This is a genomic window from Streptomyces beihaiensis (assembly GCF_026274175.1).
Taxonomy (GTDB): domain Bacteria; phylum Actinomycetota; class Actinomycetes; order Streptomycetales; family Streptomycetaceae; genus Streptomyces; species Streptomyces beihaiensis.
Map to the genome: position 1 here is coordinate 1 of NZ_JAPHNL010000001.1, position 115,343 is coordinate 115,343.

Sequence of the window (115,343 nt, forward strand, 5' to 3'; positions counted from 1 at the left end):
GCCGGCCACCTGAGCGGTGGCTCCGGCCGCCCCGCCTGCCGCCCCGCCTGCCGAACCTCCTGCCGTGCCGCCCGGTACGGGCCGCCCGGGCGGTACGGCGGCGGCACGGGGCAGTCGGAGCCGCACGGTGTCCGGCGAACCGGGCGGCGGCTCGGTGCCCGCCACCACCGCCTGGAGCAGTCGCCGGGCCCGTTCGGCGTCGGGCCGCAGCGCGGGATCCTTCTCCAGCAGCTCGGCGAGCGCGGCAGTGAGGGCCCCGGCGCGCACCGGCGCGGACGGAGGCTCGGTGACGATCGCGTTGATCGTCGACCACGTGGACGTACGAGAGAACGGCGCCACGCCCTCGACGGCGGCGTACAGGGTCGCGCCCAGCGCCCAGACGTCGGCGGCCGGGCCGGGCTCGGCGCCACGGGCGCGCTCGGGGGCGAGGTAGTCCAGGGAGCCGACCAGCTCTCCGCTGCGGGTCAGCCGGGTCGCGGCTCCGTCGCCCGGCTCGTCCAGCGCGGCGATACCGAAGTCCGTGAGCACCACCCGGCCGCCGCGTTCGAGCAGTACGTTGCTGGGCTTGACGTCGCGGTGCAGTACGCCGACGCGATGCGCCGCGGCGAGCGCTTCGGCGACCTGCGCGCCGATCCGGGCGGCTTCGGTGGGTTCGAGGGGACCGTGCTTGGTCAGCACCTGCTGCAACGAGGGGCCGCCGACGAGTTCCATGACGATGACCGGCCGGCCCGCGTCCTCGGTGACGTCGTGCACGGCGACCACACCGGGGTGACGCACTCGCGCGGCGGCCCTGGCCTCGCGCCGCATGCGGGTGCGCTGCTCGGCCAGCTCCGCCTTGTCCGCGTCGCTGAAGGACCGCAGCTCCTTGACCGCGACCTCACGCCCGAGTCGCTGGTCCACGGCCCGCCAGACGGTGCCCATGCCGCCCCGCCCCAGCCGTTCGGCGACACGGTAACGTCCGGCGACGATCCGCCCCTGCGGCTGCGCCGCGTTGTCGTGCTCCCCCATACGTGGCCAGTCCCTCGCTCGTGCGTCAGCCCCGCACGATACCGGTCGCGCCCACGCCCGCCGAAGCCCCTCGGCCGTGCGCGGCCCGCGGTCCTCAGGCCCCGGTACCGGTGATCAGCCGTTCGCGGTCGGCGTGGGGACCATGAGGCAGAGCCGCGTCACCGCCGCCGCGGCGCCGAGTGCGTGCGGCGGCGCGCCGGCGGAAGGCCGCACACGGTGACGACCGGCGCGATCACGAACGCGATCAGCATGATCGCCATGCCAGTGGGCGAGGGTCTCGGCGACGCTCGGACGCGGGTACAGGCCCGGCGACTCGGGCAGGACGCGGTCCGGCTGCGGATCGCCACGCCGTACCCGGGCGCGCGGGGCCCCGCGACGGACGCGCTGCCCGAGGCCGGGACGGTGCGTGTGCCGGGGGTGCGCACGGTGGTGGTCGCCGTACTCCACGCGGAACCAAACGTCGACGAAGGCGGTGAGGTCGACGGAACGCTCGGTCAGGTCCTGGACCAGTTCGGTGTGGGGCTCGTGCCGATCGGCGCGCGGACGCGGACCGGGCGGGAGACCGTGACGTCGCCCGGCCCTCTCCGGCATCGGGGGCGAGCCCGCGGCGGCGGCCTCCATCGCCAGGCTGCCCCACGGCCCTCTCCGGCCTTGGGGGGCGAGCCGCTGCCGGGCACGTCTTTCGTCCGCGCCGACGAATACCGCCCGCCCGGCTTGTCCCGGTCGACGAAGTGGCGCTCGTCGCCCCTGCCCTACCTTCCAGGCAACACCGGTTCGGACGCTTCGGAGGTGGGGATCCACATGTCCACATGGGGTGAGCTCGACCGTCGGCCCGCGGCAACGCCGGCCCTCTCCAGGAGAAGGCGGGCCTCGACATGAAGGGCACGGCGAGGCGCACCGCCCTGGCGACCGCGACGGCGGCGGTGGCCGCCCTCCTCGGCGGCTGCGCCGGCGGCTCGGGCGCGAGCGGGCCGGGCAACGGCGAGTTGGCCGACGGCAAGACGTTCACCATGGCGTACGCCTCCGACCCCGGCAACCTCGACCCGGCGCAGACGGTGATGTCGATCGCCGTCGGCATCAACCGCTATCTGTACGACCCGCTGATCCGTCTCGACGACAAGGGCGAGCCGCAGGCGGGCCTGGCGCAGAAGTGGCAGGCGTCGACCAAGAGCGCCACGTTCACGCTGCGCCCCGGCATCACCTGCTCCGACGGTGAGCCGCTGACCGCGAGCGAGGTGGCCGCGAACATCAACTACATCGGCGACCCGAAGAACAAGTCGCCGCTGGCCGGCGTGCAGATCCAGCCGGGCACCACGGCGAAGGCCGACGACAACCGGCGCACCGTCACCGTCACCAGCGGCGTCCCCGACGCCTTCCTGCTGCGCGACGCCGGCTCGGTGCCCATCGCCTGCGGCAAGGGGCTCAAGGACCGTCACGTGCTGGCCCACGGCGGCAAGCGCAGCGGCACCGGAATGTTCACCCTCACCGAGGCGGTCCCCGGCGACCACTACACCCTGACCCGGCGCGAGAACTACACATGGGGGCCGGGCGATCCCGGAGCCAGGGGGCTGCCGGACAAGGTCAGGATCGAGGTGATCCCGAACGAGACGACAGCCGCCGATCTGCTGCTGTCCGGGAAGCTCAACGCCGCCGCCATCAGCGGCCCGGAACAGAAGCGGCTCTCCGCGAAGAAGCTCTTCCACGCCGACATCCGTGCGCCGCTGGGCATGCTCTGGTTCAACCAGGCCGGATCAAGGCCCGGCTCGGACAAGGCGGTGCGCCGTGCGCTGGTCCAGGCCCTCGGCCTGTCCGATGTCGGCAAGGTGATCACCGGAGGTACCGGCAGCCCCTCCCGCGGCCTGATCACCATCGCCCCGGCACCCTGCCCCGGCGACCCGGTCACCGGCAACCTCCCCGCCCACGACCTCCGAGCGGCCAAAGCCACGCTGGACAGGGCCGGTTGGACGACGGACTCCGGGGGGACACGGACCAAGGACGGCAAGAAGCTCGCACTCCGTCTCGTGTACGGCACCCAGAACGGGCCGACGATGGCCGCGGGCGCCGAACTGATCCAGAAGCAGTGGCGCAGCCTCGGTGCCGAGGTCACGCTCAAACCGCTGGACAGCCCCGGCGTGAACCAGACGCTCTTCGGCTCCGGCAACTGGGACGTGTCCATGGGCCCGGTCTCCGTGGCGGTGCCCTCCCAGCTCACCCCGTTCGTCAGCGGACCCACGCCGCCCAAGGGCGTCAACTTCTCCGACGTCCGCAACCAGCGGTACCAGGACCTCGTACGCAGGGCCTCGGCCAAGGCCGGCACGGCCGGCTGCCCGCAGTGGCAGCAGGCCGAGGAGGCGCTCGTCAAGGACCTCGACGTGGTGCCGTACTACAACTCCCTGACCCCGGTATTCGGCGAGTCGGCCCGGTTCACGCTCAGCCAGGACGCGATCGTCCCGTCCTCGATCCGCATGTACACCTCCTAGGACGGTGAACCGATGACGACTGCGACGGCCGCCGCCGCACCCCCGAGGACCTGGAGAGGAAACCGCTGGGCGCTGTTCGGCATCCGACGTGCGGCACGCCTGGCGGCATCGCTGTGGACGCTCGTCACCGCGGCCTTCCTGATGATCCATCTCGTCCCCGGTGACCCCGTGCGCGCCGCGCTGGGCCTGACGGCCTCACCGGAACTGGTCGCGGCGCGGCGCGCGCAGCTCGGACTCGACGACCCGCTGTGGCGGCAGTATCTGCACTTCCTCGGCGGGCTGTTCACCGGCGACCTCGGCACCTCGACGATCACCGGGCAACCCGTGGCGGACACCATCGGCGACCGGCTGCCCGCCACCTTGCAACTCGCTGCCCTCGCCTTCCTGCTGGCCATGGCGCTCGCCGTCCCGGTGGGCACCGCGATGGCCGCCCTGACCCGGGGAGGCGGACGCCGCGCCGCCGAACTGGGTTTCACCACGGTGAGCGCGCTGCTCGCCGCCGTACCGGAGTTCCTGCTCGCCGTGGTCCTCGCCTACGTCTTCGGAGTGCGGCTCGGATGGCTCCCCGTCGCCGGTGATCAAGGACCGGGCTCGTACGTGCTGCCGGTGCTCGCCCTGGCGACGGGACCGGCCTGCGTTCTCGCCCGGATCGTCCGGGTGGAGATGCTCTCGGTGCTCGGCCACGACTATGTCCGCACCGCCCGCGCCAAGCGGCTGCCCCCGCACCTCGTGTACACACGCCACGCGCTGCCCAACGCGCTGACCGCGACGCTCACCCTCGGCGGGCTGCTGCTGTCCGCGCTCGTCGCCGGCACGGTCCTCGTCGAGAACGTCTTCGCCTGGCCGGGACTCGGCTCCACCATCGTGCAGTCCATCCTGCAGAAGGACTATCCGCTGGTGCAGGGCATCGTCCTCGTCTACGGAGCCTCGGTCCTCGTGGTGAACCTCCTGGTCGACGTGGTGCTCGCCCTGCTCGATCCGCGCTCCGTGATCAGGGAGGTCTGATGTCCCCGCGCAGGTCCCCGCGCAGCTCTCCGCGCAAGCCCCACGCCGCCACGCCCCGCCCCCGATGGTCCGCGGTCGCCCGCACCCCTCTGGGCGCCTGCGCCGGCCTGCTGCTGCTCGCTGTCATCGCCCTCGCCGTCCTCGCCCCGGTCCTCTGGAGCGGCCGGGCGTCCGTGGTCGACACCGGCGCCCTGCAGCAAGGGCCCTCCGGCGCGCACCTGCTGGGCACCGACAACCTGGGCCGCGACATCCTCTACCGCGTCCTGGTGGCCACCCGCCTTTCGGTGTCCCTCGCGGTGGCGGCGACCCTGCTCGGGGTGAGCCTGGGGCTGGTCCTCGGCGCGGCGCCCGCGGTGCTGCCCCGGCGGGCGGGACGCCTGGTGACCTCCGCGGTGAACGTCACTGTCGCCTTCCCCGGGCTGCTGCTCGCCCTGTTCTTCGCGGTGATCTTCGGGGTCGGCGCGAAGGGCGCGGTCCTCGCGATCGGCCTGGCGACCGCCCCGGCCTTCGCCCGGCTCACCCACACGCTCAGCGCGTCGGTCGCGGGCCGGGACCACGTGGCGGCGGCCCGCACTCTGGGCGTCGGGCGGCTCCGGCTCCTGACCCGGCACATCCTGCCCAACATCGCCGAGCCGCTCGCGGTCAACGCCACCATCGGCGCCGGTGCTTCGCTGCTCGCCTTCGCCGGGCTCTCCTTCCTCGGACTCGGTGTCCAGGCACCGGACTACGACTGGGGCCGGCTGCTCGGCGAGGGGCTGGACCGCATCGACCTCACGCCCGCGGCCGCGCTCGCGCCCTGCGCGGCGGTCGTGGTCACCGGCCTGGCGTTCAACCTGTTCGGCGAGGCCGCGGCCGCCGCCCTCGGGATACGTACGCTCCGGCACCGGACCACCTCCCCGCGCCCCGCACCCCAGGCCCCCTCCAAGGGATCCGACCGCAAGCGAGAGAGCCGGCCGGTGCTGCTGGTGGAGGACCTCCAGGTGGCCCTGCCAGGACCGAGCGGCTGGAGCACCCCGGTGCGCCGCGTCAGTTTCACCCTGTGGCCGGGCGAGGCCGTGGGAGTGGTGGGCGAGTCGGGCGCGGGCAAGAGCCTGACCGCGATGGCCGTGTCCCGTCTCGTCGAACTGCCGGCCCACGTCACCGCCCACCGGCTGGAGTTCGACGGCACCTCACTGCTCGGCCCGGGACCACGGGAGCTGCGCGCCCTGCTCGGAACGTCGATGGCCATGGTCTTCCAGGACCCGATGTCCTCGTTCAACCCGGTCATGAGCGTGGGACGGCAGCTCGCCGAAGTCGCCGAGCACCACCGACGACTGTCCCGGCGCTCCGCGTTCGAACAGGCCGTCGACCAACTGCGCGCGGTCCGTGTGCCCGCACCGGAGCGTCGCGCGCGCCAGTATCCGCACGAGTTCTCCGGCGGCATGCGGCAGCGCGCGATGATCGGCATGGGGCTGATGGGCGACCCGAAAGTGATCATCGCCGACGAGCCGACCACCGCGCTCGACGTCACCGTCCAACGGCAGGTGCTGCGCCTCCTCGACACGGTACGCACCGAGCGCGCCACGGCGGTACTGCTCATCAGCCACGACATCACGGCCGTCGCCCGAACCTGCGACCGGGTACTCGTCATGTACGCCGGGCGGATCGTCGAGGATCTGCCGGCCGCCGGCCTGCTCACCGAGGCCCGGCACCCCTACACCCGCGCCCTGCTGTCGGCGGTACCGGATCTCGACACCGACCGGAACCGTCCCCTGGCCGTGATCCCCGGGCGCCCGCCCCAGCCGCACCGGTTGCCACCGGGGTGCGCGTTCGCGCCCCGATGCCCGCGCTCCGACGACCTCTGCCGCCGAAAGGACCCGCGGCCGGTCACGTACGCCACCGGGCAGCGGGTCGCCTGCTGGCACCCGGTCGAGGGGGAGCCCGCCCCGAAGGCCCCGCCCGGGCAGGGCGCGGCCGAGCACGGTGGCCCTGGCCCCCGGCTGGAACGCGCGGCGAACGGAGACGTCGAGGAGAGCACGGGAGGACCTACGGTATGAGTGAGCTCGTCTTCGACGGCGTCAGCGTCCGCTACGGAACCCGGCGTCACGCCCTGACCGCGGTGGACGGCGCGCGGCTGACCGTGCCGGGCGGCCAGGTGGTCGGTCTGGTGGGGGAGTCCGGCTCGGGGAAGTCCACACTGGCGCGCGCCGCGGTCGGACTCGCCCCGCTCAGTGCGGGCCGCGTCCTGGTGAACGGCACCGACACCCGCCGATCCCGCGGCAGGCGCCGACCCGTGCAGATGATCTTCCAGGATCCGTACTCCTCCCTCAACCCGCGAATGACCGTCGCGGCCTCCGTCGCCGAGGCATTCCCGCGCGAACGAGGCGGGAGCCGGGCCGCGCGTCACGCCGAGGTCGCCCGCCTGCTCGGGCAGGTCGGCCTCGACGCGGACCTGGCCGCGCTGCTGCCCGGACAGCTCTCCGGGGGCCAACGGCAGCGGGTGGCCGTCGCCCGGGCACTGGCCGCCCGACCACAGGTGGTGATCGCCGACGAGATCACCTCCGCCCTCGACGTCTCGGTCCAGGGCGCCGTACTCAACCTCGTGCGCGACGTCCAGCGGGAGCTGCGGCTGACCATGCTGTTCATCTCGCACGACCTGGCCGTGGTCCGCTACGTCAGCGATCACATCGCCGTGATGTACCTGGGCAGGATCGTCGAGGTCGGCCCCACCGAGGAGGTGCTCGCCGATCCTCGGCACCCCTACACGCGAGAACTGCTCGCCGCCGTTCACGGCCACACCGCGGGGCCGCGGAAGGACGCCGAGACGGTCACGGACACGGAACCGGCCGACCCGCACCACCCGCCGTCGGGCTGCCGTTTTCACCCGCGCTGCCCCGAGGGACCCGCCGTGCGCGCCGAGCGTGAGGTGTGCCGCACCGACGACCCCGTGTCGGACGCCGCGTCCCGACCCCGGCGGACCGCCTGCCACTTTGCCACCGCCACCGCCACCGCCACCGCCCTCCCCGAGCGCGGCCTCCGCGATCGGGTGCGCGAGAACGGCAACCCATGACCCCCGCCCCCACCCCTGACCCGGTCCCCGCCCCTTCCCCGCCCCACCCTCGCTCCCACACCCACCTCCATCCCCATCGGCACCAAGGAGAACCGCCCACCGTGACACGACGCCCGGGCATCGACGACCTCTACACCATCGCGCTGCCGGAACAGCCCGCGCTGTCCCCCGACGGCACGCGCATCGCGTACGTGCTGCGCACAGCCGACCGCGAACTCGACCGCGATGTGAGGACGTTGTGGTCGGTCGCGACGGCAGGAGGACCGGCACGGCGGCTCACTCGCGGCCCGGCCGACACCGCACCCGCGTGGTCCCCGGACGGCAGGTGGCTCGCGTTTCTGCGCGGCGACGGCCCCCCACAGCTGTGGCTGCTGCCGGCCGACGGGGGCGAGCCCGAACAGGTCACGAACCTGCCGCGAGGGGCCGGCGCGCCGGTGTGGAGCCCGGACGGCACCGCGCTCGCCTTCACCGCCCCGGCCGGCCCCGCCCCGAACCCGGCCGCGCCCGTGACGGCGGACCGGCTCGACCACAAGGCGGACGGCCGGGGCCTGTCCGGCGCGGTCCGCACCCACCTGCACCTCGTCGACCGTGACACCCGTGACGTACGGCAGCTCACGCACGGAAGCTGGAACGCGGGGCACCCGGCCTTCTCGCCCGACGGCCACAGCCTCGCCTTCTGCGCGGCCCGCGACACCGACGCCGATCTGACGCTGCGCAGCGCCGCGTACGTCATCGACCGGCACGCGGCGGGCGCAGAGCCGCGCCTCGTCGGCACCCCGGAGGGCGTCGCACACACGGTGAACTGGACGACGGACGGCGACGCGCTGCTCGTCGCGGGCCGTGCGGACGTCGCGCTGGGCCACGCGGCGCTGTTGCGGGTCCCGCTGGACGGCGGTGCGCCGGCCGACCTCGCCCCCGGACTCGACCGCAACGTGATGCCCGGCGGGCCCGGATACCCCGGCGCGCCGCCCCGGGGGACCACCGACGGCCGGCACGTGCTGTTCTGCCTGCGGGACCGGGGCTGCACCCACCTGTACGCGCGCGCTGTCGACGAGGACGCCTGCCGCCTCCTGCTGGGCGGCGCCGACCGCGTCGTCTCCGGCCTGTCCACGGCCGGGGACGTGGCCGTCGTCGTCCTGGCGACACCCACCTCGTACGGCGAGATCGTGGCCCTCGACCTGCGCACAGGCAGCGAACGCGTGCTCACCGGGCACGGCGGCGCACCGGCGAAGACCGAACTGTTCAGGCCGCAGGAGCGGGAGTTCACGGTCTCCGACGGCACCACCGTGCACGGGTGGCTGCTGCGCGACCCGGCGGTGACCGGGCCCGCGCCCCTCCTGGTCGACATCCACGGCGGCCCGCACAACGCGTGGAACGGCGCGGCCGACCCGGCGCACCTCTACCACCAGGTCCTCGCGGCCCGCGGCTGGTCCGTGCTGCTCCTCAACCCCCGCGGCAGCGACGGCTACGGCGAGAAGTTCTTCACCGCCGCACGCGGCGCCTGGGGCGTCGCCGACGCACCGGACCTCCTGGAACCCCTGGACACGCTCGTCGCCGAGGGCATCGCCGACGCGGCCCGGTTGGCCGTCGCCGGGTACAGCTACGGCGGCTATATGACCTGCTACCTGACCAGCCACGACGAGCGTTTCGCCGCGGCCGTCGCCGGTGGTGTGGTGAGCGACCTGACCAGTATGTGCGGCACCAGCGACGAGGCGCACGCCCTGGCGGCGCTCGAACTGGGCGGACCGCCGTGGGCCGACCGGGACCGGTACACCGCTCTCTCCCCGTACTCCCGAGTCGAGCATGTCCACACCCCGACCCTGGTCCTGCACGGGGCTGCGGACGAGCGCTGTCCGGTCGGGCAGGCCGAGCAGTGGTTCACGGCACTGCGGGTGCGCGGCGTGCCCACCCGCCTGGTGCTCTACCCGGGCGGCTCGCACCTGTTTCTGCTCGACGGACCGCCCTCCCAGCGTGCCGACTTCGCCCGCCGGATCGTCGACTGGGTGGAACGGCACGCAAGGAACCGCGTCCCGCTGGACGCGGCGCACTGGGAACGGCGCCTGGGCGAACTCGCCGAGCGGCACCGGGTGCCGGGCGCGGTCCTGGGCATCTCCCGGGGCGGCGAGGTCGCCCTCGCCGCCCGCGGTGTCCTCAACAAGGACACCGGCGTCGCGGCCACCGAGGACTCGGTCTTCCAGATCGGATCCATCACCAAGGTGTGGACCGCAACCCTGATCATGCAACTCGTCGACGAGGGAAGGCTCGACCTCGATGCGCCCGTCGCCGACGTCGCACCCGAACTGCGCCTGTCCGACCCGCACACGGCGCGCGAGGTCACCGTGCGGCACCTGCTCACCCACACCAGCGGCATCGACGGTGACATCTTCACCGACACCGGCCGCGGCGACGACTGCCTGGAACGGTACGTCGAACAACTGGATTCGGCGGCCCAGAACCACCCCCTGGGCGCGACCTTCTCGTACTGCAACTCCGGCTACATCCTCCTCGGCCGCGTCATCGAGAAGCTCACCGGCACCAACTGGGACACCGCCCTCAAGGAGCGGCTGTGCACCCCCCTCGGCCTGGCACACACCGTCACACTGCCCGAGGAGGCGCTGCGGCTGAGGGCGGCGACGGGCCACGACACCCACTCCGACGGGGAGTTGCGCGCGTCCCCGGTGTGGGGCCTGCCCCGATCCGCCGGACCCGCCGGGCTGATCACCGCCACCGCCGCCGACGTGCTCGCCTTCGCCAGAGCGCACCTGGCAGGAGGCAGAGCCGCCGACGGCACCCCGATCCTGTCCGAGCGGGCCACGCGAGCGATGGGCGAGCACCAGGTCGACGTTCCGGATGTACACACCCTCGGCGACTCCTGGGGCCTAGGCTGGATCCGCTTCGACTGGAACGGCCACCGGCTCCTCGGCCACGACGGCAACACCATCGGCCAGTCCGCCTTCCTGCGGCTCCTGCCCGACCGGGACCTCGCCGTCACCCTCCTCACGAACGGCGGGAACGCCCGCGACCTCCATCTGGAACTGTTCGCTGAGATCTTCGCCGAACTGGCCGGGGTCGACATGCCGGCACCGCTACGGCCACCGACCGTACCGACGCCCGTCGAGACCGGCCGCCACCTCGGCCGTTACGAGCGGAGCGGCGCGCGCGTCGACATCCTCGACGGCGCCGACGGGCCACTGCTGCGGCACACGGTGACGGGGCCGCTCGCCGCACTCGTCCCCGAACCCGTACAGGAAGCCCCGCTCGTGCCCGTGGACCGGGACTTGTACGCCGTCCGGCTCCCGGGAAGCGCGACGTGGACCCCCGTGACCTTCTACACGCTGCCGACCGGTGAGAGGTATCTGCACTTCGGCGCCCGTGCGACCTGCAAGGTGTCCTGACATGAACCAGCGGTACGAACTCCCGCTCTCTTCGGGACCCGACGACGTCAGGCAGTTCGAGAACCGGCTGCCCGCCATGATCGACGACATCGGACGTATGGTGCGCACCGAGTCACCCTCCAGCGACCTCGCCGCCGTGGCCCGCAGCGCCAAGACCGTGGCCGCGCTGGGCGCCGCGTACCTCGGGCACCCACCGGACATTCTCACCATCGGCGACCGCACCCACCTGCGCTGGCGCCTGGGCAGCGGACCCCGGCGCGTGCTGCTGCTCGGCCACCACGACACGGTGTGGCCACTCGGCTCACTGGCCACCCGTCCCTTCACCGTGCGCGACGGCATACTGCGCGGGCCCGGCTGCTACGACATGAAGGCCGGACTCGCCCTGGGTTTCCACGCGCTCGCCGCACTCGCCGACCTCGACGGTGTGACCTACCTGGTCACGGGCGACGAGGAGATCGGCTCACCGACGTCGCGCGAGTTGATCGAGGCCGAGGCGGCCGGCTGCGCCGCGGCACTGGTCCTGGAGGCGTCCGCCGGCGAAGGCGCCCTGAAGACCGAACGCAAGGCGGTCTCCCTGTACGAGATACGTGTCGTCGGCCGGGCCGCGCACGCCGGCCTTGAGCCCCGGCGCGGCGTGAACGCCGGTGTGGAGGCCGCCCACCAGATTCTCGCGGTCGCCGCGCTGGCCGACCCCGACGCCGGAACCACGGTCACCCCGACCGCGCTCAGCGCGGGAACCACCACGAACACCGTGCCCGCGCAGGGCGGGTTCGCGCTCGATGTACGAGCGCGCGACGCCGCCGAGCAGGCCCGCGTCGACAGCGCGCTGCGCGCACTACGTCCTGTCCTCGACGGGGCCCACGTGCACGTGACAGGTGGCCCCAACCGCCCGCCGCTGCCCAAGAGTTCGTCCGCCGCGCTCTACCGGCGGGCACAGCGACTGGCCCGGCGACTGGGAACGGGCCCGCTCACGGCAGCCGCCGTGGGCGGAGCCTCGGACGGCAACTTCACCGCGGGCGTCGGTATCCCGACCCTCGACGGGCTCGGCGCGGTGGGCGGCGGCGCGCACGCCGACGACGAGCATGTACGCGTCGCGCGGCTCCCGGAACGCGCGGCGCTGCTCGCGGCACTCGTCGGCGACCTGCTCGCCGCGAGACCGGAACGCCACGAAGGCGCCCGGGCGACCGGCAGGAGCCCCCGATGACGGACCTGCCCGCCACCACGCCGGTCACGCCCGGACACCGTGCCGGAAACGACACCGCGGCCGGAGACCGGATCGCTCGTCAGACCCTCGCCGACGCTCTGCGCGCCGCCGAAGCCGCCGCCCACGCGGCCCGGTGCCGGGTGCGCACGATCGGCGACCTGCCGGATCTGGTGGACGCCTGCCGGCTCTTCGAGAGCATCTGGAACCCCGACGGTGACAACGCCCTGGCCACCCCCGAGTTGCTGCGGGCTATGGACAAGGCCGGAAGCTACGTCGCGGCCGCCTTCGACGCCACCGGCACAGCAGCCGACACCGACCTCGCAGGCGCCTGCATCGGCTTCTTCGGGCCACCGCCGCACGGCGCCCTGCACAGTCACATCGCCGGAGTGTCGGCCCGCATGCGCGGCCGCAGCATCGGCTTCGCACTCAAGACACATCAGCGCGCCTGGGTCCTGGAGCGCGGCGGGACCCGGGTCTCGTGGACCTTCGACCCGCTCGTACGGCGCAACGCCCACTTCAACATCCGCAAACTGGCCGCCCGTCCCGCGCAGTACCTGACCAACTTCTACGGCCGGATGAACGACGGCATCAACGGCGCCGACGACACCGACCGCCTCCTGGTGGAGTGGCGCCTGACCGCCCCGGAGGTCGCCGCGGCCTGCCACGCCCGGCAGGCGGACCCGGCCCCGGCCGCGGACACGCCGTCCCAGCCCACGGCCACCGCCCTGGGGACCGGCGACGACGGCCGACCGGTCGCCCGCCCCGTCAGGGCCCGCCGCGCCCTGGTCGCCGTGCCCGAGGACATCGAGCGGCTGCGCCACAGCGACCCGAGGGCCGCGAAGCTGTGGCGCGGCGCCGTACGCGAGGTGCTCGGGGGACTCCTCGCCGACGGATGGCAGGTGGCGGGCTTCGACCGCGCCGGCCGCTACCTGCTGGTCGCCCCGGCCGCCCCGTCCGCACGACCCGCCCACCTCACACCCAAGGACCCACAGTGAAGCTCTCCGGCGTCGAACTCCGCCAGATCAGGCTGCCGTTGGTGGCCCCCTTCCGAACCTCCTTCGGCACGCTGACCGAACGAACCGCACTGCTGCTGCGGGTCGTCAGCCCGGCGGCCGAGGGCTGGGGCGAGTGCGTGGCGATGGCCGACCCGCTGTACTCCTCGCAGTACACGGCCGCCTGCGCGGACGTGCTGCGCCGCTTCCTCGTCCCCGCCCTGGGCCGGTGCGAACGCCTCGACGCGAACGCCGTCGCCCCCGCCCTCGCCCCCTTCAAGGGCCACCGGATGGCGAAGGCGGCCCTGGAGATGGCCGTCCTCGACGCCGAACTGCGCGCCCGCGCCGTGCCGCTGGCCCGCGAACTGGGCGCCGTGCGCGAGCGCGTGCCGTGCGGGGTGTCCGTCGGCATCATGGACTCGGTGCCGCGACTCCTGGAGACGGTCGCCGGATACCTCGACGAGGGCTACCGCCGGATCAAGCTCAAGATCGAGCCAGGCTGGGACATCGAACCGGTGCGCGCGGTGCGCGAGAACTTCGGCGACGAACTGCCGCTCCAGGTCGACGCCAACACCGCCTACACCCCCGCGGACGCCCGGCACCTGGCCCGCCTCGATCCGTACGGGCTGCTCCTGATCGAGCAGCCGCTGGACGAGGAGGACCTCCTCGGCCACGCCCGGCTGGCCGAAACGCTCGCCACACCCGTGTGCCTGGACGAGTCGATCACCTCCGCCCGCGCCGCGGCAGCGGCCATCACCCTCGGCGCCTGCCACATCGTGAACATCAAGCCCGGCAGGGTCGGCGGCTATCTGGAGGCCCGCCGCATCCACGACGTCTGCGCCGCCCACGGCGTGCCGGTGTGGTGCGGCGGCATGCTGGAGACCGGCCTCGGCCGCGCCGCGAACACGGCCCTGGCCGCCCTGCCCGGTTTCACGCTGCCCGGCGACATCTCTGCCTCCGGCCGGTACTACCGCACCGACATCACCGAACCGTTCGTGCCGGTCGACGGACATCTCACCGTCCCCTCCGGCGCCGGCCTCGGTGTCGCGCCGCTTCCGGACGCCCTCCAGGAAGCCACCGTGTCCACGGAATGGATCGCGCTGTGACGCGGCTCTTGTGCGCGTCGACGGCCGCACCGCACAATCCCGTCGCCGCCCACCAAGCGTGATCGTCCGGACAGCGGGAGGGACCAGCACCGTGAACACACAGCCGCGCGCCGGCCTCGGACGAGTCCTGGAAGACCTCGGCACCACCCTGCTGGACCTCGTGTGCGGCGACCCGGCCACGGTGGACAGGATCGGCGGGGTGGCCATCCACGATCCGCTGGACGAGCCGGTGCTGCCCCGGCAGGCACTGGTGCTCGGTGTCGGCGTGCACGGACCGGCCGAGACCGCCCGGCTGCTCACCACCCTCGGCGACGCCGGTGCCGCCGCACTGGTGGTGCGCGCGCCGGCACCCGCCGCCGCTGCGGTCGTCGCCGCGGCCCGCAGATCCAACGTCGCGCTGCTCGCGCTGACCCGAGGCGCCTCATGGGCCCAACTCGCCGTGCTGCTGCGCTCGCTGCTCGCGGACGGAGACGTGGGGGAAGCAGACCCGCAGACGCTCGGCGGCACCCCCTCCGGCGACCTGTTCGCCCTGGCCAACGCGGTGGCCGCACTGCTGGACGCACCCGTCACCATCGAGGACCGCAGCTCCCGCGTCCTCGCGTTCTCCGGGCGCCAGGACGAGGCCGACCCCTCTCGTGTGGAGACCATCCTGGGCAGGCAAGTACCCGAACGGTTCACCCGCCTCCTGGAGGACCGCGGCGTCTTCCGGTCCCTCTACCGCAGCGACCGCCCCCTCCACGTCACCCTGCCCGACACCGACGGCTGCCACCTCCCGCGCGCCGCCATGGCCGTGCGCGCCGACGACGAGGTGCTCGGCACCATCTGGGCCGCCGTACGCACCCCGCTCACGGCGCAGCGCAGCGAGGCCCTGCACGACGCGGCGGAACTGGTGGCCCTGCACATGCTGCGCCTGCGAGCGGGCGCCGACGTGGAGCGCCGGCTCCGCGCCGACCTGGTCTCCACCGCGCTGGAGGGCGGCCCCGGAGCCATCGAGGCGCTCGGGCGGCTCGGCCTGACCGACTACGCCGGAGTCGTCCTCGCCCTGGCCGTGCCGGAGCCCCCCGAAGTCACCGGTTCACCCGACCTGCACGCCCGGCACGTGGCGGAGCGACAGCGCCTGGCCGACGCCTTCGCCGTACACCTGTCCGCCACCCACGCCCGCTCCGCCGCGGCACTCATCGGCGACGTCGCCTACGGGATCCTGCCCGTCCCGCACCAGCACACGGACGTGGAGGACAGAGCGGTGCGGATAGGAGCCGACTTCCTCACGCGCGTGGGCGACCGGCTCACACCGATGATCGGCATCGGCCCCGTCGTCCAGGAGGGCAGCGCACTGCCGCGCTCGCGGGACGGAGCCGACCGGACGCTGCGCGTGCTGCGCACCAACGCGGGCCCGCGCCGTCTCGCCAGCATCGCGGACGTGCACGTCGAGGGACTGCTCCTGGACCTGGCCGACCTCACCGCCGAGCGGGGCGACGCCCCTGCCGGGCCCCTGGCACGGCTCGTCGACTACGACCGGGAGCACGACTCCCAGCTGGTCGACACGCTCAGCGCCTGGCTGAACGCCTTCGGCGACGTTCCCGCCGCCGCCAAAGGCATGTACGTCCACCAGAACACGTTCCGCTACCGCCTGCGCCGCGTCGCCGAGGTCGCCGGGAGCGACCTTTCCGATCCCGACGTCCGCTTCGCCCTGATGCTGCAGCTGCGCCTGCTGTGCCGTCCGGAAAGACCGGCCCTGTGAGCGGAGGGCGGCGCCGCACCGCGGCCCTGATTCACTTCGGGCAGTACTCGGCCTCGACGACCGCCCACCGGTTCCCCGCCCAGTCGCCGTTGAAGTCGAAGGCGAACGAGTGGCGCCCGTCCGCCGTGGTCACGGCGTCGGACGACGACCCCTGGATGTCGCCCGCGTGACCCCACACCGTGGTGCCGCAGGACAGGTCGAACTTCATCAGCCCCAGCCCGTACCCCGAGAACGGGGCGCCACTGATTGGGACGGTGGTCTTCATCTCCTTCAGCTGCGCGGCGGGCAGCAGCCGGCCGGCCAGCAGGGCCGAGAAGAAGCGGTCCAGGTCGGCGGAGTCGGAGATCATCGCGCCCGCCGAACCGGCCTCGGAGGGATTGAGCTCGGTGACGTCGTGGACCGGGTCCGTGGGCTGCGGCTGCAACGAGAGCTTCGAGTAGGCCCGCGAGCTGAGCACCGGCATCGACGAGTCGGTGCGAGGGACGGACGTCGCGTACAGACCCAGCGGGCCGATGATGCGGCGCTCGATCTCGTCCTCGTACGAGTGGCCCGAGACCTTCTCGATGATCATGCCGGCCACGACGTAGTCGGTGTTCGAGTAGTTCCAGCCTGCTCCCGGCGCGAAGAGCGGCGCGTGGCGCATGGCGATGCCGACCAGCTGCCCCGGCGTGTAGGTGTCGTAGCGATGCTTGAGGAACTCGCCGGTGAAGTGCTCCTTGAGGAAGGCCGGGTCGGTGACGTAGTCGAAGAGGCCGCTGGTGTGGTCGAGCAACTGCCGCACGGTGATGCGGCTCCCGTCGTTGCCGTTGCCCTGCACCACCCCAGGCAGCCACCGGTCGACCGTGTCGTCGAGGTCGAGCTTGCCCTCCGCCTCCATCTGGAGCAGCACGGTGGCGACGAAGGTCTTGGTCTCGCTGCCGATGCGGTAGCGGTCGGCCACGGAGCGCGGCTGACCTGTCGTGAGGTTTCCGACACCCGCGGTCCCGGCCCAGACCGAGTAGCCGTCATCGGCCTGCCCGGTGACCCCGGGCACTCCGTCCCTCACCGCGGCGTCCATGGCCTGCTGCGTCCGCGTGTGCGCCGGGCCGCCGTCGGCCACCGCCGGTGGTGTGATGCACACGCCGGTCAAGGCCGCCGCTGCCGCCAGGCCCACCCAGCCGATCCGTGCTGTGCGTACTGCCATCTGCTGCCCCTCTCGGATGGTGCGATCGCGTGCGACGGCCGCACCGCGCGGCGGCTGCCGGCTTTTCGAATCGCTGATGCCGGGAAGGTAGGACACACGCCGCGGCATCAGCTTCGTCGCGGGCCACAACGTGGGGCGGCACGCTCATCGGCACCGACGAACGGCGCCCCGTGTGAACGACTGGCCGAACGGGACCGCTGCCGTGCGTTCGCCGGTGGGACAATTGCTGTCATGGCCGTCGACGCACCGGGCAACGAGGTCGCACTGGAGACGAGGCGCCTGCTGCTCAGACCCTGGCGGGTGGCAGAGGCCGTCGTCCAGCGTGAGCTGTGGACCGAGCGTGATCCACGAGTACCGCCGCACCGCCGGATCGACGCGGCAGGACACCCGACGGTCGCGGAGCTCGAGGAGTCGATCCGCGCCGACAAGGCGTGGTCGTCGGGCTTGCCGGCGGTCGAACGGAAGGTCTCTTGCGACGTCATCGGCTACTGCGGGCTGGTCGACAACGGGCGAGGGCCCGCGGGAGAACCGGAACTGGCATTCGAGCTTCTACGCCGGAGTTGGCGCCAGGGATACGCGACCGAGGCATCGTGGGCGGTTCTGGAGTGGGCCGGATCGGCTGGCTACGGACGTCTGTGGGCCACGGTCTGGGACTGGAACACCGCTTCTCGCCGGGTGCTGGCCAAGGTCGGGTTCACCGAGACCGATCGGAAAGAAGTGGACGCGGCGCGCGGGACCACCCTGTTCATGACGAGACGGCTCTGACGCACCCGATGTCCGGCCTTGCGGACTCCGTGCCCGGCCCGCAAGGAGGACACCGCTCGTCCTTGGAGCCAATCGGTGTTTCGTCATGCGTCGCAGACAGTCCTGAGGGCCGGTCCCGGTCTACGGTCAGGACATGCGCGAGCTCACCTCACGGCTTCCGACCTCTCCGGGATTCTGGCGCAGCCCGCTGCGCGGCCCGTGGCTCACGTCGGTGCTCGGTCTGGTCCTGCTCTTCGGCGTCGGCGTGTTGTTCGTGACGGGCCTGCTCTCGTACGCCGCGTACAACCCCGGCCTGTCCCCGGTCAACGACAAGACCCCGGACAAGGGGCTGCTCGGTTTCTACCTCTTCGCGTGGCCGACCGATCCGTACTGGTTGTACCGGCTCACGCAGGGCGTCCATGTCACTCTCGGCCTCACTCTGGTCCCCGTGCTGCTGGGCAAGCTCTGGTCGGTCGTGCCCCGGCTGTTCACGCTGCCGCCGGTCCGCTCGGTCGCCCACGGGCTGGAACGGATCTCGCTGCTGCTCCTGGTCGGGGGCGCGCTGTTCGAATTCGCGACCGGAGTCCTGAACATCCAGCTGGACTACGTCTTCCCCGGCTCGTTCTACCCGCTTCACTTCTACGGCGCCTGGGTCTTCTTCGCCGCGTTCGTCGCGCACGCCGTGCTCAAGGTGCCGAAGGCGCTGCGCACCGTGCGGACGATGCGCGCGTCACGCGACGACGACCTGGTCTCCCCGCGCCCCGACCCGCCCACCGTCTCGCGCCGCGGGGCGCTGTGGCTGGTCGGGGGAGGGGCGTTGCTGATGTGCGCGACGAACGCCGGCCGCAGCTTCGACGGGCCGCTGCGGCAGACGGCGGTGCTCTCCCCGCACGGCGGACCGGAGCCGGGGACCGGGCCGAACGGTTTCCAGATCAACAAGACCGCCGCCTACCTCGGCATCGACCCGGCCGAGACGACCCAGGACGCCTGGCGGCTCACCGTCACGGGACCCGGTGGCACCGTCCGGTTGGACCGCGCCGAACTGCTGCGCATGAAGCAGTACAGCGTCGCACTGCCCATCGCCTGCGTCGAGGGCTGGTCGACCTCCGACCAGTGGTGGCGCGGGGTGCGGCTTGGGGACCTGGCCGCTCTGGCGGGCTTCGACGGTCATCCGCCGGATGTGCTCGTCGAATCCCTGCAGCGGCGCGGCGCCTTCCGCCGCGGGGCCCTGCGTGCCAACCAGGTGGCCGACCCGCGCTCCCTGCTCGCCCTGCACGTCAACGGGGAGCCGCTGAGCGCGGACCACGGGTATCCGGCACGGATCATCGTGCCGGGCGCCCCCGGAGTGCTGAACACCAAGTGGGTGACGCGCATGACGTTCGGGGATCTGTCATGAGGCGTGTGCGCGCGCCGCGCCGCCCGCCCAGGCCCGTCCTGGGCAGTCCCTTCCAGATCTCCCTGCTGGCCTGCTCGTTCGCGCTCGCGGGCTACGCCGGCGTGCGGCTGCTCGCGGGTGACTGGCTGGGCGTGACGCTGTGGTTCGTCGGGGCGGCACTGCTGCACGACCTGGTGCTGGTGCCGCTGTACGCGACCGCCGACCGGGCCGTCGTGCGCGCACTGGGCGCGGCGGGGCAGCGGGCTGCGGTCCTGTACGTGCGAGTTCCGGCCGCGTTCTGCGGCCTGCTGCTGCTCGTGTGGTTCCCGCTGATCGGCGGCCGGGTGGACCGGCGCTACGAGTCGGTCACCGGACTGCCGGCGACCGGTTTCGCGGCCCGTTGGCTGCTGATCACCGCGGCGCTGTTCGGCGGCTCGGCACTGCTTCTGGTGCTGCGCGGCGTGCGGGAGAGGCGTCGGCGCGACGTTCGCTGAGCGGCGGCAGACCGACCGGACGGCTCGGCGGGTCGGCATCCTCCGCGCCCCGGTGTCACCGGTAGAATCGCACGCCGCCGCCCTTGCCCTGAGCGTCGAGTTCGAGCACCCCTCCGTCCGGCGTCACGTACACCGTGCCTGCCGTGAATCCGCCGTGGCCGGCGCCGACGGGCAGTCGCGCGATCGGGGTCGCATGGCCGGTACGGGGATCGAGCCGGAGAAGTTGCGGCGTGCCCGAGGTGGTGACGGCATACACCTTGCCGTCCCCGCCCCCGCCCGCGTCCCCCTCCGTGGCGAGCGCAGCGCGGGGGCGGCTCCACAGTCTGGCGCCGGTGGCGATGTCGTAGCCGTCGATCTCGCTGCCCGTGGCGCTCTGGGCAGGTGTGACGAGGACGTTGCCGACACGTCGAGCGGACCGGTCCGCGGCGGAGTCGTTGCCCGGCGACACCTCGGTGTTGCCCACGGCGAGCTTGCGGCTGCGGCCGTCGGAAGCGTAGACACGCACGCTGTCCTGTACCGGGGTGTGCACGGCGGCGATCAGTGGCGAGCCCGACAGGACGTGCGTCACCTCCGTGTGGCTGCCCTGGGCCTTTCTCCAGAGCACCTTTCCGGTCGCGCCGTCGTACGCGGTGAAGGTGAACGTCTTCTCGCGGTCGACGCAGTAGTCGTCCACCAGCACGACCTTCTCGGCACCCCAGTCATAGGCGTTGCAGTAGGAGCCGCGGGCCTTGAAGCCCCACACGCGGCGACCGTTTCGCACGTCGAGCCCGCCCAGGAAGTTCTCGCCGATGACGGTGGCGGTGTTCCCCTGGATGTACGTCTGGGCGGCCACCGCGGTGGGATGCCCCGCGCCGATCAGCGGAACGCTCCACTTGATCTTGCCGGTGGCCACGTCGACACCGGCGAGCGAGGTGCAGGAGTTGCCGTCCCGGCCGAAGCCCACCGTGCCGATGCCGTGTGCGGACGGCGCGGGCGACATCGCGCACGGCACGTCGCCCTTGGCCGGCGCGGTGGTCTGCCACATCCGATGCCCGTCCGACAGACGGTATGCGCTGACCCCGCCACGGGTGGAGGCCCGGACGAGCAGGGTGCCGGTGCGCCAGCTTCCGACCAACTCGTCGTCCGCCGCGGGCGCGCTCACCTTCCACGCCTGCGTCAGCCGCCGCGACGCGACCGCACCGGAGTCCTCCCGCGCGAGCACCAGGGCCACGCCGCCCGCGGCCGCCAGGACGACGAGAACCAGGGCGATCCTTGTCCCGCGTCCGTTCCACCGGCGCCTCACGGGCCGTGGTCGCGCCGCACCGGGGCCGGGCGGAGGCGGCGCGGACGCGAGGCCGTCCGCCGTGGCGGACACCTGTGCCTCGGCGGCGGCGGGCGCCACTTCGGAACCGAGCGGCCCGTGGCCCGGCTGCGCGCCGACCGGCGTGCGGGGACGGAAGGCCCAGCCGACGTCCGGCTCGGCGGCCTCCTGCGGCGACGGTCGTTTCGTCATCCCGTGCTTCCCAACTTCCCACTGCGCCCGGTGTTCGCCGTGCTGTCCGTGCTGTCCGTGCTGTCCGTGCCGACGTGCGGCGCTGTCGTCGGTTGCCGACGCTCCGCGTCGCCGACCTCCTCCGCCTTGCCTCTCGACGCACCAGGCCCCGCTCAGCGGCACCGATCGGCACAGCCGACCGAATCCGACCTGATCCGCCGGACAGGCCCTAGTGGCCGGTGAACGGGTGGCCGAAGCCGGCCCGCGCCGACTCCACCCGGAAAGCGGCCCTGGCTCCCACCGATGTGTCGATGCGCCAGTCCATCAGCTGCTTGCCACCGGGCCACGTCTTGCGCTGGTCGTACCAGACCAGTCCGATGACGCCCGCCTCGGCGGCGCTCTTGAACAGGTCCTGGATCTGCGCCTGTTTGGTGCTGCTCTGCGCCACCGCGGTCTCGGTGATCAGCACCGGCTTGCCGCAGAAGGCCGCGATCGACCGCAGGGTCGGCGTGAACAGGCTGGAGAAGGCGTCACCGTCGATCGGCCCGTAGTAGCCGATGACACCGACCCAGTCGACGTAGTCGTTGCCCGGGAAGTAGGGGCGCAGTGCGACCCGGCTGCCCGAGTCGATGACGTGAGGGCTCCACACCCAGATCACGTTGGTGACGCCGAGGCTGCGGAAGGTGTCGTGGAGATGCCGCCATGCCGCGACGAAGTCGGCGGCCTTGGCGTGGCCGGGCCCCCAGGAGTTCCACGGGCCGTTCATCTCCCCGGCGAAGGAGAGCGCCAGCGGGCCGTGGTAGGCGGTGATCTGGGCGGCGAGCCGACGGATGTAGGCATCCTGGGAGCCCCCGGCGATATCGGCCAGTGAGGTCCTTGACGGCACCAGTTCGACCATCGGCAGCTGGCCGTGCTTCCAGAGGAAGGAGTTGCCTTCCGCGTCGAAGTCGTCCCCCCAAGTCGTGTAGTACTCACGTAGGTCGGGCGCGCGCCCCGCCTGCCGCGTGAAGGTCTGCACGATGCCGTACTGCCACGGCGTCTTGTTGTCGACGACGCCCAGCATCCGGCCGGACGGACGCAGCATCGAGGAGACGTCGAAACTCCCGGCGGCGGCCGAGGCCGCGGCCTCGGGAGTGCTGCCGGTGGTGCCGGGGGCTCCGGTCTGCTCGTCCGCCCCCTTCCCGCCGCACGCGAAAGCCGCGAACAGAGTGACGACCACGACGAGCGCGGCGCTCACCAGATAGCCGGGGCGAAGAGATCTGGCCATGCGCGCAGCATCCGATCGGCAGGTGGATGGAGTTGGGGAACGGGATTGTAAGGCGTCTTCACGCAACTTTCCCACTCTCATCTCGATATCGTCACGGACGGTGGACCGAGCCCGGCAAATCGCACATTCGGCCCGCCGGACACAAGACGTTCGAGTAGTTTCATGGCGCCCTGGAGTCTGCGGCGACGCGAAACCACTGAAAGCCGAGGTCCTCGGTGAACGTTCCTGCCATCGAACCCGAACCGTCCCCTGTCTTCGTGGACCGGACGGGTCGCCGCGGCCGCCGCCTGAGGGGAGCCGGGTGGGTGTTCGGTGTCGTATGCGTGGGGTGTCTTCTGGCCATGGTCTCCAACCTGCTGGGAACTCAGTCGCGGGCACCGGCGATCGCCGTTCCCGTCACCGCCGACACCACGCCGCCCAGCCAGTACGTGAACGCCCCGCCGCCCTCGCCTCCCGGCGCGGCCGAACACACCGGCCGCAAGCACTCCGCCGCGCGCCCGTCCCCCGACACGCCCCCGACCGGGACCGGTCGGGGATCACAGACCGGCAGCGGCAGCGGCAGCGGTAGCGGTGGCGGTTCGAGCCCGACCGCCGTGACGGGCTCCTCGGCCGTCGGCGGGTCGGGCACGGCGACGGGCCCCGGGCCGGGTGCCGGTGCCGGTAGCGGGGCCGTGACCGGCGGCGGGTCTGCCTCCGGTTCCGGAGCCACCGCCGTCGGCAACGGCTCGGCCGGCAGCGCCGGTTCGAGCTCCAAGCCCGGTACCGGCAGGGGCATCGCTTTGAGTACCGGCAGCGTCCCCGGTTCCGGCGCCACCGCAACCGGAGCGGGCGCCACCGCTTCGACCATGCTCCCCTGATCAGCGCAGACAACGTCCAGGAAGGTCATGTCCCGACACCAACGCCCCCGGCGCGCCGCCCCACTGTCGCGTCGGCTCGCCGCACCTCCCTTGCGCTTCTTCCTGCCGCTGACCGTCCTGGTGACCCTGCTGGCGCTGCTGGTGCTGCGCGGGATGGCGAACAACGAGGTGTTCCACGACGAACGCGTCGCGGTCTCGGTCGACAAGGGCACCGTGCCGCCCGGCGTGCTCCGGGGCGGGCCGATCGTGGACGCCCGCGGAGCCCGCAACGACATGCCGGTCAGCTACACGATCCCCGACAAGACCGTGGTGCTGAGCTTCGACGACGGCCCGTCGTCGAAATGGACGCCCAAGATCCTCAAGGTCCTGGCCGACAAGCACGTACACGCCGACTTCTTCGTCACCGGCTCCATGGTCACCCGCAATCCGTCGACGATCCGGAAGATCGTGGCGGGCGGGCACGAGATCGGACTGCACACCTTCACCCACCCCGACCTCGCCTTGCAGACCGGCACCAGGCTCAGCTGGGAGCTCGGGGAGACCCAGCTCGCGCTCGCGGGCGTCGCCGGCATCCACACCAGCCTGTTCCGTCCGCCGTACTCGTCGACCGCCGACGCACTCGACGACTGGTCCTGGCCGGTCACCAAGGAGGTCGGCTCGGACGGCTACCTGGTGGCCTTCATCAACAAGGACACCGACGACTGGAAGCGCCCCGGCGTCAACGCCATCGTCAAGGCGGCCATGCCCGAACTGCCCGGCCAGGGCGAGATGGTGCTCATGCACGACGCGGGAGGCAACCGGTCGCAGACGCTGGCCGCCCTCCCGCTCATCATCGACAAGCTCAAGGCCGAGGGCTACAGCTTCAAGACCATCGGCGAGGCACTGGGCACCGGCAGCGCCGACACCCGGGTCACCGGATACGACCTGTGGGCCGGCAAGGCGTTCTTGTGGTGCACCACGTTCTCCGTGCGCCTGATGCCCTGGCTGGTCGCCCTGCTCGCCTTGGTGGGCATCGCGGTCTTCCTGCGTTTCGCGCTCATGCTGCTGCTCTCGGTCGTCCATGTGCGCCGCACCCGCAAGCGGGGCTTCTCCTGGGGAAGCCCGGTGACCGAACCCGTCAGCGTGATCGTGCCCGCTTACAACGAGCAGGAATGCATCACCAACACCCTGCTCTCACTGGCCAGAAGCGACCATCCCATCGAAGTGATCGTCGTCGACGACGGGTCGACCGACGACACCGCCGCCATCGTGGAAGGGCTCGACCTGCCGATGGTCCGCCTCATCCGCCAGCCCAACAGCGGCAAGCCCGCCGCACTCAACACCGGTGTGGCCGCCGCCTCGTACGACCTGATCGTGATGATGGACGGCGACACCGTCTTCGAGCCCTCGACCGTCCGAGAGCTGGTGCAGCCTTTCGCCGATCCGAGGATCGGCGCGGTCGCCGGCAACGCCAAGGTCGGCAACCGCGACACGCTGATCGGCGCCTGGCAGCACATCGAGTACGTGATGGGCTTCAACCTCGACCGCCGCATGTACGACGTGCTGCGCTGCATGCCCACCATCCCCGGTGCCGTCGGCGGCTTCCGCCGCACGGCGCTGGAGCAGGTGGGCGGCATGAGTGACGACACGCTCGCCGAGGACACCGACGTCACGATGGCCCTGCACCGTGGCGGCTGGAGGATCGTCTACGCCGAGAAGGCCCGAGCCTGGACCGAGGCGCCCGGCAATCTGCGCCAGCTGTGGTCCCAGCGCTACCGATGGAGCTACGGCACCATGCAGGCGATGTGGAAGCACCGGCACGCGGTGCTGGAGCGCGGCGCCGCCGGTCACTTCGGACGCGTCGGGCTGCCCTTCGTCGCGGTGTTCATGGTGCTCACCCCACTGCTCGCCCCCGCCATCGACGTCGCCATGGTCTACGGAGTGGTCTTCGTCGACCCCTACAGGACCCTGGGCGCGTGGTTCGGCGTGATGGCCGCGCAGGCGGTCCTGGCCTGGTGGTCCTTCCACCTGGACGGGGAGAAGGCATGGCATCTGATCACCCTGCCCCTGCAACAAGTGGTGTACCGGGTGCTGATGTACATGGTCCTGCTGCAGTCCTGGATAACCGCCCTGACCGGAGGCCGTCTGCGCTGGCAGAAGCTACGCCGCACCGGCGAGGTCGGGCTCGACGTCACCATGGGGGAGATGCCGTCATGACCACCGCGGAATCGGGCAGAGCCGGGCTGGAGGCCGACGGCGACACCACCATGGCCCTGCGGGCGGTGAACAGCTTCGCGGCGCAGTCGGGTGGAGCCTCCCGCCACGACGAGCGCGTACCCGGACACCTGTACGGGCGCGTATCCGTACCCGTACAACCTTCCGGACCCGTCGACGAACCGGGCCCGGTCGACCTGCCCGGCCCGACCTCCACGTCGGCGTCCGAGCCGGTGCCCGCTCCGGCCTTCCAGGCTCCGCCGCGCAAGCCTGGACGCGACCGCTACCTGGACCTGCTGCGAGCGCTGGCCCTGGTCCGCGTGGTGATCTACCACAACTTCTCGTGGACCTGGCTGCCATTGATCTTCCCCTCGATGGGGGTGATGTTCGCCCTGGCCGGATCGCTGATGGCCCGATCCCTCAGCCGTCCCGCCCTGAGTGTGCTCCGGTCGCGGCTGCGCCGTCTGCTGCCCCCCATGTGGATGTTCGGCGTGGTCGTTCTGCCCTTGATGATGCTCGACGGGTGGGGCCCGAACTCCAGCGGCCACCCTGTCTGGTGGTGGATCCACCTCGCGTTCTGGGTGCTGCCGGTCAGCACCCCGCCGTTCGCCTCCCACCTCGCCGGCTTCGGCGGCCACGTGCCGGACACCTGGGCACAGCAGATCGTCGTGCCGCTGTGGTACCTGCGTGCCTACCTCTGGTTCATGCTGCTGTCCCCGCTCATGCTCAAGGCTGTACGCAGACTGCCCTGGGTCACCCTGCTGCTGCCGCTGGCGCTCTCGGCGTTCCTCAACTCCGGCCTGGTCGACCAGTCAGGCCGTGTCATGGAGACGATCACCGACTTCACCACCTTCGCCGCCTGCTGGCTCCTCGGCATGGCCCACCACGAGGGGCTGTTCCGCCGCATACCCCAGTACGTCGTTCCTTCCGTCGCGCCGCTGGTACTCGCCTTCGGCTACTGGTGGCTGCAACAGGCACCGGTGGACCAGCCCCGTATCGGCCCCGACCTGGAGGCGGTGCCGCTGGCTCAGGCGATCTGGTCCTTCGGCAGCGTGCTGCTCCTGCTCCATCTGAGCCCCTCGTGGGAGAAATGGCCGCCGAGGCTGGAACGGTTCAACGGAGTCGTGACCCTGCTCAACTCCCGGGCCGTCAGCCTCTATCTGTGGCACTGTCTCGCGCTGGTGCTCACCGAGCCGCTGATCGCACCGCTGTGGAACAACGACTTCTTCTACACCCACCTGCACTGGCTGCTCACCAGCCAGTGGTTCCCGCTGCTGGTGGCGATTCCGCTCATCGTGCTGGCACTGGTGCTCTTCGGCTGGGTGGAGGACGTGGCGGCCAAGCGCCGCCCGCGGCTCTTTCCCTATCCGCGCCGCCCCAGGGGGCAGCGCCGGAAGTAGCCGGGGCACCAGGGGCAGTGGATCGGCGGAGAACGTGGACGGGCTCTCGCCTGACAAGACCCTCCACCCCACGGGCCGCGACCTGTACGTGCACACCAGTGAGACGGGCCACCTCGCCGAAACCGCCGACGTACGGCTGACGGGTGTGACGCTCCCGGCTCGACCGTGCAAGGGGGCACCTCGTCCCGGCGGATGTCGGCCCTCGAAGCAGCGCCGGCGCACAGCCGGTGGCCCTCTCGGCGTCGTGCCAGGCGACACGGGCAGCGGAGCGGAGGAGCGGTACTACCGTGTCCGCCTACCGTCGGTGTCCGCACGCGGCGGCTGGGACCTTCCCACTCGCCACGTGCGGCCTTCCGCACGGTGTCTGCCACCTCCAGGTGCCGCTGGAGGGACAGAAGGTCGCGCCCTGGGCAGCGGATTCCGGCACGAGCCGCACGGGTCGGGCTGGGCGAGACGGTGGCCGCAACCGGGGCAGTAGGCGGCCCCTGGTTTCTGTGGAGCACCGCGGGCTCACCAGCTGGCAGCCCGTGTTCACATAGAAAGTCTGGCAGCTCCGCTGCCCGACGGCGTACGAACGCTCGGACACCGCGGCGTTGCGGCCCCTGCTGCCGGGAGGCGAGGGCCTCGGCCGCCGTGTCGGGCGGGCACTTCAGGAACACATGCCCTGTCCGGTGTTCCGGCAGCGGTCGCAGACGCAGTCGGCGCACCGCGGGCAAAGGTTGAACTGCGGAGCGGGGGGAAGCCGAACTGGAAGCCGGCGCCCGACCCCTACTCCTCGCACCGGTCCCGGTAGTTGTCGCTGAAGCAGATCTCTCCGTCGTTCACGCTGTCCCCGATGACCTCGTCGTGCACACCGCGCCGCATTTGACGTATCCAGGGGCACCGCTGCGACTTCCGCTTCGTGGAAGAAGTGCGCATGTTGTATCTGCTCACTGACCGCCCGGCCACTGAGCACAGCACGAGCGGCGACGTATCGGCAGACCCGCGGTCTCCGCCACGGAAGCGTGGCCGAGACCGCGGGTGTGGGAGGTCCGAGCTGAGGACGACCTCTACGGGCTCACTTCGCCCAGCCGATGAGCTCGGGCGGGCCGAGGGTGCCGTAGTTGCCGTAGAACTGAGCCGCGCCGAAGTTCGCCAGACCCTTCTTCACGACCCAGATGGTGGGGCCGTTGTGGGTGGGCATGATGCCGTAGGTCTTCATGGCCTGGAGCTCGACCTTGTTGCCGGCCTTGATCTGCTTGTCCAGGGTCGGCAGGTCGGTCACGGCCTTCGTCTCCTTGTCCATGCTCTTCGGCACGGAACGCGACACGTTGAGGCTGGAGTCGGAGCAGTACATCTGGCAGATGTACAGGATGCCGTTCGGGTCGCTGGAGATGAAGCCCATACCGAAGATGTCGAAGGCGCGCTTGGTGAACACCTTGTTGAAGTCGGCGGAGGGGTGGGCGTCGATCGTCAGCTTGACGCCGATGTTCTTCATCATCTGTGCCAGTGCGGTGGCCCTGGCCTTGGTGGTGGCACGGTCACCGATGGTCGGGAAGGTCAGCTCAAGCTTCTGGCCGCCCTTGGCCCGGATCCCGTCCGAACCCACCTTCCAGCCTGCCGCGTCCAGGTCCTTCTTCGCCTGGTCGGCGTTGAATTTCACCAGCTTGCCGAAGTTGTCCTGGTACCCCTTCTGGAAGGGGAACAGAAGGAAAGAGCCGGGCAGCGGCTCCGTGTAGTTCAGCCCCTGGAAGGTGATCTTGGCGAGCTGCGAACGGTCGATGCCCTCCATGAGCGCCTTGCGTACTGCCACGTCCTTCAGCTGCGGCGAGGTGCTGTTGAAGACCAGCAGGTTGTTGGAGGTCGTCGTGCCGCGGCGCACGTCGATGCCCTTGACCGACTTGACCTGGTTGAGCTGGTCGGCGTCCTGCGGGTGGACGGCGTCGATCTGACCGTTCTTGAAGGCGTTGATGGAGGCGCTCTCCTCCATCTGCACGAACGTGAACTCGTCCAGGTGCGGCTTGGCACCCCACCACTTCGGGTTGGGCTTGTAACTGACCGTGCCGCCCTTGGCGTCGAACTTGGAGATGGTGTACGGGCCGGCGCCCCACTCCGGGTGCGGCTTGCTGACGTACGCCTTGTTGAACGCGTCGGCCGTGGCGATGTGGGGGTTGATGACGTTGGAGAACAGTGACTTCCAGTAGACGAACGGTCCGTCGAAGGTGACGATCGCCTCCTTGGCGTTCTTGCCCTTCTTCACGGAGGCGATGCTGGAGTAGCCGTCACTGGATCCGACGACGTAGTCCTTGTCCTTGCCGTTCAGCGCGTGCCAGGTGTCCCGGAAGGTCGTCCAGTCCATCTCCTGGCCGTCGTTCCACTTGGCCTTCGGGTTGATGTCGTAGGTGACCTGGGTCTTGCCGGCCACCGTCGTCATCTTGACGTCGGTGAGGTAGTCCTTGTTGAAGGTGATGTTGCCCTTCGGATCGTTGAAGGACAGCTGCGGCTGGTAGAACCAGTCGATCTTTGAGGTGTACAGGGACGCGTTGCCCTGAAGTCCGTTGAGCTGGTCGGGGATCTCGACGATCGGCAACGTCATCTTGCCGCCCTGCTTCAGGTTGCTCGCAGGCTGCGGGTTGTACGCGGTGAGTACCTGGGCCTCCGAGGTGGCGCCCTTGGTCTTCTTCTTCCCGGAGTTGTCGGTGTTGCCACCGCTGCACCCCGATAGAACGAGGGAAGCGGCGGCGGCGAGTGCCATCCCGCCCAGTGCGAGTCTTCTCATGGCGGCCTTTCAGGTCAGCTGTCTGCCGTGGTGAACGTGTCCGCGAAGTGGCATGCGTCGCGGTGGTCCTGTCTCCCCCTTTCGGTCAGCCGCGGAGTCACTCCGCGACACTGTTCCTTCTGGGGATCCGACAGCGTCAGGTGGAGCGGACACCGGGTGATGAATCCGCATCCGGGCCGGTCGTCGGTCGGACTGGGGAGGTCACCCTTGAGCAGGATCCGTTCCCGGGTGCGCTCCGCGACCGGGTCCGGCAGCGGGATCGCCGAGAGCAGGGCCCTCGTGTACGGGTGCCTTGGCTTGTTGAAGACGGCGTCGGTCGAGCCGGTCTCCACGATCCGTCCCAGGTACATCACCGCCACGCGGTCGGAGATGTGGCGCACCACCGACAGATCGTGAGCGACGAAGAGGTAGGAGAGGCCGAGTTCGGCCTTGAGGTCGTTGAGCAGGTTGATGACACCGGCCTGTACCGACACGTCGAGCGCGGAGACCGGTTCGTCGAGGATGAGCAGCTTCGGCCTGGTCGCCAGAGCTCGGGCGATGCCGATGCGCTGACGCTGTCCCCCGGAGAACGCGGCGGGAAACCGTTCGTGGTGCTCCGGGTCGAGACCCACCAGGTCCATCAGTTCCGCCACTTGCGCGGCGATTTTCTTCTTGTCGCGTTCTCCCACCGCGCGCAGCGGCTCCGCGAGAATGTCGAAGACCGTCATGCGTGGGTCGAGGGAGCCCATGGGGTCCTGGAAGACCATCTGGATGTCCCGGCGCACTTCGCTGATGTCCTGCTTGCGCCGCAGCTCCGCCACGTCCCGGCCACGGATGGCGATGCGGCCCTGCTCCGGCGGTCTGAGGCCCATGATCTCCAGGAGGGTGGTTGTCTTGCCGCACCCCGATTCCCCGACCAGCCCGAGGGTTTCGCCCTCATGAATGGTCAGATCGATGCCGTTGACGGCGAAGACGGTGCCCACCCTGCGCTTGAGGAGACCGCCCTTGGTCAGGGGGAAGGTCTTCGTGACGCCGGAGAGTTCCAGCACCGTGCGCCGTTCCTCGCCGGAGGACAACGCGTTCTCAGTGACGCGGCGTTCGGGCACCGGGTAGACGGTGGCGCCGTCGATGGCGCCGTCGCTGATCTCGGCTGAGCGGCGGCACGCGGTCAGGTGCGCGGCTGCCGTGGTCTCCGCCTCGGCGCCGCCCACCGGTGACAGCGGGGGTTCCGCCTCCCGACAGGCGTCCTCCACCACGGGACAGCGGTCGGCGAACGGGCAGGCGTCGGCCAGGTCGACCAGCAGTGGCGGGGTGCCGGGCACTGGGACCAGGGCGTCCCGGCCGCTGGAGTCCAGCCGAGGGATGGCACCCATCAGGCCGATGGTGTACGGCATCCGCGGCGCGGCGAACAACTGGTCCACCGGAGCGCGTTCGACGGACCGTCCGGCGTACATGACCACGACGTCGTCGGCGGAGCCCGCCACCACGCCGAGGTCGTGGGTGATCATGATGACGGCCGCGCCGGTCTCGCGCTGGGCGGTCTTGAGCACGTCGAGGATCTGTGCCTGGACGGTGACGTCGAGGGCGGTGGTCGGCTCGTCGGCGATGATCAGGTCGGGATCGTTGGCTATCGCCATGGCGATGACCGCGCGCTGGCGCATGCCGCCGGAGAACTCGTGCGGGAACCCCTTGGCCCGCCGGTCCGGATTGGGGATACCGACCAGGTCCAGCAGCTCCACCGCACGTTTCCACGCCGCGGCGGACGACAGGTTCTGGTGGATCTGCAGGGCCTCGACGATCTGCGAACCGATGCTGAAGATCGGGGTGAGCGAGGAGAGAGGATCCTGGAAGATCATGCCCATCTGCCGACCGCGGACCTTCGAGAGCTGTTTGTCGTCGAGTTCCAGGAGGTTGTCCTCGCCCAGCGTGGCGTGGCCGGAGACCGAGGCGTAGTCGGGCAGCAACCCCATGAGGGCCATGGAGGTCACCGACTTGCCCGAGCCTGATTCGCCCACGATGCCCAGGGTCCGGCCGCGGTGCAGGTCGAAGGAGACGCCACGGACGGCGTCGACCCGGCCGGCCTCGGAGGGGAAGGTTACTTTCAGGTCGCGTACCGACAGCAGTGGCTGCGCAGTCCCGGACTCGGACGCGACGGTGCGCTGGTCGATCATGCGCGGCCTCCAGACTGTGAGGTGGGGTCGAGGGCGTCACGCAGACCGTCTCCGATGAGAGCCATCGCCACGGTGAGCAGCACGACCATGACGGCGGGCAGGTAGAACAGCCAGGGAGCGGTGGACAGGGTGTGCTGGCCGTCCGCGAGCATGGTGCCCAGCGAGACATCGGGTTGTTTGACGCCGAAGCCGATGAAGGACAGCGCGGTCTCGGCCTGCACCGTCGAGGCGACGCCGAGCGTGAACGTCACGATGAGCAGCGAACCGATGTTGGGCACCAGGTGTCGCAGGATCGTGCGCAGCGGGCTGACGCCCATGAAACGGGCGGCCATGACGTACTCGCGCTCTCGCAGCGAGGTCGCCAGCGACCAGATCACTCGGGAGGTGAGCATCCACCCGAAGACCGTCAGTACCACGACCAGCACCTGCCACTGGCCCCGGTAGTGTGTGCCGACCAGCGCGATGATCAGGAACGAGGGCAGGATCAACAGGAAGTGCACGAACCCGAGCATCGCCCGTTCGACCTTGCCGCCGAAGTAGGCGGCCGTCGTACCGAACAGCGCAGCGATGGTGGTGGTGAGCAGCGAGACCGACACCGCGATGATGATCGACCTGCTCAGGCCGTGCACCAGTTGGGCGTAGGTGTCGTTGCCCGCGCCGTTGGTGCCGAAGAGATGCCCGTCCACGCCCGGCGCGACGCTGAGGGAGGTGAAGTCCGCCTCCTGGTAGTTCCAGTGCGTCAGGAAGGGGCCGACGATCGAGAACAGTACGAGCAGGAAGAAGAGGACCAGCCCGGCGAGCGCCGGCCTGTTGCGCGTGAAGCGACGCAGGTAGAGCTTGGCCGGGGAGAGCCGCTTCCTCCTGCCCGTCTCGCCCGTGTGGGCGCCTTCGGTGTCGGGGGGCAGTGGACTGTCGGTTTCCGGGCCGTGGCTAGGTGTGTTGATGGCCATGTCAGCTCACCCGGATCCTGGGGTCGAGGGCCACGATGACGACGTCGGCGAGAATGGCGCCGATGGCCGTCATCAAGGCGCCGAAGGCAGCGACTGCGACGGCACCGTGCACATCGTTGGTGCTGATCGTCTTGACGAAATACTCACCCATGCCGTGCCAGGCGAAGACGGTCTCGGTGATCACCGCACCGGTGAACAGCGCCGGCATCGCGAAGGCCACCTGGGTGGCGACCGGGATGATCGAGGTCCGCAGCCCGTGTCGGTAGATCGCCTGTTGCCTCGTCAGCCCCTTGGCCCGCGCGGTGCGGACGTAGTCCGAGTTGATGTGGTCCAGCAGCAACGAGCGTTGCAGCAGGTGGTACCCGGCGTAGGAGATGAAGGTGAGTGAGATGGTCGGCAGGATCGCGTGCGTGAACCTGGAGGCGAACACCCCCCAGAACCCCGAGACGTCGGGGTTCTGCGCTCCCGCGACCGGCAGCAGCGTGGTGCCGAGCGCCTGGTTCAAGGCGATGGCCCCGAGCACGACGGCGAGCGCCGCCACCGCTGAGGGGGTGTTGAAGGACAGCACCGAGAGTCCCTGCCACGCGCGGTCGCTGAACTTGTACTGTCGCGACGCGGTGTAGACGCCCAGGGCGACCCCGAAGACGATGGCGAGGATCGTCGACCCCAGAACCAGCTGTCCGCTCACCAGGATGCGGTAGGCGACCTGGTCGTTCACGCTGCCGCCGGTGGGGGACCGTCCCCAGTCGAAGTGCAGCACGATCCCGCTCATCCAGTGCCACCAGCGGTCCAGCACTGGCGTGTTCGGGTTGAGGTTGTAGAGGGCCAGCGAATGGTTGATCTGGGCTGGAGTTCGCGGTGGCCGCAAAGCCGTGTAATTGGAAGCGGGCTTAAGGAATGCGTTGGCGAGAAAATAGGTCAGATTTGTCGCCAGAACGATCATCAAGAACCAGCCGACCGCTTTGCGGGCGATATATCGCAGCACTTTTCGCCGCCCTTTCGGGGATGACGGGGCGCGTTGGGCCGTACGTCCAGTAAGGGTGGCTGGACGTCTGGCGAGGTGTGTTCGGGCACGGGTCACGCGCCGCCGGACGAGGGGCTATTACTCGGACATGTTTACAGAACCGCTGGCGTCACCCAGTACTGCGCTGACGCGACCATATTGACGGATGGCACGGAGCGGAGTGGAGCGCTGGCCATAGGGCGACAACCTCACGGTGAAGTGCGCGAAATTCAACGAAGCAGCGCCATTCGGCAGCGCTGAAGCTGACAATCGCAAGTGCGTGTATGGCACGTCAAGGCTGGTCAGGTCGCGATCCGATTAAGTCTACGACCCATAGCGGTCATGCCGGTACAAAAACCGGCGATGTCCTGGTGGTGAGGCGGTGAACGGCCAGGGAGGTCGCCTTACCGGGCCCGTTGACGGACGCGGGGGAGTGAAGTGCGGTTCGCGCGGCACGAGTTGAAGCGTCGCGCAGGACCAACTGATGCGGCGACCTGCCGAGCTCGGGCGGCGGTCGGCGGTGCGCAGCCCCGCGGGACGGCGTGACTACTGACTGCCTGCACCCTTCTGCGGGTGCCGGTCGGGATACCCGGCCACCAGTCTGAAGGGCTCGCGGTGTCCGTCGAGAGGCGTGAGGGTGACGATCGTCCCCAGTCGCTCGTCGATGTGGCCTCGTGAGATCGGCCCCGCGGCCGTTTGCGTCGGGCGCAGCCCGACGCGGTGGATGAGTACGAGGTCACGTTCCGGACTCTGGTCCCCGTGCTGCTGGGCATGCTCTGGTCGGTCGTGCCCCGGCTGTTCACGCTGCCGCCGGTCCGCTCGGTCGCCCACGGGCTGGAACGGATCTCGCTGCTGCCCCTGGTCGGGGGCGGGCTGTTCGAATTCGCGACCGGAGTCCTGAACATCCAGCTGGACTACGTCTTCCCCGGTCCCCGCGCCCCGACCCGCCCACCGTCTCGCGCCGCGGGGCTCTGTGACTGACCGGGGGAGGGGTGTCGCTGATGGGCGCGACGAACGCCGGCCGCAGCTTCGACGGGCCGCTGCGGCAGACCGCGGTGCTCCGAGACCACCCGGATCTCCTCGGGGCTGCGTCCCTCGATCAAGTCGACGCGAACGAGTCGCAGCTGAGGCGGCTGCGGGTGCCGGTACGTACTCCGTGCGGAAGCGCGTGATCGGTCGGCCAGAGCCCGACCACCTCGCCGAGCGGCCATGACCCCTGGCGTCGAGAGGTCGGTGTGGGGCCGCTCTGTGCACCACCTGCACCGGTTCATGTCGTTACGCGATTATTTGTGCGTGACTCACATCACATTACCCAGCAGTATCTGAAACATCGTGTCGCAGATAAATTGCGAGTGTCACGGCGGCGTGGAACTCGTGCCCGAGTGGCCGTCGGTGCCCGAGGCGGCGGCGCCGACCTCCGTCCTTCCGCCCCTGTCAGGGGCCCGCGAGCGAGAGAGGACCTTCCGCGATGGAGCAGCAGCACGTCGACGTCCTGGTCATCGGCGCCGGAATCTCCGGCATCAGCGCGGCGCGCCACGTGGCGCGGGCCCTCCCCGGGGCCTCGCTCGCCATCCTCGAACGACGCGCCCGCGTCGGCGGCACCTGGGACCTGTTCCGGTACCCCGGCATCCGCTCGGACTCCGACATGTCGACCTTCGGCTTCGGCTTCCGCCCATGGCGCGACGCGCGCATCCTGGCAGGCGGCGCCGAGATCCGGCAGTACGTCGAGGACGCCGCGGCCGACGAGGGCGTCCTGCGGCACGTCCGCTTCGGCCGCCGCGCGGTCAGCGCCGACTTCTCGCACGACACCGGCCGCTGGACCGTCGAGGTGGAGGACGAGGAGAGCGGCGAGCGCGAGACATACAGCGCGGGATACCTGGTCGGTGCGACCGGCTACTACGACTACGACAAGCCCTACCGTCCCCGCTTCCCCGGCGAGGCCGACTACCGGGGCACCCTGGTCCACCCCCAGCACTGGCCCGAGGGCCTAGACCACGCGGGCAAGCGTGTCGTCGTCATCGGCTCCGGCGCCACCGCGATCACGCTGCTGCCCGCGATGGCCGAACAGGCCGCGCACATCACCATGCTGCAGCGCTCACCCACGTACATCCTCGCCCTGCCCGAGGTCGACCCGGTCACCGCCGTTCTGCGGAAGCTGCGCGCACCGGCGAAGCTGACACACAAGATCGCCCGGACCCGTAACATCGCACTGCAGCGCGGGAGTTACGCCTTCTGCCGCGCGTACCCACGCCTGGCCCGCAAGGTGCTCCTCGGGCTGGTGCGGGCGAAAGCCGGCAAGAGCGTCGACATGCGCCACTTCAGTCCGCGCTACAAGCCGTGGGACCAGCGCCTGTGCGTCGTTCCCGGCGGCGACCTGTTCAAGGTGCTCAAGAGCGGCAAGGCGTCGATCGCCACCGACCACATCGACACGTTCACCGCCGACGGCATCCGCCTCAAGTCCGGCGAGGAACTCAAGGCGGACATCGTCATCACCGCCACCGGGTTGAGCGTCCGCCTGCTGGGCGGCATGGCCCTCACCGTCGACGGCCACCCGGTGGACGTCACCAACCGGGTCCTCTACAAGGCCGTCCTGCTCGAGGGCGTACCCAACATGTCCCTCGTCATCGGCTACACCAACGCCTCCTGGACTCTCAAGGCCGACCTCGCCGCCTCCTACACCGCCCGCCTGCTGACACACATGCGGCGCCACGGGCACGACATCGCCACACCGGTCGCCTCCGACGGCGACCGGTCCGAGTTCTCCGTGATGGGCGAGGCGCTGACCTCCGGATACATCGCCCGCGCCAACGACGTCATGCCGCGCCAGGGCACCCGCGACCCCTGGCGGCTGTGGAACAACTACTACCGCGACCGCGCCCTGCTCCAGGACGCCCCGATCGACGACAGCGCGCTGCGCTTCGCCAAGGCGCACACCCCGCACACGACCGAGCCACCGGCCACGGACGCCGCGCCCGCCACGGACACCGCGGCCGACGCCGGGACGACGACCCGCGCCGCCTGACGCACCCGCCGGCGCCACCGACACCGCCCCGCACCGCCGCTCCACCCGCCCGCACCGCGCGCCCGCCCCCCGGGATCCGCCGAGCCGACATCGAGGACGAAGATGACCGCGAACCTGACCAGGAAGGTCTACGACGAGCGCCTGCGAACCCTGTCCGAGGGCTCCGTCAACGTCAACTTCAACGCCTTCACCGACATCGCATGGGACGACCCCGAGTTCGCCGTCGACTTCACGGACCCGCGCTGGGTGCTCACCAGCGCGGACGCCCTGGGAGCCCACCCCTGGTACCAGGAGCAGCCGCTCGAGACGCAGATCCGCATCGGGATCTGGCGCTGGGCGGTGATCGCCAAGGTGGGCATGCAGTTCGAGAACCTCCTCATGCGAGGAGCACTGGACTACATCTACCAACTGGACAACCGCAACGAGGAGTTCAGGTATCTCACCCACGAGATCACCGAAGAGACCCACCACACCCAGATGTTCCAGGAACTCGTCAACCGCACCGGCGTGGACACCGCGGGCGGCAAACGCTGGTTCCGCCGGCTCAGCCGTGTCCTGCCGCTGGCCGGATCGCTCTACCCCGAAGCGTTCTTCACCGGCATCCTGGCCGGCGAGGAGCCCATCGACCACCTGCAGAAAGCGGCCCTGCGCAGCGGCGAGCCCGTGCACCCCCTCCCGCGGCGCATCATGCAGATCCACATCGCCGAAGAGGCCCGGCACATCTCCTTCGCCCACGAGTTCCTGCGCCTGCGCGTCCCGCGTTTCGGCAAGGCGCGCCGCGGCGCCCTGTCCGTCCTCTTCCCGCTGATCATGCGGGTCCTGTGCGACGTCATCATGATCCCTGACCGGAAGTCCGCCGCGCACGTCGGCATCCCCGCCTGGGTGATCAAAGACGTCTTCTGGAAGTCCGAGGCCGGCCGGAAGACGCTCCACAGCCTCTTCTCCGACGTACGGATGCTCGCCGAGGACATCGGCCTGATGAACAAGGTGTCCCGCCCGCTGTGGAAGGCCCTGCGCATCGACGGCCGCCCGGCGCGCTTCCGCGGCGAGCCCGTCCCGCACACGGACTGACCACACCCGCACGCCCCCACGCCCTTCCGCGAACGGAGACCAGCCCGCCGTGCCGTACGTCGTCACCCGATCCTGCTGCGCCGACGCCTCCTGCGTGCTGGCCTGCCCGGTCAACTGCATCCACCCGGCGCCGGGCGAGCCCGGATTCGCCACCGCCGAGATGCTGTACGTCGACCCGCGCACATGCGTGGACTGCGGCGCCTGCACAACGGCCTGCCCGGTCGACGCCCTCAAACCCCACACGGCGCTCGGCGAAGCGGAACTGCCCTTCGTGGAACTGAACGCCTCCTACTACCGGGACAATCCGCACGACGACCGCGCACCCATGTACGTCGTGCCCAGGCAACGCCCGCTGCCACCAGGCGAGTTGACCGTCGCCGTCGTCGGTGCCGGCCCCGCGGGACTCTTCGCCGCCGACGAACTGCTGCGCCACCCAGGCGTGCGCGTCACGGTCTACGACCGCCTGCCCACCCCGTACGGGCTCGTCCGCGCCGGAGTCGCGCCGGACCACCAGGACACCAAACGGGTCACCGAACTCTTCCGGGCCATCGAGTCCCAGCCCGGTCTCACCTACCGCCTCGGCGTCGAAGTCGGCACCGACGTGCACCACGCGGACCTGCTGCGCGCGCACCACGCGGTGATCCACGCAGTCGGCGCCGCCACCGACAAGCGCCTCGGCATCGAGGGCGAGGACCTGCCCGGCAGCGTCTCGGCGACCGACTTCGTCGCCTGGTACAACGGCCACCCCGACCGCGCGCACGACGACCATCCTCTCGACACCGAGCGCGCCGTCGTCGTCGGCAACGGCAACGTCGCCCTGGACGTCGCCCGTATCCTCACCGCCGACCCCGAGGCCCTGGCCCGCACCGACATCTCCGACCGGGCGCTCGCCGCCCTGCGCGGCAGCAAGATCCGCGAGGTCGTCCTCCTGGGCCGCCGAGGCCCGGCCCAGGCGGCGTTCACCGTGCCCGAACTGCTCGCGCTGCTCGCCCTCAAGGACGTGGACGTCACGGTCGAGGGCCGTCCCGACGACCTTGCATCCGATGCCACCGACAAGACCCGCCTCCTGTCCCGGCTGGCCGAACGCACCCCCGTCGAGGGCCGCCGCCGTATCGTGCTGCGCTTCTTGACGGCTCCCGTCCGGCTCATCGGCCAGGACGCCGTGCGGGCCGTGGAGATCAGCCCCACGACCCTGCGTACCGACGAGGACGGCACGGTACGCGCCGTGCCCACCGGCGAGACGCAGACCCTGGAGACCGGCCTTGTCCTGCGCTGCGTGGGCTACCGCGCCCGCCCGGTCCCCGGCCTGCCCTTCGACGACGACAGCGCGACCGTCCCGCACGAGAACGGCAGGGTCGAGCCCGGCGTCTACGTCGCGGGCTGGATCAAACGCGGCCCGACCGGCTTCATCGGCACGAACAAGACCTGCGCCCAGGAGACGGTCGCCTCCCTCCTGGACGACTTCGCCGCAGGCCGCCTCACACCGCCGGTCTCCGACGCCGCCGTGCCCGCCGGCGCGCTGGGCCTGGCCGCCTGGCGTGCGATCGACCGGGCGGAACGGGCGGCGGGCCGGGCCCAGGGCCGCCCCCGCGTCAAGCTCACCGACCCGCGCTCCCTGCGGCACGCCGCGGCACAGACCGTACCAGCGGCTCGCGGCTGACCTCCGCGCCGCGCGGCGGAGCACGCCCCGGTCATGGCGCTGTCATCGCCCTTCCAGGTCCGCCACGCGCTGCCGCGGCGACAACTCCACGCCCAGGTCCCGCAGCGCCGCGTCAAGGACCGCCCACACCGAGCGGCACAGCATCTCGCGCAGTTCCTCCTCGGACAGTTCACGCTCCGGGTCGCGCACCCACTGGTTGACGCAGGTGTCCACGAACCCGACGATCCCCACCGCCACCGACCTGATCGGCGCCTGCCGCACCCCGAACGCCGCCAGCACGTCCTTGAACCGCTCGCCGAGCATCAGCGCGATGGCCGTCTTGGCGTCCGCCACCAGCGAGCCGTCGCCCATCGCGTGCTCCCCGACGCCCATGTACGCGTACAGGCGCGGGTGCTGAGCCACCCAGTCCAGGTGCGCACCGACGACACGGCGCACGGCCTCCTCGACCGTCCCCTCGAAGGTGAGAGTCGGCTCCATGCGCCGCATGAACGACTCCACCACCCGCCGACGGATCATCTCCTCCAGCGAGGCACGGTCCTTGAAATGCCGGTACAGCACGGAACGCGGCAGACCCACCCGCTCCGCCAGGCGCTGCACCCGGAAGCGCGCGCCTTCTTCCTCGATGAGGGCGACCGCCGCGTCCACCAACTCGAGCTGACGCTGCGCCTTGTGCTCGTCCCAGCGGGTGGAGCGCCCGTCGATCTGCGGCTCACCGCCGGTTCTGTCCGCCATGCCCCCAGGATATCGGCCGACGTGAGGGGCCGACCGTCCGGACGCCGTCACGGCGACTTGCGGAACACCAGCAGCAGCCCCACCGCGTACCAGCCCGAGAACACCGCCCCGCATCCGTACAAGGACCACCGCACCAGGGGCTGCGCCGGTGCCACGCCACGGGCCACGGGAATCAGCAGCAGGGGCAGGACCGGCAGTATGAAGCGGGGGCTCGAATACGGGGATCCGGGAGTGCCCAGCATGAGGACGTAGACCCCGGCGGCGGCGAGCACCAGCGGCCAGGGGACCGAGCGGTCCAGGACGAGAGCGGTCAGGGCGACCGCCGTCAGCAGGATGACGGCCAGCACGACGGCCTGCCGGATGTCGAACTCGTGGAACCGCGCCACCTGTTCGAGGAAGACCAGCTTGCCCGCGCCGAAGTCGAAGGACTGTCCCCAGGCTCTTTCCGCCTCGAACCAGCCGTCGACGCGCCCGACCCGGCTGCCGATGTAGAGCCAGCTGACGCACAGCCCGACAGGCGCGAGAGCCAGGGCCGCGAGCGGACGCAGTGCGTCGGGCGCCCAGCTCGCGCGCCGCTCCCACAGCGCCCGCAACGCGGCGAACGCGATGACGCCGACGAGGACCATCGTCGTCGGCCGCACGAGCCCGGCCACCATGCACAGCACCCCGGCCGTGACCCAGCGCCGCGCCACGAGCGCCACCAGACACCAGAAGAGCGCGGCCGAGAAGACGGCTTCCGAGTACGGCACCCACAGCGCGAACGCGTACGGCGAACACGTCCACAGGGCGACGCACGCGAATCCCACCGCCCGGCCCGCGAGCGAGCGCACCAGTGTGTGGATGCCCGCCGCGGCGAGGGCGCCGCACACCCAGACGACGACCACACCCGCCCAGGGGAAGGCCAGGCCCGTGAACAGGTGGGTGGCCCGGACGAGGGCGGGCAGGAGCGGGAAGAAGGCGAGCCGGGACCAGCGCGGCGTGCCGTCGGGGAGGTAGCGGATCTCGCTGGGATATCCGTGCTCGGCGATGCCGAGATAGTTTCCGCTGTCCCAGCGCCGCAGCACGGACTCGGGTGGGTGGCCGAGCCGGTGGGCGAGCACGAGCAGGACCGCGAAACCGACGAGTGAGACGGCGACGTACACACCGGTCGCCAGGTGTGCCTCACGGCGGTCGAACCGGATCGTGACCGGCCGGCGCCTCAGCCGTGCCGACAGGCCCGCGTGGGGAGGCGCCTTCGCGGTCCCGGGCGGCGGGGCATGCCGCGAGGGCGGCGCATACGGCTCGGTCATGCGGGCAGGCCGTGGACCGACGGCGTGCGAAACGATTCGGCGTGCGGGGGAGAGGGCTGCGTGTGCTCCGGTCGCCGGAGGTGCCGGGCACCGCGGACGGGCCGGACCGGACTGAGCACCGCACATCCGGCAGCCCGGCGGAGCGCCACGGTCTCTGTCACCCTCACCATCTGCTCCCGCGTCGAAATGTCACCAATAGTGAGTTTTTTACCATGGTTGAGGTCGCGCCCATGGCTGTGGCGCCACGTATGTCGCGGTTCGGTGTGCAGAGCGGGGGTGATACCGCGGCGCCGGCCCGGAGCTCGTCGGGGAAGCGGCCTGTGGGGCGCTGTTTCGAAACGGTGTGGCGGCCGGGCGGCCATGATGCCAAAATCAGCCGGCGCTTGATCCACATCCGCGTTCCGGAGGTCTCCATGGACGTCGCCTCGCTGCTGCCGTTGACCACACCCCGGTTGACGCTGCGTCTGTTCACTCCCGGCGACGCCGACGACCTGTACGCCTATCAGAGCCTGCCGAGCGTGGCCCGCTACTTGTACCGTCCGGCCCACACACGTGAGCGCAGCGAGGAGGTCGCCGCCGAGCGCGCGGCTCACACGGTCTGGCGCGCCGATGGGGACAAGCTGGCGCTCGCTGTCTGCCGACGCGACGAGCCCGGCGTCCTCGGCGAGGTGAGCCTCACCTTGGCCGATGCCCGCGCCGCCCAGGCCGAGATCGGCTGGACGCTCGACCCGGGCCACCAGGGGCACGGTTACGCGACCGAGGCGGCCGCGGAGCTGGCCGCGTTCGCCTTCGACACCCTAGGTGTGCACCGGATCTACGCACGGCTGGACGTGGAGAACACCGGGTCCGTGCGAGTCTGTGAGCGCCTCGGAATGCGCCGGGAGGCGCACCTGGTCGAGAACGACCTCGACGGGGACCGCTGGGGCAGCGAGTACATCTACGCGGCCCTGTCCGCGGATCTCGGCGCTCGATCAGGCCATTGAGTTCGACCGAGTTCGACGCCGCCTCCTGGCCCTGGCCTTCCATCGGGTTGCAGCCGGGCCGACTTCGCGGGACGGCTTCACGGACCGGCTGAGGGGTGTCGGGCGACGTACCGACCCGTGGCCCGCAGTCCGCGACCTGGGCGCCGTCGCTGTTGAGCGGGCGCAGACCGGCGGGTACGTCATCGGTTGGGTTCCCGACTCACCGGTGACGGGCACCGCGTGCGACGGGCGGCCGGGCCGATCCGCAGGTCGAAGGAGCGTTCCTGAGGGAAAGGGGCGGCCACGGTCCACGGCAGCAGGGCGGGGGAGCCGGGGCGGCGGGGGCCACCTACACATTGGGGTGGGTCCAGTGCCGGTCCCCAGGGGGGCGCAGACGGTCCGGGCCCGGTCCTGGGGGTGGCAGACGGCGGCGGCCAGGCAGATGTGCGGTGGCGCGTCGGCGGGGATCACATCACCGCGGTCGTTCTCGGGTCGAAGAGACCGGTTCCTCAGCTTCGGATCTCGCCGGCCTGCAGCGCGGTGATCTCGTCGGCGAGGTGCGCGCCGAGCCTGCCCCAGCCGTCCTTGTAGCCGTAGACCCCGGCCAGGGTGCGCGCGTCGTAGTCACCGTTCATGATCTCGATGTCCGTCGCTGCGATGAGCGCCGGGTGGGCGACGCCGACGGCCGACGAGACCTTCATCAGCTCCTTGCGCAGGGTGCGCAGGTAGACAGCGGCCCGGGTGGCCTTCGATGTCGGGTCGAGGCCGTTGGCCAGCCGCTGGTTCTGGGTGGCGACCCCGGTGGGGCACTTGTCGGTATGACACTTCTGCGACTGGATGCAACCGATCGACAGCATCGCCTCACGGGCCACGTTGATCATGTCGACGCCCAGAGCGAAAGCGACCGCGGCGTTCTCCGGCAGGCCGAGCTTGCCCGAGCCGATGAAGGTGAGGTCGTCGGTCAGCCCCAGCTCCGCGAAGGTGCCGTAGACCCGGGAGAAGCCCATGCGGAACGGCAGCGACACCGAGTCGGTGAAGATGAGCGGCGCGGCCCCGGTGCCGCCCTCGCCGCCGTCGATGGTCACGAAGTCGACACCGCGGTCCCCACGCGCCATCAGCGCGGCCAGCTCCTGCCAGAAATCCATCTCGCCCACCGCGCTCTTGACCCCGACCGGCAGACCCGTCTCGGTCGCGAGCAGTTCGACGAAGTCGAGCATCGAGTCGACATCGGTGAACGCGGTGTGCCGCGAGGGGGAGGCGCAGTCCTTGCCGAGCGGGATGCCGCGGATCTCGGCGATCTCCGGGGTCACCTTCGCAGCCGGCAACATCCCGCCCAGCCCTGGCTTGGCGCCCTGGGAGAGCTTGATCTCTATCGCCTTGACCGGGGCGCCGGCGACCACGTCCTTGAGCTTGTCGAGGTTGAAGGTGCCGTCCTCGTTGCGGCACCCGAAGTAGGAGGTACCGATCTGCAGGACGAGATCGCCGCCGTTGCGGTGGTACGGCGAGAGGCCGCCCTCACCCGTGTTCTGCATCGCGCCCGCCAGCGCCGCCCCTTTGTTGAGCGCCGTGATCGCCGCGCCGGAGAGCGAACCGAAGCTCATCGCCGAGATGTTCACCACGCTCGACGGCCGGAATGCCTTGGCCCGTCCGCGCGGTCCGCCCAGCACCTTGGCCGAGGGCAGCGGGGCCTGCGGGTCCTGCGAGACGGGTGGCGTGTCGGCGAACGTGCGCTGCTTCAGGTACGCGTGCCCTTGCACGTGCTCGACGTCGATGTCGGTTCCGAACCCGAAGTAGTTGTTCTCCTCCTTCGCCGAGGCGTAGATCCAGGTGCGCTGGTCCCGGCTGAACGGGCGCTCCTCCTCGTTGGAGGTCACGATGTACTGCCGCAACTCCGGCCCTATCCTCTCCAACAGATACCGCGCGTGCCCGATCACCGGGAAGTTCCGCAGCAGTGCGTGCTTCTTCTGGGTGAGGTCGCGGGCGGCCACCAGCGCCAAGGCTGTTGCGGCGGCCGCGCCGATGCTCCGGGCGCGCATGAACGTTCCTCTCCTCGATGCTCGACGCCATCGGCGTGCGGTGGACGTCGTCGTGTCGTGTGGGGCGTTGGGCGGCGGGCACAGCCACGCGGGCGTCAGCGTCCGTCGGAGAACACGAAGCGATACTAAAGGCCGTGAAAACAGGTGTGTTCGTCAGGGGCGGCGCTTCGGCGCCTTGGCCGGCTCCGTCCTGGCGCACCGGCCGTCCAAGAAGCTCACATCGCGCCGGACACGGCTGGGCGTCACCTGGAACCGCGTCACGTGACCCCTCGTCGGCCGGTGTCAGGGTCCCCGGCCGGGATGATGAGTGCTTGGGCGACCCGGGGGAGCGGATGGGGGCACCGCGTGAACATCTCAGCCTGCGCGACGCCCGGCGTGTACGGCACGTACCCGGCCGCGGATGTCGGCGACAACCGAGGAACGGGTGAACGCATCCGTGACCTGGAGCAGCCAGGCGACTTCGGCCGCGACGGTGCCCGGTACCGCGTGCGAAGCCTGGTCCGGGTCCGGCGGGCCGTCGTATCGCAGCCCGGCGCGCCGGTTCTCCAGTGCCGCCGCGATCGCGGCGGCTTCGACCAGCGCGGCGTGCGGCGACGGGCCCGCGGTCTCGGCCACCCAGGCGGGAACTTCGGGGTGGAGGTACGGGCGCAGAGCCATGAGCCCGTCGCGGATCTCGATGACCCGCCGGTAGAGCACGAACTGGGCGAACTGGAGGCTTTCGGCCCTCCAGGAGGGCGCGACCGGGGCGAGTGCGATTTCCGGCAGTTCGGCGTGCAGCGCGGACCACAGTGGTTCCAGGGCCCGGTGGCGGCGCCGCGCCCGGGGCCGGTTCAGGGCCGCAGCGAGCCGCCCGCCCCACAGGGTGATGGTCGCGCCGCCGGCCGCGAGGGTGGCGGTGACCACACCGAGCGATGTGGACACCACGTCCTCTCCGGCCTTTTGCCGCCCGTCCCCGAGGATGGCCGCGATGTCGTCCAGCGACCACAGCGTCCACGCCGCGCCGGTCACGACGGCGGACGTCATCAGCAGCAGGCCCGTGCGCAGCAGACCTGGGCCGGTCCGCCGCAGGTGCCGGACGAGTTCCCGGCCAAGGAGCAGCAGGCACCAGCAGCCGTAGCACATGAAGAGCCCGTTGTACGCGGCGAGTTGCGGGCTGCGTCCGACGCCCGCCACCAGTACGTCTCCCTCGACGGTGCTGTCGCTGAGGAGGAAGAGCAGGGGTGACGCCACCTGGACGGCGACCGCCAGGGCCACCTGCAGCCGTGTCGCCCTGCGGGGTGCGGCCGGGGACCGCAGCGGAAGCGCCGCGAGGACGAGGAAACTCAGACCGGCTGTCATCAGCTCTTGAGTGAGCAGCATGACCGGCCTCTCCACCGGCGTCAGGCGGTCCAGAGCGGCTTGCGTCGCCGGGGCGTCGAGCAGCATCGCCACGCCCATGCACAGCGCGGACCGGCCCAACGAGCCCTGCGCCGGATCGGCCCCCGCACCGCGGTTGGCCATCAGGCGGTTCGCGGCGAAGGCGAGGAAGACCGTGGCCGCGAGATACGCGGTGAGGTCAGCCACGCCGGGTGTTCCGGCTTCTGCGCGTGCCGAACACGGACTCCAGCCTGGTCTGCGGTGTGCCGCGCGGCGGGGCGTGCGGCCCGGCCTCCGCTCGGCACAGGATGAGCGAGGCCAGGAGCTCGGCCTCCCGTTCGAGCGGCTCGGTGTAGACGGTCCTGCCCAGTACCCGCTTGACCAGGGCCCCGGAGAGGTGGGGCAGCAGCGGGGACGCGGCCTCGGAATCGGTCGGCGCGGCCTTGTCGTGGCCGCAGATGAGATGGGCCGCCTCGTGCAGGAGGATGTGCTGCTGATGCAGTGGCGTGGTATCGGTCGCGTACAGGATGCGGTCGGTGTGGTCCGTGGTGACCAGCAGCCCGCAGGGGATGTGCGGAGCGTGAGCGATCGGCACCACTTCGATCGTGCGCTCGCGCGCCCGCCCGAGCATCCCGATGAAGGTCACCGCGTCGAAGGGATCGGGCAGTTCCAGCCCGTCGACGATGCCCCGGCACCGCTCCCACATCCGTCTGGGCCCGTCATCCGCCACGTCGATCCTCTTTTGCACTCCGGGGCCGCCGACCGGTCAGCGCATCGGTCAGTTGCCGCCGGGCCCGGAAGCGCCGTCCTGCTCCCTGCGGGCGATCACATCGATCATGTCGCTGATGGTGCCGACCCCTTCGGCGGAGAGATTGACCGCCCGCAGGGCCACACTGCGCACGCCGGCGTCGCGCAGCGCTCCTAGCAGTTCGAGCTCCTGAGCTATCGCCGCGCCCTGCTCCTCGTCGAAGAAGTACGCGACCGGAACCTGGAAGAACTGGGCCAGCGCCTCCAGGTGGCGCTTGGTCGGGTTGTCCCGCCGCCCGGTGCGCAGCTGCCACAGGTACGTCGCGGAGAAGCTCTCGCCGGTCGCCTCCCGGCACGCCCTGGCGACTTCCTCGTGGCTGTATTGCTCCCGGTTGGGTCTGCGCACGACGCGGAACAGCGCGTCGATCTTCGCCGCCAGCGTCGATGCGCCCGGCGTCGAAGCTTCCGGCCCGGCCATGCGCCACCTCCCTCGCGACTGCGTCCCCAACGGCGTGCGGGAATTACTTCATTCGCGTTCACTTTAGCTGACGGACAGAGCTCGCCATGTCTGAGGAAGACTGGCGAGCGCGGTACCGGGTTGTGCTCGTTCCGGTCGGAACAGGGCAAAGCCGCGGGGGACATGGGCTCACGCCGACCGGCCACGGGACGGTCGCGTCGGCCACGATTCTCCGCCGTCGTCCGACGCGCGCGGAAGACGCGTCGACGTGAGTTCCTTGCCCCGCACCTTGTGGCCGAATCCGCGGGAAGTCAACTAGGATGAAGACTAAGGCACATCACATTCATTCTGGCCTGCATCGAGATCCGGCCCCGGAAGACGGCACCGTCTCCCGTCGGCCGGCGCGCTGTGTTGGGCGCGGTGGGGGCGAGGAACGGAACGCAACGACATGCGCAGCGGTGAGACGGGGGTCGGCATGAACGACGGAGAGATCTACTTCAGCGACAACTACCGCGACCAGTGCCAACAGTACGGGTCGGGCGCCGGTTTCCAGTTCGACTTCTCCTGTTCCCGGTGCCAGGACACCTGGCGCTCGCCGTTCACGCCGTACAACCGTGGTCGCATGGCAGGCTGGGCCGAGAGGGCCTCCAGCCTCGCCTCCGGACTCCTCGGCAGCGGAGGCTACAGCGCTTCGCGTGCCGTCGACGGCTTCGCCGAGGCCGGTTGGGGCCCAGCCCGGGACGAGGCGTTCCGCCGTGCCGTAGCCGGCGCGCAGTCGCACTTCAACCGCTGCCCACGCTGCACCGACTACGTCTGCGACCGCTGCTGGAACACCGCACAGGGCATGTGTCTGCAATGCCTGCCGGACACGGCCGCGGAGGCCCTCGCCGCCCGGCAGCAGGGCCTCAACGACGCTGTGTCCGACCGTTCCTACGCCGCTGGGCAGCACAACGGCCAGAGCTTCGACGTGAACACGGACCGCCAGCTCGTGTGCCCGCGATGTTCCACCGAGACCAGGGGCGCCGCCTACTGCCCTGGCTGCGGCCACCATCTGGCCCAGCCCGATCCGTGTGGTTCGTGCCGCAACCCCGTGCCGCAGGGCGCCGCCTTCTGCCCGTCCTGCGGCACCCGACGGTAGGCGGACGCATGCGGCATGTCGGAGCCACGCTGCCTCGAACTCGGGCGGGTGGACTTCCGACTCCGCCAACACTGAGAGGAACAAAGAGGCCCACATCCGGCACCTGGCGCAACCCGAGGCTCTCGGCGCCGGGCTCCATGAGGGAGGCAGCCGGTTCGTCGAGGACGGCCCGACGGCCCACGCGACCGGGGCGCCGCGACCGTCTTCCCGCTGACCAGCGCTGCCCGGACTCCCCGCGTCGACGGCCCGTCTGCGAGGGCCTGTTCGCCAAGGCCCTGGGCGGTGCCGACGTCTCCTGGATCCTCGGGCCCGTGGCCGGACCCGTCGTCGGCTCCCTGGTCCGCCACCTCTACGCCGTCCGCGCCCGGCGCCCAGAAGCCGCCCTCGCGGCGACCGCCACTACGCCGGACGAGGCGACGCCGCATCGAGGCACCACCATCGTGACGCGTGCAGGTCATCGGCCTTGACGTGGCTCGGCCCTGGGGAGGGCAGTGACGGACGTGCACTGCGCGTCGGAGCGATGTCGCCGCGGTCCGGCCCTGTTTCGGCGGCGCGGTCGAAGAGGTCCCCGTCCGCGGGGCAGCCGCATGCCGAGTGCGACCGCTCGCGCGGCTCGGACCGGCGCAGAACATCCGCCGAGTTGCGCGGGCCGCGCGTCCGTGTCGATTCTGGGTCGAGAAGTGGCGGAAGCCGCCCCACGCGCGCTGGACCTCACACCCACGGGGACGGAATGCGCCGACCGACCGGAAGGTTGCCGTGAACCATGAAGGCAATTGCGCTCGAAGAGTATGGCTCGGCCGACGACCTGCGGCTGATCGACCTGCCCGATCCCAAGGTGGCGCCCGGCGAGGTCCTCGTCCGTGTGAAGGCGGCCGGGGTCAATCCGGTCGACTGGAAGCTGGCCGCCGGGTACCTGGACCCGATCATGGAAGTACGCTTCCCGCTGATCCCCGGCTGGGACGTCGCGGGCGTCGTGGAAGCGGTGGGGTTCGACGCCGGGGAGTTCGCCGTGGGGGACGAGGTCTTCGGCTACGCGCGCAAGGACTGGGCGCAGAACGGGACGTACGCCGAGCTGGTCTCTGCTCCCGTTCGGGCACTGGCCAGAAAGCCGGCCGCGCTCACCTGGGAGCAGGCCGCGGGGGCGCCGCTCGCGGGGCTCACCGCCTTTCGGACCATCAAGCGGGTCGGCCTCGGCAGGGGTGAGACCGTGCTGATCCACGCCGCGTCGGGCGGCGTCGGCTCGCTCGGTGTGCAGATCGCCGTCGCGCTCGGCGCCCGCGTGATCGGCACCGCGAGCGAACGCAACCACGGCTTCCTCCGCGAGCTCGGCGCGGAGCCGGTCACCTACGGGGACGGGCTCGCCGACCGTGTACGGGACCTGGCGCCCGACGGCGTGGACGCGGCCCTCGACTTCGTCGGCGAAGGCGCGGTCGATGTGTCGCAGCAACTCCTCAAGCAGCGCGACCGGGTCGCGTCGGTCGCCGACGCGGAGGCGTCCGCGAAGGGCGGCCACTACGTGTGGGTCCGCCCGGACGCGCACGATCTGGCGGCTCTGGCCGATCTCGCGGACGCCGGGAAGCTCTCGGTGCCCGTGGACCACGCGCTGCCTCTGGCGGAGGCGGCCGAGGCGTGGCGCCTGAGCCAGTCCGGCCGCACCCGCGGGAAGATCGTCCTGACCGTCTGACGCCGCCTGCGGCGCGGGGCTTCGCGGAAGACCCTGCCCCCGGTGGCCCACCACGGACCGGCTCCCCGACGGCTACGACTCTCTCTCCCGGGTGTGAGAGCCGGGCATGACGCCGCAGGCCGAGTCACTTCTCGCCGAAGTACCGACAGCGGAGCCCCAAGGCGTCAGGGGAGCCTGACACGCTACCCCTGCGGCATCAGGGCGAGTTGCTTGAAGGAGCTCCGAACGCCTGGCCGGCGAGCCGTGCTCGGTGATCGACTTGCGGCTCCGGCGAACCTTGAGAAGCATGGTGTCGAGGAACGCCGGATCACCGAGGCCGGCCGGCAACCGTGATCAGCGGCATGCCGGACTCGGCGAGCAGGCCCTCGCCCGCACGGCACGGCCCGTTTCGACGATCCGCACGGCGACGCCCCAAGCCGCCCGTCGCCGCCGTCGGTTGCTCACCGCCGGTTGTTCACCGCCGTCCGCAGCGCGAGCGGACCGGCTCCCTTCGCCGGCTGCCCGGTGCCATGCCGGGCGGACCACCGGTACGATGCACGGCAGCGGGGGTGGCCATGCCGGACGAACGGGCACAAGAACCTGCTCAGCCGCGAGAACCTGTTCCACCGCACGGCAGTGCTCGGCCCCAGGGGCCTTCACGGACGGGCCGCGGTGCGGCCTGGCTGGTGGCCGGCCGACGCACCAAGTGGCTGGTGGTGCTGTTCTGGCTGGTGGTGGTCGTCGTCGCGGCGCCACTCGCACAGAAGCTCACGGGTGCCCAGGACAACCAGGCATCGTCCTGGCTGCCCCGCTCCGCCGAATCCACCCAAGTCCTCGACCTCTCCGAGAACTTCAGACCCCAGCAGGTTCCCGCGATCGTCGTCTACGCCCGGCACGGCGGCCTGACCGCGCAGGACCGCGCACAGATCGCCGACGACGTCAGCGAACTCAAGAAGCTGCACGACCACGGGATCCGCGGCGCCGAGACGCAGGGCCCGGTCTTCGACACGAAGGCCCCGAACGCCGCAGCGGCCGCCCAGGTCTTCGTACCGATCACGATGGGAGACAAGGGCTGGCAGCGGATCGCCGGCGCCGTCGACTCCGTCCGAGCGCGCGTGGGCCAGAGCTCGCACGGGCTCGCGGTGCACATCACCGGCCCCGGCGGTACGTCGGCGGACTTCTCCAAGGCGTTCTCGGGCATCGACACGACGCTGCTGTTCTCGGCGGGCGCGGTGGTCGTGGTGATCCTGCTGATCACCTATCGCAGCCCGATCCTGCTCCTCGTCCCCCTGCTCTCGGTGATCGTCGCGCTCTTCACCGCGCAGGCGCTGATCTATCTCCTCGCCGAGTACGCGGGCCTGACGGTCAACGGCCAGAGTGCGGGCATCCTCACGGTCCTCGTCTTCGGGGCGGGGACGGACTATGCCCTGCTCCTGGTCGCCCGATACCGCGAGGAGCTGCGACGCCACGAGGACCGGCACGAGGCGATGCGGCTCGCCCTGCACCGGGCGGGGCCCGCGGTCATCGCGTCGAGCGCCACCGTCGGCGTGAGCATGCTCGTCCTGATGGCCGCCGAGATGAACTCGACGCGTGGGCTCGGCCCCGTCGCCGCGATCGGCGTGGCGGTCGCCCTGCTCGCGATGATGTCGCTGTTCCCCGCCCTGCTGGTGGTCTGCGGCCGGTGGCTCTTCTGGCCGCTCGTCCCGCACGTGGGCTCGGACGAACCCACCGAGAACGGAGTCTGGGCCCGCACGGGCCGCCGTATCGCGCGGCGGCCCCGGCTGACCTGGGGCACCACCGCGGTGGTTCTCGCGGCGCTCGCTCTCGGCCTGACGCAGTTGCACGCCGTGGGGCTCAGCAACGCGGACTCGTTCACGACGAAACCCGACTCGATCGTGGGCCAGGAGGTGCAGGCCGCGTACTTCCCCGCCGGCAGCGGGAATCCGCTGGTGATCGTGGCGAACAAGGATCAGGGCGTGGCGGTCGGCCGCGCCGTCGCGAACACCAGGGGCATCGACGTGGCGAGCGTAGGCGTGCCGCCGGGAACGAAACCGGAGTACGGCGGCAAGGTCCTCTTCGAGGCGACCGCCACCGATCCCGCCGACAGCGAGGCGGCCAAGCAGACCGTGGAACGGGTTCGCGACGCCGTGCACGCCGTACCCGGCGCCGACGCACAGGTCGGCGGCGGCACGGCGGCACTGTTGGACATGGACCGGGCGACAGCGCACGACAACAAGCTGGTCATCCCGCTCGTCCTGCTCGTGGTTCTGCTGATCCTGGCCGTGCTGCTGCGCGCCCTGGTCGCACCTGTGCTGTTGATCGCGACGGTGGTGCTGTCCTTCTCCGCCGCGCTCGGGATCAGCGCGCTCGCGTTCCGGTACCTCTTCGACTACGCGGGCGAGTCGACGGACTTCCCGCTCTTCGTCTTCGTGTTCCTGGTGGCGCTCGGCATCGACTACAACATCTTCCTGTCGACCCGCATCCGTGAGGAAGCGGAGCGGCAGGGCACCCGTGCGGGCGTGGTGACGGGGCTGGCCGCGACCGGCGCGGTGATCACCTCGGCGGGCCTGGTCCTCGCGGGTACGTTCGCCGGGCTCGGCACCTTGCCGATGGTCGCCTTCGCCGAAATCGGCTTCGCTGTCGCACTCGGCGTCCTGCTCGACACCTTCGTCGTACGGTCCGTCCTGGTCACGGCGTTGTTCCTGGACGTGGGACCGAAGATCTGGTGGCCGCACGCGCTCGCGCGGCACCTGCCGGGTTCGGACGGTCCGTCGGCGTAGCCCGCACCGCGGGCGGTGCGGGCGCCCCCGGGTCCGTCGGGGCGAGGGGCTGCACCGGCGGATCGAACCTCAGGTCCATAACACATCGCGTGATCGCGGTCTGCGCAGACATTCTGTCGATATGTGGGAACAGATGGACGATGGACGCGCGGTGAAGGTGTCGAAGTACCTCGCGAAGCACTTGCGGCACCAGCCGGAGAGGATCGGGCTCACCCTGGACGAGAATGGCTAGGTCGAGATCGATACGCTGCCGGCCGCGTCCGCCGCGCACGGTTTTTGCTTCCCCCGGGACGAGTTGGACCACGTCGTGGCCACCAACGACAAGCAGCGTTTCGCGATCGAGGGAACCCGTATCCGCGCCGGCCAGGGCCACTCCGTCGAGGTCGACCTCCAACTGCCCCCGGCGACACCGCCGGCGTACCTCTACCACGGCACCGTCGCCCGCAGCCTGGCCGCGATCCGCTCGCAGGGCCTGCGTCCCATGAACCGCCACGCCGTGCATCTCTCACCCGAGCGGGAGACCGCCGTCCGCGTGGGTGCCCGCCGCGGCTGCCCGGTCGTCCTGTGCGTCGAAGCCGCCGCCATGCACCGCGACGGCCACGTCTTCCACGTCAGCGCGAACGGCGTGTGGCTGACCGCCGCCGTGCCCGCCGGCCACCTGCGCTTTCCCGGCCCGCACTGACCCGGGGCGCCGGATGCCGAGCGGGCGGAGGCGCGTCGGCGCCCGAGCGAGGAACCGGGCGGGGCGCAGACTCGAACGGAAAGCCGTCAGACGAAGAAGGCGTTCATGCCGGGCACGTCGGAGAGATACGTCTCCATGCTCGCGATCTCTCCGTCCCGGAGCCGGCAGACGGTGGCCAGGTATTCGTCCAGCACGGCGTCCTCCCGGCGCGCGGTGTTGTGCAGGGAGAGCGCCATGTTCTCCCTGCTGACCAGGAGATGCAGCAGCTCGAAGTCGAGGCCGTACGACGCGATCCGCTGAGCGCGCTCCACCACCGCGTCGGCTCCCACGACTGTGCCGGAGACGGTGTTGTCGCCGGGCAGGGTCCAGGTGGCGTCGTCGTGCAACAGGGCTCGGATGCCGTCCCAGTCGGCCGAGACGAGGGCCTGGTGGAAGGTGCGCCCGAGAGCGAGGGGGGCTTCGTTGGTGGACATGACATTCCCTTCACAGCACTAAAGCGGTGATCTCTGCTTTAGTGCGACTGTAGATGCACTGCCTACTAAGGCACAAATCTTTGCTTTAGAGTGGGCGGGTGAACGCTGACACATCGACGAGGCGGCCCGGTGGCCGCAGTGCCCGCGTCCGTGCCGCCGTGCACAGCGCCGCGGTCGCGCTGGTGGCCGAGCGTGGCGCCGACCAGGTGACCCTCCCCGCCGTGGCCGAGCGTGCGGGGGTCAACTCCAGTACCCTCTACCGGCGCTGGGGCACCCTCGCCGCGCTCCTGGCCGACGTCGCCAAGCATCGCGGCGACGTCGACGCGCCGCCGCTCGTCGGTGACCTGCGCGCCGACCTGGAGAACCAGGCGGTCTGGACGCTGGCGGAACTCTCCCGGCCCGGCGGCATCGCGTTCTTCCGCGCCGAGGTCGCGCCGGACGTCGACGAGCGGCACGAAGGGCTGCGCGAATGCCTGCGCAGGGTCAGCGAGCGGTTCCGCCCCGTCCTCGACGCGGCGCGGGAACGCGGCGAGGAACCCCCGTCTCTGGAGCGGGTCCTGGACCGGATCATCGCGCCGCTCTACTTTCGGGTGGTCTTCTCGATTCCCGGTACGGATGAGGCGTATGTCCGCGAACTCGTCGCGGGCCTGCTTCCGGGACGTCCGGCGTGAGAGTCGCGGTCGCACGACGTGCGGCACGGTGATCCCGGGTTCGGTGCGGCACTTGGCTCGCCCGGTCCCGCGGTTGTGCATAAGCCAGAATGAATGGATTTTCAGCCAGTGTTTGTCTCAGCTCATGACAGCTCCGGACCTCGACCCATGAAATGAACACGCATGAAGGCCGCGTGAAGATCACGGGGAGACGGCGTGTGCCCCGTAGGGGTCCACGCCGGACGCGCTGAACCGCACCGGCCGCTTCGTTTCGAGCAGGTTCCAGCAGGAAGGACACCATCATGAGACGCCGCACAGCGGCTCTGCTGACCCCGGCCCTGGCCGTCGCCGGAGCCCTGGCCCTCCCGGCCACCGCGCACGCCGCGGCCCCCGGCAACTGCGTCACCTCGCACAACGGTCCCATCGCCACCGCCGACTGTACGGGCGTGGCGAAGGGGACGACGTGGCAGGCCCGTGCCGTCTGCCTGCACGTGGTCTCCGGCCAACCGCTTGACTACTGGCGCAACGGCTCCCTCGCCACCGGCAACGGCAGGTCGGTGGTGTACTGCAACCGCGGCGACTACGCGACCAAGACGATCAGGGCGGTGACCCTGTCCGTGGCCGGCAAGCAGGGTCGCCTGGTCGGATACGGCGCCAAGTGCGTGGACATCCAGCACGCCAAGGCGTCGGACTCCACTGCGGTGCAGCTCTACCACTGCAACGGCACGGCCGCACAGTGGTGGACCCTGGGCGACGACCACACCGTACGAGGCTTGGGGTACTGCCTGAACGTGGAGTGGGGGCGCAGCGCGAACGGCACCCATGTGGAGATCTACAAGTGTCTCCCGGGCGCCACGGGGGAGCAGTGGATCCCGCAGCCCAACGGCTCACTGAAGAACGTTCTGACCGGCAAGTGCCTGGACGACCTCGGCTTCAACACGAAGGACGGGACCCGGCTGGGCATCTGGGACTGCAACGGGCTGGCCAACCAGAAGTGGACACTGACGCCGTGATCGCGACGTAGCGCGCGACGGCCCGCGGCGTGAAGCGGGCCGGGATGCGGGCGTGGTGTGGCGGCGGCGGGGAACTCGCCGCCACACCTTCGCCTTTGATCGCGCGCGGGCCCGTGTCCGTCGGCCGCGCCCGTACGAGGAAGGTGCCGAGGTCCGCACAGGAAGGCGGCCGGCGGTGCGGCGCGGATCAGATCCGGCCCTCGCCGCTCACGCGACAGCGCCGAAACCCGAGATCCTCACGAGTCTTCTACAGCGGCGGGTCCTCCTCGGCGCCGCTCGCATCCCCTCGCCGTCCGCGTGACCACTGCGCGGTGATGGTGAAGTTGGCCTCCGTCGCGGCCTTGGCGACGATCACGCCCGCTTGTGCGGAGAGCTTGATGCCGAACTCGACCGTGACGCTGTCCGGTGCGTGGGCGAGCCCGCGGACGTGGTCGACGACGGCCGTGAGCGCGGGCTGGACCCGGGCCAGGGCGGTTTGGAGCGTGTCGCCACCCCGGCCCACACGGTCGATGCCAGGGCTCTCCTCGTGCCCGGCCGGCTCACCCGCCCCGTCCGTCTCCACGGTGAGCGTGCTGCCGTCATCGAGCGGGATCCTTACCAGTGGTGCCATCCGTCCCCCAAAGACGTGCCGGTCGCGTCGGGTCACGGCATGGTCAACCACCGCCTGCGCCCGTCGGTTTCATGATTACGCTACCGGCATGAGCAGAGGCCGCAGTCCGCTCGGCACCTCCGTCGCGCGGGTGCGTGGAGTCGGTGGGAAGCCGGTCGGCGGGGCGTTTCTCGCCGCGCCGGGGCATCTGATCACCGTGGCCCATGTCGTCAACCTGGCCCTGGGCCGGACAGCGGAAGCCGCCGATCGCCCCTCGGGCATGGTCGAGGTGGATTTCCCGCTGCTCGCCCCTGGCAGGGCGCTGCGCGCCGAGGTGGCGCACTGGGTGCCGCCCGTGCTCGACGCGGCCGACGGCCGTCCGGAGGACCTCGCCGCGCTGCGTCTGCTGGATCCGGTGCCCGACGGGGCGTCGCCCGCCCCGCTGCTCGAAGGTGCGGAACAGATGGACCTGCGGGCCGTCGTGCTCGGCTTTCCCGCGCTCTCCGACGAAGGGGTGTGGAGCGTCGGCCGGCTGCGTGGCCGACAGGCGAACGGCTGGGTGCAGATCGATGTCGACGAGGCGAGCCAGTTCGCGCTGCAGAAGGGGTTCTCCGGAGTCCCGGTGTGGGATATCGACCAGGCCGGGCCGGTCGGTGTGGTGGTCGCCGCATGGCGGGGGGCGGAGATCCGCAGCGGGTACATGATCCCGGCCGAGCGGATCCACCGGGCGTGGCCCGCCCTGTACGAGATGGCTCGTCCCCCGTCGCCCTTCCCGGGTCTGCGTCCGTTCGCGGAGCGCGACGCCGGCTTCTTCTTCGGCCGTAGCGGGCTCACCCGCCGTATCGTCGAGCTGACCCGGCAGGCGCCCGTCGTCTCCGTGATCGGGCCGTCGGGGGTGGGCAAGTCCTCCGTGGTGCACGCGGGCGTCCTGCCCGCGCTGCGACAGCGCCAGGACACACTGGTCGTCGTGGTCCGGCCGTCCGACGCGCGGACTCCGCTGAGGGCTCTGGCTCTGGCCCTCGACCGGGTCGTCGCACCCGACCGCGCCCCGACGGACCGGGTCGAAGAGGTGACCCGGCTCGCTCGGGAGCTGCGCGACGGTGCGGTGCGCGAGGTCGTGGGAGAAGTACTGCGCGGCCATGGCGGACCCACGCGACTGCAACTCGTCGTCGACCAGTGGGAGGAGGCGTTCACCGGCCCGGCGGGGGAGGCCGACGAGTTCGGGCGGGTGCTCGCGGACGCGCTGCGCCCCGGTTCCCCGCTGCGGGTGCTCACGGTCTTGCGCGTCGACTTCCTCGGCACCGTCCTGCAACGCCCCGTCGTGGCGCCGCTGGTGCAGGACCGCTGGAACGTGACCGTCGCCGAGATGACCCACGAGGAACTGGCCGAGGTCGTCGTCGAGCCGGTGAGGCGGGTTCGTACGGTCCGTTACGAGGACGGTCTCGTGGACCGACTGCTCTCGGACGTCGGGGAGGCGTCGGGGCGGCTGCCGCTCGTGCAGTTCACCCTCGCCGAACTGTGGCGGGAGCAGGGCCGGGGCCTGCTGACCCATCGCGCGTACGATGATCTGGGCGGGGTCCAGCGCGCCCTCGCCAACCACGCCGAAGCGGTCTGGACCGGCCTCGGGGACGGACAACAACGTTCCGCCGCACGCCTGTTGACCCAGTTGGTACGGCCCGTCCCCGAGACCAACGGCTTCACCCGCCGTCTGGCCTCCCGTGAAGACTTCGACACCGGCCAGTGGGAGATCGCGGGTCTCCTGGCCACCGCGCGCCTGGTCGTGCTGCGGGAACCGGAACGCGCCGAAGGCCAGTCGGCGCCCGCCCTGGGCGCCGAACTCGCCCATGACACGCTGATCACACAGTGGGCGCGGCTGGGTGAGCTGGCCGCGCGGACACGCGAGTTCAGGCTCTGGCAGGAGGAACTGCGCCACCGGATGGGCCGATGGCGCGCCGACGGCCGCCCCCGCCGGCGCCTGCTCACCCGCGCCGAGCTGCGCGACGCCCGCCGCTGGCAACGTGACCACGCCGCGGACCTCTCCTTCGCGGAGCACTCCTTCATCCGTCTGAGCCGCCGCCGGCGCCGCACGCTGGCACGGCGGTTCGCCGTGGCGGGCGTCGCCGTGCTGCTGGTGGCGGGCACACTGTGGTACCGGCAGAGCGGACGGCTCAGCGAGACGGCGGCGAACTCTCTGGCCGCCGTGGCCGGTTCGAGCGGCGGCGACATGTACACGCAGACGCAGCTCGCGCTGCGGGCGTACCGCACACGGCACACCGCCGCCACCCGACGGGAGATCCAGAACCTCTACCAGTGGGCCCAGCCGGTGGACCGGCTGCTGCCGGACAGCCGGACCGCGACCGACTTCAGCGCGGGACCGCCCGACTACCACCTGCACACCTCACTGAGCGGCGACGGGCGGGTGCTGGTCACCGTCACCGGCGGTCAGCGGCCGGCTGTGTGGCGGATACGCGACGGCGGCGTGTCCCGGCAGCGGCTCGAGGACCAGGACGACCCCGCGACGTCGACCGTGGGTGCCACGGTCGACGCGAGCGGGCGCTACGCGGCCTTCACCCAGTGGGTGAGCACCGACCTGCTGACCGGCGCCCGTTCGACACCGTGCAGTGCCCACGGCGCGACGACGACCGACACGGCGTGCATGACGGTGTACGACCTGTCCACCGGAAAACCCACCGTGCGCTTCCCTGTCACGGCCGTGGGCAGGCGGCCGTCGGTCGCGGCATTCGCCATCGACCCCGAGGACCGGACGGTGGGCGCCGTCCTGCGGGATTCCGGCGGCTACGAGATCCGTCTGTGGGACCTGCGCACGGGGCACCTTCGGACGCGGACACCGCTGACCGTGGCCGACAAAGGGGTCCTCGGTTTCTGGCTGGCCCCCGGCGGACGCAGCGCCGTCGTCCTGACGCTGACCGGCGTCACCGGGCGGATACGTCAGCACGCGCTCACCCGCATCGTCTTCGGCGCGCACGCCACGACCACCCGCAGGTTCGCCACCGGTATCCACGACGCCGGTGCAGCCGTCTCCGGCGACGGCACGACCATCGCGGCGGGCGTTCCGGCCGCCGCGGGCGGCGACCCCTCCCAGCTGTGCGCCTGGGACCTGGCCACAGCCGCGAAGACCGCCTGCGTGCGGGGTCTGTCGCCGCGTCAGGCGGCCGGTCACCTGATGCTGGACGGCAAGGGACGGCACGTGTACGCGCTGGGACTGCCCGAAGACTCCGCGGGCGGCGCGGGAGCCTTCGGACAACTGCCCGGCGACTTGAACGCCCTGCCCAGTGCGCTGCCCTCGCTGGGCAGGGCGTCCACCGACGCCGCCACGCTGCACGTCACCCGGTGGACCGTGGGCGACCGCACGGTGCGTGACACCGGGCTGCGGCTCGCCGCCTCCTGGTCCTTCGCGTTGCCGGTCGGTTCCAGCATCCTGCTGTTCGCCGACGGTGCCGTCGGATTCGTGGCACACCCCGGCACGAGGCATGGTCTGTCGGGCCCGGTGCCGCAGAGCGACCGCCTCGACGCGGACGCCGGGAAGCGGCATCTGTGCGCCGTGGTCGCCGACCGGCGCCTCGACGAGTACCACAGACGCAAGATCCCATCGGGCGCCTACAGCGGTGATCCGTGCTCCTGAGGTCCGGCGCGCGGCCGGGATCCGGCCCGACCGCTGCCCTCACTTGCGCAGCATCTCCATGAGCACGAGCACCAAGCCGATCAGCAGCGCGGCGCTCACCGACGCCAGGGCGATCTTCACCGCGCTGTACGGGCGCTTGCCGATGACCTCGCCCGTCCTGGCGTTGACCATCACCGGCCACGTCTTGCCCGCGTGGACGTAGGTCAGGAACCAGACGGGCAGCAGCACCAGCTTGAACGTGAGATCGCTGTAGCGGGTGGACACCTCGTGCACCCGCTGCTCGTCGCCGCCGATGGCCCGTCGGCAGTCGGCGCGGATCACCGGCGCCATCCGCGCCTTCGCCGAGGCCAGCCCGCTCTGCGGCTCCACGTCGTACCGCAGAGTCCGGAAACCCGCCAGGTACTCCTCCTGGTAGGGAACCGTGTCCCGCAGCGGCCAGGGGGCCAGCTTGTCCAGCTCCTCCACCGGCACCTGCGTGCTGGCGGGCACCAGCACGTCGTCGAAGAACCGGCCGACCGTCCCGGACGTGGCGTGCCAGCGGGTGCGCCGCTCCTTGTGGGCGGTGCCATCGGAGTCCCGCACCTGCACCCAGTAATGCTCGCCGCGCGCACCGCTGTACCGGGTGACGGTCTGCGCGTCGTACGTCCAGTGCGGCAGATAGCTGCCCCGGAAACTCTCCGCTTCGGTGACGTTCTTGAGCTCGCCGGGTGCGAACCAGCGCGACCCGGTCCACTTCGCCAGCGCGTCACGGGCCTGGTCGCGGTCGATTCCGAAAGGCAGTACCGCCTCAGGCGCCACACGCTCGGCGTCGGTGGCGTCCGCGACCAGCGGGGTGGCGCAGAACTGGCACGTGTCGCTGAGCGTGTCGCTCTCCGTCACCGCGTGGCAGCCGGGGCACTTGTACACCTTCACCCGGCTCGGCGCGGACGTCCGGGCGAGCGCGGCCAGCTCCTCGAACGGGTGCTCGGTCACCTGCCGCGGCACCGGCGTGATGTCCTGCTCGTGCTTGCAGTACGCACAGCGCAGCGCGTACGTGCCCGGCGCGTACGCGCTGACCCCGCCGCACGCCTCGCACTGAAACGCCCGGTCGGGCGCCGACGCGACATCCTGATCCGTCAACTCACTTCTCCCTGCACGCTGTTGTCGAAGAGGCATCGGACGTACCCCGGTGACGTGTCTCAGCCCTGCGGAGGCAGTGGCGGCGGAACGTCGACGAACAGAGCCGCCAGCTCCGGCACCTCGCCCGCGGGCTGCCAGGCGGCCTGCCCGCTGCGCCAGACCAGCGTGGTACGGGTCAGGTTCCCGGCGGCCGCCTGCCCGGACAGCGCGTTCTCCTCGTACGGGCCCTGCTGCCGGCCGCCGACCGCGAGGAACCAGCGCGGTGCGGCGGGCAGCGGCGGAGGTACGTCCTCGGGCGCCGGGGAGGGGGCGGGCGCGGGTGCGGGCTGTGCCGGGCCCTGCGCAGCAGCCGGGGGAGCGCCGGCCGGGTACGCGGCCGGCGCCGCACCGGATGTGCTCTGCACGATCTGCCGGCCAAGCGCCATGCCCACGCCCAGCCCGAGCGCCTCCCCGCCGGTGCCGGGGTTGGCGGCGGCGAGCGGGATCGCGTCGGCTGCCTGGAGCCTGGCGTAGTCGTCCAGGTTGCCGGCGATCGCCATCCGGGAGTGGGTGTCGATCGCCGCCTCCACCTCCGGTGGGACGCTGATGTTCTCGATGTAGAACCGCGGGATGGCGATGCCCGTGGACGACAGCTCCAGAGTCAACCCCTTGGCCAACTGCTGCCCGATGCCGTCCTGCCGGGCGGTGAGATCCAGCAGCGCAACCCCGGACGAGCCCAGCGCGGAGCCCAGCTTGGAGACGATCAGCTGCCGCAGATGCTCACCGACCTCCTCGGTGCGGAACTGAGGGTCGGTGCCCACCAGTTCGCGCAGCAGCGCCGCCGCGTCCACCACCTTGGCGGCGAAGGTACCGAAGGCGCGGACCCGGACCATGCCGAACTCCGCGTCCCGCAGGATCACCGGATTCTGGGTGCCCCACTTGAAGTCGGTGAACTGCCGGGTCGTGACGAAGTAGACCTCCGCCTTGAACGGCGACTCGAACCCGTGCTTCCAGCCCTTCAGCGTGGACAGGACCGGCATGTTCTGGGTCGTGAGGGTGTAGGTGCCCGGCTCGTACACGTCGGCCAGCCGGCCCTCGTTGACGAAGACGGCCACCTGCGACTCGCGCACCACGAGCCGGGCGCCCATCTTGATCTCGTTGTCGTGGCGCGGAAAACGCCACACGATGGTGTCCCGGCCGTCGTCGGTCCACTCGACGATGTCGATGAACTCACCGCGGATACGATCCAGCAGTCCCACGAACCCCCCACTCCGCCTCTTTTGAAGACCGTCGCCTTCCGGCCGGTCCCGGCCGCGACCTCGCGGCGATCAAGCAATCAGCAGACAGTATGCCCAATGCCGAACGAACGGCAGCCGTCGGCGTCGGGTGGCACACACGCCGCGGAGAACGCGGCGCCACTCGCTCACCGAGGGGCGCTGACGACGGAAATGGCCGCAGGGCGGCGCGGCCATCGGACCACTTCGTGCCACGGTCAGGGCCGGTGACGTCAGGTGCCTTCGAGCGTTCTCTGCCACTGAGCCCCCGGGGCGTCGAGCCTGGGCATCAGTTCCTTTCGGGCAGCAGGACAGCGCGGCGCTCCTCGACGCTGAGTTCCCGAAAGGCCCGCCGACGGGCGCGGCGCAGCAGGCCGTCGACGTCCTGATCGGCCATCGTCCACACGCGCAGGGTGCGATCGCGGGAGGCGGTCGCCAGCCGAGAGCCGTCCGGGTGCCAGGCGAGGCCGTTCACCCGGTCGCCGTGCACGCCGACCACCGCGGTCTGCCTGGCCCTGTCCGGGTCCCAGAGCCGGACCGTGTGGTCCTGGGACACGGACGCGATGCGGGTGCCGTCGGGCGACCAGGCGACGTCCTGGACCCGCTCCTCGTGTCCGGCCAGGACGGCGAGCTGGGTGCCGTCGAGGGGGTCCCACAGGCGTATCGTGCGGTCGCGGGAACCGGTGACGAGGCGGCGGCCGTCGGGTGACCAGTGGACCTTCCAGACGTAGTCCAGGTGACCGCGCAGCGTGGTGACGGCGGAGCCGTCGGTGGTGTCCCAGACGATGGCGGTGCGGTCCGTGCTGGACGTGACGAGATAGCGGCTCTCCGGTGACCAGGCCGTACCGCCGATCCAGTCCTCGTGGCCCCGCAGGACGTGGACCGTCGCACCGGTGGCGGCGTCCCAGACGCGGGCCGTGCCGTCGCGGGATCCGGTGGCGATGCGGGTGCCGTCGGGCGACCAGGAGACGTGGGACAGCTCCTCGGTGTGGCCGGCCAGGTCGATGTCGTCGTCGCTGCCGTCCCGCCGCCACACGACGGCCGCGCCATCGCGCAGGGCCATGGCCAGACGGGTGCCGTCGGGGGACCAGGCCGCATCGGACACCTCTCCACCGTCCCACCCGCCGGTCGTGCGGCCCGTGGCGAAGTCCCGGACAGTCAGGGAGCCGTCCTGGTGGACGGCGGCGATGGACGTCCCGTCGGGCGACCAGGCGACCCGGAGGACCGCGTCGTCGCAGTCGCTGAAGACGTTGGTGTCTTCGACGACGTTCCACACGGCCGCGGTGCGGTCGCGGGAAGCGGTAGCCAGGCGCCTCCCGTCGGGCGACCAGGCGATGCCGTAGATGGTGTCGGCGTGCCCGGTGAGCCGCGCCTCGCTGTTGGCCCCGTCGAGGCTCCAGACCCACGCCGTACGGTCCGCGTCGCCACCGGCGAGGCGCGTGCCGTCCGGCGACCAGGCCAGGCAGTTGATGACCTCCGGGCTCTCCAGCGTCCGCTGCGCCCGCCAACTGCCGGTGTTCCAGATTCGTACGGTCTGGTCACCGGAGGCCGAAGCGAGCCGGCGGCCGTCCGGCGACCATCGGATCGACTCGACGTTGTTCCGGTGTTCGGTGAGCACCGCGACGACTGCCGCGGTGGCCGCGTCCCAGACCCGTACCGAACAGTCTTCTCCGCCACTGGCCACGAACTGCCCGTCGGGTGACCACGTCACGCTCCAGACCATGCGCTGGTGCCCGCGCAGCGCCGCGGATTCGACGTAGGCGTCGGCGTAAGTGTCGGCGTCCCAGACGCGCGTGACGCGATCGCTGCCGACCGACGCCAGGCGGCTGCCGTCGGGCGACCAGGCGACACCGCCGACCCCCTCCTCCCGGTCGCCGGTCGCCGCCGCGTGGCGCAGGACGGCCCGCTCGGCCCAGGTGTCGCACGACCAGACGCGCACGGTGGAGTCCCGGCAGCCGGCCGCAAGCCTGCGGCCGTCGGGGGACCAGGCCACCGCCTGCACCCAGGCGCCGCCCCCCGCAAGCACCGTCGGCCGGTCGTCGCGGTCCGGACACCACACCCGTACGGTGCCGTCGTCGCTGGAGACGGCCAGCCGCAGCCCGTCCGGCGACCAGGCCACCCCGGACGCACCGCGTTCGAAGCCGCGGAGCGCGGCTCGCAGCCGTGAGCCGCGCAGGGCCGTGTGCAGAGCCTGGACCGAGCCGGGCGTGGCCGCGCACTCCTCGACCGCCGCAAGGGCGGCGAGCACGGCCGTCTCCGGCTCCGTGTCGAGGCGTGCGAGGGCCCGGACGGCCACCGCGTCCGCGGCACGCTCCATCGCCGCCCGGTCCGCCCGCAGCGACCGGTTCACGAAGTCCGAGACCAGCGCTGTCGCGCCGACCGTCCGTGCGGACTGTTCCAGCCACCGCTGGGCGACCGACAGCCGCTCCCCGGTGAGGAGGTAGGCGTCGTGGCGCTCCGCGTGGTCCCAGTCCTGCGCCCAGCGTTCCAGCTCGGTGCGGCGGCGCAGCTCCTCGGTTCGGGCGACGACCGCTTGCCGCAGCGGCGCCCACTGACGGAACAGCGCCTCGTGGGCCACGTCCAGCGCACCCCCGTCGCCGGTGAGCAGACGGCCGGCGACAAAGGCGTCGGCGACCTCCCGTTCCTCCGGAGTGAGGTCGGCACGGCGGACCCGGCGGCGGGTGGCCTCGTCGCGGTCGATGGTGACGAACCGGAGCAGGGTGGGTATCACGGGCGCGCCCGCCAGCTCGCCGGCCATCTGGTCGGCTCGCTCGGACAGGGCCCCCGCGACGCCACCGAGAGCGCGGTACGCCTCCTCGGTCACCGTCCCGCCGGACCCGCCGGCGCGCAGGTACAGCTCTTGGAGGGTGTAGGCGAGCAACGGCAAGGCATCGCCTCCGCCGCACTCGTCGACCATGCGGGCCACGACGCCGGGTGCGAACGCCAGCCCGGCCTGCTCGGCGGGCTTCTCGATCACCTCGTACAACGCGTCCCGGGTGAGCGTGCCGACGACGGCCGGGTTGCGGACCAGATCGGCGAAACCGGACTCCAGAAACCCCGTCAGGAAGTCCGAGCGCAAGGTGGCCACCATCCACAGCCGTGAGTCGCGCCGCAGCGCGTCGCAGGCGGCGGTGAGGAACGCCTCCCGCTCCTCACGACCGGACAGGGTGAACAACTCCTCCAGCTGGTCGATCACAAGCAACGCCGGCCGTTCGCCGGGCAGTTCATCCAATCGCTGTCGCAGGGTGCGGACCGGGTCCGCACCGGGCGAGAACGGTGCCGCGACCGCCCAGCGGCCCCGCCGCCGGGCCAGCGCCGGCAGCAGCCCGGCCCGCACCAACGACGACTTTCCGCTCCCCGACGGCCCGACCACGGTCACAAAACGCTGCGCACGCCTCGGCGCCGTCGGGTGCAGCCGCCCGACCAGCTCGGCGATCTCCCGGTCCCGCCCGAAGAAGACGGCCGCGTCGTCCTCGGTGAAGGCTTCAAGTCCCGGGTAGGGCGGCTGCGTGTGGTTCCACACCCGGCGCGCCGGCGTCGGCCGATCGAGGACGTGCAGCGCGATCTGCCCGCCGACCAGCAGCACCAGCGCGACGCCGATCAGCGGCACCGACCAGTCCCGCAACAGCCGCAGGGCCAGCGGCACGTGGTCCGACTCACCGGTCGCGTAGTTCGTCGCGATACCCAACAGGGTCCCGACCAGCATGAGCAGGACATCGACCACGAGTTTGAGGGGGCGTCGATCCATAGATCGACAACTTAGCTGTCGGCGAGGCCGAGATGGGAAGATCCTCAGAACAGTCCGGCGCCGCTTGATGACCGCTGAGGCGTGCGCATCCTGACCCCGCGCCGTGGGAGGCGGGCCGCGGCATGTGCAGCCCGGCGGGGCGGGCCTGCTTGAGCGCATGCCGGATCGTCTCCGTCTGCGCGAGGGCCGCATCCCCCCGACGTCGGGAGCGGGCCAGGGCTGTCGCCTCGCAGGAGTTTCGCCGGCTCGTCCTCGACGTCGACCCGCCCGGTGCCCACGGCGGTGAGGATCGGCACCCGGCTGCCCGATGCGGCGCTGCACCTCGCCGGAGCGCTGCACCTCGCCGGTTTCGCCCAGGTGACCGGCACGTTGTGGCGGGTCGACGACGCCCTCGGCGGCCGAGATCTCCCAGACCGTGTACGCCCACCTGGCCGCTGCCCCCGGCAGTCCGCCCGTCGCCCACGCCCTGCACCACGCCGTACGACGCCTGCGCGAGCGTCACCCTGACCGGCCGCTGAACAACTGGGCCGCGCATGTGCATTCGGGGGCGCAGGGGTGGCGTGCGGTCCCACCATCGACCCCTGGACGCGGAAGACGCAGATCTGTATGCCGAATTCTGCCGGGAGTTGGCGACGCTGCGCGCCGCCCTGAGCGGGGACATCAGCGGAGCCCGCGCGGGACGCTGGAACACGCGGGTGCGCCGACCACGCGAAGGTGCCGACATCACCGAAGCGGTCGATGGGTTCGGCCTCGACGCCTCCCTCGATCCACTGCTGTCACGCTCCGCCTCCACTCGGGTCGGCGCCCCTGGACCACCAGTGTGTGGCGCCCACGTCTGCCCGGTCGGCCGCTGCCGACGAGTTGAGCAGCGCCGGGCCACCGAGCCCCCGCTGGAGTGCCTGGTCCACGAACGGGTGCCGAGCTTCGTCGCGGACGGTTGAGGGAGCGCCGGATGACCAGCTTCCTCGCCGAGCTGGGCCGCAGGCCGACCGAGCGCTGGTTGGCTCTGCTCGTCCTGCCGGTTCCGCCTGCCTTTTGGTCGCCGCGGCGGCCGCACGGCTCGGCCAGCGCCACTGGAACGACTGACACGCGCTGTGGGACGTCTGACCGCGCTCACCGCTGCCGCGCCCGGTCGACAGGCCGCCCTCGCGACGCGTGCCGTCCTGCTGATCCTCGCCGCGGTCCCCGTCCCGGCGGGCGCCGGGGCCCGCGCCCAGGCTCTCGCCACCCCGGTGGAACGCGCTCTGTGCGGGCCCTGGCCCTGGCCCCTTGCTACTCTCTTCGCGCGCAGGACCTCCGCTCGCGTCACGGCCCGGCAGCGCGCGAACACCGCCTATGAGCGCAGGAGCACGCCCCTGCCGACGCCGCGAGTCGCAACGCGATCGCCCTGACCGAGCCGCAGCACCCCACCTGGCTGGGCGACCGGCTGCACGCCCCTGACGTCTGGCTGAACACCGAGTACGGCATCGACCTCGCCACCGTCCGGCCCCGTCTGTGGCTCCTGCTGCCCACGCCTACCCGTGAGACTCTCACCGAGTCCCGGGCCCGTCTGGACGTCGCCTTCGCCCTCGGCGGCTGGGCCCTGCTGCATCTGCTGCTTGCCCCTGGCGGGGGCCGGCCGCCCTCATCGCCGCTGCCATGGCGGCGCTGCCGTTCAGGCGGACCGCACTCGCCGCGGCGGTCTACACGGAACTGGTCGAGTCGGCCGTCGATCTTCATCTCCCGCACCTGCTGCCCCGCCTCTCGGAACCTCGGCCCACCCCTCTACAGGGCCGAGCCCTCACAGAACGGTTGAGAAGAGGCACCTGATGCGGCTCCCTGACGGCAACGGGTGCGCGAACACGTCAACTTCTCTTCCGGCTCGAACTTTTCAACCCTCGCCGAAACGAGTTGTTCAGCTATGCCGGGCCAGGGAGCCTACTGCGCGTCACCCCGTCAAGAGTGAGCGAGGAGAATCATGCAGGTTCGGGGAAAGCGTCGCCTCGGCAGAGTTCTGGGTGTGACTGCCGCCAGTGTCGCCTTGGGGGTCATGTCTGCGTCTCCGGCTTTGGCCGCAGACCATTGGCACAGGTCCACGACCGGTGCCAACGGGTGGGGGAAGGTGTGGCTGTCGAGGAACCACTACATCCATCTGGACTACTGGCTGGACGACACCAAGGGCGACGGTAACTGCGTCTATCTCTACGCCGAGGCGCAGCAGTACGAGACGATCGATGGCTGGTCGTACTGGTCCACCACTCCGGAGAGTCAGCACCACCGGGTGGAGATGTGCACAGGAGTCCACGCTTCCTACAAGCACGGAACTCTGTATTGGAACCGTGACGGGAGCATCACGGACGCGTTCACCTCGAAGGTTCGGGTGGCGCTGAAGATCTGCCGCGACAGGACGTGGGTCAGACGCGACAACTGCAGCAGCGTCTACCACTCGCGTTCCTGGAACGTCGGGTGACGCCGCGCCACCGGTCGTTGCCCTGAGGACTTGCCGGCGGCCGCGGGGCGAGACACGAGGGGGCCTCCGTCGCGCGCCCGCGGTCGTCCACCTTCCTGCCGCCCCGGCCCCGGTTGCGTCCTGGCTGGAGCGGGCGTGGAGTTCCGTTGTGACCGGCGGCCTCGCCTCCGGGCGGCTTGGCTGCTCTGTCGTGTTGGTCGCTCACCACCGGCCGCCGCGACTGCCGTGATCGTCGCCACCCAGCACCTTGTCGGCATCGCCGCATCCGCTTCGTGGAGCAGCCCCGCCGCATCTGCTCGCGGTGACCGTCCGGCTGTGCCTGAAGGCCGTCCGGCGCCCCCTGGGCGGCCTTCGCGGACGCGGGAGGTCGATCGAGCCGGACGGCGAGCGTTGCGACAGGGCTGTCACAAGCCTCGGGATCGCTTGACCTTGCCTCGGGGGGTGGGCCGACAGTGTCTGTGTGGATCACATGAGCGGGCGGTCTGCGTTCGCTGTTCAGGCCGGGACGGGTAGGGGGCACATGACCGCGACCTGCGTCGTTCTCGACATCGGCGGGGTGCTGGAGATCACGCCGGAGACGGGATGGGTACAACGGTGGGAAGAGCGGTTGGAACTGCGGCCCGGCACTGTCGGTGACCGGATGCGTGACGTGTGGCGGGCCGGGAGTGTCGGCAGGCTCAGCGAGCGTGAGGTGTGTGAACAGGTGTCGGCCCGACTGGGACTCGACGCCCCCCAGGTTGAAGCCTTCATGGCTGATCTGTGGACGGAATACCTGGGGACACCGAACGAGGAACTCATCGACTATGTGCGAGGACTGCGCGGACGCTGCAGGCTGGGAATCCTGAGCAACAGCTTCGTCGGCGCCCGGGAGCGGGAGACGGCGCTGTACCACTTCGACGAACTCGTCGAACAGGTCGTCTACTCGCACGAGACCGGCATCGAGAAGCCCGACCTGCGCGCCTTCGAGGCCGTGTGCGCCAGGTTGGACGTGCGGCCGGAAAGCTGCCTGTTCATCGACGATGCCGCAGTCAACGTCGAGGCGGCCCGGGCAGCCGGGATGCAGGCGCATCTCTTCGAGGACAATGCCCGGACCGTCGCACGCGTTGCGGCTCATCTACAGGCCGTACCCGCGGCCCCGCGACGGGTCCCGCCCGGCGGGTGACGTCGGGCTCGGCCGGTCTTTCACGGGTTTCCGGCCAGGCGCCGCAGTGGCGTGGCCGATCGTCGGTTCGTTTCTGCGGTCTCAACCCGGGCTCGGGCGCCGACGAGGGAGGAGGCGCCGGTGCCTCTCGATCGGCCTGAAGGGCGTCCTACAGCGTCTATTCGGGCGGCCGGTTGTACGTGTCCAATGTGGCCTCGCTTGTCGAAGTGTCCATGAGCACAGCTCCTACGGGCCGGTGTGCAGGTCGAACTCCTTGCCGAACGCGCCCCACTTGCTTGCCCGCCCTGCGGCGTCCGGCCGGCTCGATGAGCATCTGGTGGACCCGGGACCCCGAAGTGGCGGGCGTCGCGGTAGTGGCAGTCCTGCGCCGTCTGCTCCGTCCAGATGCCCGTGACGGCGCGGGGCCCCGGATGGGGCCCGTAGAACGTTCGGTGTAGCTCCTGATCGAGGAAGATGCATCAATGCCCAGCGACAACGTGAACGAGGCCGGGTCAGTCGGGGCTGCTGAGCCGAAGTCGTCGAAGGCGGTGGACGAGCAGCTGATCGACGAGCTGGGGGGCCGTGCCCGGGCCGAGGGCCTGCAGCTGACCGGTGAGGGCGGGCTGCTTCAGCAGCTGACGAAGCGGCTGCTGGACTCCGCCCTGGAGGGCGAGATGACCGGCCATCTCGTGCCCGGAACGAATCAGTGCCCCTGGGACGGATACACCATCCCTCATTTTCAGCAGGGCCCGGCCCGCTGGCGGGGCGACCTCGGTGTCGTGGTCGCCCCTGCGTCATGCCTGCCAGAGCCTTGGCACCGGCCATGTGCGCTGCTTGCCGGGCGCGGCCCCGCGGGGGAGGGGGCCTTGACGCGTCCGAGTGATCAAGCGCGGTCGTGGAGCGTGACCTGGTAGCCGTCGGGGTCGGCGAAGGTGAAGGTCCGGCCGAAGGGGCCGTCGATCGGCGCGGAGACGATGGTGTGTCCCCCGGCGACGAGCGCGTCGTGGATGGCTTGGACGTCGGTGGCGTGGAGCCAGATCGCGACACCGATGCCGGGCTGAGCGACGGATGCGAGGTCGGTGCCGGGAATGACGTCGCGAAGTGCGAAGGCGATCGGCTTCGTCTCGAAGACGACGGCGTGCGGGGGTCCGGCCGGCGAGCGGACGAGGCCCAGGTACTGCTCGTAGAACGCCTGTGAAGCGTTGAGGTCGCGCACTTGGAGCGAGATGAAGTCGGGGCCGGTGGCGGGCATGATGACGCTCTCCTTCTTGCGTGTCAGTTTTCTGACACGCATCAAGCTATGTCAGAATGCTGACATGAGTCAAGAAGGTGTTGGCGTCGACCTGGAGACGTCACTGGGCTACCTGCTCAAGGAAGCGTCGAGCGCCCTCCGCGCGGCCATGGAGGAAGTGCTGCGGCCGCTTGGAATGAGCGTGACGCACTACTCCTGCCTCGAGCTGCTGGCGCAACGACCGGGCTTGTCGAACTCCGAGCTTGCGCGCGGTGCGTTCGTGACGCGGCAGACGATGAACGTGCTGCTCCAGGCCCTGGAACAGGACGGCTGCGTGACCAGGCCCCCGAAGCCGCCTGTCGGGAAGGCGCTTCCCGCGCGGCTCACGCCTCGCGGCCGACGAAGCCTGGAGAAGGCCAGCGCAGCCGTCCGGTCCGTCGAGGCCAGAATGCTCGCCGGCCTGACCGAGACCGAGCAGTCAGACGCGTTCAGGATCCTGCACAGCATGATCCATTCACTGCGCGGTGACGACGAGGGCGCGTAGCTCGTCCCGCGGCGTACGTCTCGTAGCGCTCGCTCGGGAGTGCGGTCGGGCCTGAAATCCGTGTCGGCGGCCCTCGGGACCGGCTGACCCCCACTGGCCCTCTGCCGCTGTGAGCCGGCTGTGAGCCGGGGCCCCTCAAGCCGGAACAGGGCCGGCTCAAACGGTTGAAGCCAAGCGGCAATGATTACCGGACCTGGATTGGTGAACGACTGGCGCGGGTGGAGGCGGCGCGGCCTGCAGAGGAGCCGAAGCACGATCCTTGCCACCGAGGAAGGCATGCTGGGGCCAGGGCGTCACCGGGCGGAGAGCGCTGAGCAGAGGTCTGAACCGCGCTGCAATGTCAGCTGCCCACTCCGGCTTCCCACTTGCGCCGACGCAGCACGTGGTCGCTGAAGAGGTGTCGGCTCCGGTCGAGCAGTTCAGCGACCTCCGCGTCGCCGCGCCGCCCGTCCGGCGACGGATGCCAGCGCTGCACGGATTGCGTGGCCCAGGTGCGCAGCTTCGCGTCCGGGTCCTGGAGCAGACCGACAGCCGCCCGTAGCGCCATGATGCCGCCACGCGCGTCGAGCAGCCGAAACGCAGCGACGCGGACATGGCGCGGCCCCTCGGAGCTGGTGCGTTCCAAGAGCCAGTCGGCGGGCAGTTCCTCGGGCGAGGGCAGCAGGGCGGCGGTTGTCTCCCGGACGACCCCGGGAGCAGGGTCGTCGAGGAGCGGCCGCAACTCGTTCACGTCCACGCAGTCCAGTGCCCGCAGCCCTGCCACTGCTCGTGCCCGCACCCTGGCCGCCGCGTGCACGAGCAGCGGCCGCAGCAGCACGGCGTCCGCGCGGTTCCCGCACTCGGCCAGCCCGATGACCGCGTTGGGCGGCAACTCGGGATCCTCTGGTGCTGTGCATCGCTGCCGGTACCAGGCCGCCGGGTCACCTCCTTGCTGTCCTATGACATACCGGGCGCAGGCACGCACGAGCGCGGATCGGTCGGCGAGAAACGACTCCGCCTGCTTCGACCGCCCCGACCGTCGCAGCGCGGTGACGCCGGCCGAACGGATACGCGGGTTGCGCGTGGACAGCAGTGCAGGCAGGACACTCTCGTAGGCATCCTCATCCCTCACAGTGGCGAGCGCCGCTGTGGCACACAGGTCCTGAATCACGGTGTCCTGGTCCCCGGCAGCCGCGCGAGCCAGCTCGGCGGGGCGGAGCAGCCGGCCGTCGATGGCCAGCCGGTACGCGAACCGCCGGACGAGGCGGTTGGGGTCGGCGAAGAGAACAGCGAGCCGCCCGTCGGATGCCTGGCGCAGGACCTGGCCGAGCACATCGACTCCGAAGGCGCCTCTGTCGCGGTGGCCGACGCGGAGGATGAGCGGCGCGAGGCCGAGTGCAGCCTCCACGTTCTATGGCCCGCGATCGCCGAGGCCCGCCACCGCGGTCTCGCGCAGGCCGCGTCGAATCCGTCGGCGAGGGCATCGAGTGCTGCCCTTGTACGTGTCCGAACGGACCTTTCCTGACCGCTTCGGACAGGAGGATCCTGAAGGCTTGACGGAGAGATCATGAGTGAGTAGGTGAGCATGCGCGCGCACGACACCCGTACTGAACAGGACGCGGCGAGGCGGCCTCCGAGCTCTCCGGCGAGCCTGACACGGCTCGCTCCCAGTGAGGTGCCGGTGCCGGCGGCACTCACCCCACAGTCGATCATGCGGATCCAGCGCAACGCCGGGAACGCCGCCGCCGTGCGGCTCGTCGCGCGACAACGGCACGCGCACGGCCCCGGTTGCGGCCACGGCGAGGAGACCACCCACGTCCAGCGCTCGACCGCCCCGGATGTCCTGCGCAGCTCCGGAAAGCCCCTGGACGGCGAGGTTCGCGGCGACATGGAGGGGCGACTCGGCGCGGACTTCTCCGACTTCTCCGATGTGCGCGTCCACGACGACGGGGCCCAAAGGGAGTTCGCGGCGGAGGTCGGCGGCCCCGTGGCGGGGACCGACAACGGCGGCGGGCTGCGGGTCAGCGACTCCTCCGATCGGTTCGAGCGTGCCGCCGATGCCAACGCCAACGCGGTACGTACGCTGTCCGGGTCCTCGCCGGTGCAACGGGTGAGTGTGGGGCATCCGGCGGCCCAAAGGAACAAGGGCGCCGCGGCGGTACAGCGGATGCCGAAGGAGACGACCGACAAGCGGGCCGGCAAGAAGTCGCAAGGCAAAGCCAAGAAGTCCCGAGGAAAGACCGTCGCCGAGGCACTCATGACCGAGTTGGTGAAGCTCGGCTGGAAGCCGCACGGAGCCAACCAGAGTCTGACCATCCACAAGCCGGCGAAGACGGACGCCCCGTCCGAGAGGTCGAAGGCCGGCAACCTCAACGGCACCGCCAAGGCGCGGATCTACGGCGACACCGCCAACCTCAAGGAGCCCCGGCCGTACCCGGAGGACGAACGCAGCCGTCAGAGCACACGGTGGATCACGACGCTTGCCCTCAACTATCTGAACGGCCTGAGGAAAGCGCCCGAAGAGGTGCAGGCAACCGTCCATGAAGCGAAGCTCTACATCTCGGCGAACAAGAACACGGCCAATGACGCCCTGCGCGCGCTCGCCGAGGAGACGCAGACCGGTAGCGCCTTCCTGAGGGCACTGATCGACGGCAACGCGCCCGAGTCGCTCGACGGCCGGAGCCGGCGGCACCGGAGCAAGGCGGAGAGCCGGCTCACGGGTGAGGAGGACATGTCCAGCGGCTATCAGTCGATCATCAGGGCCCTTTCCGCGAAGGTCGAGGTGCCCGCCAAAGTGGACAAGGAGAACGACGGCCTGCACGCGGAACGGCGTCTCGCCGAGGCGCTGCCCCCGGGCGCCGTCACCCCGGCCACGACGGTGGGCACCAAGCGTCCCTGCGTCGCCTGCTACATCTCCCTCTACAACGGCACGGGTATCTCCCCGGGCCCGTACTGGCCGAGCAAGGCGGCGAACCTGGGCTTTGCCAACTACACGCTGGAGGGCGCTGAGATGCTGGCTGCCCAGATCGACACAGCAGTCGTCAACGCCGGTGGCACCTATGCCTCACTGGAACTGCTCTGCGACGACCACGAGGAGAACATCGAGAACGGGGTGCACTGGAACTACAACACCGACTCCGACTCCGACTCGGACGCGGGCGGCGCCGACCGGATGGACACGTCCTCGGCCTGACGACCCGACGGTGCCTCAGGCGGTCGGTGGCGATGCCCGGGCGGCGCGCCGACCCCCTGGCGGAGCGGTGAGACGGGGCGAAGGAACTGGACGACGGGTTTGCTCACCACGCAGGAGCTCGACGCCGAGGTCTGTTTCTACGGGCTGTGGATGCAGGATGCGGCGGCGGACATCGACGCCTTCGACGACGAGCCCGCGCAGGACGTGCCCTTCAAAACAGCGTCCGGAACACGGATGGTGGTGCACAGTGCCGGTCACACGCACACCGCGGATTTTCGCGCGGAAGTCTGGGACGAGGCGCCGCCGCTGGCACCGGGGCCGTGGGAGCAGCAGGCCGAGGCGCGTATCGACGCTCCTTCCGGGCAGCCGCAACTGTGGACCTACACGGACATGACGATGGAGGGGATCGAACCGGGTTCGGCCGGCAGGACGTGGCACGTCCGGGTGTACGCCAAGGGACGTCACCGCGTACATGGGGACCTGTCCCCGAGCCCACCGCCCCCGGATGAACGAAGCCGCGCGGCGGGCCTCACCGCCTGGGGCATCTACGCGTCTCGCATGTCTCTGAGGTTGTCGGCAACGGTGGAGGTCGGAGTGTGGAGGATGGCGTCGAACGCCTCAAGGACGGGAGTGTGGAGGTAGGCGCTTTGGATCCGGATGCGGTCGGGGCCCGGGGCAAGGTCCGCGTTCCCGTGGGTCTCCCGCGGGCCTGCCTGGTGGAGATCGGCGATGCTGAGCCCGAGCCCGGCGTCGGCGAACGCGGCTTCGATGCTTCCCGGCTCGGCCGGCTCCAGCGCGGTGGCCTCGATGGTGAAGCCGAAGGGTGCGTTCTCGTCGCGGGGCATGTCCGCGGTATGTCCGGTGGTGCTCGTCAGACCGAGGGCGAAGTAGTCGTCGTTCAGCGCGCGGTGCAGGTGCTGCCCCATGGGGAGCCCTGTCAGGCGGCCGTCGAAGGAAACTGGCGTCTTCTGGATGTGGGCGTTGTGAGCCGCCAGCACGATACGGGTCTCGGGTCCGAGGCGTTCCAGGTGCCACAGGACCGACTCGGCCATGTAGAGGTCGCGGGCCGAGGTGTCGGCGGTCAGCCCTTTGCCGGCGAAGAGGTCGGCCATGGCGCGGAAGGTGTAGTCGGCGTGGCATGCGCCTTCGATACGGCGCAAGGCGATGTCGTAGCTGTGCTGGTCGCCGCGGGACACGTACAGCGGTTCGACGGAGAGGAACCGGATGAGCAGGCGTGTCAGGATCGCACTGAGGGCGTCCTGTTCGGCGGTGGCCAGGCGCGCCCACGCGGGCGCGGCGACGGCCGCGGAGCCACCGGCGAACGAGTCGGCGATCCGTATCGCCTCCTCGACGACCGGCAGACTCTCCGGATCGATCCGGCGCAGGTAGTCGGCCACCGGGACCAGAGTGGGAAGCAAGGACCCACCGGCCGCCGGGATGTCGATGCCTGCGAAGCGCACCGGTGTTGCGGCGGTGCGGTTGTGCCGACGTATCCAGCGCAGCGGCTCGTCGACCCCCACGGGGACCGTTCCGACTAGGTGCGCCGACAGGTCGCCGTCTGTCCCCTCGCCCTGCGCCCACGCGTCAAGGGTGAAGCCCTCGCTGAAGCCGTACTCGAAGGCCATAACGGTGAACCCGCAGCTCTCGGTCAGGAACCGCAGGATGCGCTCGCGCATGGATGCGAACTCGTTGATGAAGTGGGAACTTTCACCGATCGCGACGACACGTGCGTCACCGATGGTGGCGCGCAGCGGCTCCAGATCGTCGAGTGGTGCCTCGGGGTCGAGGTGATCGAGGGCGACGGCATGGGTGCGGAGCCAGTCGGCGAGCGGGTTGTGGTGGGGTGAAGCAGGCATGCTGACAGCTCGATTCTCGGTGCTGGAACGGTGGATCGCGGACAGGGGAGCGGGGCGCCGCGCAGGTCGCCCTGGGCCGGGCTCGTTCAATGGCCCGTGGTGCTGCTTGGTGTCGGGCCCTGAGGTGCCCTTTCCACGTGCCCGGGCGCCGCGTTCTCCAGGTCGTCGATGCTGCCGGACATGATCGTGCGGATGTGCTCGGTGATGTGCTGGAGCGGCCAGTCCCACCAGGCCAGGGCGAGGAGCCGGTTGATGTCGGCGTCGCTGAAGCGGCGGCGGATGAGGCGGGCGGGGTTGCCGCCGACGATGCCGTAGTCGGGGACGTCGTCGACGACGACGGAGCCGGAGGCGATGATCGCTCCTTGGCCGATGCGGACGCCGGGCATCACCAGGGACCTATAGCCGATCCAGACGTCATGGCCCACCACGGTGTCGCCTCGTCCGGTCAGGCCGGTGATGAGGTCGAAGTGCTCGGACCATGAACCGCCCATGATCGGGAAGGGGAACGTGGAGGGGCCGTCCATGCGGTGATTGGCGCCGTTCATGATGAACCGCACGCCCTCGCCCAGTGCGCAGAACTTCCCGATGACCAGCTTTTCCGGTCCGTAGTGGTACAGCACGTTGCGAGTCTCGAAGGCGGTCGGGTCATCGGGGTCGTCGTAGTAGGAGAAGTCTCCGACCTCGATGAGAGGCGAGGTGATCAGCGGTTTCAGCAGTGCCACCCGCGGCTGTTCGGGCATCGGGTGCACCACGGTCGGGTCGGCGGGAACAGGCGGCATCACGAATTGGTCCTTCCTGAGGGATGTTCTGCGGGGCCGGAGGATTTCAGCGGGTGGCGGAGGATGTCTCGATCGCCTGGACGCCCAGAAGGGCGCTCCGCTGGTGCCGACGCGGCCGACGGTCATGGCCGACGATGACGGACGTGCGTTGTACCCCGTCAGAGCGGTTTCCAGCTCCTCGGCGAGAGCGGGCGAGAGGTGGTCGCGGTCGAACAAGACGAGAGACAGCGGATGCGCGGCGTGCCCCGTCCGGCGGCCTCTCCTGTCCGCCCAGCGGCGAAGGCGGTCGGCAGGGTCCCGGCCGGTTCCCCCGGGGCGCGGTTCTTGGGGGAGATAGCCGATCCTCGTGCGGCAGTTGACGCTTCGGCATCTGCGGCGGCGATGCCGGCGGCGTCGCGGAAGACGCCCTGTAGGCGGCGGGTCCGCAGTAGCGGGGCACGGGGGAGGAGGGAGGGGGAGCGCAGCGGCTCCGGCGGGGCCGGGACCCGGTCGGCGAGGAGGCGGCGCAGCCGTTCCTGGGCGTTGCGTACTCGGCTGGCCCGTCCTTGGGCATGCCAACCCCTCGGTGGCCAACTCGCCGCCGTCCTTCATCGGACGGCCCGGGGCCGCCTGTCGGGCGGGGGCCGCGGTGGCTTCGCGGAGCCGGTCGATGTCGGCCGCCCCTGGTCGTGCGCCGAGGTCCAGCGCTGCCGGGCAGCCGTCTGCCTGGCGGTATAACGGGTGCAGCCGTTGCCGTACCGCATGACGCGACGTGCCCCGGCGTCCACCTCCAACAGGCTGGCGGCAAACCCGTTCGAGGAAGCCCCGGTCGTGGGAGACCGTCGCGGTGGTTCCCCCGTGCGGTGGCTCTTCGAGCCCGCTCAGGGCACCGTCGTCGAGATGCTTGGTCGACTCGTCCAGCCCCAGCCCCAGCCCCAGCCCCAGCCCCAGGCCCGGGCCTGGGCCCGGGCCGTGCAGAGCGCGTTCCACGTGTGCGTCGGCGTCATAGCCACCGAGCAGCTCTAACACCGTCATCAGTTCGCCGTACCTGGCCATGCCGGCCTCGTCACAGTCGGCCATGGCGGTCTCCAGGCGGCGCATGCGCGGCTCGACCGTACGCAGACCGCTCAGCCCCCGGTCGGTGACCTGCTGGGCCGTGACTTGCGATGTCAGGTGCCCGTCGTGGGAAAGACAGCCGACTCCGCCGGTGGCCTCTGCGACGGCATGGTTCTGATCGGGCCGGTCACACCCGACGCACAGAGGCAGCAAGGTGGTCTCGCCCGGTCCGTTCTCACTGGTGGTCCCGGTGCGCCCGCCCGCGGTGAGCGAGCGGGTCGCCGAGTCAAGAACGAGCCCGCCGTCGCAGGGCTTGCGGACGGCGAGTGCAGTGATCTGTGCAGGCACGCAGGCGCTCCAAAGCATTCGAGAACGAGGTGGCCGTCGAGGGTCGCGCGGCCGGGTGAACGCTTCGGAAGAGCATCGATCACTCCACTAGTGCGACAGCTGTTGCTTTAATAGCCTGCCATGACGGACCCGCCCCGAGCAAAGGTATTGAGCAATGAATCCCGCAGACCAAGGACCGGAAGGAACCCGTCCGCCCCCGACCCGCCGCAGGCCCGGGGGCCGCACCGCCCGCATTCGACAGCAGGTGCTCGACGCGGTCGTCGCGGAACTCGGCGAACACGGTTATGACGGGCTCACCACTGACGCCGTCGCAGCCCGCGCCGGCGTGCACCGCACCACGGTGTACCGGCGCTGGGGGGACGTCGGCGGCCTGCTCGCCGACGTCCTCGACGCTGCGTCCGACGACGACTGGCAGCCACCGGACACCGGCTCACTGGAACGCGACTTGGCAGCACTGAACCAGGAGATCTACGCAGCCCTGACTGCACAGCCGCCGATCATGGCAGCACTGATCGCCGCCTCGTTCCGCTCCGAGAAGGCCGCCCAGGCCCAACAGCGACTCTGGGAGGACCGTTACGCGCGCTGCGAGATCATCGTCAGCCGGGCTGTCCAGCACGGCGAACTACCACCGCATACTGACGCTCGGCAACTGCTCATCGCGGCCACCGCACCGCTGTACCACCAACTGGTGCTCCTCCGCACGGCCCCCGACCCGCGACTGCCCGGCCACGCAGCCAGAACGGCCGCCCTCGCCGCGGCCGCCGGATCCTTCGCCAAGTCCCCGTCAGCAGGCCATGCATGAGGGAGGCTTCCCCGAAACATGGTCGGCATCCTTCACCCGTCACCGTCGCGCGGGTGCCGCGCGACCCGAGGATGTCCTGGCGGCCGTTTACGACGGGCGGCGGAAAACCTGCCGTCCGTAGGCGCCTTTCCTCGGAACTTGGCGGTATGTCGGCGAGAACCACAGCGCCGATCCTGCTGGATTACGACGTTGGGGGAAATTGGGTATGAGGCGCTGTTGGAGGGTTGAGGTGAGTATGTGAACCTGGTGCCCATGTCGATCTTCGCAACCGCCGTGGTGCTGCTCATCGCCGCGCTTCACGTCTATATCATGGTCCTTGAGATGTTTTTGTGGACCGGTCCGAGGGCTCGAGCCGCATTCGGGACGAGTGTCGAGTTCGCCTCCGAGACGAAGGCGCTCGCTGCCAATCAGGGCCTGTACAACGGTTTCCTCGCGGCCGGTCTGGTGTGGGGCGCCGTGGCGTCCGGCCCGGCGGGCTTCCAGGCGAGAGTGTTCTTCCTGCTGTGCGTCGCCGTAGCCGGCGCGTACGGGGCCGCCACGGCCGGCCGTAAGATCCTCTTCGTGCAGACCGTTCCGGCTTTGATCGGCCTGGCGCTCGTAGTGGCGGCTTACTGAACAGGGTTGACGGCATGTCAGTGGCGGGGGTCGATCGGATGATGTGAAGGTCCTGAATCATGCATCTCCGTCTCAGGCTGCCTTCACCGGCGTGGCGCGCCCATACCTTGCCGAGCCGCTGGCCGGGTTGACCCCCACCCGATCCGGGCGCGATCGGAAGAGCTCATTCCCGAATTCCTGACAGCGCGGCTCACCGATCGACGCTCGCGCCCTCCACTCGGCGTCCGTGAAGATGTGGCGGGGCGTTTATTTATTCGTATGCGGCCGCCCCATTCCGACTGGGCGGCCGGCGCCGCGCGCACCCGGGGCGCCCCCGCGCCGCGCCTGCCCTGCGTCCGCTCCAACGGACGACCGCGCGCCTGCTGCGAGGACTACGGCTTCGCGCACCACGGCGACGTGCCCGTCAGCCGCGCCCCGGGCCGGCGCTCCCGCGACGGCCGGGCCGCCTGGGGTCGGACGGTATGAACTGCACTTGAGAAAAGGGGAGTCGAGGGGGAGTTGAGGCGTGACAGGCATACGTCGCGGGCGAACTCCACCGTGCCGGGCGGGGCGGCCGCGCCTGGTCGGTGTGCGCGGGGCGAGGTCGTCGGCCGGGCGGACGGATTTGCCGAATCGGCAACGGGCGGGGCGCCGACGTGCCAACCGCTGAATGATTGCTGCTGGTGTCCCCGCCCGGAGTACGGCAGTCGGTTCCGGCCCGGCCATGGGCGCCGGTCATCCGTACTGTGCCGCGTCCAGGAGGATCCATGCTGCCCTCGCCCGCCGCCCCCCGCACCCATCGCCTGGTGCCCTCGCCCGCCGGACGGACCCACCTGGTGGAGCAGGGCAGCGGGCCGTTGGTCCTGCTCGTGCACGGATTTCCCGAATCCTGGTACGCGTGGCGCCACCAGCTGTCGGCACTGGCCGCGGCCGGGTACCGGGCCGTGGCCATGGACGTCCGTGGTCATGGGCGCTCCTCCCGGCCCGACGCGGTCGACGCCTACCGGATTCTCGAACTCGTGGAGGACGGCGCCGCGGTGGTTCGCGCCCTCGGAGAGCGGACCGCGGTGATCGTCGGGCACGACTGGGGCGCGACCGTAGCCGCCACCTCCGCGCTGGTCCGGCCCGACGTCTTCCGTGCCGTCGGACTGCTCAGCGTGCCCTACACTCCGCCGGGCGGGCCCAGGCCCAGTGAGGTGTTCGCGCGGATGGGCGGGGCCGAGGAGTTCTACGTCTCCTACTTTCAGCGGCCGGGCCGCGCCGAGGCGGAGATCGAGCCCGACGTGCGCCGCTGGCTGGCCGGCTTCTACGCCGCGCTGTCCGCCGACACCATGCCCGCGCCGGGCGCGCCGGACCCTCATTTCGTCAGCCGAGGGGGCAGGCTGTGTGACCGGTTCCCGGCCGGTCGTCTGCCGTCCTGGCTGTCCGAGCGCGATCTCGACGTCTACGCCGCCGAGTTCGAGCGGACCGGCCTGGCCGGGGCGCTGGCCCGCTATCGGAACATGGACCGGGACTGGGAGGACCTGACCGAGTACGACGGCGCCCCGATCACCCAGCCGTCGCTGTTCGTGGGCGGGGCGCTGGACGCCTCCACCACCTGGCTGGCGGACGCGATCAAGGCGTTTCCCAGCACTCTGCCCGGCCTGGCCGCGTCCCACATCCTCGACGGCTGCGGCCACTGGATCCAGCAGGAACGCCCCGCGGAGGTCAACCGGTCCCTCATCGACTGGCTCGGCTCGCTGGCCGACTGACGCACCCGAAGGGCGTCGGCCGAGCGACACGCGGGCGTTCGTCACGACAGTCACTGTCATCGGGTGTTAGCCTGATGACAGGACCTGACATCACTCCGCTGGTCGCCCGGTGCGGCACCACGGAGACTGGATCTTGGAGGAGGCACTCCCATGCGCGTGTTCGTCACCGGCGCGTCCGGCTGGATCGGTTCCGCCGCCGTCGCCGAGCTCATCGACGCGGGGCACGACGTCGTCGGGCTCGCCCGCTCGCAGGCGTCCGCCGCCGCGCTGACCGCCGCCGGGGTCGCAGCGGTCCGCGGCAGCCTCGACGACCTCGACGTCCTGCGTGAGGCGTCGGCCGCGGCCGACGGCGTCATCCACCTCGCGTTCAAGCACGACGTCGCCTTCGAGCAAGGAGACTTCAAGGCGGCGGCCGACGCGGACCGGCGGGCCACCGAGGCGATGGGTGAGGCGCTGGTCGGCACCGGCAAGCCCTTCGTCCTGGCCTCCGGTACGCCCGTGGAGCCCGGCCGTGTGGCAACCGAGAACGACGGGCACGACGTGCCGCCACCCGGCTCCGTGCCGCCCGAGATGTCCGGCCTCGTGGGGCGGCTGGCCACGGCCGAGTGGACCCTCGCGCTGGCCGACCGCGGCGTGCGCTCATCCGTCGTCCGTCTCCCGCGCACCAATCACGGCGAGGGCGACAAGGGGTTCATCGCGACGCTGGTCGGCATCGCCCGCGACAAGGGTGTCGCCGGGCACTACGGCGACGGCACCAACCGCTGGCCCGCCGTTCACCGTCTCGACTCCGCGCACATGTTCCGCGTCGCACTGGAGAAGGCGTCGGCCGGCTCCACCCTGCACGCCGTCGCCGACGAAGGCGTGTCGCTGCGCGACATCGCCGAGGTGATCGGCCGGCACCTGGGGCTCGAGGTTGCCTCTGTCCCGCCCGAGGAAGCGGGCGGGCACTTCGGGTGGCTGGCCGGGGTCCTCGCCGCCGACCAGCCGGCCTCCAGCGTCCTGAGCCAGGAACTGACGGGATGGCGGCCCACGCAGCCCGGTCTGCTCGACGACCTGGACAAGGGTCACTACTTTCGGGTGGCGTAGTCGGTACGATGGCCGGGGCGACGGCGCGGGCGCAAGGGCGGGTTCAGCCCTGCGGGAAGTGCTGCTGCTGTTGCCCCATGGCCTGCTGAGGCGCCTGCGCCTGCGCCTGCGCCTGCGCGAGCATCGCCTCCGCCTGCTCCTTGGGGAGCTGGTGCTGGACGCCGCAGAACGTGCACTGCGTACGGAACTTCGTCGTGATGGGGAACAGCGGCACGAAGAACAGCGTGAACTTGGTGACGTACTTGCGCAGCGCGTGCGCCGCGGGATTGCCGCAGCTGCCGCAGACCAATGTGAGCATGGCCAGCTGGAAGACATAGCCGCGCGTACCGAAAATGATCATTACTGTCCCTCCCCTTCCGGCCGCACCGAGCGACCGGTCCGGGCGTCATCGTAGAGGGCGCCGCCTCCGCCCCGCTCACAGGCCGTACCGGCGAGCGGAATGCTCCTCCTGCGCGAGGCGGCGCAGCGCGAGCAGCACCGGCTCGAACAGCACGGCCGCCGCGACCGCCGACTCCACCTTCTGGGAGTCGTCGGGGAACGTGTCCAGGTGGTCCAGGTCCAGCCGCGCCAGCTCGTCCATCCGCCGCGCGTACTGCGCGAGCACGTCGAGGCTGCCCGCGAAACCCAGCCGGACCAGCGTCGTGACCGAGCTGATCAGCGAACGATAGCTGGGCGACAGCGCCCCCAGCTCGCGCGCGTGGTTCCAGCCCATGTCCGTGAGGAAACCGTCCAGGCCCTCCGTCACCTCGGCCGCCAGCGGATCTCCCTCCGGCGCGTCCGGCGGATGCGGCAGCGCCCACAACGCCGCGCCCAGCCGGAAAGACGTGCCCAGCGACTCGTCGTCGATGTGCCGCAGCACCTCGCGCACCGTGGCGACGGGCACCCCGCCGATCTGGATGAGCGCGCGCACCAGGTTGAGCCGGCGCAGATGGCTCTCGTCGTAGGCCGCCTGCGTCGCGCTGATCCGCTGCCCCGGCGGCAGCAGCCCCTCGCGCAGGTAGTACTTGATCGTGCCGGCCGACACGCCGCTGCGCTCGCTCAGTTCGGCAAGACGCATCCCTTGTGCACCCCCATTGGAAAGTGTCACTATCCAACCACGGAAACGGGCTCTCCGGCATCCCCGGACGGCCCTGCCGTGTCGCATCGTCCGCCGCATCATGTCTGGGGGAGTTCATGCCTGTGAAGCCGGAGTCGGGACGCACGACGGCGGCCGCCGAGGGGGACGTCGTGATATTCCTCATCGGCCTGCGGATCAACCGGTTCTGGGCCGTGCACCGCTGGCTCCCGCTGATGTGGGCGATGCCCATGATGCTCAGGGAACTGAGCAGGAACCGCTCCCTGGGGCTGCTCCACCACATCCTGCTCGCCCAGAACCCGTGGACGTTCTACGTCGTGCAGTACTGGGAGTCCAAGGAGAAGCTCCTCACGTACGCCGCCGCCCCCGACCGGCTGCACCGGCCCTGGTGGGCACGGCTGAACCGCTACGCCCGCAACAGCCGCGGCCAGGTGGGCATCTGGCACGAGACGTACGCCGTCCCGAAGGGCTCGTACGAGAGCATCTACGGCGACATGCCGCCCTACGGCCTCGGCAAGGCGTACGGGACCCGGCCGCTGCGTGACGGAGTGCAGGCGCGGGAGCGGCTCGCGGGCTGACGCCGCGCCGGATGCCCCGTCGAGCACAGGCGAACGGCCCGGCCGTGCAGGGGGCGGCCGGGCCGAATCGGCAGATCGGCGGTAGTGATGAAAGGATTGCCCCATGGCAATCAAGACCTACTTCGACATCACGATCGACGGCGAGCCCGCCGGGCGGATCACGTTCAACCTCTTCGAGGACGTCGTCCCGAAGACCGCGGAGAACTTCCGCGCCCTGTGCACCGGTGAGAAGGGCTTCGGCTACGCCGGCTCGTCCTTCCACCGCGTCATCCCGCAGTTCATGCTGCAGGGCGGCGACTTCACCGCCGGAAACGGCACCGGCGGCAAGTCCATCTACGGCGAGAAGTTCGCCGACGAGAACTTCAAGCTCAAGCACGACCGTCCGGGCCTGCTCTCCATGGCCAACGCGGGCCCGAACAGCAACGGCTCGCAGTTCTTCGTCACGACCGTCGTCACCGACTGGCTGGACGGCAAGCACGTCGTCTTCGGCGAGGTCGCGGACGAGGACAGCATGAAGCTCGTCAAGAAGATCGAGGCGCTGGGCTCGCGCTCCGGCGCCACCTCGGCGAAGATCACCATCTCCGAGTCCGGCCAGCTCTGATCCCGCACCACCGAGCCGGCGCCGAGCGCCTCGGAGCCGGGTTCCCGCATCGGTGGGAACCCGGCTCCGGCCCCGTCACGCGCGCGTGCTCGACGGCACGCCCAGGGGGCGCGCGAGACCGCTGACCCCCTCGTCGAGCCGTTGCAGATGGCGCAGCACACGGAACGTCACCGTGTTCGCGGCGGGCACGCCCAGACCGTCGGTCTCCAGCATCGCCGCGATACTGGCCCCCGCCTCGACACTGCCGGATGTGTCCTTGTCGCTGACATGCGCGACAAGGACCTCGATGTTGCCCGCGATGCGCCGCGCCGCCCGGCCCAGACGCGGATCGGCCGCCACCCGCTTGCTGTAGGGCACGAGCTCGGCCGTCGCCGCCAGCGAACGCGCGTGGTACGCCGCCGTCTCCAGCAGAGCCACCACGTAGCGGGCCGTCTCCCGGCGGCCGCGCAGCGGGGTGATCGGATGCGTCAGCGGACGCGTCGAGGCCCGCAGGTCGTCCAGGGCCGTGTCGAGGTCCCGCGCCCGGTCGAGCAGATCCACCGCAGGGCCACCGCTGAGCTGCTCCACCGCCCCGGCCACCACGTCGCCCAGGCGTTCGAGCACGGTCGCGAGATGCTCGTCGGTGCGCCGGTCGGTACGGACCGGCAGCACCAGCATCGCCGCGACGATGCCACACGCAGCGCCCAGCGCCGTCTCCTCGATGCGCAGCACCAGAACATCGAGGCTGTAGGTGTTGAGCAGCGTGTACAGCAGCCCGAGCATCGCGGTCACGAAGAACGACATGAGCGCGTACGACACCGGAGCCGTGAAGAACATGGCGAACACGCACGCGAGCACGAGCACGAACGCCGTCCAGGTGTGGTGGCCCACCGCCCCGGCGAGCAGCACCCCCGCCACGACCCCGAGCACGGTGCCGAGCAGCCGCCGGTAGCCCTTGACCACGATCTCGCCCGTGGACGCCGTGTTGAGGAAGACGACCCAGCAGGTCAGAACCGCCCAGTACCAACGCTGTGTGGACAGCAGTTCGCCGCCGACGATCGCGAGCGCCGACCCCACCGAGACCTGGAAGGCCGCGCGCGTGGTGGGTCTGGCCAGGCCCACCGGCCCGGCGTCGTCGGTGTCCGGTTCCGCGCCGTCCACGCCGGTGACCGACACGTCCTCCGCGTCGAACTCCTCGCGCGAACGCGTCGTGGCGGGGGAGTCGTCCGACTCGTCCTGCGGGCCGTCGAGCGCGAGCCTGAGGCCGAGCACCGAGCGGGCCGCCTCACCGATGCCGCGGAACACGTCCTGCGCGGCGAGCGTCGCACCCGGCGGGATCCGCTCCTCGTCGCGGTAGCCCAGCAGACGGTTGCGCACATGGGCGACGGCCGTGCCCCGGTCGGCGTCCACCGGCCGTGCCATGAGCAGGCGCAGAGCGGCCAGGTCACGGCGGAGCGTCGCGGTCGTCTCGTCCTCGCGCGGCGGCGCTGCCGCCACGGCGGGGGCCGGAGCGCCCGGCAGATGCAGCGTCAGCGTGTCGGCGCGCTCGGCGCTGCGGGCGGTGAGAAGCAACATGCCGAGCCGCTCGGCCGCCACCTCGGCGTCGGCGACACGCCGCTGGATCAGTGACGCCGCAGCCGCGTCCCGCGTGCCGTCCTCCAGGCGCCCCTGGATGAGCAACGCCACCTCGTGCACCCGGGCCGTGCGCCGCCGCAGCTCGTCGAGGACGTCGTCCAGGTCCTCGGGGGCCGCGTCCAGCAGCCGCGTCTGCGCGTCCACCAGCTGCGCCAGACGCGCCCGGAACGCCTCCCGCAACCGGCCGAGGACACGCTGCGGCGTCTCCCGCACCAGCGCGAACCGCGCCACCGCGCCGCAGGCGAGCGCGATCGCCAGCACACCCGACAGGCGCGGCAGCTGACCGACCGACGCCCCGACGAAGAGCGAGACGAAGTAGACCTGAAAGCCGATCAGACCGAGCGCGGTGCCCCGGTCCCCGAACCGGCGGCAGTACACCGCCCCGAAGATCAGCGCCACGAACGAGACGTCGCTCACCACGACCATCCCGTGCAGCATCGCGCCGAGAGCCATCGCGGCGAGCGCCACCGGAAGGCCGAGGGCCAGCGTGACGGCCTGCCCGCGCACCGTCTTCTCGCGGATCGCGAACGTGCCGACCATCGCCGTCATCGCGCCCGCCACCATGTGCGCCACCGGAGATCCCAGCAGAGCGAGCACGGCCAGGGTCAGCCCGATCGCGGCGACGGTCCGCAGCCCCGCGGCCAGCCGCAACAACCCCGGATCGGACGCCACGAAGCGGTCCAGGGCTCTGGGGCCCGTCGGTATCGGGCGTCGCGCCACCTGCGTCACTCCAAGATCGATCCGTCGTCGGCGGTACGAGCATACGAGTGAGCGAACAGGGTGCGGGCATGCGGCCAATTGGTGGGACACGGCGGGCGCGGGGCCACGTGTTCCCGGACGCGGGTGGGTCATATCGGACGATGGTCAGATGATCGATGTAGTGGTCCTGCTGTGCGGGGCGATCGGTGTCGCCCTCCTGACCGAAGCCGCCTGGACGATGCGGCGCAGCGTGCGGGAAGGGGGTGACACGGCGGCCGTCGTCGCCAAGGCCGTCAGCATCGCGATGAGCGCATCGGTGTGCGGAGCGCTCGGCCTCGCCACCGTCCTCGTCTTCGCCGTACGCTGACGCCCCGGCCACCGTCGCACGAGCCGACTTCGCGACGCGTGCCCTCAGCGCCCCCGCCGACGCCACCACACCCCGACGAGGGTCGCGCACGCCACCGCGGCGAGCAGCAGCGCGAGATTGCGCGGATAGTCCAACGGCAGCACCGACGCATTGGCGGGGCGCCCCGGCCGCAGCAGCACCGGCCCCGCCACCAGCGTCAGACACCCCGCCGTGACCAGACCCGCCCGGACGACACCGCGCGCCCGCCCCGCCCCCAGCAGCAGGCCGAGGCAGAACACCAGCGGCGCGAGCACCCCGTCGTGCAGGACCAGCGCGCCCGCCAGCCACCACGCCACCCGCAGCGGAGTCCCCGCCCGCGTGTCCGTCCACAGCAGATACGCGCCGTACCCCAGCAGGGCGGCACCGGTCGCCCCGGCGGCCACCCGGAGTCCCGCGGCCGCCCTCATGCGGAGATCACCTCGAGCCGCGAGACCCACTTGGTCTGCAGGACACCGGGCCGGTTCGGCGCGATGATCCGCGCCGGGAAGCCGTGATCCATGGAGAGCTCCTCGCCGCCCAGCCGCAGCGCGAGCAGCGTCAGGCCGTCACGCGTGTACGCCCGGTCCATCTCGGTCACCCGATAGGCGCCTCTGCGCTGCAACGACACCACGCGCAGCCGCGCCCCGTCCGGGAGCCCGGCCCTGGCCAGCAGATCCCGTACCCGTACGCCCTCCCAGTGCGCGGTCTTCGACCAGCCCTCGACGCAGGCGATGGGCAGCGTCACCGCGTGCTGTGGAAGGGCGCGCAGCTCGGCCAGCGACAGCGTGAACGGGTGAGGCCCCGTCACGGTCAGCCGCCAGTGGGCCAGTTCCGCGCGCCGCACCAGGGCGGCGCGCGCAGTCCGGTTGACCGGAAGGCCCTGCGGCCCGTGGTCGGGGTCGCGCGGTGCGAGAAGGTCCAGACCCTTGAGCGCTGTGACGGACTGCCCCGCGGTCACGGCGGTCACCGCGGTGACCGCGACGCCGACACCGATCAGGAGCGAACGCCGGTCGGCGTCGACGGTGCCGCTGCCGGGGGCGCGGACGGTGGCGTCGGTGGCGTCATCGGGTGAGCCGGTCTCCGGTCCGGCCCGGCGCCGCCGCCAGTGCGCGGCGATCAGCGGCGCCTTGACCGCCAGATGCAGCACCAGCGAACCCGCGACCACCCAGGCGAGCGCCCAGTGCACGGACCGGAACGAGAACGGCCACGGATACCACTGGGCGGTGTTCAACAGCCCCATGAACACTTCGAGGAGCGTCGCCGAGACGAGCACCGCGATCGACAGCCGCTCCAGCGCATGCCCCACCGACCGCACGGGCGGCCACACGAACAGCCGTGGGAACACCGTCCACAACTTCACCAGCAGCAGCGGAATCGCCGCGATCCCACTGATGACGTGGGCGCCCTGAGTGACCCGGTAGCCCCACACGGGCCGGGTCGGCAAGTCTCCGAGCACCCACCCCGGCGGCTCCTGGAGGTAATGGCTGACGAGCCCGGTCAGGAAGCAGACCAGCAGCGCGACGCCCAGCAGTCGTCCGATGACCGTGGCGGTCCGCGCGTCGTGCGGCGGCACGTCGGCCGCCGGTGGACGGAAGCGAAGGTTCATGACCCCATCCGACGCCTGCGCGCGACGTTTTCCCAGCATTCACGGCATTACGGAAGTCTGACGACGGTGCTGGGGGATTTCCCCCAACGGGCCGTACGGGCCTGCCGGATGGTGCCGCCAGGCCCGGCTCCGGCAGCCTTGGACCATGGACGATCACCGCACCGCGAGCGACACCCGCCTGCCCCGCCGCACCGTACTGGCCGCGGCCGCCGCCCTCCTGGCCCTGCCGGCCGCACCGGCCGCGGCCGCCGCGAGGAGCCGCACGGACGCCGACCGTCGCGGCACCGGCCTCATCCGTCTGCGCCTGCCCGCCCCGACCGGCCCGCACCCCGTGGGGGCGGTGAAGCTGCGTCTGGTCGACCGCGACCGCCGCGACCCGTGGACCGGCGCCGCCGCACGGGAGTTGATGGTCGACGTGCGCTATCCGGCCCGCGCCGTCGCCGGTCACCGGCGGGCCCCGCAGATGACGGCGGGGGAGGCGGCTGTCTTCGACCGGCTCAACAACTTCTCCGGGCTGCCGGCCGGACGCGTCGACTGGTCGGCCACGCGCACGTTCGCGCACCGCGGCGCGCCGCTGGACCGCGTGGCCGCCCGCTCGGTCGTCCTGTACTCGCCGGGCGTACTGGACCCGCGCACGCTCGGCACCACCCTGACCGACGAACTGGCCTCCCACGGCCACGTGGTGATCGCCGTGGACCACACCTATGAGACATCCGCCGTCGAGTTCCCGGACGGACACGTGGCCACGAGCGTGCTGCCGAAGGAGTTCGCCGCGGCTCAGCAGAGAGGCCCCGACGCGGTGCGGGCGCTGCTGCGCAAGACGGCCGCGGTGCGTTTCGCGGACACGGACACGGTCCTGGACGCGGTGGTCAAGGCGTTCGCCGACGGGCGGCTGCCCCGGGCGCCGATCGGCATGTTCGGCCAGTCCGCGGGCGGCTTCGCCGCGCTAGAGACGCTGCGCGGCGACCCGCGACTGGCCGCGGCGGCCAACCTGGACGGCGTGCTCGCGTACGTCCAGGACGACCACGAGGAGGGGCACTTCTCCCGGGTGGCGGCCGAGGGAGTGCGGCGGCCGGTGCTCCTGATGGGCAGTGAGGGGGAGGACCGGGTGCGGGTGCCGTCCTGGCGTGAGCTGTGGCGGCACAGCACCGCCTGGCGCCGCGACCTGGCTCTCAAGGGCGCGGCGCACGCCACGTACACCGACGCCACCAGCCTGCTCCCCCAGGTCGCCGAGCGGCTGCGGCTGCCGCACGAGACGCTGACGCAGTGGGTGGGCACGGTCCCCGGCCACCGGGCGGTCGCCGCCCAACGGGCCTATGTGGCCGCCTTCTTCGACCGGTGGCTGCGCGGCGGGGACGACCGGGGGCTGCTCAGCCGCCCCTCACCGCGCTTCCCGGAGATCGTCTTCGTGTAGTGGCTGCCCGGGCCGTGCGGGAGCCGGGGGTCAGCCGAGCCCGAGCGAGCCGATCGCCGCACTCGCCATCCGCGACTCGCCGAGGGCGTTGGGGTGCACGGGAACGTAGTTGGTGCCGAACAGCGCGGGCTCGATCCAGCGCGTACCGATGGGCTGACAGGCGTCGTGGCCCTCGGACACCCGGGACATGTCCACGTACGTGGCCCCGGTCTCCTGCGCCGCCCGCTGCACGGCGCTGTTGAGGTGTGCCTCGATGTCGCGCACGTACGGGACGTCTCCGGAGGCGATCGGCATCTTGGCGAAACAACCCGCCTCGGCCTTCGCCGGCATGATCCACGGATAGCCGAGCGCCGCGACCTTCGCGTTCGGCGCCTTGTCCCGCACGGCCTGCAACGCGGCCTTCACCGCCGGATAGGTCTTGGTGTCGATGTCGTCGGCGAACGTGTCCCCGTACAGCGTCTGGCACGGGTGGCCCTGGCCGGCGGTGGCGATCCCGGCCGAGGCGCAGGCCAGGATCGTGTCGATGAAGGTGTTGTTGTCGTTGCCGCCGATGGTCAGCGTGACCAGACGGGTGCCGGGACCCAGCGCGTCCAGCTGGGGTGCGACGCCCGGGTACTGCGCGGTGCTGAAGTCCTTGGTCTGGGCTCCGCCGCAGGTCACGTCGGTCAGCTCGGCGCCGGTGCGCTCGGCGATGACGTGGGGGTAGTTCGCCGTCGAGCGGGCGCACAGCAGGCTGGCGGACGGGTCGATCGGCAGCACGCCGGAACCGGCGCTGTAACTGTCACCGAGCGCCACGTAGACCCCGGGGCCCGAGGCCGCCTGGGCCGGGGCGCTCAGCGTCGCCATGGCTGCGCCCGCGGCGACGGCCACGGCCGCCAGTCGGCTTGAGAACACGCGAATCGCCATCTGATGCTCCTTCGAAACCGGCTCGGCTCATGGCCAAGTTCCGTGCGAGACAGGTGCGTTCAGCGCGCTGATAGTTGAAGCTACCGACGAGTTCGAATTTGAGTCAATAGACGTGCACGAGCGGGTGCGGCCGCTCGTGGCAGAAGCTGGAGCGGACGACTCAGGCGTCCATGCTCGCGGCGCTCAGGTGACCGAAGTCGAGAACGTCCTCGGCGGTGCGCTCGGCCTCACGCGCGGCCTCGCGCGCGCCGGACAGAACGTCACCCTGCTCGTCGACGAGCGCGTCGTAGATGGGCGCCGGGGAGCTGGTGGGTGCGGACACGGTGAAACTCCTGGTCATGCGTCTTACTACGGGCAAACAAAGGAGGACCCTACGTGGCGCGGCTGACGCGCGGCCAACCGGGGTGGAGTCGGCATCAGAATTGTAACTACTAGTATGTACAGAGACATGTACGGAGAACGGCGACGCGAGTCCGCCGATGACGAGGGAGGGGAACACTGTGCCTCTGGTGCGGATTGACGCCTTGGGGTCGGACATGGAGCGCCTCGAAGCGCTGGGCAGGGCCGTGCACGACGCTCTGGTGGAAGTGCTCGGCTTCCCCTCCGAGGACCTCTTCCAGATCCTCACCGGTCACGACGGGCGTGACAGCGCCCTGCGCTACGGCCGGTATCTCGGCGGCGACCGCGACGACGGCGTGGTCTTTGTGGGGATCACCCTGCGCGCGGGCCGCCCCGACGGGCAGAAGCGGGCCCTTTACCGAAGGATCGCCGAACTCGCGGACGCGTACGCGGGTACGCATCCGCGCAATGTCGTGGTCAGTCTGACCGAGAACGGTCCTGCCGACTGGTCCTTCGGGTACGGCCTCGCTCAGTACGCGCCGGAGCTCTGACGCTGTTGCTGAGCAGAGGGTTTACGCCCTCGCAGGCGAATTGCCGCATGTTTTGCGATATGGGTGCGTCCGTACTGTTACTTGCTCTATGGGTGGCTTTGATGCCCGGTGCGTAGCTTCGTAGATGTCGCCGGGCACACCGATCACAGGCCACACGGCGGCACTCATCCTGAACCGCGACCCGAGAGGGCCCTTCATCATGCGTACCGCGAACCTGTGGCGCTCCACGATCATCGCCTCCGGCCTCACCGCCGCCATCGGCATCGGCGCCGCCTCCGGCGCCGTCGCCGCCACCCACACCGCTCCGGCCGCCGCGACAGCAGAGCAGGCGGTCGCGCACGGCAAGGCCAAGCGCACCTACGTGAAGACGGTCCGGCTCGCCGCCCCGGCCCACATCGCCAAGGTGTACAAGCTCGGCAAGAACAAGTACCAGGCGGACATCCTCTACAAGGGCAAGAAGTTCGCCGTCCTGAACGCCTCCGGCAAGACCGACCGGGCCAACCTGAACGGCCTCCACGTCAAGCTCACCGCGTACGGCACGCTCACCTCGTGGGCCGACCGAGCCAAGCCGAACCCCAAGCCCAAGCCCAAGCCGAAGCCGGCCAAGCGTGAGCTGATCCGCGTCGACACCCTCGCCGACGGCACCTCGGCCAAGATCTACCGCCTCTCGGCCAACCACTGGCAGGCCGACCTCCAGGGCGTGGGCATGCTCGACGCCAACGGTCGCCCGGCGGTCGGCGAGCACAACGGCATGCACGTCGTGCTCTCCCCGGACGGCAGGCTCTCCTCCTGGACGGACGAGACGCCCGCCCCGGACCCGACGCCGACCCCGGACCCGACACCCGACCCGGACGGCACGGACAACGGCGGCGCCGACACCGACGGCACGGCGAGTTCGGACACGAATCCGAAGCAGCAACCGCGGCCGGACGCGGCCGCCGGCCCGAACCGCACGCCGGTCGCCCCGAGCACCGACCCGGGCCAGGCGCGGCTCGCAGGGGCCGCCTGACCGGTGACGCACGGCACGAGCGACCCGTGTCGCGCGCCCTGCGAACAGCCCGCCGCCGTCCGGGAGAGCCGGCGGCGGGCCCCGACCCCCCACGGCTGGAAGAAGGTCCACCCGTCATGTCCGCGCGTCCGCGCCTGCGAGCCCTGCTGATCGTTCTCGGCGCCCTGGCGGCCACGGCCATGCCGACCGTCGCCGCGTTCGCCGATCCGCCGCCCCCGCCGTCGACGCAGGCCCAGAGCAACCCCCGTGACGTGATCCAGCCCGCCGCCGACATCGTCGGCAAGATCGCCCGGCGCACCGCCGAGCGCGCCGCCGGAAAAACCCTCGGCATCGTCCCGGAGCGGGCCTCCCTCCCCGTGTCGTCCAACGCGCCACCGGTCCCGACCGTCACCCCGGGACCCGAGGCCCACCAGCCTCACTGACCAGGACGGAGACACCATGTTCGCCACGTCGGCTCTCCTCGGAGCCCTCGCCGCCACCCCTCTGGGCACCCTCACGGCCGCCCAGGCCACGCCCGCGGCCGCGCACGCCGAGGCATCACCCCCCAACGACGTGAAACCACACACGGCACACACCGTGTACGCGGCCTGCGGCATGGACCAGGACCACGTCGTCAGCGTGCGGCCGCACTCCTGACACACACCGGCAGGACCCGCCGGACAGCCGTCAGTGACGGCGCTCGCGCCCGCGGCGTGTCCTGAGCCACATGTAGCCACCCGCGGCCACGACAAGCGCGGCGCCACCGCCGAGACGGCCCAGGTCGGCGCCGCCCTGGCTGCCACCCACACCGGCGCGCACTCCCTGGGTGGGCACCGGGCGCGTCGGGGTGGGTGTCACGGCCCCGGTGACGGTCATGCTGTACGTCGACACGCCGCCGCCCTGGCAGGAGACGTCGACGTCATAGCGTCCGGCGGCCGCGTCCGAGCGGACGGTCGCGGTGCCGGTCCAGATGCCCGCCGAGCCGGTCGACAAGGTCACGGAGCTGGTGAACGCGTCCGATGAGGCGACGGCGCCTGCGGAGTCGCAGCCGCCGGAGACGGAGAGGATCACCGACTGGCCGGCACGGGCGGGGGAGGGCGTCGTGGAGAAGGACGGCTGTTCGTCGGCCGATGCCGACGGTACGGCGGCCGCGAACGCGGCGGCCGTCAGCGTGGTGGTCAGGACAGCGGTCAGCGCGGGTATGCGACGCATACGGGCCTCGTTCCTCGCGCGACCGGACGGCGGCCCCGTCCTGGTGTGCCGCGCTCCCTCTCATGCAAGGGCGACATCCCGGCCACGGCATGCCGAAGGACGCCACCCGGGGTACAGGCGGGCCGGGCCGTACCGGCGTGCGATCAGATGCCGGGATAGACGTCCAGACGCCCGCACATCCCGAACCGCCCCCGTGCGGCGGGCCCGGTCGCCGAGACGCGTGCCCCGGCCAGGTGCCGCGCGTCACCGTCACGCAGCGCGTCGAGCTGCGCGCGGGTCGCGGTGGCAGCGGCGTGCGCACCCCGCTGCCATCGCGCGGTCCACGCCCCGACATGCGGCCGCACCAGCGCGGCGGCCGCCTCCTGGAACGCCGCCAGCGGCTCCGGATCGCCGCCGACGGTGGCCGCGCGCAGTTCGAGGAACCTGCGCGTCGCCAGGTCGCGGCGGGCCCGAGCGGCGTCCGCCTGCGCCGCCCGCGGCGCGTCGGACGGGATCCGTGCCGCCCGCGCGTACGTGAGCGGATCGGCCAGCTGGGCCTGCGGCAGTGTGATGACCGCGTCCCCGGCCTCGGGCAGTCCGCCGTTCTGCATGACCACGGTGATCTCGAGGCCGCCGTGTTGGACCAGCCGATGAAGGGTGCCGGGCGTGAACCAGGCCACGACACCGGCCTCGAGCGGTGTCTCCCGGTACCCGTCGGTCGTCAGTGTCTGCACGGCGCCGCGACCCGCCGTCACCACATATCCCTCACCGCACGCCAGATGGACGTGGGGCGTGCCCCCGCCCGGCATTCCGTCCACCGTCGGCCAGTCGTACACGCGCAGCCGCGACACCCCCACCGCGCCGGGAAACCCCGCGTGGACCGGCGCCGCCGTCACCACCCGACCTCCTTCACGCGCGCGGCGACCCGTTCCTCGTCCCAGGCGCCGTCCGCCACGTGCATCCGGTACGTACGCGCCAGGGTCTCGCCGGGGGCGAGCACGAGCTCCTCGTGGAACGCCCAGGACGGCGCGAGCGCGGCGAACGGTTCCGTGCGCACGAACCAGTGCGCCGGGTGAGTTCCGCGCTGCCCCGCGTGATCGTTGGAGGGGGCGTGCTCGAAGACGACCGTGGCGTGGCCGTCGCGGCCGTCGTGCTCACCGACGTACGCGAGCCAGGGCGCCTGGCACCCCATCAGATCCCTGTCCCCGGACCTGGCCCCGGACCCGCGGTCGGCGCCGGGCGTGAACACCCTGCCGCCGCGGAAGGCGCGCGGCCCGCGCCAGAAGAGCCCCGTGTACCCGGCGGCGGGGCGGCCGTGCGTGGTGGGGCTGCCGAACCGCAGCGGTTCGGCACGTCGGTTGGTCACCGCGGAGGACCAGGTCAGCGACCACACACCGGCGACCGGATCCACGTCGTGGGCCTCGACCCGCCGCTCCTCGTCGGCCCACAGTTCCCCGTCGTGCGGATGCCACGTCAACCGCTCGCGCAGCACCGCCCGTTCACCGTCGGCCGCCACCTCGTCGAAGCAGACGTGAGCCATCGACCCGATCCGCTCGGGCAGGGCGAGATAGCCCTGCCCGTGGACGTACGTGTTGCCGCCCCACAGGTTCTGACCCGACAGGTGGGACGCGGTCAACTGCAGCCCCTTGTGCCACCGGTGATCGTTGGGCCGGTAGTCGGTGACCAGCCCACCGGACAGGCTGCGCACCGGATGGAGATACGGCTTGGGCGCCTCCCACGCCGCTTCGGGCCGGTACACGTACGCGAACAGCTCCGTGCCGGAGCCCCTGTCCGTGACGCTGACGCGGTCGGCGGGGACATGGGTGAGCGCGAGCGACATACGAGGGCCCTCCCTACTCGGACAGCGGACATCGAGCCGGACCTGTCCAGCATCGCACGCGGTCCCGGCACGATGCGGCCGTCGGCCACCGGATCAACCGGCGCCGAACGGCAGCCCTGCGGACGGTGCGTACATCCGAGGACACATAGGTGGCCTTCGGCCACTGGTGGGTGCCGCAGTGGCGAGGCGAGCCTGGAGGGGCGGTGTCCGAACGCAACGCCTTCGTCCGCGGCGCGTTCGCCTTCGTGATCCGGCTGATGAGCCAATGCCTGTACGGGATCGGGGCATTGTGCCCGCGGTGCGTGCTCGTGTGGGCCGCGGCGCTGCCGCTGTGGTGGTACGTCACCCCGCACGCACCGCGCACCGGTGTGCTGCCCGCCTCGCGCGGCCCGGTCGCCGGCGCGCCACGCGTGGGTCGGCCCCGTCCTGGTGTACGGCGTGGGCCCGCGCTCGTCCTGGCAGGGTTCGGCGCGCGGCTCTTCTGATCCGCGCGGTGTCGGACAGGGTGGGCCCGGCGTCTTGCCGCTCAGCGGGTGCGCACCGCGAGGGAGCCGTCGGGTCCGTCGTCGAGGCGGGTGCCGAACCGGCGGCTGTGGACGCCGAGAACGCCGCGCAGCCACTCGGTGTCCTCGGCGCACGCGTGCTCGAGTCGCATCCCGCGCGCTCGCAGCGGCACGAGCCGGGCGCCGGTCAGCCGGCCGGTGCGTGCGGCCACCGACACCAGGTACAGGACCCGCAGGTCGTCCCGGTAACCGTCGTGCCCGCCGATGCCCTCGTAGTCGTCGACCAGGTCCCCGCATCCGTAGAGGATGAGCCTGCCGCCGTAGACCTCGAGCGGGCGCGGGTGGTGCGAGGAGTGCCCGTGCACGATGTCCACGCCTCGGTCGACGAGCGCGTGGGCGAAGCGCACTTCGGCGGGAGAGACGTGATAGCCCCAGTTGGGCCCCCAGTGGACGGAGACGACCGTGATGTCTCCCGGGCCGGCGACCTCCCGCAACCGCTCGGTGACCGCCGCCGCGGCCGCCACGGTCGGCTCCTCGACGACGTCGACCCCGGCGCGCAGCTCGGTGGCGGCCCACTCCTTCGGGATCCCGCTCGACGGCATCCCGAAGGCGACGACCACCGCCCGACCGGCTCCGCCCCCGCCCAGGGGCACGATCGCCGGTTTCCTCGCCCGTGTGACGTCCAGGCCCGCGCCCGCCGTGCGCAGCCCCGCCCCGGTCAGGGCATCAAGCGTGTCGCGCAGGCCGGGCGGGCCGAAGTCGAGCACGTGGTTGTTGGCCAGCACGCAGACGTCCGGGCGGGCCACCGTCAAACAAGGCAGGTTGTCCGGGTTCATCCGGTAGTGGATGCCCTTGCCGGGGGCGAACTGCCCGTCCGCGGTGACGGAGGTCTCCAGGTTGATCACGCGCACGTGCGGTGCCGCGTCCTCCAGGACGGCCAGCGCCTCGCCCCAGGGCCGGCCGAAACCGACGGGGCGGGGGATCGGCCCGTTCGCGGCCTCGGCCAGAGCGACGTAGTCGCGGGCGTCACGCACGTACGCCTCCCGCAGTGCCGGGTCACCGGGATGCGGCAGGATCTGGTCGACGCCCCGGCCGAGCATCACGTCCCCGGCGAGAAACAGGGTGACCACGCCCTCGTGCACACTTCCATGCTAGGTCGTCCGTAGCGCCGGGCGGCGTCGGTGCCTGGCGCCGGTCGGGCCGCTCACTGTCGGCGCCCCGGGGCACGTGCTGCCCCCGTCGCCGCCGGCAGCGCGAAGAGCCCCTACCGGCGGGTAGGGGAGCCGGTGAGGCGGCGGCGGGACGCCGAGGCGCGCATTCCTGCCCCGGCGGAGTGAGGATGGAGACATGGGGCACAGCGAGTGGGGACCGCCGTAGCCGTGAACCGGGAGGCCGGATCATGTTCTTCAGGGACCGTCGGGACGCCGGTCGGCAGCTGGCTGCCCGCCTCGAACACCTCAAGAGCGCCGACGTCGTGGTGCTGGGCCTGCCACGCGGCGGGGTCCCGGTCGCCGCGGAGGTCGCCGAGGCGCTCGGCGCCCCCCTCGACATCTGCCTGGTGCGCAAGCTCGGCGTGCCGTACCAGCCGGAGCTGGCCATGGGAGCGATCGGCGAGGGTGACGTCCGCGTGATCAACGACGAGGTCATGCACAGCGTGCAGGTCACCGCGGACGAGCTGGCGCAGGTCGAGGCCCACGAACGCGAGGTGCTCGGCGACCGGGCCCGCCACTACCGGGGCGACCGGGATCCGGCCGTGCTCACGGGACGCACCGTACTGATCGTCGACGACGGGGTGGCCACCGGTTCCACGGCACGCGTGGCCTGCCGGATCGCCCGTGCCCGCGGGGCGGCACGGATCGTACTCGCCGTCCCCGTCGCGCCGTGGGACTGGGCCGAGCGACTCGGTGAGGACGCCGACGAGTTGGTCTGTGTGCACGCCCCGCGGATCTTCTACGCGATCGGTCAGTTCTACGTCGACTTCTCCCAGACCGAGGACGCCGAGGTGATCGCCTGCCTGGAGGAGGCCGCTGAGCCCCGCGCCGCGGCTGCTCGCACGCCGACGCAGGACCCCGCGGGCGCGGCCGCCACGGACCGGGAGGTGAGTGTACGTGCGGGCGAGGTGGTCCTGCGTGGCCGCTTGACGGTCCCGGTGGACGCGTCGGGAATCGTCGTGTTCGCCCACGGCAGCGGCAGCAGCCGCACGAGCCCGCGCAACCAGTACGTCGCGACCGGGCTGAACCGGGCCGGGCTCGGCACTCTCCTGTTCGACCTGCTCACCGAGGAAGAGGAGGCCGACCGCGGCAACGTGTTCGACACGAACCTGCTCGCCCGCCGCCTGGGCGACGCGACGGGCTGGCTGCGCGATCAACCCGAGTGCCAGGGACTCGCGGTCGGTTACTTCGGCGCCAGCACCGGCGCCGCCGCCGCGTTGGCGGCGGCGGCCGAGCCGCACGCCGGGATCGCCGCGGTGGTCTCCCGCGGCGGCAGGCCCGACCTCGCGATGGCACGGCTGCCCGCGGTGACGGCGCCCACGCTGCTCATCGTGGGAGGTCACGATCCCCAGGTGCTCGGCCTGAACCGGGAGGCCCAGGCGCGGCTGCGCTGCGAGAGCGACCTGGCGGTCGTGCCCGGTGCCACGCACCTGTTCGAGGAACAGGGCGCCCTGGAGCAGGTGACGACCCTGGCCCGCGACTGGTTCACCGACCACATGGCCCCGGCGGCCCACGCGGCACCACTGAGGTGATCCGGCGCAGGGGAGAAGGGGCGGCGGGAGAGTGGTAGAGACAGCTCCCGGGCGGGTAGTTCAGCAGAAGCGGCCGAGGCCCCGGACACCGACATTGTCCGGGGCCTCGGTTCCGTGCGGCTGCCTCAGAACCGGAACAGGTAGGACGCGTTGCGGTCCTTCACGCACGAGTTGGCGAAGGTGTGCTCGAAGGCGACGTGCCGCCCCTTCCAGTACCCGTCGACGGTGACGGTGACGGGGCTGTAGATGTCCGGGCAGAACCCGCTCGCGTTCAGCGTCACAAGGCTGTTGAACGCCCCGTCGACCCGATCGAGTTCGGCACATGCCTTGAGGGCGTACGGGTGGTCGCCGGCCAGGCCCACCGGGTTGCATTCGAGCGTGACGACACGGTCGGGGACCATCCGCCCGGTGATGCCGCTGTGCCCGACGGCGAGGACGAGCTTGGACGTCGACACGTCGGCAGGGGCAGCCGCCCGGGCGGTGGCGGCCCCGGACGCCAGGCAACTCGCCGTCAGCGCGACGGCAGTGGTGCAACGCACGGCGTACTTGCGCATGGTGATGACTCCTTCACGTGGAGTGAGTGGTGCGTGAGCCACGGAGTGTGGCCCATGCGGATGCCGTGCGCACGCGGGCCCTTCGCTGTTCGGTCACGATATGCGGACACCGTGTTTCTCATATGTGACAGATATGTGACGAGTGGCTCCGCGCCGCACGCACGAGTTTGCGGAGGTCGCACTCGTGGTGCGGTGGTGCGGGCCGTGGCGCGCGCGATGCCCAAGACCGCCGCCGTGGCGCGCTCCGGCATCCCGAACCCGACCGGAAACCATCGCAGTGGGACGGTCGGCCGTGCCGGAAGCGCCGCCGAGCGAAAGAGTGGAGCACGCCGAGCGCGTACCGGACGCGGACCGCATTCCCGCGGAGAACGCGCCCGCCCGAATCGGTCGAACCCCGGCCGACTTCTTCACGGACTGTCCGACTTCTTCACGAACACAGAGACCTCACGACAGATCGTGCGTACACACAAACCCCTAGGGGGTGTGGGGTGCACGCCGTGCAACCGGAGCCCCGATTCATCATTTGGTAAAGGACGTTTCACCGCGCATGGAAAGCCATGTGCCGGGCAAGGGTGGCCCGACAACACCGGCAAGCAGGCGTCCTCGAAAGGGCGGGCCGCAGAACAGGAACGGATGTGGTGATGGCCGCGCTGACTGAGCCCTCGGGGCAGGCTCCTGAACAACGAACAGCACTTCGCAGAGACATGGGTCGCATCAGCCTGCTCTTCGCGGGCGTGGGATCGATCATCGGGTCCGGGTGGCTCTTCGGCGCGTTGAACGCGGCGAAGATCGCCGGTCCCGCGTCCATTTTCTCGTGGGCGATAGCCGCGGTGATGATTCTCCTTCTCGGCTTGTGCTTCGCCGAGTTGGGAACCATGTTCCCCGTCTCGGGCGGAGTGGTCCGGTTTCCACACCTGTCGTTCGGCTCCTTCGCCAGCTACACGATGGGCTGGATCACCTGGATCGCCGCTGCGACGGTGGCGCCGATCGAGGTCGAGGGCGCCCTCCAGTACGCCACGAAGTGGGCGCATTTCACCGACTTCCACCAGTCGAACGGCGCCTACACGCTGACGTCGCTGGGTTACGCCGTCGCGGTCGTCGCGATGGCGTTCTTCGTGCTGCTCAACTACTACGGCATCCGCTGGTTCGCCCGCGTCAACAATGTCCTGGTGGGGTGGAAGCTGCTCGTCATCGTCCTGGTGATCGTGGCGTTCTTCCTCACCGCGTTCCACGGGCACAACCTGTCGGCCTCCGAGTACGGCGGCTTCGCCCCGGGTGGCGCGAAGGGCATCTTCACGGCGATCTCGACCGCGGGCATCACCTTCTCCTTCCTGGGTTTCCGCCAGGGAGTGGAACTCGCGGGCGAGACCGACAACCCGCGGCGGAACGTACCGTTCGCGGTCATCGGCTCGGTCCTGCTCACCGGTGTGATCTACATCCTCCTGGAGGTCGCCTTCCTCGGCGCGGTTCCCGGCAGCGACCTGCGGAACTCCCACGGCTGGCTCAGCCTCACCTTCGCCAACGACTTCGGCCCGCTGGCCGCGATCTCCAGCGCGATCGGCCTGGGCTGGCTCGCCTACATCCTGTACGTGGACGCCGTCATCTCACCGGCGGACACCGGCCTGATCTACACCACCGTGACGGCCCGCATCTCCTACGCCATGGCCCGCAATCGCAACGCGCCCGCCCCTCTGGCCAAGACGACCCCCAAGGGTGCGCCGCTGGTCAGCCTGGCCGTGACGTTCGTCCTCGGCCTCATCGTCTTCCTCCCCTTCCCGAGCTGGCAGGAGCTGGTCGGCTTCATCACCTCGGCGACGGTTCTGTCCTTCGGGTCGGGCCCGCTCGTGCTGGCCGTCATGCGCCGTCAGATCCCGGAGCAGCAGCGCCCGTACAAGATCCCGGGCGGTGACGTGATCCCGTTCCTGGGCTTCTACTCGGCGAACCTGATCGTGTACTGGGCCGGCTGGAACACCAACTACAAGCTGTTCATCACCATCTGCATCGGATTCGTTCTCCTGGCGATCTTCCAGGCAGTGGACAAGAACAACGCCCCGAAGATGGACTGGCGTGCCGGCGCGAGCTGGGTGCTGCCGTGGCTGGCCGGCCTCGCTCTGATCAGCCGGATCGGTGACTATGACGGCGGCCTCGGCTGGATCGGCCTGGGCTGGGGCTTCGTCTTCAACCTCGTACTCAGCGCGGTCGTCTACCTGATCGCGCTGCGCGTGCGGCTCCCGCAGGCGCGGGTCGTGGAGCACATCGAGGAGGCGCGGGAGGAAAGCCGCCTGGAGGAGGAGGAACTGGGCGCGATGCACTGACCGCCCCTCGACGACGTGACCGTGCCGGCCCGCCCGATCCCCGGGCGGGCCGGCACGTCCGTGCGCGGCCAAAGACCGTGAAGACCGCCCCGGACGGCGCTATCGACGGCAATCCGCAACGTTACGGAATCATCACATCATCACGGCAGTAGGGGGCATGAACCGGGGCAGGCGAAAGGCGGGTGACGCCGAGGAAAGTCGAGGAAGGGAAGCCACCGATGCTGATCGTGGCTCTTTCGCTCCTGCCGGCCTTGGGAGTGCTGCTCCTCTGCATGGATCGCATCGAGGACCGAATGCGCGCGGATTCCCGCCCCGCGACGGCCGGGGCTCACCGACGCGGCCATCTCCGCCTCGTCCGCGGACACCGGCAACCGGGCCGCGCGACGAGAAGCACCGACGGGGCCGACGCCACGGGGAACAACAGGCGGGCCGCGTAAGACACCGTCGGCCGGACTCGAAGGCCCGACGGCCCAGGGGCTCACGGTCTGACGGCTCAGGAGTCGACAGACCGACCGGCGAGCCCGAACACCCGTCGTCGGCACCTTCCACGGCATCGGCTCCTCCGCTGTCAGGGATGGTGGGCGCAGGACTTGAGGCGGTCGGCGAGCGCGACGACGAGGTCGCGCAGCTCGTCGGGGCGCTCGATGACGAACGGCCGGTTGAGTGAGGCGAGCACCGCGGGCAACCAGTCGAGGCTCTCCGCTCGCAGCTCGACGCGCAGCCAGCGCTCGGTCGCCCGGTCCTCCCCGGCCGGGACCCCGTGCTCCTCCAGGGTCGCGACGGTGGCGGGGAGGCGGGCGCGGATCTGCTCGACCGTTGCGTGGATGCGCAAGGTCACCTCGTGCCGGTACTCGGCCGTGGCGAACCCGGACAGCACGCGCTGTGCCGGACCGGGGCCCTCGGGCGCCTCGAACGAGCCGGGCAGGGTGCGCGCGGCTGCGACGCGATCGAGTCGGAAGGTCCGGTCCTCGCCGATCCGGGCGTCCTTTCCCGTGACGTACCACCGGCCGGAATGAGCGACGATCCCGTACGGGTGCAGTATCCGTTCACTGCGTCGGCCTTCGCGGTCGGTGTAGCGGATCGAGACCGGCCGGCGGTGGCGCACCGCGTCCGCGAGGGTGAGCAGCAGGCTCGCGTCCGGGTGGTCCCGCTCGCCGGCGTGGTCCGTGAAGGCGAGAGCCTCCAGGAGTGCGTCGAACCGGTGTGCGATGTGCTTGGGCAGCACTCGACGGATCTTCGCCGACGCCGTCTCGTTCGCCGTGCGCTCCGCGGTCGTCAGTCCCGCCCGACGGCCGGCGACCAGACCGAGCAGGACGGCCAGCGCCTCGTCGTCGCTGAACATGAGCGGAGGCAGGCGGTACCCGGGAGCCAGCCGGTACCCGCCGTAGCGGCCGCGCACCGACTCCACGGGCACGTCCAGGTCGATCAGCTGGTCCACGTACCGCCGCACGGTGCGCCCTTCGACGCCGAGACGGTCGGAGAGCTCGGCCACCGTCCGGGTCCCGCCCGACTGCAGCAGTTCCAGGAGTGTCAGGACGCGGGCAGTGGGACGTGACATGTTCGCAGCCTAACGCGAATACAGGACCGATTCTGTCCCCTATTTCTCCTAGCCTGCGACGCGTACGACCCCGGCACAGCCAAGGAGAATTTCCATGAACTTCATCTCGGTCCGCATCATCACCGGCGACGTCGCTCGCCTCGTCGACTTCTACGAGCGAGCCACAGGGGTGCGGGCGGCGTGGGCCACCGAGGACTTCGCCGAACTCAAGACCGCGGGCGCCACCCTCGCGATCGCCGGCGCCCGCACCGTCCCGCTGTTCGCCCCTGGATCCGCCCGCCCGGCGGACAACCACAGCGTGATCACCGAGTTCCTCGTCGACGACGTGGACCGCGTTCACCAGAACCTGACCGGTTTCGTCACCGACTTCGTCAACGAGCCCACCACGATGCCCTGGGGGAACCGGTCACTGCTGTTCCGCGACCCCGACGGCAACCTGGTGAACTTCTTCACCCCCGTCACCCCGGCGGCCGTCGAGAAGTTCGCACGCTGACGGAGCACTGATACGCCCGATATGTTCGAGAGTTGGTCCGGGCGGGTGGTGCTCGATCAGGCCGGTTTGCGCCACACGGAGACGTGCTTCTGGCTGTCCTGGGTGAACGGCGCCCCGTCCCAGCCGGAGACCCGGCGCTCCAGCTCAAGGCCGGCGATCCGGGCCATCAGGTCCAGCTCGGCCGGCCACACATAGCGGTGGCGGGAGTGGTCACGCCGGTAGTGGCCGCTGTCGCCCTCAGGGACGAAGTGGTGTGAGACCAGGAGCTGTTCGACCAGGTCGAAGGTGTCGAAGCCGAGATGGTCCGCGGAGACGTCGAACGGCACCGCGACCTGGCCGGGCGGCAGTGAGCGCAGCGGCGGCACACCGACCTCGATGACGAACCGGCCACCGGGCCGCAGGTGGCGTGCGGCGTTGCGGAAGCACTCGACTTGTTCGTCCTGGGTGAGCAGGTTCGTGATCGTGTTGTAGACGAGGTAGACCAGCGCGAACTCGCCGGGCACGACGGTGGTGGCCATGTCGCCGATCGTGACCGGCAGCGTGCCCTCGTCGGCCTTGCGCCGCAGCACCGCCGCCATGTGTTCGGACAACTCGATGCCGACGACCGGCACACCGCGTTCTTGCAGCGGTACGCCGACCCTGCCGGTCCCGACGGCGAACTCCAACGCCCGTCCGTCTCCCGCGAGTTCGGCCAGAAATTCGATGGTCGGTCCGATGACCGCGGCCGAGGACATCGCGGTCTCCTCGGCGTCGTAGCGGTCGGCGGCCGCGCGGTTCCACAGCTCACTGCTCGTCATGACCGGCAACTCTGCCGACAACGACGGGACGGTGTCGACTTCTTTGTCGGCCGTGGCCGGTGCCGCTCTGGCGCGATCACCCGGTTCGGGCGACCATGGAGGAGCCGGACCGGCACTGTTTCGCAGTCTGACCCGCTGCGGATGTCCCAAGGGGGAAGTTCCATGCGCCGTGATCACGTCCTTGATGTGCTGTACAAGCCTGCTTTTCATGTGGCGCGGGCCTGACCGGAAGTCTCTTCAGCCTTATGCGCGGGGTTTTCGCTGCCCCTGGCGTCGCGTGTGACGCTCTCTCATGATGCGTATCGGGAAAGAGGCTTTCTTGCTCCGTCTGCATTTCACCGCCGACGACCTGAAGAAGGTCCGGCTGTTACGCAACCCAGACCCCGTGTGGGAAATCGTCTGCAGCATCTGCCGGTTGAAGACCGGCGAGGGGCAGGTCGCATTCGGTGCGTGGCGCGACTCGACGCGCAGCCGGCTGCAGCAGGACGCGCGGCTGCGAGCGGCGCTGTCCCCTTTGCGAGGGCTGATTCCCAGCGTCGGCTACATTCCGGATTTCTTGACGCCGTCCGCCTCTGCGGACCTGTCGGCCGCTTTGGAGGCGGTCCGTGGCACGCCCTCGCGGGTGGTGACTCGTCAGTTGATCCGGCTGGAGAGGGTCCAGCGCGAGGCGGGCAGACCTGGCACCGCGCCGCGCCCGGCCGACACCGATCCCGGCACTGTCGCCGCCGCTCTGCGGACGTACTTCGACACGGTGCTGCGGCCGCACTGGCCGCGCATGCGCGCGCTGGTCGGGGCCGATGCCGACGGCCGCACCCAGTCTCTGCTCGACGGCGGCGTCGAAGAACTCCTGAACGGCCTGGCCCCGTTCGCCCGGTGGCGCGATCCGGTACTCGAGGTCGACTATCCGGTCGACCGTGAGGTGGCTCTGGACGGCCGGGGGCTTGTTCTGGTCCCGTCGTTCTTCTGCTGGCGGCGCCCGACGGCTCCGGCCGATCCGACGCTCGCGCCCGTACTGGTCTATCCGGTGGCCAAGGAGTCAGGGGAGGCGGCGCGGGCGTGGGGAGCGGGCGCGGTCCGTCTGCTGGGGCGCACGCGCGCCGCCGTGCTGTCGGCCGTGGCCCGCGGGGACGGCCGTACGTCCTCGGACGTCGCTCACGCCGTGGGCATCGCGCACTCCAGCACGTCCTACCAGATCGAGGTGCTGCGCGACGGCGGCTTGGTCAGCAGCCGTCGTTCGGGCAAGCACGTCGTGCACAGCGTCACACCGCTCGGTCTGCGGATCCTCGCCGCCGGCTGAGGCTGAGGGTACGGGGCCTGGCTCCGAGCGGGCAGGTGGCCGGGCACATTTCGAGGCCCGTCGAAACGTTGGCAGCCGTCCCACGACGCCACATACGGTGATGCACCGGACAGCCCGCCCCTCGGACGGGGCGAGCCGGCCAAGGGGACGAATCCGTTCGACACAGGGGAGACGACATGATCAAAGGCCGTGTGGCAAAGGCAGTGGCTTCGGCGGCGCTCGTCATGGCGGGAGCTGTGGCCCTCGCGCCGGGTGCCGCGGCCGACAGCGGCTCTTCGGCGACCGCCGCTCCCGCGTCCGGCGACGCCGCACTGCGGTCGTGTTGGGGCCAGCGCGTGGTCGGCAGCGCGGGCCACCACGGGAACAAGACCTGGTGCGACTCGGGTCGATACCGCGAGGTGATCACGTGCGAGACCCTGGGCGGCTACCAGTACGTGCACTACGGGCCCTGGGTGTGGGCGAGCGCGGAAAGCACCGCATGGTGCAACCTGGGAGACGAGATCATCGGAGACTACACGCAGGTGGGATGAGCCGGGGCGTTGGCCGACGACCTTCGCGCCACAGAGCCGAAGTGAGCTGAGCAGGCCAGGAGCCGAGGGCGCCGCCCTCCGTCCCGACAAGGGGCGGGGCTCCTGGCCGACCGCGGGCCGCCGACGCGCCGCTTGCCGACAGCGCGGGAGCAGACCGGGGCGGTGTCGAGCGGTGCCGGATGCCGGGAGTCCCGGATCAGAAGGAGCGCGAACGTGCGGTGAACACGCGGTACCGGAGCGAACGGTCCGTGAACTGTTGTCAGGCGCACTTGTGGAGGTTCCTACACAGCGGCACTGTCGCCATGGGCATGACTGGCCCATCCACTTCAGTGTCAGGAGACCTGATGCACAGACGACTTCGTCTCGTCTCGGCCGCCACCATCCTCGGCGTCGCCGCCGGCCTGACCGCCGCCGTCCCGGCGCGGGCCGCCTCCGTTCCCACGCCCGACCACGTCGTGGTCGTGATCGAGGAGAACCACTCCTACGGGGACATCATCGGGGACACCACCGACGCCCCGTATCTCAACTCCCTCGCCACGCAGGGTGCCGACTTCACCGACTCGCACGCCATCACGCATCCGAGCCAGCCGAACTACTACGATCTGTTCTCCGGCGGCAACCAGGGGATCACCACCGACTCGTGCGTCACCCCCGGGTTCTCCTCAGCGGCCAACCTCGGCTCGGAGCTGCTGGGCGCCGGCAAGACGTACGCCAGCTACAACGAATCGCTTCCGTCGCAGGGCTGGACCGGCTGCACATCGGGGGCGTACGCGCAGAAGCACGCCCCGTGGTTCGGCTTCTCCAACGTGCCGACCTCCAGCGCGCACACCTTCGCCCAGTTCCCGACGGACTACTCGACACTGCCGGACGTCTCGTTCGTGACCCCGGACCTCGACGACGACATGCACGACGGCACCGTGCGCCAGGGCGACACGTGGCTGAAGAACAACCTCGGCGCGTACGCGACCTGGGCGAAGAGTCACAACAGCCTGCTCGTGGTGACGTGGGACGAGGACGACGGCAGCACCGCCAACCAGATCCCGACGATCTTCTACGGCGCCGGGGTCGAGGCGGGCGACTACAACGAGACGATCGACCACTACAACGTGCTGCGGACGCTTGAGGACGCCTACGGCCTCCCGGCCACCGGCGGCGCCTCCTCCGCCACGCCGATCACCGACATCTGGTCGACGCAGACCGGCAACACCGTTTCGGTCACCGACCCAGGAAGCCAGTCCACCGTCGCAGGCAGCGCGGCGAGCCTCCAGATCAAGGCCACCGACTCGGCCGGCGCGGCGCTCACCTACAGCGCCACGGGCCTGCCGGCCGGCCTGGCGATCGACACCTCGACCGGCCTGATCTCCGGCTCCCCGACCACCGTCGGGACGAGCGATGTCACCGTGAGCGCCAAGGACTCCACCGGGGCCTTCGGCAGCACCTCCTTCACCTGGGCGGTCACCAGCCCGTCCGGAGGGGGCTGCACCACGCGACAACTCCTCGGCAACCCCGGCTTCGAGACCGGCAGCGCCGCGCCCTGGACGGCCACCTCGGGTGTGATCAGCGACAACTCCAGCGAGCCGCCCCACGCCGGCAGTTGGGACGCATGGCTGGACGGCTACGGCTCCACGCACACCGACACCCTCGCCCAGACCGTGACCATCCCCGCCGGATGCACCGCCGACTACTCGTTCTGGCTGCATGTCGACACCTCGGAGACGACCACCTCCACGGCGTACGACACCCTCGCCGCGCAGGTCCTCGACGGCTCCGGGAACGTACTGGGCACGCTCGCCTCGTACTCGAACCTCGACGCCGCGAGCGGCTACATTCGGCGCACCTTCGACCTGACGCCCTACGCGGGCAGGACGGTGACGCTGAAGTTCACCGGCTCGGAGGACTCCTCCCTCCAGACCGGCTTCGTCATCGACGACACCGCGCTGAGCGTCTCCTGAGCTCCTCCTGATCCGACCACCGACGACACACCGGGCGGGCCCGCGACGGAACTCGCCGGCCCGCCCTCCAGCGGCGCCCCTACGAGACGTTCACCGCCGTGTCGTCGAGCACGAACGAGGTCTGGTCGATGCTGTCCTCGGTGCCCGTGAACCGGAGAGTGACGGCCTGGCCCGCGTACGAGGACAGGTCGAGGGTGTGCTGGGAGTAGCCGGGCGCGGCGTCGAGGTCGGTGTACGTGGCCAAGGTGGCGAGCACGGCCCCGGAGCCGTTCAGGACCTGGACCTTGAGCCTGTCGTACGCCGTGGTCGTGCTGGTCTCGGCGGTGTCGACGTGCAGCCAGTAACTCAGCGCGTAACTGCCGCAGCCCGCCGGCAGCGTGACCGTCTGGGTGAGAGTGTCGGTGTGGGCCGTGCCGTAGCCGTCCAGCCAGGCATCCCAACTACCCGTGTGCGGCGCCTCGTTGGTGTTGTCACTGATCACGCCCGAGGTGGCCGTCCAGGGCGCCGCGCCGCCGGTCTCGAAGCCCGGGTTGCCGAGCAACTGGACCGCCGTGCACCCGCCTTTGCCGGACGACGCGATCGTCCAGGTGAAGGAGGTGCTCGCCGAAGGGCCCGTCGAGTCGGTCGCGGTGACGGTGGTGCCGTACGTGCCGGCGGACGTCGGCGTGCCGGAGATCCGTCCGGTCGAGGAGCTGATCGACAGGCCGGGCGGCAGCCCGTTCGCGGAGTACGAGAGCGTCCCGCCCGCGCTGTCGGTGGCGGCGATCTGCAGCGACGTCGCCGTGCCCACGCTGCCCGTCTGGTCGCCGGGATCGGTGACGGTCACCGAGCCGCTGCCGCCTGTGCCGAACCGGATGTCCTGCACAGGGTGGAGCTCGATGGCGTTCGGTGCCACGCCGGTCTGCCCGTGGTCGTAGTCGAAGAAGCCGACTCCGGTCACGGTGACCGGCACGTCGGCGGTCTTGAAGCTGGTCGTCGGCGTGTACGTGGCGTCGAACTCTCCGCGCGCCTTCTGGATGCCGGAGAGCAGCGGGCTGCCCGAGCCGACACAGGCGGGGTCGGGGATCTCGGCGACCATCGTGTGACCGGCGCCGTCGTCGAGGACCAGGTGGTAGTCGGAGTCGCTTTCGAGCTTGTACTCGTCCAGGGTCGCGTGTACCTGGAAGACCGTGGTCTCGGTGGGCTGCACCCGGTTGTCGGACGGCAGCGAACTCGGCGCCGCGATCGCGCCGAGCGAGGCGATCGTGGTCGTCGTCGTGGACGTCAGATCGATCTTTCCGGCGTCGGAGTCCGTGCCGGTCTTGACCGACCATCGCTCCACACCGCAACTTCCGGTGGAGGAATCAGGGTTGGCGGTGACCGATTCGTGTTCCTCGCTGTCCGCCGAGTGCGTGGGTTTGGGGCTGAGCGGTGAACTGGCCGTCGCCGAGACGATGTTGAGTGAGATCGGTGCGGCGGCGATCAGCAAGGCGACCAGGTATTTCCACCATCTGTGGTGCACGAGCGCCTCCTGGTGTAGGGAAAGAGGTGCACCGGCGACCCGGCAGGCCGTGGGGGGACCGGGCAGGGCTGATGTTTCGGGGTGCGCTGGTGGTGCTGCGCATGTGGGGCTGCGCGTGCGCGCCCGAGGGGCGCGCGGTCTTTTCCCGTGCGGAGCAACTGGTGAGTAGTGTGGCGGGGTTGGGTTGACGCGCATAGACCCGAGAGGCGAACAGTGTGGTAAAGGGCCGGTGGGTCGGGGCGACGTCACCTCGCGGCACAAGTGCCGGGCCCGGTCCTCCGGGCGCGCGGGACGGAGGGCTGTCGCCCTGTCAGAACTCCTGGCGCAGACGGACGGTGACGCCGCCGGCCGAGTAGCGCGGGGTCGCCGTCCAGCCCGGGGTGGCGACCTCTACGTGCGTGAACTGGCCGCGCAGTGCGCGGGTGTCCAGGACCGGGTGCTCGCCGGGCCGTGTGCCGGCCGGGACGGCGAGGACCAGAGCGCCGCCGTCGAGAACGGTCCGGCCGGCCACGCGCAGCGGAGCGTGGCCGGACCGGCCCAGGGCCACGTGCAGCGTCGCGGGACGGTACTGCCGGAGATGCCCGCGAAGGCGCAGCCCGGAGGCGATGCGCAGAGTTCCGGCACGGAGAACGGTCTCGCCCGAGCCGAGAGCCGACTCGGAGCCGGCGGCGAGCACGCCCGCGGCGACCGTGGTCCCGCCGCGGTAGCAGTTCTCTCCGGTCAGGGTGAGGGTGCCGGTGCCGTGTTTGTGCAGGGCGCCCGGGCCGCCGATGTCGTTGCGCCAGGCGTCGGCCGAGTGGAAGCCGCCCGCGGCCGCGTCCAGGGTGACCGTGACGTCCTGCTCGAACGCGCCGTAGCCGTCGGCCGCGGTGAACAGGTCGAGGCGGCCCCACTGTTCGGCCCCGGCACCGAGCCCGTCGAGGAGCGGATAGCCGGAGGGGAGGGCGGTGCTGCGCAGGACGGCCCGGCGCTGCTCGGCGCTGAGATAGGGCAGGCGGGTCTCCAGAAGGACCTCCGCGCCCTTGGGGACGGTGAGCGGGAGGTCGGCGCGGCCCCGCCGCGGAAGCATGTAGGTCTGCCGCCGTGCCACGAGCGCGGCGTTCACCGACCGGTCGGCGTAGGGGTCGCAGTCCGCTCCGGCAAAGTGGGCGAAGGCGTAGAGGGCGTTCGCGTCCGCGCCGGTCACCTTCTCGAAGTAGGCCAGCGCCTGGGCCCTGGCGGCCGCCTTGAGCGAAGCGTTGGCCGGGTCGTGCAGGGTCGCCGCGGCCAGTGCGGTGGCCAGGATGCGGCCCCCGACGACATCGACGGCGCTGTGCATCCCGGCGACGATCCGGGAGTCGGACAGGGCGAAGGCGTGCGCCACCAGCTCCTGGAAACGTTCCGGAACGGCGTAGGCGTAGGCCAGCGCGGCGAGGTGGAAGGCGTTGGTGTGACCCGACGGGAAGCCGCCGTCGGTGGCCGGGTCGGTGGAACGCCGGCGCAGCAGTTGCGGGGCGACCACCACGTCCGACCGGTACACCGGGAAGCCGTACGGGTCGGTCTCGCCGGTGTCGACCACCTCACTGTCTTCGTCCATCCGGTACGGGCGCGGGTACTGGTAGGCGAGCTTGGACGGGTTTCCTGAGGCGTGCGGGCCGCGCAGGGTCCGCTCGAGGCGGACGACCAGTCCGAGATCGGACTCGGTCGAGCCGGGTCCGGTCGCGGAGCCGGCCGGGGCGTCGGCCGGGACGGCGTCGTCGATCCTGGTGTCCGGGGTGCCGTCCGGAGCCGAGACGATGCTGGTGACCGCCTTGGCTCCGGTGCGGTAGTAGGGCGCGAGCGGCCCGAGTCCGGCGATGGCGCCGTAGCTCTGGTCCTGCCGGTCGTGGATGAAGCAGGCCTTCGCCTCCGCGGGGGTGCGCCGCCGGGTGACCCGGGCGCTGTGGCGCATGTTGGCACGCAGCACCTGACGGTCCAGGGCTGTGCCGGTGTCCCAGGCGTCCCCGGTCTTCCAGAGCGTGGAGAAGCCGCCCAGCAGTCGGACCGCCGCGTTGCCCGCGGCGGTCAGGTCGGCGGTGGAGTTGGTGGTGTAGGCGTCGACGAAGGCGGCCGGCAGACCGGCGCCGCCCGTACCGGTGACGGTGTCCGCGGCGGCCTTCTGCGGGCCGACGAACAGTGCTGCGGCCGTCGGCGCGGTGAGCACGCCGACGGAGGCGGCCATGGAGCCGGAGAGGAACTTTCGTCGGTTCAGGACGGTGGGCCGAGGAGGCATCAGAATCTCTTCCTGGTGAGCGGGGGGAGCGGTTCCCCACGTGCGTGGAGAGATTGCGCGGAGCCCTGAACAGCAGCCCCAACGGCGGGCGAGCGGAGGGTGAACACGTCCTGTGCGTGCCGCCCCGGCGGCCTGGGGCCTGTCAGCGCCGGGTGTAGATGAGGCCGAGTTTGTCGATCTCGTCGCCCGAGCGGCCGTGGAACCCGGCGATCTGCCAGCCGTCGGGGGCGGTGCGGGTCACGCAGTCGGACGTCCGTGTGCCGCCGGACAGGGTTCTTCCCTCGCTGGTCGTGAACGAGGCCCGGAAGATCCGGGTGTGGCCGTCGTACTGTCCCTCGCAGAGAGTGGCAGCGGTCAGGTACTCGCCGTCGGCGAGGGTGAGCGACGTGGCCGTGCCACCCGTGCCGCCGTGCGAGAGTGCCGTCCCGTCCGCCAGGCCGAGCCCGACCGCGTCCACCCGCGAGCCGCTGCGCAGGGTCAGCTTCGTGGCGGACGCGCCCGGCGCCACGGCGTCGATGTCGTTGTAGAAGTCGCCGTGGGGGCCGCCGAACTGGTCGCTGAGGCGGTAGTCGGGGTTGCGGGTCCAGGTGAAGCCCACGTGGACGGGGTCGTGGTCGGAGAGCATGGCCCCGTCCGGGTCGAGGAACGCGGCGTGCTCGTTGTGGTAAGAGGTGGCGGCGAGGTTCACCAGTCGGCTGCCGCGATACAGCACCTTGTCGACGACCTCGCAGCTGTCGGTGATCGCGTTCTCGTCGCACACCAGCGGGTCACTGCCGGCCGCCGGCGCGCTGCCGCCGCGCTCCAGCCGCACCCACGCGTCGGTCAGCCCGTTGTCGGAGGCGAACGCGCCGATCGTGTCGGCGGATCGGGTGTAGCGGCTGTTGGTGTCGCCCATCACGACGACCGCGTTGCCGGCCGAGTGGGTCTGGATGAACGCACCGAGCTGGGCGAGGTTGGCCGCGCGCGCTGTTTCGTCGCCGTCGCTCGTACCGGCGTTGGTGTGCAGGTTGTAGAAGTCGACGTAGACGCCCTCGGCGAGGCGTTCGCGCATGAAGGTGAAGCCCTTGGGCGTCAGGCAGTCGCCGGAGTCGAGCTGACAGTCGTGCCAGTGGACGCGCTGGAAGTCGTCCTCGTCCCAGCCGTAGGAGGACAGGGTGTTGAGGCCGGATCCTATGCCCGCGCCGCCGCTGGTCGCGGTGCGATGAGGGTGGCTGTCGGCGGCGTACAGGTAGGAGTGGTAGTTGAAGTCTTCCTGCACGTTGACGATGTCGTACGGCGACAGCCGCTCGCCGATCTCGGTGGTGGCGGAGGCGCGTTCGGTGCCCGCGCTGGACACCCCGTCGGGGAGTCCGGCGACGTTGTAGGTCAGCACGGAGAACGTGCCGCCGTCCTCGGTGGAGGAAGCCACGGCAGGGGCGGCCGAGGCCAGGGCGGACATCGGCAGGGCGGCCAGCAGCGCCGCGGTGGTGGCGAAGGCGCGCAGTCGAGTGAAACGCATCGATGGATCCGTTCCGTCGGGGGGTCGGGGGCAGCAGATTACGGTCGGCGTCCGTCAATTGGCAGAGCGATGAGGCAGCTGTCGACTGACGTTCATCCGGTGACGTTCGGACGTCACGTGTGGCGATGTGAGTGGCGGGGAGGGTTCAGGGCTCCCGCGCCGTCGACGAGGCCGCCACCCGTTCCCCGGGCGGAGACGGTGAAAGGCCGGAATCAGCTGAAAAGCGGGATGGTAGTCATATGTAATGAAGCGTGGTCGTCAACAGACTCGTTCCTGATGTCGCCGTAGTGGCCGTGGCCGAGGACGCTGCCATCGATCGGTCGCTGCGGGACTTCCTGAAGAACGCCGGGCTGCGCCTGGGCCCCGCCTTGGCCAGGTATGTATAGATCTCCGCCTTGAACGCCTCGCTCACCGAACGCAGCCTGGTCCAGTCCTGGATCCGGCGCCGCCCCACCTGGCCGTTGAGCAAGGGGACAGCACCAGCCGCGATCGCTGCTCCGAACGCACACCATGCGGCGGTGCCCGCATGGGCCGACCCCGCCTGCGCCGCCGCCGCACCCAGCACCGCCGACAGGACACCGCTCAGCAGGGCGGCGGCCCTGACCCTGCCGATCGATCGCTTCTGACGATTGGCGGCCTTCGACCAACTAGCCTGCTGCGCCCAGAAATCCGAGATCAGGTGTGCTGCTGGAGGCGGCTGCATGGGCTGATTATGCGCGGCAGTACGGCAGTTCGACGCCCAAATGCGGGAAGCGCCCGACGCGGCCGATCGCCGGGCAGCCCGTGTTGCCGCCGGACCCCGTGACCGGAGCCCGCCCCGGCCGTCTGTCCGAGTCCTACCGGCCGATCACCACCGTGACCGTGAAGG

At 70.9% G+C, this 115,343-nt stretch carries 93 protein-coding genes and 4 pseudogenes (1 of these 97 running past the window's edge); 54 read left to right on the forward strand and 43 right to left on the reverse strand.

Annotated elements, in window-relative coordinates; genetic code table 11:
- A partial coding sequence (locus tag OFY01_RS00005) for a serine/threonine-protein kinase (protein WP_266594989.1) occupies positions 1-1,008 on the reverse strand: 1,008 nt, incomplete at its 3' end.
- Positions 1,009-1,883: 875 nt separating this feature from the next.
- Here OFY01_RS00005 and OFY01_RS00010 point away from each other — a divergent pair.
- From OFY01_RS00010 to OFY01_RS00050, 9 genes are all read left to right on the forward strand, one after another.
- Positions 1,884-3,488 carry an ABC transporter substrate-binding protein gene (locus OFY01_RS00010; protein ID WP_266594991.1) on the forward strand — a complete coding sequence of 535 codons (1,605 nt, stop codon included), beginning with the start codon at positions 1,884-1,886 and terminating at the stop codon, positions 3,486-3,488.
- A 12-nt stretch (positions 3,489-3,500) separates the two neighbouring features.
- Positions 3,501-4,493, forward strand: coding sequence for an ABC transporter permease (locus OFY01_RS00015; RefSeq protein WP_266594993.1), 993 nt, complete (start codon positions 3,501-3,503; stop codon positions 4,491-4,493).
- A complete protein-coding gene (locus OFY01_RS00020; RefSeq protein WP_266594995.1) occupies positions 4,493-6,529 on the forward strand; it encodes a dipeptide/oligopeptide/nickel ABC transporter permease/ATP-binding protein in 2,037 nt (678 codons plus the stop codon). Before OFY01_RS00015 ends, OFY01_RS00020 begins: the two co-directional genes overlap by 1 nt.
- Positions 6,526-7,542, forward strand: coding sequence for an ABC transporter ATP-binding protein (locus tag OFY01_RS00025; protein ID WP_266594997.1), 1,017 nt, complete (start codon positions 6,526-6,528; stop codon positions 7,540-7,542). Before OFY01_RS00020 ends, OFY01_RS00025 begins: the two co-directional genes overlap by 4 nt.
- A gap of 101 nt (positions 7,543-7,643) precedes the next feature.
- The gene (locus tag OFY01_RS00030; RefSeq protein ID WP_266594999.1) at positions 7,644-10,937 is read left to right on the forward strand and encodes a serine hydrolase; all 3,294 of its coding nucleotides are present in this window, start codon (positions 7,644-7,646) and stop codon (positions 10,935-10,937) included.
- A gap of 76 nt (positions 10,938-11,013) precedes the next feature.
- On the forward strand, positions 11,014-12,141 hold the full coding sequence (locus OFY01_RS00035) for a M20 family metallopeptidase (protein ID WP_266595256.1): 1,128 nt from the start codon (positions 11,014-11,016) through the stop codon (positions 12,139-12,141).
- Positions 12,138-13,136 (forward strand): GNAT family N-acetyltransferase, encoded by a 999-nt coding sequence (locus OFY01_RS00040; protein WP_266595001.1) that lies wholly within the window; start codon positions 12,138-12,140, stop codon positions 13,134-13,136. The genes OFY01_RS00035 and OFY01_RS00040 overlap by 4 nt, the downstream gene beginning before the upstream one ends.
- Positions 13,133-14,239 (forward strand): o-succinylbenzoate synthase, encoded by a 1,107-nt coding sequence (menC, locus tag OFY01_RS00045; RefSeq protein ID WP_266595002.1) that lies wholly within the window; start codon positions 13,133-13,135, stop codon positions 14,237-14,239. Before OFY01_RS00040 ends, menC begins: the two co-directional genes overlap by 4 nt.
- A gap of 91 nt (positions 14,240-14,330) precedes the next feature.
- A complete protein-coding gene (locus tag OFY01_RS00050) occupies positions 14,331-15,980 on the forward strand; it encodes a PucR family transcriptional regulator (RefSeq protein WP_266595003.1) in 1,650 nt (549 codons plus the stop codon).
- Positions 15,981-16,011: 31 nt separating this feature from the next.
- Here the strand turns inward: OFY01_RS00050 and OFY01_RS00055 are convergent, their stop codons facing one another.
- On the reverse strand, positions 16,012-17,163 hold the full coding sequence (locus OFY01_RS00055; RefSeq protein ID WP_266595005.1) for a serine hydrolase domain-containing protein: 1,152 nt from the start codon (positions 17,161-17,163) through the stop codon (positions 16,012-16,014).
- Positions 17,164-17,394: 231 nt separating this feature from the next.
- Here OFY01_RS00055 and OFY01_RS00060 point away from each other — a divergent pair, with 231 nt between their 5' ends.
- From OFY01_RS00060 to OFY01_RS00070, 3 genes are all read left to right on the forward strand, one after another.
- Complete coding sequence (locus OFY01_RS00060; RefSeq protein ID WP_266595006.1) at positions 17,395-17,928, forward strand: GNAT family N-acetyltransferase; 534 nt, start codon at positions 17,395-17,397, stop codon at positions 17,926-17,928.
- Between the two features lie 133 nt (positions 17,929-18,061).
- On the forward strand, positions 18,062-19,303 hold the full coding sequence (locus OFY01_RS00065; RefSeq protein WP_266595007.1) for a molybdopterin-dependent oxidoreductase: 1,242 nt from the start codon (positions 18,062-18,064) through the stop codon (positions 19,301-19,303).
- Positions 19,300-19,776: a hypothetical protein gene (locus OFY01_RS00070; RefSeq protein WP_266595009.1), complete on the forward strand. Its 477-nt coding sequence runs from the start codon at positions 19,300-19,302 to the stop codon at positions 19,774-19,776. Before OFY01_RS00065 ends, OFY01_RS00070 begins: the two co-directional genes overlap by 4 nt.
- 55 nt (positions 19,777-19,831) lie before the next feature.
- Here the strand turns inward: OFY01_RS00070 and OFY01_RS00075 are convergent, their stop codons facing one another.
- Complete coding sequence (locus OFY01_RS00075; protein WP_266595011.1) at positions 19,832-21,268, reverse strand: outer membrane protein assembly factor BamB family protein; 1,437 nt, start codon at positions 21,266-21,268, stop codon at positions 19,832-19,834.
- A 208-nt stretch (positions 21,269-21,476) separates the two neighbouring features.
- On the reverse strand, positions 21,477-22,514 hold the full coding sequence (locus OFY01_RS00080; protein WP_266595013.1) for a glycoside hydrolase family 26 protein: 1,038 nt from the start codon (positions 22,512-22,514) through the stop codon (positions 21,477-21,479).
- A 305-nt stretch (positions 22,515-22,819) separates the two neighbouring features.
- Here OFY01_RS00080 and OFY01_RS00085 point away from each other — a divergent pair, with 305 nt between their 5' ends.
- The 3 genes from OFY01_RS00085 to OFY01_RS00095 are packed head-to-tail and all read left to right on the forward strand — an operon-like array spanning position 22,820 to position 26,964.
- Complete coding sequence (locus OFY01_RS00085) at positions 22,820-23,371, forward strand: hypothetical protein (RefSeq protein ID WP_266595015.1); 552 nt, start codon at positions 22,820-22,822, stop codon at positions 23,369-23,371.
- A gap of 27 nt (positions 23,372-23,398) precedes the next feature.
- A complete protein-coding gene (locus tag OFY01_RS00090; protein WP_266595016.1) occupies positions 23,399-25,567 on the forward strand; it encodes a bifunctional polysaccharide deacetylase/glycosyltransferase family 2 protein in 2,169 nt (722 codons plus the stop codon).
- Positions 25,564-26,964, forward strand: coding sequence for an acyltransferase family protein (locus tag OFY01_RS00095; RefSeq protein ID WP_266595017.1), 1,401 nt, complete (start codon positions 25,564-25,566; stop codon positions 26,962-26,964). The genes OFY01_RS00090 and OFY01_RS00095 overlap by 4 nt, the downstream gene beginning before the upstream one ends.
- Positions 26,965-27,732: 768 nt before the next feature.
- Here the strand turns inward: OFY01_RS00095 and OFY01_RS00100 are convergent.
- The 5 genes from OFY01_RS00100 to OFY01_RS00120 all read right to left on the reverse strand — a co-directional run bounded on the left by OFY01_RS00100 (position 27,733) and on the right by OFY01_RS00120 (position 33,807).
- A complete protein-coding gene (locus tag OFY01_RS00100) occupies positions 27,733-27,882 on the reverse strand; it encodes a hypothetical protein (RefSeq protein WP_266595019.1) in 150 nt (49 codons plus the stop codon).
- Between the two features lie 139 nt (positions 27,883-28,021).
- The gene (locus OFY01_RS00105; protein WP_266595258.1) at positions 28,022-29,698 is read right to left on the reverse strand and encodes an ABC transporter family substrate-binding protein; all 1,677 of its coding nucleotides are present in this window, start codon (positions 29,696-29,698) and stop codon (positions 28,022-28,024) included.
- A 38-nt stretch (positions 29,699-29,736) separates the two neighbouring features.
- Positions 29,737-31,872, reverse strand: a complete 2,136-nt coding sequence (locus OFY01_RS00110; RefSeq protein ID WP_266595021.1) for an ABC transporter ATP-binding protein — start codon at positions 31,870-31,872, stop codon at positions 29,737-29,739.
- Positions 31,869-32,822, reverse strand: coding sequence for an ABC transporter permease (locus OFY01_RS00115; protein WP_266595023.1), 954 nt, complete (start codon positions 32,820-32,822; stop codon positions 31,869-31,871). The genes OFY01_RS00110 and OFY01_RS00115 overlap by 4 nt, the downstream gene beginning before the upstream one ends.
- Position 32,823: 1 nt before the next feature.
- Positions 32,824-33,807, reverse strand: coding sequence for an ABC transporter permease (locus tag OFY01_RS00120; protein ID WP_266595025.1), 984 nt, complete (start codon positions 33,805-33,807; stop codon positions 32,824-32,826).
- A gap of 768 nt (positions 33,808-34,575) precedes the next feature.
- Between OFY01_RS00120 and OFY01_RS00125 the strand changes: the two are divergent.
- The 4 genes and pseudogenes from OFY01_RS00125 to OFY01_RS00140 all read left to right on the forward strand — a co-directional run.
- Positions 34,576-34,895: pseudogene (locus OFY01_RS00125) on the forward strand (molybdopterin-dependent oxidoreductase); the annotation flags it as partial.
- Between the two features lie 398 nt (positions 34,896-35,293).
- Positions 35,294-36,847 (forward strand): flavin-containing monooxygenase, encoded by a 1,554-nt coding sequence (locus tag OFY01_RS00130; protein WP_266595027.1) that lies wholly within the window; start codon positions 35,294-35,296, stop codon positions 36,845-36,847.
- Between the two features lie 102 nt (positions 36,848-36,949).
- On the forward strand, positions 36,950-37,918 hold the full coding sequence (locus OFY01_RS00135) for an AurF N-oxygenase family protein (RefSeq protein ID WP_266595028.1): 969 nt from the start codon (positions 36,950-36,952) through the stop codon (positions 37,916-37,918).
- Positions 37,919-37,967: 49 nt separating this feature from the next.
- Complete coding sequence (locus OFY01_RS00140) at positions 37,968-39,578, forward strand: FAD-dependent oxidoreductase (RefSeq protein ID WP_266595030.1); 1,611 nt, start codon at positions 37,968-37,970, stop codon at positions 39,576-39,578.
- A gap of 42 nt (positions 39,579-39,620) precedes the next feature.
- Here the strand turns inward: OFY01_RS00140 and OFY01_RS00145 are convergent, their stop codons facing one another.
- Both OFY01_RS00145 and OFY01_RS00150 read right to left on the reverse strand, forming a co-directional pair.
- Positions 39,621-40,310, reverse strand: a complete 690-nt coding sequence (locus OFY01_RS00145; RefSeq protein ID WP_266595032.1) for a TetR/AcrR family transcriptional regulator — start codon at positions 40,308-40,310, stop codon at positions 39,621-39,623.
- 47 nt (positions 40,311-40,357) lie between these two features.
- Positions 40,358-41,599: a hypothetical protein gene (locus OFY01_RS00150; protein WP_266595034.1), complete on the reverse strand. Its 1,242-nt coding sequence runs from the start codon at positions 41,597-41,599 to the stop codon at positions 40,358-40,360.
- A gap of 413 nt (positions 41,600-42,012) precedes the next feature.
- Between OFY01_RS00150 and OFY01_RS00155 the strand changes: the two genes are divergently transcribed.
- On the forward strand, positions 42,013-42,582 hold the full coding sequence (locus OFY01_RS00155) for a GNAT family N-acetyltransferase (protein ID WP_266595260.1): 570 nt from the start codon (positions 42,013-42,015) through the stop codon (positions 42,580-42,582).
- A gap of 488 nt (positions 42,583-43,070) precedes the next feature.
- Here the strand turns inward: OFY01_RS00155 and OFY01_RS00160 are convergent, their stop codons facing one another.
- The 4 genes from OFY01_RS00160 to OFY01_RS00175 all read right to left on the reverse strand — a co-directional run bounded on the left by OFY01_RS00160 (position 43,071) and on the right by OFY01_RS00175 (position 47,178).
- Positions 43,071-44,597: an FMN-binding glutamate synthase family protein gene (locus tag OFY01_RS00160; protein WP_266595036.1), complete on the reverse strand. Its 1,527-nt coding sequence runs from the start codon at positions 44,595-44,597 to the stop codon at positions 43,071-43,073.
- A 354-nt stretch (positions 44,598-44,951) separates the two neighbouring features.
- Complete coding sequence (locus tag OFY01_RS00165) at positions 44,952-46,160, reverse strand: MAB_1171c family putative transporter (protein ID WP_266595038.1); 1,209 nt, start codon at positions 46,158-46,160, stop codon at positions 44,952-44,954.
- Positions 46,153-46,683: a ParH-like protein gene (locus OFY01_RS00170; protein WP_266595040.1), complete on the reverse strand. Its 531-nt coding sequence runs from the start codon at positions 46,681-46,683 to the stop codon at positions 46,153-46,155. Before OFY01_RS00170 ends, OFY01_RS00165 begins: the two co-directional genes overlap by 8 nt.
- Before the next feature lie 48 nt (positions 46,684-46,731).
- Positions 46,732-47,178, reverse strand: a complete 447-nt coding sequence (locus tag OFY01_RS00175; RefSeq protein ID WP_266595041.1) for a helix-turn-helix domain-containing protein — start codon at positions 47,176-47,178, stop codon at positions 46,732-46,734.
- 427 nt (positions 47,179-47,605) lie between these two features.
- Here OFY01_RS00175 and OFY01_RS00180 point away from each other — a divergent pair, with 427 nt between their 5' ends.
- The 5 genes and pseudogenes from OFY01_RS00180 (at position 47,606) to OFY01_RS00200 (ending at position 53,420) form a co-directional block, all read left to right on the forward strand.
- Positions 47,606-48,295: a zinc ribbon domain-containing protein gene (locus OFY01_RS00180; protein ID WP_266595043.1), complete on the forward strand. Its 690-nt coding sequence runs from the start codon at positions 47,606-47,608 to the stop codon at positions 48,293-48,295.
- Positions 48,296-48,432: 137 nt separating this feature from the next.
- Positions 48,433-48,762, forward strand: a complete 330-nt coding sequence (locus OFY01_RS00185; protein ID WP_266595045.1) for a hypothetical protein — start codon at positions 48,433-48,435, stop codon at positions 48,760-48,762.
- Positions 48,763-49,058: 296 nt separating this feature from the next.
- Complete coding sequence (locus OFY01_RS00190) at positions 49,059-49,979, forward strand: NADP-dependent oxidoreductase (protein WP_266595047.1); 921 nt, start codon at positions 49,059-49,061, stop codon at positions 49,977-49,979.
- 665 nt (positions 49,980-50,644) lie between these two features.
- Positions 50,645-52,738, forward strand: a complete 2,094-nt coding sequence (locus tag OFY01_RS00195) for an MMPL family transporter (RefSeq protein WP_266595049.1) — start codon at positions 50,645-50,647, stop codon at positions 52,736-52,738.
- Positions 52,739-52,871: 133 nt separating this feature from the next.
- A pseudogene (locus OFY01_RS00200) lies at positions 52,872-53,420 on the forward strand (RNA 2'-phosphotransferase).
- Positions 53,421-53,506: 86 nt separating this feature from the next.
- Here OFY01_RS00200 and OFY01_RS00205 read toward each other — a convergent pair.
- Positions 53,507-53,893, reverse strand: a complete 387-nt coding sequence (locus OFY01_RS00205; RefSeq protein WP_266595051.1) for a nuclear transport factor 2 family protein — start codon at positions 53,891-53,893, stop codon at positions 53,507-53,509.
- Positions 53,894-53,991: 98 nt separating this feature from the next.
- Here OFY01_RS00205 and OFY01_RS00210 point away from each other — a divergent pair, with 98 nt between their 5' ends.
- Together OFY01_RS00210 and OFY01_RS00215 are read left to right on the forward strand one after the other, a co-directional pair.
- Positions 53,992-54,564, forward strand: coding sequence for a TetR/AcrR family transcriptional regulator (locus OFY01_RS00210; RefSeq protein WP_266595053.1), 573 nt, complete (start codon positions 53,992-53,994; stop codon positions 54,562-54,564).
- A 281-nt stretch (positions 54,565-54,845) separates the two neighbouring features.
- Positions 54,846-55,556: an RICIN domain-containing protein gene (locus OFY01_RS00215; protein ID WP_266595055.1), complete on the forward strand. Its 711-nt coding sequence runs from the start codon at positions 54,846-54,848 to the stop codon at positions 55,554-55,556.
- A 247-nt stretch (positions 55,557-55,803) separates the two neighbouring features.
- On the opposite strand, the gene OFY01_RS00220 is transcribed toward OFY01_RS00215, so the two are convergent.
- The gene (locus OFY01_RS00220) at positions 55,804-56,166 is read right to left on the reverse strand and encodes a CU044_2847 family protein (RefSeq protein ID WP_266595057.1); all 363 of its coding nucleotides are present in this window, start codon (positions 56,164-56,166) and stop codon (positions 55,804-55,806) included.
- Positions 56,167-56,254: 88 nt separating this feature from the next.
- Between OFY01_RS00220 and OFY01_RS00225 the strand changes: the two genes are divergently transcribed.
- Positions 56,255-59,788, forward strand: a complete 3,534-nt coding sequence (locus tag OFY01_RS00225) for an nSTAND1 domain-containing NTPase (RefSeq protein WP_266595059.1) — start codon at positions 56,255-56,257, stop codon at positions 59,786-59,788.
- A gap of 39 nt (positions 59,789-59,827) precedes the next feature.
- On the opposite strand, the gene OFY01_RS00230 is transcribed toward OFY01_RS00225, so the two are convergent.
- From OFY01_RS00230 to OFY01_RS00240, 3 genes are all read right to left on the reverse strand, one after another.
- Positions 59,828-60,907 carry a hypothetical protein gene (locus OFY01_RS00230; protein ID WP_266595061.1) on the reverse strand — a complete coding sequence of 360 codons (1,080 nt, stop codon included), beginning with the start codon at positions 60,905-60,907 and terminating at the stop codon, positions 59,828-59,830.
- A 59-nt stretch (positions 60,908-60,966) separates the two neighbouring features.
- Positions 60,967-62,145 carry an SPFH domain-containing protein gene (locus OFY01_RS00235; protein ID WP_266595062.1) on the reverse strand — a complete coding sequence of 393 codons (1,179 nt, stop codon included), beginning with the start codon at positions 62,143-62,145 and terminating at the stop codon, positions 60,967-60,969.
- A 304-nt stretch (positions 62,146-62,449) separates the two neighbouring features.
- Complete coding sequence (locus OFY01_RS00240; RefSeq protein WP_266595064.1) at positions 62,450-65,908, reverse strand: nSTAND1 domain-containing NTPase; 3,459 nt, start codon at positions 65,906-65,908, stop codon at positions 62,450-62,452.
- A 2,101-nt stretch (positions 65,909-68,009) separates the two neighbouring features.
- Here OFY01_RS00240 and OFY01_RS00245 point away from each other — a divergent pair.
- The 3 genes and pseudogenes from OFY01_RS00245 to OFY01_RS00260 form a co-directional block, all read left to right on the forward strand.
- Positions 68,010-68,357: a hypothetical protein gene (locus tag OFY01_RS00245; protein ID WP_266595065.1), complete on the forward strand. Its 348-nt coding sequence runs from the start codon at positions 68,010-68,012 to the stop codon at positions 68,355-68,357.
- A gap of 520 nt (positions 68,358-68,877) precedes the next feature.
- A complete protein-coding gene (locus OFY01_RS00250; RefSeq protein ID WP_266595067.1) occupies positions 68,878-69,519 on the forward strand; it encodes an HAD family hydrolase in 642 nt (213 codons plus the stop codon).
- A 461-nt stretch (positions 69,520-69,980) separates the two neighbouring features.
- Positions 69,981-70,187: pseudogene (locus tag OFY01_RS00260) on the forward strand (IS256 family transposase); the annotation flags it as partial.
- 194 nt (positions 70,188-70,381) lie between these two features.
- On the opposite strand, the gene OFY01_RS00265 reads toward OFY01_RS00260, so the two are convergent.
- A complete protein-coding gene (locus OFY01_RS00265) occupies positions 70,382-70,750 on the reverse strand; it encodes a VOC family protein (protein ID WP_266595069.1) in 369 nt (122 codons plus the stop codon).
- A 64-nt stretch (positions 70,751-70,814) separates the two neighbouring features.
- On the opposite strand from OFY01_RS00265, the gene OFY01_RS00270 reads away from it, so the two are divergent.
- Positions 70,815-71,273 carry a MarR family winged helix-turn-helix transcriptional regulator gene (locus OFY01_RS00270; RefSeq protein WP_266595262.1) on the forward strand — a complete coding sequence of 153 codons (459 nt, stop codon included), beginning with the start codon at positions 70,815-70,817 and terminating at the stop codon, positions 71,271-71,273.
- Between the two features lie 340 nt (positions 71,274-71,613).
- On the opposite strand, the pseudogene OFY01_RS00275 reads toward OFY01_RS00270, so the two are convergent.
- Positions 71,614-72,663: pseudogene (locus tag OFY01_RS00275) on the reverse strand (hypothetical protein); the annotation flags it as partial.
- 270 nt (positions 72,664-72,933) lie between these two features.
- On the opposite strand from OFY01_RS00275, the gene OFY01_RS00280 reads away from it, so the two are divergent.
- On the forward strand, positions 72,934-74,445 hold the full coding sequence (locus tag OFY01_RS00280) for an eCIS core domain-containing protein (protein WP_266595073.1): 1,512 nt from the start codon (positions 72,934-72,936) through the stop codon (positions 74,443-74,445).
- Positions 74,446-74,544: 99 nt separating this feature from the next.
- Positions 74,545-75,087, forward strand: coding sequence for a hypothetical protein (locus tag OFY01_RS00285; RefSeq protein WP_266595074.1), 543 nt, complete (start codon positions 74,545-74,547; stop codon positions 75,085-75,087).
- On the opposite strand, the gene OFY01_RS00290 is transcribed toward OFY01_RS00285, so the two are convergent.
- Together OFY01_RS00290 and OFY01_RS00295 are read right to left on the reverse strand one after the other, a co-directional pair.
- Positions 74,991-76,301: an erythromycin esterase family protein gene (locus OFY01_RS00290; protein ID WP_266595075.1), complete on the reverse strand. Its 1,311-nt coding sequence runs from the start codon at positions 76,299-76,301 to the stop codon at positions 74,991-74,993. The genes OFY01_RS00285 and OFY01_RS00290 overlap by 97 nt on opposite strands.
- Before the next feature lie 86 nt (positions 76,302-76,387).
- Entirely contained in the window at positions 76,388-77,080 is a 693-nt protein-coding gene (locus tag OFY01_RS00295) for a CatB-related O-acetyltransferase (RefSeq protein WP_266595077.1), read from the reverse strand.
- Positions 77,081-77,890: 810 nt separating this feature from the next.
- Between OFY01_RS00295 and OFY01_RS00300 the strand changes: the two genes are divergently transcribed.
- From OFY01_RS00300 to OFY01_RS00320, 5 genes are all read left to right on the forward strand, one after another.
- Positions 77,891-78,085: a hypothetical protein gene (locus OFY01_RS00300; RefSeq protein ID WP_266595079.1), complete on the forward strand. Its 195-nt coding sequence runs from the start codon at positions 77,891-77,893 to the stop codon at positions 78,083-78,085.
- A gap of 532 nt (positions 78,086-78,617) precedes the next feature.
- Positions 78,618-79,265: a TetR/AcrR family transcriptional regulator gene (locus tag OFY01_RS00305; protein ID WP_266595081.1), complete on the forward strand. Its 648-nt coding sequence runs from the start codon at positions 78,618-78,620 to the stop codon at positions 79,263-79,265.
- A 252-nt stretch (positions 79,266-79,517) separates the two neighbouring features.
- Positions 79,518-79,880, forward strand: coding sequence for a DUF1304 domain-containing protein (locus OFY01_RS00310; RefSeq protein ID WP_266595264.1), 363 nt, complete (start codon positions 79,518-79,520; stop codon positions 79,878-79,880).
- A 746-nt stretch (positions 79,881-80,626) separates the two neighbouring features.
- The gene (locus OFY01_RS00315) at positions 80,627-81,610 is read left to right on the forward strand and encodes an alpha/beta fold hydrolase (protein WP_266595083.1); all 984 of its coding nucleotides are present in this window, start codon (positions 80,627-80,629) and stop codon (positions 81,608-81,610) included.
- A 150-nt stretch (positions 81,611-81,760) separates the two neighbouring features.
- The gene (locus tag OFY01_RS00320) at positions 81,761-82,696 is read left to right on the forward strand and encodes an SDR family oxidoreductase (RefSeq protein WP_266595085.1); all 936 of its coding nucleotides are present in this window, start codon (positions 81,761-81,763) and stop codon (positions 82,694-82,696) included.
- Between the two features lie 43 nt (positions 82,697-82,739).
- Here the strand turns inward: OFY01_RS00320 and OFY01_RS00325 are convergent, their stop codons facing one another.
- On the reverse strand, positions 82,740-83,036 hold the full coding sequence (locus OFY01_RS00325; RefSeq protein ID WP_266595087.1) for a zinc ribbon domain-containing protein: 297 nt from the start codon (positions 83,034-83,036) through the stop codon (positions 82,740-82,742).
- A gap of 75 nt (positions 83,037-83,111) precedes the next feature.
- Complete coding sequence (locus OFY01_RS00330) at positions 83,112-83,753, reverse strand: MerR family transcriptional regulator (protein ID WP_266595089.1); 642 nt, start codon at positions 83,751-83,753, stop codon at positions 83,112-83,114.
- A gap of 116 nt (positions 83,754-83,869) precedes the next feature.
- On the opposite strand from OFY01_RS00330, the gene OFY01_RS00335 reads away from it, so the two are divergent.
- Both OFY01_RS00335 and OFY01_RS00340 read left to right on the forward strand, forming a co-directional pair.
- The gene (locus OFY01_RS00335) at positions 83,870-84,349 is read left to right on the forward strand and encodes a DUF4188 domain-containing protein (protein ID WP_266595090.1); all 480 of its coding nucleotides are present in this window, start codon (positions 83,870-83,872) and stop codon (positions 84,347-84,349) included.
- 103 nt (positions 84,350-84,452) lie between these two features.
- On the forward strand, positions 84,453-84,950 hold the full coding sequence (locus OFY01_RS00340) for a peptidylprolyl isomerase (RefSeq protein WP_266595092.1): 498 nt from the start codon (positions 84,453-84,455) through the stop codon (positions 84,948-84,950).
- Positions 84,951-85,025: 75 nt separating this feature from the next.
- Here the strand turns inward: OFY01_RS00340 and OFY01_RS00345 are convergent, their stop codons facing one another.
- Complete coding sequence (locus tag OFY01_RS00345) at positions 85,026-87,236, reverse strand: FUSC family protein (RefSeq protein WP_266595094.1); 2,211 nt, start codon at positions 87,234-87,236, stop codon at positions 85,026-85,028.
- A gap of 196 nt (positions 87,237-87,432) precedes the next feature.
- On the opposite strand from OFY01_RS00345, the gene OFY01_RS00350 reads away from it, so the two are divergent.
- A complete protein-coding gene (locus tag OFY01_RS00350; protein ID WP_266595096.1) occupies positions 87,433-87,630 on the forward strand; it encodes a hypothetical protein in 198 nt (65 codons plus the stop codon).
- Between the two features lie 44 nt (positions 87,631-87,674).
- On the opposite strand, the gene OFY01_RS00355 is transcribed toward OFY01_RS00350, so the two are convergent.
- Both OFY01_RS00355 and OFY01_RS00360 read right to left on the reverse strand, forming a co-directional pair.
- Positions 87,675-88,076, reverse strand: a complete 402-nt coding sequence (locus tag OFY01_RS00355) for a hypothetical protein (protein WP_266595098.1) — start codon at positions 88,074-88,076, stop codon at positions 87,675-87,677.
- Positions 88,073-89,254: a molybdopterin-dependent oxidoreductase gene (locus OFY01_RS00360; protein WP_266595099.1), complete on the reverse strand. Its 1,182-nt coding sequence runs from the start codon at positions 89,252-89,254 to the stop codon at positions 88,073-88,075. The genes OFY01_RS00355 and OFY01_RS00360 overlap by 4 nt, the downstream gene beginning before the upstream one ends.
- Positions 89,255-89,399: 145 nt before the next feature.
- On the opposite strand from OFY01_RS00360, the gene OFY01_RS00365 reads away from it, so the two are divergent.
- Positions 89,400-90,668 carry an alpha/beta hydrolase gene (locus OFY01_RS00365; protein ID WP_266595101.1) on the forward strand — a complete coding sequence of 423 codons (1,269 nt, stop codon included), beginning with the start codon at positions 89,400-89,402 and terminating at the stop codon, positions 90,666-90,668.
- A 30-nt stretch (positions 90,669-90,698) separates the two neighbouring features.
- On the opposite strand, the gene OFY01_RS00370 is transcribed toward OFY01_RS00365, so the two are convergent.
- Together OFY01_RS00370 and OFY01_RS00375 are read right to left on the reverse strand one after the other, a co-directional pair.
- Positions 90,699-91,574, reverse strand: coding sequence for an SGNH/GDSL hydrolase family protein (locus OFY01_RS00370; RefSeq protein ID WP_266595103.1), 876 nt, complete (start codon positions 91,572-91,574; stop codon positions 90,699-90,701).
- Between the two features lie 160 nt (positions 91,575-91,734).
- The gene (locus tag OFY01_RS00375; protein WP_266595104.1) at positions 91,735-91,896 is read right to left on the reverse strand and encodes a hypothetical protein; all 162 of its coding nucleotides are present in this window, start codon (positions 91,894-91,896) and stop codon (positions 91,735-91,737) included.
- A gap of 178 nt (positions 91,897-92,074) precedes the next feature.
- Here OFY01_RS00375 and OFY01_RS00380 point away from each other — a divergent pair, with 178 nt between their 5' ends.
- The 4 genes from OFY01_RS00380 (at position 92,075) to OFY01_RS00395 (ending at position 94,109) form a co-directional block, all read left to right on the forward strand.
- Entirely contained in the window at positions 92,075-92,464 is a 390-nt protein-coding gene (locus OFY01_RS00380) for a tautomerase family protein (protein ID WP_266595106.1), read from the forward strand.
- A 199-nt stretch (positions 92,465-92,663) separates the two neighbouring features.
- The gene (locus OFY01_RS00385) at positions 92,664-93,473 is read left to right on the forward strand and encodes a hypothetical protein (RefSeq protein WP_266595108.1); all 810 of its coding nucleotides are present in this window, start codon (positions 92,664-92,666) and stop codon (positions 93,471-93,473) included.
- Positions 93,474-93,589: 116 nt separating this feature from the next.
- A complete protein-coding gene (locus OFY01_RS00390) occupies positions 93,590-93,895 on the forward strand; it encodes a hypothetical protein (RefSeq protein ID WP_266595110.1) in 306 nt (101 codons plus the stop codon).
- Between the two features lie 16 nt (positions 93,896-93,911).
- Entirely contained in the window at positions 93,912-94,109 is a 198-nt protein-coding gene (locus tag OFY01_RS00395; protein ID WP_266595112.1) for a hypothetical protein, read from the forward strand.
- Positions 94,110-94,139: 30 nt separating this feature from the next.
- Here the strand turns inward: OFY01_RS00395 and OFY01_RS00400 are convergent, their stop codons facing one another.
- The 3 genes from OFY01_RS00400 to OFY01_RS00410 form a co-directional block, all read right to left on the reverse strand.
- Positions 94,140-94,664, reverse strand: a complete 525-nt coding sequence (locus tag OFY01_RS00400; RefSeq protein WP_266595114.1) for a hypothetical protein — start codon at positions 94,662-94,664, stop codon at positions 94,140-94,142.
- A gap of 143 nt (positions 94,665-94,807) precedes the next feature.
- A complete protein-coding gene (locus tag OFY01_RS00405; protein ID WP_407700244.1) occupies positions 94,808-95,542 on the reverse strand; it encodes a cupin domain-containing protein in 735 nt (244 codons plus the stop codon).
- Positions 95,536-96,483: a DUF6807 domain-containing protein gene (locus OFY01_RS00410; RefSeq protein WP_266595117.1), complete on the reverse strand. Its 948-nt coding sequence runs from the start codon at positions 96,481-96,483 to the stop codon at positions 95,536-95,538. The genes OFY01_RS00405 and OFY01_RS00410 overlap by 7 nt, the downstream gene beginning before the upstream one ends.
- Positions 96,484-96,686: 203 nt before the next feature.
- Between OFY01_RS00410 and OFY01_RS00415 the strand changes: the two genes are divergently transcribed.
- Positions 96,687-96,968, forward strand: a complete 282-nt coding sequence (locus tag OFY01_RS00415; protein WP_266595119.1) for a hypothetical protein — start codon at positions 96,687-96,689, stop codon at positions 96,966-96,968.
- Between the two features lie 41 nt (positions 96,969-97,009).
- Here OFY01_RS00415 and OFY01_RS00420 read toward each other — a convergent pair whose 3' ends face one another.
- Entirely contained in the window at positions 97,010-98,128 is a 1,119-nt protein-coding gene (locus tag OFY01_RS00420) for a CapA family protein (protein ID WP_266595121.1), read from the reverse strand.
- Between the two features lie 257 nt (positions 98,129-98,385).
- On the opposite strand from OFY01_RS00420, the gene OFY01_RS00425 reads away from it, so the two are divergent.
- The gene (locus tag OFY01_RS00425; protein WP_266595123.1) at positions 98,386-99,729 is read left to right on the forward strand and encodes a phosphoribosyltransferase family protein; all 1,344 of its coding nucleotides are present in this window, start codon (positions 98,386-98,388) and stop codon (positions 99,727-99,729) included.
- A 125-nt stretch (positions 99,730-99,854) separates the two neighbouring features.
- On the opposite strand, the gene OFY01_RS00430 is transcribed toward OFY01_RS00425, so the two are convergent.
- A complete protein-coding gene (locus OFY01_RS00430) occupies positions 99,855-100,283 on the reverse strand; it encodes an SSI family serine proteinase inhibitor (protein ID WP_266595125.1) in 429 nt (142 codons plus the stop codon).
- 704 nt (positions 100,284-100,987) lie between these two features.
- Between OFY01_RS00430 and OFY01_RS00435 the strand changes: the two genes are divergently transcribed.
- Complete coding sequence (locus OFY01_RS00435; RefSeq protein WP_266595127.1) at positions 100,988-102,598, forward strand: APC family permease; 1,611 nt, start codon at positions 100,988-100,990, stop codon at positions 102,596-102,598.
- A gap of 568 nt (positions 102,599-103,166) precedes the next feature.
- Here OFY01_RS00435 and OFY01_RS00440 read toward each other — a convergent pair.
- Positions 103,167-104,156 carry a helix-turn-helix transcriptional regulator gene (locus OFY01_RS00440; RefSeq protein ID WP_266595128.1) on the reverse strand — a complete coding sequence of 330 codons (990 nt, stop codon included), beginning with the start codon at positions 104,154-104,156 and terminating at the stop codon, positions 103,167-103,169.
- A gap of 94 nt (positions 104,157-104,250) precedes the next feature.
- Here OFY01_RS00440 and OFY01_RS00445 point away from each other — a divergent pair, with 94 nt between their 5' ends.
- A complete protein-coding gene (locus OFY01_RS00445; RefSeq protein ID WP_266595130.1) occupies positions 104,251-104,649 on the forward strand; it encodes a VOC family protein in 399 nt (132 codons plus the stop codon).
- A gap of 56 nt (positions 104,650-104,705) precedes the next feature.
- On the opposite strand, the gene OFY01_RS00450 is transcribed toward OFY01_RS00445, so the two are convergent.
- Entirely contained in the window at positions 104,706-105,446 is a 741-nt protein-coding gene (locus tag OFY01_RS00450) for a class I SAM-dependent DNA methyltransferase (protein WP_266595132.1), read from the reverse strand.
- 292 nt (positions 105,447-105,738) lie between these two features.
- Between OFY01_RS00450 and OFY01_RS00455 the strand changes: the two genes are divergently transcribed.
- The 3 genes from OFY01_RS00455 to OFY01_RS32480 all read left to right on the forward strand — a co-directional run bounded on the left by OFY01_RS00455 (position 105,739) and on the right by OFY01_RS32480 (position 109,225).
- Positions 105,739-106,743 (forward strand): ArsR/SmtB family transcription factor, encoded by a 1,005-nt coding sequence (locus OFY01_RS00455; protein WP_266595134.1) that lies wholly within the window; start codon positions 105,739-105,741, stop codon positions 106,741-106,743.
- A 191-nt stretch (positions 106,744-106,934) separates the two neighbouring features.
- A complete protein-coding gene (locus tag OFY01_RS00460; RefSeq protein WP_266595135.1) occupies positions 106,935-107,273 on the forward strand; it encodes a hypothetical protein in 339 nt (112 codons plus the stop codon).
- A 344-nt stretch (positions 107,274-107,617) separates the two neighbouring features.
- Complete coding sequence (locus OFY01_RS32480; protein ID WP_407700245.1) at positions 107,618-109,225, forward strand: alkaline phosphatase family protein; 1,608 nt, start codon at positions 107,618-107,620, stop codon at positions 109,223-109,225.
- Between the two features lie 79 nt (positions 109,226-109,304).
- Here the strand turns inward: OFY01_RS32480 and OFY01_RS32485 are convergent, their stop codons facing one another.
- From OFY01_RS32485 to OFY01_RS00495, 5 genes are all read right to left on the reverse strand, one after another.
- Positions 109,305-110,726: a putative Ig domain-containing protein gene (locus OFY01_RS32485; RefSeq protein ID WP_407700246.1), complete on the reverse strand. Its 1,422-nt coding sequence runs from the start codon at positions 110,724-110,726 to the stop codon at positions 109,305-109,307.
- Positions 110,727-111,036: 310 nt separating this feature from the next.
- The gene (locus OFY01_RS00480; RefSeq protein WP_266595137.1) at positions 111,037-112,977 is read right to left on the reverse strand and encodes a phosphatase PAP2 family protein; all 1,941 of its coding nucleotides are present in this window, start codon (positions 112,975-112,977) and stop codon (positions 111,037-111,039) included.
- Between the two features lie 142 nt (positions 112,978-113,119).
- Positions 113,120-114,475 carry a jacalin-like lectin gene (locus OFY01_RS00485; RefSeq protein ID WP_407700247.1) on the reverse strand — a complete coding sequence of 452 codons (1,356 nt, stop codon included), beginning with the start codon at positions 114,473-114,475 and terminating at the stop codon, positions 113,120-113,122.
- Positions 114,476-114,710: 235 nt separating this feature from the next.
- Positions 114,711-115,178, reverse strand: a complete 468-nt coding sequence (locus OFY01_RS00490) for a DUF4231 domain-containing protein (protein WP_266595139.1) — start codon at positions 115,176-115,178, stop codon at positions 114,711-114,713.
- Between the two features lie 133 nt (positions 115,179-115,311).
- Positions 115,312-115,343 carry the final stretch of a hypothetical protein gene (locus OFY01_RS00495; RefSeq protein ID WP_266595141.1) on the reverse strand. 487 nt of this gene lie beyond the right edge of the window, so only the last 32 of its 519 coding nucleotides appear in the window; the start codon falls outside the window, past its right edge; its stop codon occupies positions 115,312-115,314.

What these genes read in the sequence shown, in the direction of transcription:
- OFY01_RS00350 (WP_266595096.1), top strand. Translation starts at nt 87,433, where the DNA reads ATGATCGATGTAGTGGTCCTGCTGTGCGGGGCGATCGGTGTCGCCCTC.
- OFY01_RS00135 (WP_266595028.1), top strand. Translation starts at nt 36,950, where the DNA reads ATGACCGCGAACCTGACCAGGAAGGTCTACGACGAGCGCCTGCGAACC.
- OFY01_RS00155 (WP_266595260.1), top strand. Translation starts at nt 42,013, where the DNA reads ATGGACGTCGCCTCGCTGCTGCCGTTGACCACACCCCGGTTGACGCTG.
- OFY01_RS00220 (WP_266595057.1), bottom strand. Translation starts at nt 56,166, where the DNA reads ATGGCACCACTGGTAAGGATCCCGCTCGATGACGGCAGCACGCTCACC.
- OFY01_RS00130 (WP_266595027.1), top strand. Translation starts at nt 35,294, where the DNA reads ATGGAGCAGCAGCACGTCGACGTCCTGGTCATCGGCGCCGGAATCTCC.
- OFY01_RS00095 (WP_266595017.1), top strand. Translation starts at nt 25,564, where the DNA reads ATGACCACCGCGGAATCGGGCAGAGCCGGGCTGGAGGCCGACGGCGAC.
- OFY01_RS00240 (WP_266595064.1), bottom strand. Translation starts at nt 65,908, where the DNA reads ATGGATCGACGCCCCCTCAAACTCGTGGTCGATGTCCTGCTCATGCTG.
- OFY01_RS00100 (WP_266595019.1), bottom strand. Translation starts at nt 27,882, where the DNA reads ATGCGCACTTCTTCCACGAAGCGGAAGTCGCAGCGGTGCCCCTGGATA.
- OFY01_RS00360 (WP_266595099.1), bottom strand. Translation starts at nt 89,254, where the DNA reads ATGAACCTTCGCTTCCGTCCACCGGCGGCCGACGTGCCGCCGCACGAC.
- OFY01_RS00305 (WP_266595081.1), top strand. Translation starts at nt 78,618, where the DNA reads ATGAATCCCGCAGACCAAGGACCGGAAGGAACCCGTCCGCCCCCGACC.
- OFY01_RS00455 (WP_266595134.1), top strand. Translation starts at nt 105,739, where the DNA reads ATGATGCGTATCGGGAAAGAGGCTTTCTTGCTCCGTCTGCATTTCACC.
- OFY01_RS00115 (WP_266595023.1), bottom strand. Translation starts at nt 32,822, where the DNA reads ATGGCCATCAACACACCTAGCCACGGCCCGGAAACCGACAGTCCACTG.
- OFY01_RS00435 (WP_266595127.1), top strand. Translation starts at nt 100,988, where the DNA reads ATGGGTCGCATCAGCCTGCTCTTCGCGGGCGTGGGATCGATCATCGGG.
- OFY01_RS00270 (WP_266595262.1), top strand. Translation starts at nt 70,815, where the DNA reads ATGAGTCAAGAAGGTGTTGGCGTCGACCTGGAGACGTCACTGGGCTAC.
- OFY01_RS00075 (WP_266595011.1), bottom strand. Translation starts at nt 21,268, where the DNA reads ATGACGAAACGACCGTCGCCGCAGGAGGCCGCCGAGCCGGACGTCGGC.
- OFY01_RS00295 (WP_266595077.1), bottom strand. Translation starts at nt 77,080, where the DNA reads ATGCCGCCTGTTCCCGCCGACCCGACCGTGGTGCACCCGATGCCCGAA.
- OFY01_RS00035 (WP_266595256.1), top strand. Translation starts at nt 11,014, where the DNA reads ATGATCGACGACATCGGACGTATGGTGCGCACCGAGTCACCCTCCAGC.
- OFY01_RS00390 (WP_266595110.1), top strand. Translation starts at nt 93,590, where the DNA reads ATGTCCGCGCGTCCGCGCCTGCGAGCCCTGCTGATCGTTCTCGGCGCC.
- OFY01_RS00410 (WP_266595117.1), bottom strand. Translation starts at nt 96,483, where the DNA reads ATGTCGCTCGCGCTCACCCATGTCCCCGCCGACCGCGTCAGCGTCACG.
- OFY01_RS00265 (WP_266595069.1), bottom strand. Translation starts at nt 70,750, where the DNA reads ATGCCCGCCACCGGCCCCGACTTCATCTCGCTCCAAGTGCGCGACCTC.
- OFY01_RS00180 (WP_266595043.1), top strand. Translation starts at nt 47,606, where the DNA reads ATGCGCAGCGGTGAGACGGGGGTCGGCATGAACGACGGAGAGATCTAC.
- OFY01_RS00335 (WP_266595090.1), top strand. Translation starts at nt 83,870, where the DNA reads ATGCCTGTGAAGCCGGAGTCGGGACGCACGACGGCGGCCGCCGAGGGG.
- OFY01_RS00490 (WP_266595139.1), bottom strand. Translation starts at nt 115,178, where the DNA reads ATGCAGCCGCCTCCAGCAGCACACCTGATCTCGGATTTCTGGGCGCAG.
- OFY01_RS00445 (WP_266595130.1), top strand. Translation starts at nt 104,251, where the DNA reads ATGAACTTCATCTCGGTCCGCATCATCACCGGCGACGTCGCTCGCCTC.
- OFY01_RS00365 (WP_266595101.1), top strand. Translation starts at nt 89,400, where the DNA reads ATGGACGATCACCGCACCGCGAGCGACACCCGCCTGCCCCGCCGCACC.
- OFY01_RS00010 (WP_266594991.1), top strand. Translation starts at nt 1,884, where the DNA reads ATGAAGGGCACGGCGAGGCGCACCGCCCTGGCGACCGCGACGGCGGCG.
- OFY01_RS00065 (WP_266595007.1), top strand. Translation starts at nt 18,062, where the DNA reads ATGCGCGAGCTCACCTCACGGCTTCCGACCTCTCCGGGATTCTGGCGC.
- OFY01_RS00190 (WP_266595047.1), top strand. Translation starts at nt 49,059, where the DNA reads ATGAAGGCAATTGCGCTCGAAGAGTATGGCTCGGCCGACGACCTGCGG.
- OFY01_RS00450 (WP_266595132.1), bottom strand. Translation starts at nt 105,446, where the DNA reads ATGACGAGCAGTGAGCTGTGGAACCGCGCGGCCGCCGACCGCTACGAC.
- OFY01_RS00290 (WP_266595075.1), bottom strand. Translation starts at nt 76,301, where the DNA reads ATGCCTGCTTCACCCCACCACAACCCGCTCGCCGACTGGCTCCGCACC.
- OFY01_RS00485 (WP_407700247.1), bottom strand. Translation starts at nt 114,475, where the DNA reads ATGCGTTTCACTCGACTGCGCGCCTTCGCCACCACCGCGGCGCTGCTG.
- OFY01_RS00025 (WP_266594997.1), top strand. Translation starts at nt 6,526, where the DNA reads ATGAGTGAGCTCGTCTTCGACGGCGTCAGCGTCCGCTACGGAACCCGG.
- OFY01_RS00425 (WP_266595123.1), top strand. Translation starts at nt 98,386, where the DNA reads ATGTTCTTCAGGGACCGTCGGGACGCCGGTCGGCAGCTGGCTGCCCGC.
- OFY01_RS00110 (WP_266595021.1), bottom strand. Translation starts at nt 31,872, where the DNA reads ATGATCGACCAGCGCACCGTCGCGTCCGAGTCCGGGACTGCGCAGCCA.
- OFY01_RS00145 (WP_266595032.1), bottom strand. Translation starts at nt 40,310, where the DNA reads ATGGCGGACAGAACCGGCGGTGAGCCGCAGATCGACGGGCGCTCCACC.
- OFY01_RS00090 (WP_266595016.1), top strand. Translation starts at nt 23,399, where the DNA reads ATGTCCCGACACCAACGCCCCCGGCGCGCCGCCCCACTGTCGCGTCGG.
- OFY01_RS00250 (WP_266595067.1), top strand. Translation starts at nt 68,878, where the DNA reads ATGACCGCGACCTGCGTCGTTCTCGACATCGGCGGGGTGCTGGAGATC.
- OFY01_RS00370 (WP_266595103.1), bottom strand. Translation starts at nt 91,574, where the DNA reads ATGGCGATTCGCGTGTTCTCAAGCCGACTGGCGGCCGTGGCCGTCGCC.
- OFY01_RS00105 (WP_266595258.1), bottom strand. Translation starts at nt 29,698, where the DNA reads ATGGCACTCGCCGCCGCCGCTTCCCTCGTTCTATCGGGGTGCAGCGGT.
- OFY01_RS00225 (WP_266595059.1), top strand. Translation starts at nt 56,255, where the DNA reads ATGAGCAGAGGCCGCAGTCCGCTCGGCACCTCCGTCGCGCGGGTGCGT.
- OFY01_RS00070 (WP_266595009.1), top strand. Translation starts at nt 19,300, where the DNA reads ATGAGGCGTGTGCGCGCGCCGCGCCGCCCGCCCAGGCCCGTCCTGGGC.
- OFY01_RS00395 (WP_266595112.1), top strand. Translation starts at nt 93,912, where the DNA reads ATGTTCGCCACGTCGGCTCTCCTCGGAGCCCTCGCCGCCACCCCTCTG.
- OFY01_RS00205 (WP_266595051.1), bottom strand. Translation starts at nt 53,893, where the DNA reads ATGTCCACCAACGAAGCCCCCCTCGCTCTCGGGCGCACCTTCCACCAG.
- OFY01_RS00355 (WP_266595098.1), bottom strand. Translation starts at nt 88,076, where the DNA reads ATGAGGGCGGCCGCGGGACTCCGGGTGGCCGCCGGGGCGACCGGTGCC.
- OFY01_RS00215 (WP_266595055.1), top strand. Translation starts at nt 54,846, where the DNA reads ATGAGACGCCGCACAGCGGCTCTGCTGACCCCGGCCCTGGCCGTCGCC.
- OFY01_RS00385 (WP_266595108.1), top strand. Translation starts at nt 92,664, where the DNA reads ATGCGTACCGCGAACCTGTGGCGCTCCACGATCATCGCCTCCGGCCTC.
- OFY01_RS32480 (WP_407700245.1), top strand. Translation starts at nt 107,618, where the DNA reads ATGCACAGACGACTTCGTCTCGTCTCGGCCGCCACCATCCTCGGCGTC.
- OFY01_RS00175 (WP_266595041.1), bottom strand. Translation starts at nt 47,178, where the DNA reads ATGGCCGGGCCGGAAGCTTCGACGCCGGGCGCATCGACGCTGGCGGCG.
- OFY01_RS00320 (WP_266595085.1), top strand. Translation starts at nt 81,761, where the DNA reads ATGCGCGTGTTCGTCACCGGCGCGTCCGGCTGGATCGGTTCCGCCGCC.
- OFY01_RS00310 (WP_266595264.1), top strand. Translation starts at nt 79,518, where the DNA reads ATGTCGATCTTCGCAACCGCCGTGGTGCTGCTCATCGCCGCGCTTCAC.
- OFY01_RS00080 (WP_266595013.1), bottom strand. Translation starts at nt 22,514, where the DNA reads ATGGCCAGATCTCTTCGCCCCGGCTATCTGGTGAGCGCCGCGCTCGTC.
- OFY01_RS00400 (WP_266595114.1), bottom strand. Translation starts at nt 94,664, where the DNA reads ATGCGTCGCATACCCGCGCTGACCGCTGTCCTGACCACCACGCTGACG.
- OFY01_RS00330 (WP_266595089.1), bottom strand. Translation starts at nt 83,753, where the DNA reads ATGCGTCTTGCCGAACTGAGCGAGCGCAGCGGCGTGTCGGCCGGCACG.
- OFY01_RS00160 (WP_266595036.1), bottom strand. Translation starts at nt 44,597, where the DNA reads ATGCGCGCCCGGAGCATCGGCGCGGCCGCCGCAACAGCCTTGGCGCTG.
- OFY01_RS00015 (WP_266594993.1), top strand. Translation starts at nt 3,501, where the DNA reads ATGACGACTGCGACGGCCGCCGCCGCACCCCCGAGGACCTGGAGAGGA.
- OFY01_RS00040 (WP_266595001.1), top strand. Translation starts at nt 12,138, where the DNA reads ATGACGGACCTGCCCGCCACCACGCCGGTCACGCCCGGACACCGTGCC.
- OFY01_RS00055 (WP_266595005.1), bottom strand. Translation starts at nt 17,163, where the DNA reads ATGGCAGTACGCACAGCACGGATCGGCTGGGTGGGCCTGGCGGCAGCG.
- OFY01_RS00150 (WP_266595034.1), bottom strand. Translation starts at nt 41,599, where the DNA reads ATGACCGAGCCGTATGCGCCGCCCTCGCGGCATGCCCCGCCGCCCGGG.
- OFY01_RS00315 (WP_266595083.1), top strand. Translation starts at nt 80,627, where the DNA reads ATGCTGCCCTCGCCCGCCGCCCCCCGCACCCATCGCCTGGTGCCCTCG.
- OFY01_RS00325 (WP_266595087.1), bottom strand. Translation starts at nt 83,036, where the DNA reads ATGATCATTTTCGGTACGCGCGGCTATGTCTTCCAGCTGGCCATGCTC.
- OFY01_RS00020 (WP_266594995.1), top strand. Translation starts at nt 4,493, where the DNA reads ATGTCCCCGCGCAGGTCCCCGCGCAGCTCTCCGCGCAAGCCCCACGCC.
- OFY01_RS00440 (WP_266595128.1), bottom strand. Translation starts at nt 104,156, where the DNA reads ATGTCACGTCCCACTGCCCGCGTCCTGACACTCCTGGAACTGCTGCAG.
- OFY01_RS00480 (WP_266595137.1), bottom strand. Translation starts at nt 112,977, where the DNA reads ATGCCTCCTCGGCCCACCGTCCTGAACCGACGAAAGTTCCTCTCCGGC.
- OFY01_RS00340 (WP_266595092.1), top strand. Translation starts at nt 84,453, where the DNA reads ATGGCAATCAAGACCTACTTCGACATCACGATCGACGGCGAGCCCGCC.
- OFY01_RS00060 (WP_266595006.1), top strand. Translation starts at nt 17,395, where the DNA reads ATGGCCGTCGACGCACCGGGCAACGAGGTCGCACTGGAGACGAGGCGC.
- OFY01_RS00185 (WP_266595045.1), top strand. Translation starts at nt 48,433, where the DNA reads ATGAGGGAGGCAGCCGGTTCGTCGAGGACGGCCCGACGGCCCACGCGA.
- OFY01_RS00430 (WP_266595125.1), bottom strand. Translation starts at nt 100,283, where the DNA reads ATGCGCAAGTACGCCGTGCGTTGCACCACTGCCGTCGCGCTGACGGCG.